Genomic DNA, 115,343 nt, shown 5'->3' on the forward strand with positions numbered 1-115,343 from the left:
AGGGACTTGAGGGATAAGGGAAATGTGAAAGCAGTCACAAGAAACGGTTCAACTTAAAAAAGCGGTTCCCGAAGAAACCGCCAAAGGTTCTATCAGACCGGAGTCATGATATACCTACACGCAAGCAGATTATACCATGTACTTCGTCTGACAGACAACAGGAAACTTATGTTTGGAAAAAAAGAAAGGACGATGATATTTATGGCAAGATCAACAAAGAGTTATGAGGAGCGTATGCTCCAGTTGGAAAAGAAAGAACAGGAAAGCCTTGAGAAAGCAAAACAGTATGCAGCACAGAAACGGGAACTGAAGAAACGTCAGAAAGATGTGGAAACCAAAAAACGGACACACAGGCTCTGCCAGATTGGCGGTGCAGTGGAATCGGTACTGGGTTCTGCGATTGAGGAAGATGATATCCCAAAGCTGATCGGCTTCTTAAAAAGGCAGGAAGCAAATGGGAAATTCTTCTCAAAGGCAATGCAGAAAGAGCCAGTTGCAAATACGGAGGAAGTGTAATGCCGGAGGGAGTGGAGTTTCCATTCCCTTCATTGCTTTTTTATGAAGGGCGCACTTATGGACAACCAGAGGTCGTCCGTATAAGTTTGCCACAGGTGGCAACCGGTCTGCGCTTACGCTTGCCGGGCTCGTTCCGTCGGCGGGGCTTTCAGCCAGACCTGCTCATGCCGCAGGAGGCACTCTTCGCCAGAGGGGCACATTCCATGCAGGCTGTTATGCACAGGGCACTCTTACGCAGAGGGTGCTCCGGCAGATACCATTTTCTTTTAGGAAAAACGTTACCTGCCGGAAATCAAAGCCGGATACGGCAGAATGGGGGAAACGGAGCATGGCGATTTTTCATTATACAGTAAAGATTGTTGGACGCAGCAAAGGAAAATCCATCATATCGGCGTCTGCTTATCTCAATGGCGATGTGATGAAAAATGAAGAAACAGGCAGGATCAGCTACTATACTTCAAAAAAAGAAGTCGTTTATACCAGCCTGCTGATGTGTGAAAATGCACCACAGGAATGGCAGAATGTACCTGCTGAAAATATCAGACGGTTCCAGAAATCTGTCCGATATAAAAGGGCAGATAACCAAAATGCTGCACTGGAAAAATTCAAACTTACTTTTCAGAAGCAGCGTTTATGGAATGAAGTCTTGAGGATAGAAAAAAGTTCAGATGCACAACTCGGCAGGTCATTTGAGTTCTCACTTCCGAAAGAATGGAGCCGACAGGAACAGATTGATTATACAACTGAATATATTCAAAAGACCTTTGTAGATAAGGGAATGTGTGCGGATTGGAGTATCCACGATAAAGGAGATGGTAATCCCCATGTGCATTTATTGGTGACGTTGCGACCATTCAATTCAGACCACTCATGGGGTAACAAAGAAATCAAGGATTGGGAGTTTGTCAGAGATGAAAATGGAAATATTGTGGTGGATGAATCCCATCCGGACTGGTGGCAGGATAAAAAGAACCCTGACCGTCATGGAATCCGAATCCCCGTACTTGATGAAAATGGAGTCCAGAAAGTCGGGACAAGGAACCGCAAACAGTGGAAACGTGTATTAACCGATGCTACCGGGTGGAACAATCCGAAAAATTGTGAGCTATGGCGGAGCGAATGGGCAAACGTCTGTAATGCACATTTGAAAACGGAAAATCACATTGACCATCGTTCTTATGCAAGGCAGGGAAAATTAGAGATACCGACGATCCATGAGGGCGCAGATGCCAGAAAAATTGACGAGAAATTTCAAAACGGACAGACATCCTCTACTTCATGGAAAGTAGAGGAAAACCAGATCATAAAAAGACAAAATGCACTGCTGGATAAAATACAGATTTCTTTTGGAAAAGTATCCAGTGCATTAACACAATGGAAGGAGCGATTGCGTGACATTAGAAGAAAGCCGGGAAGTCATTCCCATGATGGAGACAATGATAAACCAGATCGAGGAACAGCAGAATCTTATGGCAGAGATGGTACAGGAATTGCAGGAACGGGACAGGCAGCTCCTGTCTTTTCAGGAGCAGAACCAGAGTTTAAAAAGCTTAAACAGCGAATTATCCAGGCTGCTAAATCTTTTGCCAGATACAGAAGAACTGCTCTCACAGATCGAGCAACAGAAAACCAGAATCGAACAGTTGGAAAACGAGAATCAGCAATGGCAGGAATTAACGCAGAAGCTGAACAACGAGAACAGCTTATTGCAGAAACAGAACAGCGAATTGCTGACCTTAAACAGCAGATAGAGAAAGCGAGGGAGATCGATGAGCGAATGCAGAAACTTAGAGAACGTCGGGCAGGTGGAAGAACTTCTGCTGATGACCGAACAGATGCAGGACGAACTGGATCAGAAAGACCAGACAATCCAGGAACTAAACAGGCAGCTAAGCGAATCGCTGACCTTGAACGAGAAATTGAACAGCGAAAACAGAGCCGAGAATATCGAAGCATTGCGGACAAGATTAAGGCAAACAGAGGAACGATTGACCAGCGAGACAGACAGCAGGAAAAGAGCCGACGCAGAAGCCGTGGCATGGAAATTTAAGTATGAAAAAGCAGAGCAGGAAAAACTTTATGCACAGACACACCAAAAGACGGTAGAGGTAGCTGTTGAGAAAAAAGTGCCTTATGAGAAATGTGAAAAATGTGACCGTACTGCTTACCGGAAAGCAAAAGAAAAATGCGATAGCCGTAAAAGCCAGTTAGAAAAGAAATATAAAAATATGACGATTGGTTATGAAAGTATCTTGTTTCTACTGGCATGGTACAGCATAACAACAACACTGTTTACTGCGATTCTTTCGCCGGTTTTCCTTAACGACTGTATCGTCTTTTTCGGTGCGTTAGGAAAAGGAATGGGAAGTTTATTTCGGGAGTTTGTGACAGGTGCAGACTCTTTCGGACAGTTAAGCAGTGGAATACCTAACAGTATTCTTTCCGGGATTGTGTACTGGCTGATTGCCGGTACTGTCATGGCAATTTTATTCGTAATAACCGGGTGGCTGATAATCGGGATTGGTTATCAGGTAGGAAAAATCTACCGGAAATATTGTTGGGATATCATCAGTATCGTGGTAGCGATAACGAGTACAGCTGTTGTAATTTACTTTGGAGAATGGATTAAAAACGCTAATCCGATAAATCTTATTGTATTGCTATTACTGTCGCATATTATTTATATTGGAATCAGATGTTATGTGAAAGACTGGATGGAAGAACGAGGATATTATTAAAAGAGGACAGGGAAATTTCATAATCTTCCTGTCCTTAGTAAGGGACTATTGATTGTTTATATAAAGAAAAAGTATATAAATAAATCTTGACAATTAGTACGAACTCGGACTATAATACAAAAGTCCGGATTCGTACTAATTTAAGGAGGAAAAAGATGAGAAAAGATAATAATATGATAATACAGTTGCAACGATATTATGCTTTATGGAAAGAATGTACAGCAATGTATGAGGAATGGTCAAAGGATCAGGGACTGTCTTCAAATGGAGTTTTTGCTTTGTATTCATTTTATGAAAGTAATGGAAGATGCACGCAGAAAATGATAAGTGAAAAATGGAATATACCTAAGCAAACGGTAAATACGATACTAAAAGATTTTCAGAAAAAAGGATACATCAATATGGTATCTGATGATTCAGACAAGAGAAATAAGCTGATATGCCTCACAGAATCAGGAATGGAATATACGAAAGATATCATAGAAAAACTGCACTCAAAAGAAATATATGTAATCGAAAAAATGGGATTAGAGAATATAGAAAGTCTTAATGATAATACAGAGCTGTTTATCAGACTTTTCAAGGAAGGAGATTGTAAGAAAAATGAATCATAAATCATTATTTTTTAAATATGTTATTCCATCTATTATAGCATTTGCATTATCAGGAATATATGCGATAGTGGATGGATATTTTGTAGGCAATACCATAGGAGATGCTGGACTTTCGGCTATTAATATTGCATATCCGATTGTGGCTTTGATTCAGGCTCTTGGAACAGGAATTGGTATGGGAGGAGCTGTTTATTACTCAATTAATGCAGCAGAAAAGAAAGGAAAACGGGCAGAAGAATTTATTGCTACAAGCTGGTGGCTTCTTGTAATAGTAAGTGTTATCAGTACCATAATTATTTACTCCTTTTCGTCTAAAATTTTAGGATTGCTTGGAGCAGATGGAATTATATTAACAAATGCGACAGATTATATCAAAATTATAGCACTTGGAGCAATATTGCAGATTCTTGGAACTGGAATGATGCCATTCATTAGAAATTATGGAAACTCTTTCTGGTCAATGTTTGCGATGGTTGGTGGATTCATAACCAATATTGTTCTGGATTTTATCTTTGTATGGATATATGAAATGGGCATGAAAGGTGCAGCCACAGCTACAATAGCCGGACAGGGTGTGACTGCAGCAATTGCAATCATATACGCATTATATAATAAAAAGTTTTATGTGTATGTATCCTTAAAAAATGTAAAAGAAATGTGTGGCGCTATATTCAGAGTAGGTCTTGCACCATTTGGGCTAGCATTGACTCCTAATATTTCATTGGTGTTTATAAACCGATTCTCCGCTTCTTATGGGGGAGAAAAAGCTATTGCAACTTATGCATGTGTATCCTATATTATCTGTATCATATATCTCATATTGCAGGGCGTAGGTGATGGAAGTCAACCTTTAATGAGCCGTTTTTATGGTGAGAAGGATCAAGAAAGCCTGAGAGGAGTTCAGAGAATGGCATACATTTTTGCAATAATTCTTGCTGTTTGTGGTGGAATTATCATGTATGTAAACAGAGCAAATATTGGAGGGGTTTTCGGAGCTTCTTATGAAGTAAGTATTGAGATTTCTAAAATTGTACCTATATTTTTAGTGTCATTACCATTTGTTGCGATTACCAGAATAGCGACAGCTGGATTTTATGCTACTGAAAAAAGTGGATTGTCATACATTCTTACATTCATTGAACCAGTATTGATGCTGATATTTATGCTTGTTTTACCACCTTTATTTGGTGGACAGATTATGATATGGTGGAGTACGGTATTGGCACGTGTTTTTTCAGCGATTCTGGCATTCATACTAATAAAATATTGCGAAAAGGGAGATTTGCAATATGGAATACAGAAAATTTAACAATCAGATAGTAGCAAGAATAATCTAGGTTTATCTATTGTATTTTTAAGGACAGCCTCATAGCAATAGGGCTGTCCTTTTAAAATTATGAAGCTAATTTTTAATAAATTCTAGTAGATTTTGATTGGAATAATCATAACTCTAATGAATCTTCAGCATCTACCCACATCTGTAAATTCCCATCAAGATATAACCTTGCATATTCTAATGGCTCATCGATTGCAAGCGATGTCAAAGCACAATCAGATCCAGGTGTGGTTCTTAAATTTTTTTCTGCTTCCCAACAATCAATACGGAGTATATAGCCCGTATTAGTATATACATCAATGCTGTTGCACTGTGGATTGTATTCTGCAAATATTGTTCTCATCGTATCCCATCTCCTTATCATTTAATCAATCAGTAGTAGCAAAAATTAAGAAGCATTTCAATCAGTTCACCATGTCACTTTTATTTTGTGTTATACTGTCTTATAGATTTTTCTTGCCCTTGTATTTGCCCTTATCAGAGTGCATAAACACTGATGGGACGATATAACACAAGGGAAATAATAAGGGAAAGCTCACCTGCGACAAATCCAGTGTTTTCAAGGGGTTGCGAAGAATTTAATAATAAAATATAACAGTTATTAAATTTCTTAAAACAGGTGAAATCTCAATCGGAATTGACCGAGCGCATTGGGCGAGAGATACTTCTTGTTTGAATGGCAAGAAGATGGAATTGAGAGTTTAGAAAATTGGAATTCAAGGAGCATATAGATGAAATTAGCAGATTTAGCAACAGGTTCTGATTGGATAGTGTGGATTGTCTTTGTAATATTTGCTGCACTTTCTATAACTTTACTTTCTGGACACGGAAGCTGGTTTATTTCTGGATATAATACAGCTACAAAAGAAGAAAAGGAAAAATATGATGAAAAGAAGTTATGCAGAACAATGGGAATTGGAATGTCTATTATAGCAATTCTTGCATTAATTATGGGCGTGCTTGAAAATATTTTGTCTGCATTTTTTGTATATATTGCATTGGGAATTATTTTGATTGATGTCGCGGTAATTATCATTTTGGGAAACACGCTATGCAGAAAGTAATAACTTCCAGTTAGTTGAGATGTTGCAAAATTTGGAATCAGGAGAGAATAAGAATGATTAACAATTTGATGTACATTGAATTAAAAACAGGATATTCTGATGATGGTCCGGCATGGATTGGATATGTCAAAACTTCAAAAAGTAAGAAAACAATCTATTTTAATGACCATGCCTTTCAGAAAAATATTGGTAACTATGCAAATTATATAGATATTGAGAATGGTGATAAATATTGGATTTCCGGACTGAAAAAGGAAGAGAGCAATCGTCATTGGGCAGGACATGGAAAGATTATGATTGATCGTAGAGCTGTTAATGAATACCTTTCCCTGATTGGTGAAAAGGAATTGCCATTAAATCTGTTTGAAGTAGTTGATATTGAAGATAGATTTCCGGTTAAAAGAGTAAAAGAATTATTGAATGAAAAGAAATAGCAATGCCAGCAGTCTTACAATATTGAGTTTAGAAAAATTGTGACATTCTCACATATGACCGAGCGCATTGGGCGAGAGATACTTCTTGTTTGAATGTTGGAATGATTATAGGTATTTGTTTTCGGTATGAAAATACCGTTTATTTATTCCAGACATAAGATGTCCGGTTGAAAATTAACGGATTCTCGTTTTATGTCGTGGTAATTTTGGTGCATATTGGTAAGCTGTAAGTGGAAGAGAGGTAGAGATATGGATACAAAAAAGATTGGAGCTTTTTTAAAGCAATGTCGTAAAGAAAAGAATCTTACGCAAGAACAGCTTGCCGAGAAGTTTGGGGTATCTGCAAGAACAGTTTCCAGATGGGAAACAGGAATAAATATGCCAGATCTCAGTGTACTTGTTCAACTTGCTGAATATTACGATGTTGAGATGAGAGAGCTCCTGGATGGAGAAAGGAGCCAGACTATGAATAAAGATATGAAAGAAACACTGGACAAAGTTGCGGTGTATGAAGAATGGGTGAAACAAAAAGCATTAAAGGCTGGAAATCTTGCATTTGCATCAATGTTTGTGATTGGTGTGTTAGCGATTATTATTCAGATGCTATTAATGGTGGATACTCGTTTGGTTTTGGGAGAGATAGTAACTGTCTTAGTAGGAGGAATCCTATATGTAGCTATTATGGTGTATAATGGAATATGGGATAAATGCCTGCCAAAAAGTGCTGCTATATGGCGAAATTTTCTCACCAGTGTAATATGTGCAGGAATTTTTACAGTCATCTATGGTATATGTTTATTTAGAATGGGAGCTACAGAAACACAGATAACACGATTGGCATTGGGATTTCTGATAGGTATTACTATTGTGTCATTTATTATTCTTAGGACCTTAGCATTTATTAATCGAAAAAGAAATCAGAATTCACCAAATGTTCAGGAGAGAAAAGAAACTTCCCAATCTAAGACAGAATGGACAAAGATTTATAATGCACAGAATATAGTAGAGACAGAACAGCTCGTAGAAATGTTAAAGCAAAGTGAAATAGAAGCTTTTTCCCAGGAAGCAGGTGCGAATGTTGCAATGCATGGAGCACCTGGATTTGGAATATATGGTGTGAATATATTCGTGAAAACCGATGATGCAGAGAAAGCAGTACAGCTGATCAAGGAGATTAATAACCAAGAGAATGAAGAAATTTTTTGACATTGTCACATATGCGTGCTAATATGATTATAGAAAAAGTGTGCTGCCGATAGACGGTTAGTCCACATACTTAATTGATTGAAAATAACCGTTCACTTCACGCTGGAGCGGTTATTTTTTTGTCTTGTTATTATCTTTGCCGAATACCTTTGAGTAACGAAGGAGTGAGATATATGGAGCAATTATTGATTGTTGAAGATGATATTGGTTTGAATCAAGGTTTATGCAAAGCACTGAAAGTAGATGATCGGAAGGTTATTTCCTGCAAAGACCTGAAAACGGCGAAGGAGCAGCTGCTTTGCGGCGGTGTATCCCTGATCCTGTTAGATATCAATCTGCCGGATGGCAGTGGGCTTGAATTGCTACGGGAGGTCAAGGAAACCACACCCGGGATTCCTGTTATTCTGCTGACTGCCAATGATACCGATCTGGACATCGTGGACGGACTGGAGAGGGGCGCTGATGATTACATTACCAAGCCCTTTTCTCTTTCGGTTTTGCGGGCAAGGGTGAATACCCAACTGCGAAAGCAAACGTCAAGCCATAAAAATGCACCGATCCATATTGATCTTTTTCACTTTGACTTTGAAGCAATGACCTTTTATGTGGGAGATTCAAAAGTGGAATTGAGTAAAACAGAACAAAAATTACTGCGTCTGCTTGTTGAAAATCGTGGTCGAACCATGACCCGTGGAGACCTTGTAGACAGGATCTGGACAGATGGTGCTGAATATGTGGATGAAAATGCTTTGTCCGTTACGATCAAGCGACTGAGGGATAAGCTTGGCGCACAGAAATACATTAAAACCGTCTATGGAATCGGTTATAGCTGGGTGACAAAAGATGAATAAAACCGGCATTGTGATCATACTGCTGTGTTTTCTGGCGGCGGCAGCTGTTGTGTTATGGGAGCGGAGGAAGGTCAGAAAAACGATGGAAGAAATCGAAAGGATGCTGGACGCTGCCATGACCGGCTCCTTTTCTGAAACCAATTTTGATGAAAGCCAGCTGTCTGCATTGGAAACGAAGTTTGCGCACTATCTTTCCGCAGCAGAAGCATCTTCTCAAAATATAGCGCAGGAAAAAGACAAAATCAAAACCTTGATTGCGGACATTTCCCACCAGACGAAAACGCCGATTGCAAATCTGCTGTTATACAGCGAGCTTTTGATGGAGGAAACTCTGCCTGCATCGGCGAAGGCAAATGTGGAGGCGCTGTACAAACAATCGGAAAAGCTGCGATTTTTGATCGATTCTCTCGTAAAGCTTTCCAGACTGGAAAATGGGATCATTTCACTCACCCCTCAGCAATCAGCGCTACAGCCGCTGCTTGAAAGCGTAGTAGAACAATATGCCGCCAAGGCTTCTGAAAAAGGATTGTCTTTGCGACTGCAAGATACCGATGCTTTTGCTGTATTCGACTTCAAATGGACAGCGGAAGCGCTGGCGAATATCGTAGACAATGCCATCAAATATACAGAGCATGGCACAATCAGGATTTCTGCCGTAAGTTACGAAATGTTTGCAAGGATCGATATATCGGATACCGGTTCAGGCATACCGGAAACTGAGCAAGCGAAGATATTTGCTCGTTTTTACCGCTCAAAGGCGGTTCAGGAGCAGGAAGGGGTCGGCATCGGCTTATACCTTGCCCGACAGATCATATCCGGCGAGGGAGGTTATATCAAGATTGCTTCCGTTCCGGGAAAAGGAAGTACGTTTTCCATATTTCTGCCGAAATAACAACAATTCTATCAAAACTGTTAGATTTCATTTTCCGCCGGAAAGAATGTGGAAAGATTCCTATGCGATAATCTGTATGTATCAAAGGATCATTTCCTTTCATACATACAGATTTTTTCATGGAGGTACTCATTTATGGAAGTTTTACAGGCAAAAAACCTGAAAAAGATTTATGGCTCCGGCAATAACGCAGTTCATGCGTTGGATGGGGTTGATTTAAGTGTAAAGAAGGGCGAATTTGTTGCAATTGTCGGCACATCCGGCTCCGGCAAATCCACGCTGCTGCACATGCTGGGCGGGCTGGATCGCCCTACAAGTGGCACGGTCATGGTGGACGGACAGGATATTTTCTCCCTGAAGGAGGAAGCGCTGACCATCTTCCGCCGCAGGAAAATCGGCTTTGTGTTCCAAGCATATAATCTTGTTCCGGTGCTGAATGTGTATGAAAATATTGTTCTACCCATTGAGCTGGACGGTGGCAAGGTCAATAAGGATTTCGTACAGCAGATTGTACAGACACTTGGGCTGGATGATCGTCTGGATGCGCTGCCCAATCAGCTCTCCGGCGGTCAGCAGCAGCGTGTGGCAATCGCCCGTGCGCTGGCGGCAGCACCCGCTATCATTCTGGCAGATGAACCCACCGGCAATCTGGATTCCAAAACCAGCCAGGATGTATTGAGCCTTTTGAAAGTCACCAGTCAAAAGTTCGCCCAGACAATCGTAATGATCACTCACAACGAAGAAATTGCGCAGATGGCAGACCGCATTATCCGTATCGAAGATGGTCGGATCGTCTCCCAGAACTAACGGGAGGTGGCTACGATGAATGTCAAAAACAGAAAATGTATTCGAAAGCTCAGCTTAAAATCTCTTTATGCGAACCGTCGCCGCAATCTGATCGCTATTTTTGCCATTGCGCTGACAACGCTGCTATTTACGTCCATGTTCACCATTGCCTTGTCGTTGAACGCCAGCTATGAAACCTACCAGTTTCGGCAGGTAGGCGGCTATGCGCATGGCACCTTTAAGGATGTTTCCCCCGAGCAGGCGGAACGCATCGTTGCCCACCCAAAGGTGAAGGCTGCGGGGGTACGGAAGGTAATCGGTATCACTGCGGAGGGGGTCTTTGCCAAAATACCGGCAGAGATCAGCTACATGGATGCCAACTGCACTAAATGGAGCTATGCCACCCCTACTACCGGACGGATGCCCGAAAGCGGCAAAGAGGTAGCCATGGATACGGCAGCGTTGCAGCTGCTTGGCGTAACGCCGGAGCTGGGCGCCGAGGTCACGGTTTCCTATTCCATTACGGACAAGGATCAAACCGCCTTTACTGTAACAGATACCTTTACGCTGGTGGGCTATTGGGACTATGATGAACTAATGCCTGTTCATTACATCAACATCAGCCGTGATTACGCAGATGACATCGAAGCGCAGGCAGTGAAAACAGGTTTACAGCCTTTCCGCACCGATTTGAATGTCATGCTGGCCTCCGGCACAAACATTCAAGGGCAGATGGAGCAGGTGGATACCGATCTTGGCTACACATGGGACAGCTATACCGATCCCAACAGCGTCCGGATCGGCGTCAACTGGGGATATACCTCATCCCAGCTGGAGTCGAAACTTGATCCGGAACTTGTGATCGCCATAGCAGCTTTTTTGCTGCTGGTGATTTTCACGGGGTATCTTATCATCTATAACATTTTTCAGATCTCTGTTGTAGGGGATATCCGGTTTTACGGACTTCTGAAAACCATTGGCACAACGCCCCGGCAGCTCAAACGTATCATTCGCCAGCAGGCACTTCTGCTTTGTCTGATCGGCATTCCGGCAGGGCTGCTGCTGGGCTACGGCATCGGCGCTGTTCTGGTGCCTGTTGTCTTGCGCTCCACCCAGTTGGATGCAGGCATCACCACTATCAGCACATCGCCTGTGATCTTCCTTGGTTCTATGCTGTTCGCCTTGTTGACGGTGCTTTTGTCCTGTTCCAAGCCCGGAAAAATGGCAGCTAAGGTCTCTCCGGTGGAGGCTACCAAATATACGGATGCAATGCAGACCAAGAAAAAACAGCGCAGCACCCGGGGAGCGAAGCTCCATCAGATGGCCTTTGCCAATTTGGGACGAAACAAGAAAAAGACGGTACTGGTGGTGGTGTCTCTGGCACTGTCGGTGACACTGTTCAATGCACTGTGTACCTTTGTGGGCGGCTTCAGCATGGAGAAGTATGTATCCGCCAAGACCTGCGCCGATTTTATCGTCAGCACGCCCGACTATTTCCGTTACAACTCAGCAGATGAATTCATCACGCCAGAACAGATCGGAGAGATCGCAGCAAACACAAAGGCCAGTCTTTCCGGCACGGGATATGCTGTGCGAAAACCCGCATATCTGTGGATGACGGAGGATGCTCTGCGGCAGGACTATGCATGGTTCGAAAGCGCCGAGCAGTTGGACAGCCATATGAGCCGTCTGGAGCACCGGGGCAATATGGTGATGGGAAAGACCAGAATTGAGGCTCTGGATAACAGTCTGTTTGACAAGCTGCAAGTGTTCGACGGAGATATTTCTCCCATGTTGGAGCCGGACAATAACGCCCTTGCCATTGCGGTTTCCTTAGATGACTACGGTAATCTGCCCAATCTTGAATACTACCCCAAGGTGGGAGACACGATCACCGCTACCTATGCGGACGATATGAAATATATCGACAGCCGCACCGGGGAACTCTGCACCGAAGATACACCGGAGGAGTACCTTCAGGAAAAACTGTATGGAGCCAGAGATGTAGCGTACACGGTCTGCGCCTTGGTAGAGCTTCCGTATTCCATGAGTTATCGTTATGGTGGTATTGGATATGAGACAGTTTTGTCTGTGGATACCGCACAGCGGGACAGCGGTGGTGCGGCCATTCCGCTGCTCTACCTGTTCGACACAGCGGACGAAGCGGACGAGGCCGAAGCAGAGCAATATCTATCGAAGCTCACTGCCGGTGAGTTTTCGCCCTTGATGTATGAAAGCAAGGCCACGGCTCGCTCTGAATTTGCTCAGTTCCGGCAGATGTTCCTTCTGATAGGTGGTATCCTCTGTGCTATCATTGGGCTGGTGGGACTCTTAAATTTCTTCAACGCCATGATGACCGGTATTCTTTCCCGCCGCCGTGAATTTGCTGTGCTTCAGGCTGTAGGAATGACGAACCGGCAGCTCAAAACCATGCTGATCTACGAGGGATTGTTTTACGCAATGTCCTCCGTATCGGCGGCCTTTATTCTGTCGCTGGCGGTGGGACCTCTTGCAGGAAAAATGCTGGGCAGTATGTTCTGGTTCTTTGAGTATCGATTCACCATTCTGCCTGTCCTGCTGACAATTCCGGTATTTCTTCTGCTGGGGTGGCTGATTCCTTGCATGATGTATGATAACGCAGCGAAATGCAGCATTGTAGATCAGTTAAGGGATGCTCAATAATTGTTAAGCCAAAATTAGCCCTCTGTCAATAAAAGGGCTGAGGGCTGGAATTCAAATAATAATCAAAGTGACCATTACACTGGCCAGCGGCAAGAAACAGGTCATTTCCATTACTGTGCAGAAAACAACAGTAAGAACAACAAAGATCACCGGACTGAAATCAAGCGTGACCGTTGCAAGAAATAAAAAACTTACGCTGAAACCGGTCATCAGCCCGATCACTTCCCAGGAGAAGGTTACCTACAGTTCTTCAAATAAGAAAATCGCAACGGTAAATTCCAAGGGTGTGATCACCGGAAAGAAAAAGGGAACAGCCTATATCACAGTGAAATCTGGAAAGATCCGCAAAAAAGTAAAAGCAATTGTTAAATAAAAATGATTCAAGTAGGAGCTGCCTTTCATGAATACACATGGAATGGCAGCTCCTTTTTTCATTTTTTGCATGTAGCTTTATTTGCAGAAGTAGATTACGATATTAATAGTTGACCAAGAGAGAAGAATGTTTAGATAATATGTTATAGTGATAATGGAAGCATGGTAACAAAAAAAAATTATAAAAATAGAAAAAAAGTGCAACCAAACAGAAAAAAATACGTTCTATATAATAGAAAACATTAATATGGCACACTGCAAATAACCTATCTGCATAAAAACACTAATATACAGGGGAGAAATGTGATATGGAAGATATACATATTATAAATTTATTTTTAGAAAGATCAGAAGATGCAATTCGCCAGGTAGAAGTAAAGTATGAAAAATTTTGCTTTAAGATTGCATGGAATATTTTATATAACACAGAAGATTCAGAAGAATGTGTAAATGATACATGGCTGATAACGTGGAATAAGATTCCGCCCAAAACGCCAACAAAATTATCTGCATTTCTTGGAAAAATAACCAGAAATTTGGCATTGGACAATTTCAGAAAGAAAAATGCTTCAAAAAGAGCAGATACACATATGATGGATATTTGTGGTGAAGTGGAAAAACTGGAAAATACAATAAAGGATTATGTGGAAGAGGATATAAAGAAAAAGGAAATTTTGAATATTTTAGAAAAATTTTTAAGTAATTTAAAAGCAGGGGACAGGGATATTTTTGTCAGGCGATATTGGTATATGGATAATATTAAAGACATTGCAAAAAGACATGGATGCTCTGAGACGAAAATTAAATCCAGTCTTTTTCGAAGCAGAAACAAATTATGGGAAGAGGTGAAAGAAATCATATGAAAAAAGAAAACAATTTTTTGGATCTGATGGGAGAAATAGATGAAAAATTTGTTTATGAAGCTTCCTTGCCATGGGAAAAGCGAAATGTTAATTTGAAATTAAAATTAGCAAAGATTGCAGCAGCAGGAGTTGTAATAGCATTGTTGATAGGAGGCTTTGGACATCCGCATGAGATAAAGGCGGCCTGGGAACAGATTACTTCGTGGATTCAAACTGCATTGGGGATTAATGAAAATGTAGAATCATATATAGATAGTGTTGGAAAAACGATTACTAAAAATGGAATTTCTATTACATTAGATGAAATTGCTGCTGATAAGGAGAATTTATGGGTGGCAATATCTGATAATATAAATAATTCAAAAGAAAAAGAGACTATTCTACTAACAGAAGTGGAGATAAATGGAAAAGCGGCACAGTTAGATGGAACATATGCTCTGGAGAAAAAGGAGAACGGAACAGATGGTCAGGTTTGTCATTATAGGTTGGAAGATACAACTATTAAAGATAATACAGCAGATATAAAAATGAAAGTATGGTTATTTGATCCAACAGAAATGGATACTGCAGATACAGAAGATACGGATGACTATATTTTTGAATTTTCATCAAATTGGGAAGAACTGGAGAAGAATACCATAAATGTAAATGTGAATAAAAAAATAAAGATATCTCCAAATCAAAATCTGACGATTTCAAAAATGAGCTTAAACGATTTGGCAAGTACAATTTATGGAAATTTGGATAATAAAGAATATGAAGATTATTATTTAATAGGAACCGACGATAAAGGAAATCAGGGGCTTTATAGAATGACAAATTATGGGGACACAGAGACTGTGTTTGAAGAAAGCAGAAATAATACAAAATACAAAGGAATTTCGCCAGATGCTAAAACGGTGACATTAGAATTATATGTAAATAAAGAAGAAAAAAGCAGCACAACATATAAAAAATATGAAACTGGAATAGAAGATACTTACGGAGAAGGCGAAGGATGTGTTTATGAAAGTGATGAAGATCCTCTGGATTTATATAGCCCAGTGGAAGGAAAAATAAAAATTAAAATCAGATGACAAAAGAATAATTTTATCGAAGAGAGGAACAGCCAATATCATCTGCCTTCAGATATTGGCTGTAATATATATGATACATAAAAAATACAAGCAGCAGATAACGATAAGATTCTTATATCGGTCAAGGAAGCCTGTGAACGCACAGGTCTTTCAGAGAAAACCATGAGAACTCTTATGAAGAATAATACCTTCATGGTACGAATTGGGCGAAGAACCCTGATTGATAAGAAAAAATTTCAGAAATGGATAGATCGGCAGTCTTGAAAGGTTTTTGGGGTTGTGTTAAAATTAAGTCCAGTGCCATGCATGATCATCTATTGTTATTAGAAAAAGGATGGTAATGTTATGGAAAAAATCTAAGAGGAAAAGAAATAGGTAAGGGAATCCGACAAAGAAAAGATGGGCGGTAAGAAGCCAGAATCACAATTAAGGGATCTGGCAACCGCCTTTTTCTATCTATGGAACAAATCTTCAGCAGGTGAAAAAGCAAAGAAACATGTATTTGGCGGAAGTTCTCCCAGGTATTCCAGGCTTTGATTCGAGTATGTCCGTTTCAAAATGGTATGAGAAATGGATGGAACTTTATAAGGTTCGGAATCTTAAAGCAACCACGATAAGAAATTATGAAGAAAAGTATGGAAAAGAAAGCTAATTTTACTGATAAAATGACAATTTAGGAAGAGGTTTAAATATTTGGAAAAAGCAAGAAACACTGAAGAAGAGAAAAAAATGGGTCAAAAGTGGGTCAAAAAAGAATATAAGGCATCTGAAACCCGCATAAACACTGGGTTTCCGGCTGATACCAGTACATTATCACCGATGATGAAAGAATACGTAAAGACCAAAGAAGAATACAGCGACTGTATCCTTTTTTACCGTCTGGGCGATTTTTATGAAATGTTCTTTGATGATGCGCTGACTGCATCCAAGGAACTGGAGATCACACTTACAGGAAAAGACTGCGGACTGGAAGAGAGAGCGCCCATGTGTGGCGTTCCTTTTCATGCTGCGGAAACTTATATCAACCGGCTGATCGAAAAGGGCTATAAGGTTGCCATCTGCGAACAGGTAGAAGATCCGAAAAAAGCCAAGGGTCTTGTTAAACGAGAGGTTGTCCGCATTGTCACACCGGGAACTACTCTGGATACCATGTCACTGGACGAGTCCAAAAACAATTATCTGATGTCCATTGTCTCCATCGGAGATCATTTTGGCTGTGCAATTGCAGATATCACAACCGGTGACTGTTTTCTCACAGAACTGGATAAACCACAGAAGCTTCTGGATGAGATCAATAAATTTACACCTGCAGAGATCATCTGCAACGACGCCTTTCTTTTAAGCGGTGTGGATGTAGCGGATCTGAAGGGGCGTCTTGGGATCTGTGTATTTGCTCTGGATCCCTGGTATTTTGACGACCAGCTGTGCCAGAAAACCCTGAAAGAGCATTTTCACGTAGGAAATCTGGAAGGTCTCGGGATCGGAGATTATGACAGCGGGATCATTGCCTCCGGTGCACTGTTCCTGTATCTGAAGGAAACACAAAAAACAGCACTTTCCCATATGGCAAGCATCCGCCCGTACTCTGCTGAAAAATATATGCTCATCGACAGCTCCAGCCGTCGTAACCTTGAGCTTGTGGAAACCATGCGCGAAAAGCAGAAAAGAGGTTCTCTTCTCTGGGTTCTGGATAAGACCAAAACCGCCATGGGTGCAAGAACCCTTCGTTCTTATGTGGAACAGCCTCTGATCGATGCAGAGGAAATTGAAAAGAGACTTGGTGCCTTGGAAGAACTGAACGCAAAACCTATGGAACGTGATGAGATCCGGGAATACTTAAATCCGATCTACGATCTGGAACGTCTGATAAGCCGTATCAGCTATAAATCCGCCAACCCAAGAGATTTGGTTTCCTTTGCCTCTTCCCTGGAAATGCTGCCGTATATAAAGCAGATCCTTGCAGAATTTAAATCTCCGCTGCTTATGCAGATCAACGAAGACATGGATCCACTGTCAGACATTACCGCTCTGATCCGTAATTCCATTGCTGATGATCCGCCCCTTGCCCAGAAGGACGGCGGTATCATTCGGGAAGGTTATAACGAAGATGTGGATAAATTCCGCCGCTCCCGGACAGATGGAAAGAAGTGGTTATCTGAACTGGAAGCAAGAGAGCGAGAACGCACCGGTATCAAGAGCCTGAAGATCAAATATAACCGTGTATTCGGCTATTCCCTGGAAGTTACCAACACTTTCAAGGATCTCGTGCCGGAGAACTATATCCGCAAACAGACTCTTACCAACGCAGAGCGTTACATCACCCAGGAGCTGAAGGATCTGGAGGATCTGATCCTTGGAGCGGAAGATAAACTTTATGCGCTGGAATTTGAACTGTTTTCAGATATCCGTGATCAGGTTGGAGCTGAGGTTGTCCGTATCCAGCGTACTGCAAAGGCAGTAGCAGCTCTGGATGTTTTTGCTTCCCTTGCACTGGTTGCACAGAGGAATAACTTTGTCCGGCCCAAGATCAATGAAACCGGCCTCATTGATATCCGAAATGGCCGCCACCCGGTTGTGGAACAAATGATCGAAAACGATATGTTCATTCCAAATGATACGTATCTTGACAACCACAAAAAGCGTATCTCCATTATCACAGGACCAAACATGGCCGGAAAATCCACATATATGCGCCAGACAGCCCTGATCGTACTGATGGCACAGATCGGAAGCTTTGTTCCGGCAGACAGTGCAAACATCGGTGTGGTTGACCGGATCTTCACCCGTGTAGGTGCATCTGATGACCTTGCAAGCGGACAAAGTACCTTTATGGTGGAAATGACGGAGGTTGCCAATATTCTTCGCAATGCCACTTCCCGTAGCCTTCTGATCCTGGATGAGATCGGACGTGGAACCAGTACTTTTGACGGTCTCTCCATTGCCTGGGCAGTGATCGAACATATCAGCAACACCAAGCTCTGTGGTGCCAAGACCTTATTTGCGACCCATTATCATGAGCTTACCGAACTGGAGGGAAAACTTTCCGGTGTCAACAATTACTGTATTGCTGTCAAAGAAAAGGGCGACGATATCGTATTTCTTCGTAAGATCGTAAAAGGCGGCGCAGATAAAAGCTATGGTATCCAGGTAGCCAAGCTTGCCGGTGTTCCGGATTCCGTGATCCAGCGTGCCAAGGAGCTGGTAGAGGAGCTCAGTGATGCAGATATCACTGCAGCTGTAAAAGATCTGACTGCTCCAAAGAAAAAGCAGAAGATCACCTATGATCAGTTAGATATGGCACAGATGTCACTGTTTGACACGGTACAGGACAATGATATCATTGAAGAGATCAAAAACCTGGAGATCGGGAATCTGACACCAATGGAAGCTTTGAATATTCTCTATAACCTGCAGAACAAAATTAAGAACCGGTGGTGATCCCTTTGAGAAAAATTGCAGTTTTAGACCAGAATACCATTGATAAGATTGCAGCAGGAGAGGTCGTAGAGCGCCCCTCCTCTGTTGTAAAAGAGCTTGTGGAAAATGCCATTGACGCAGGTGCTACCGCTATTACTGTAGAGATCACAGACGGCGGAAAAAAGCTGATCCGTATCACGGACAATGGCTCCGGAATGGATGCAGAGCAGGTTCCGCTTGCTTTTCTCCGCCATGCCACAAGTAAGATTGAAAAAGTAGAAGACCTGACCCACATTGCCTCTCTTGGCTTCCGTGGTGAAGCACTTTCCAGTATTGCCGCCGTCTCCCAGGTGGAGCTGATCACAAAGACTCCTTCCGGGATCAGTGGTACCCGTTATGTGATCGAAGGCGGAAAAGAACAGTCTCTGGAGGAAATGGGGGCACCGGAGGGAACAACATTTCTAATCCGAAACCTCTTTTACAATACACCTGCAAGGAGCAAATTCCTAAAATCCGATATGACAGAAGCCGGTTACATCAATACTCTGATGGAGCAGCTGGCGCTTTCCCATCCGGAAATCTCCTTTAAATATATCCAGAACCGTCAGGTGAAGCTTTCCAGTTCCGGAAACTACAGCGTAAAAGATGTGATCTACAGTGTCTACGGCCGGGAGATTGCCAAGGCGCTTCTGGATGTTTCCTACGAAAATGATTTCATGAAGATCGAGGGCTTTGTGGGGAAACCGGAAATTTCCAGAGGAAACCGTACTTTTGAGAATTATTATATCAATGGCCGATATGTAAAAAACAAGATCATTACCAAGGCCATTGAGGACGGATATAAAGGACTTGTCATGCAGCATAAATTTCCGTTTGTCTCACTTCGGATTGAAATGGACGGCAATGACCTTGATGTTAATGTGCATCCCGCAAAGAGAGAAGTGCGTTTTGCCAGAGAAACCGAAGTTTATACGGCCATTTATGAAACTGTCCGCAAGGTATTGACCCACAGAGAACTGATCCCGCAGGTATCTGTTAGCAAAGACGAGCCGACATCCCGCACAGAACAGATAAAGCCAGGAAATATTCCGGAGCCTTTTGAAGTAAAACGACGGCAGGAGATGTACGGTCACCCGAATCGGACGGCAAATATAGCTTCCCATGCTGCACCGACAGCTTCTGAAGTACGTAGTACAGCGCCGGTTCCATCGATACCGTATAATAAGCCAACAAATGGTACCGCCTCCTATGGTTCAGCTGAAACAGCTCACAATTCTTCAGCTTCTTCTGCAGATAAATACAAACGTGTGGATTCTCTGCGGGAAAATCCCGTATATGGATCGCAGCCTTTCACAAAAGAAGAAGAGGAAATGTTTTCCGGAACATTAAAAGACGGAAGAAATGAAAATTCCGCTACAGAAACAGCAGATTATGAAGTGATTTCTGAAAAGCCTGCTGAATCGGCACCTCCTGAGGTAGACAACGAGCCGATCAAATCGCAGGAACAGGAACCGCCAAAACAGCTGGAACTGTTCGAAGAACGGCTTCTTGCCCCGGAATCCAGAAGCCGCCACAGGCTGATCGGACAGCTGTTTGACACCTACTGGCTGGTACAGTTCGAAGATAATTTTTATATCATTGACCAGCATGCGGCCCATGAAAAAGTATATTATGAGCGGTTCGTAAAGCTGTTCCAGTCTCAGAACATCCAGTCTCAGTACGTAAGCCCTCCGCTGATCGTTTCACTCAGCCTTGAGGAAGAAAACCTGTTAAAAGCAAACGAAAAATATTTTCGGGATTTCGGTTTTGAGATCGAACCTTTTGGGGGAAGAGAGTACAGTATCAGTGCGGTGCCATCCAGTCTTCTGGGAATGACAGAGGAAGAGCTGTTTCTGGAAATGCTGGACCATCTCACTGCAGACGGCTCCAAAGATGCATTTGAACTGTTTACCGCAAGGCTTGCAACTATGGCCTGCAAAGCTGCTGTAAAAGGCAATCATTCCATGTCACCCCAGGAAGCCGACAAGCTGATCGATGAACTTCTGACACTGGAAAATCCTTATAACTGTCCTCATGGAAGGCCAACCATCATTGCCATGAGTAAGACAGAGATTGAAAAAAAATTTAAACGTATCGTGTAAGATACCTATCATAAACGGAGAAAATCTATGAAAAAACCTCTTATCGTCCTTACCGGACCTACTGCCGTGGGAAAAACAAAGCTTTCCATTGCACTTGCAAAAGCAGTAAACGGAGAGATCATTTCCGCGGATTCCATGCAGGTTTACCGCCATATGGATATCGGTTCCGCCAAGATCACGCCGGAAGAAATGGATGGCGTCCCACATCATCTGGTGGATGTACTGGAGCCAACAGAAGATTTTAACATTGTCCTTTTTCAGCAGATGGCAAAAGATGCCATGGACAAAATTTATGACAAAGGCCGGATTCCGATCCTGGTAGGCGGCACAGGATTTTATATTCAGTCTGTGACCAGAGATATTGATTTTACCAGCTCCGACCAGGATGAACATTACCGCAGGGAGCTGGAAGAGCTGGCAGAGCAGAAGGGGCCTGCATTTCTCCATGACATGCTTGCCAAGGTCGATCCCAAGTCAGCCGAAGATATCCATGAGAACAATGTCAAGCGGGTGATCCGTGCCCTGGAATTTTATAAACAGAACGGTACCAGGATCTCCGAACATAATGAAGAACAGAAGGAGCATACCAGTCCCTATGCACTGGCTTATTTCGTCCTGAACGCACCACGCCCACTTCTCTATGAACGCATTGACACAAGAGTGGACGAAATGCTGAAAAACGGTCTGACAGAAGAAGTTAAAAAGCTTCGGGAGATGGGCTGCCACAGGGGAATGGTTTCCATGCAGGGGCTTGGCTATAAGGAAATCCTGGACTGGATGGACGGAAACTATTCTTATGAGGAAGCCGTAAGGGTCCTGAAACGTGACACCAGACACTTTGCCAAACGTCAGCTTACCTGGTTCCGCAGAGAAGGCGAAGTAACCTGGGTAGATAAAGATAACTTTGATTACGATGACAGCAGGATCCTTTCCTACATGCTTTCTGTATGCAGGGAAAAGGGAATCCTCCCTGCCAAATAAAATAAAAAAGGAAAAATGATCATGAAAGAATTATATGCACAGCTTGGAATCTCTTCTGCAGTTTACGATTTCGGTAAATCTGTGGAAGATTCCCTGAAAGAACGTTTTGAGAAATTTGATAAGACTGCAGAATACAACCAGATGAAGGTTATCCGCGCCATGCAGAAGAACCGTGTCAGTGAGGCCTGTTTCGGAGCTTCCTCCGGTTATGGCTACAACGACCTTGGCCGCGAAACTCTGGAGCAGGTTTATGCCGATACCTTCCACACAGAAGCCTGCCTGGTACGCCCGCAGATCACCTGTGGAACTCATGCACTTGCCATTGCTCTCTTCGGAAACCTGCGCCCCGGTGACGAGCTTCTTTCCCCTGTAGGAAAGCCTTACGATACCCTGGAAGAAGTGATCGGTATCCGCCCGTCCAATGGTTCCCTTGCGGAATATGGCGTAAAATATCGTCAGGTGGATCTTCTCGAGGATGGTACCTTTGATTATGAAAACATCAGAAAAGCAGTCAATGAAAAAACAAAGCTGGTAACCATCCAGCGTTCCAAAGGCTATCAGACTCGTCCTTCCTTCTCTGTAAAACAGATCGGTGAGCTGATCGCTTTTGTAAAGAAGATCAAACCGGATGTGATCTGCATGGTAGATAACTGCTACGGTGAGTTCGTAGATACCATAGAGCCAAGTGATGTAGGTGCAGATATCATGGTGGGTTCCCTGATCAAAAATCCAGGCGGCGGTCTTGCCCCTATCGGCGGATATATCGCCGGAAGAAAAGACTGTGTGGAAAACGCTTCCTACCGTATGACCTGCCCGGGACTGGGCATGGAAGTGGGGGCAACCCTTGGTGTAAACCGTTCTCTGTACCAGGGATTTTTCCTTGCACCGATGGTTACCAAAGGAGCTTTAAAAGGCGCCGTTTTTGCAGCAAACATTTACGAAAAACTTGGTTTCCCGGTGGTACCGAACAGCACAGAACCACGTCAGGATATCATCCAGGCGGTCACTCTCGGAACACCGGAGGGTCTTGTAGCATTCTGCCAGGGTATCCAGGCTGCTGCACCGGTAGACAGCTTTGTAACACCGGAGCCGTGGGATATGCCGGGATATGACAGCCAGGTGATCATGGCAGCAGGGGCTTTCATCCAGGGTTCTTCCATCGAGCTTTCTGCCGATGGTCCTATGAAACCGCCTTATGCAGTTTATTTCCAGGGTGGTCTCACCTGGGAGCATGCAAAGCTGGGAATCCTGAAATCTCTTCAGTATATGGTTGATAAGGAACTTGTGAGATTATGAAAAAATCCGAAGGACCGGACTTAAAAAAACAGATCTTTGTCATAGGAGCCGGGGCTTCCGGTCTTATGGCAGCTATTCAGGCTGCTGTATACGGAGCTGCAGTTACGGTTCTGGAACAAAATGACCGTCCCGGCAAAAAAATCTGTGCTACGGGAAACGGCCGTTGTAATATGACGAACCTGAATCAGGATGAAAACGCTTACCGGGGATCTCATCCTGAATTTGCCAAAGATGCCCTGGCACAGTTTCCTGTGGAAAAAACTCTGAAATTCTTTCAGGAACTGGGAATCTGTACCACAGACCGCAGCGGATGGATCTATCCCCGAAGCAACCAGGCACAGAGTGTGGTAGATGTTCTTGTCATGAAGGCACGCAGCCTGAAGGTAAAGCTGAAAACCAATCAGACCGTTACCGGCGTGTCTTTTGCAGACGGACAGTGGAAGATCCATACGGACGGATGGACCTACAGTGGTGATGCCGTGATCCTTGCAAATGGTTCCCGTGCGTCTTCCGTTGCAGGTTCCTGCGAAAGCGGATATGAAATTGCAAAAAGTCTCGGACATCATCTGATCGAACCCCTTCCAGCTTTGACAGCTCTGAAATGTAAGGGAAATTCTTTTTCCGGCTGGAGTGGTGTACGGACAGAAGGTAAGATAACACTTTATATAGACGGCACACCGACAGTTTCCCAGCAGGGAGAACTGCAGCTTACCGATTACGGTGTATCCGGGATCCCGGTATTCCAGATTTCCCGCTATGCTATCCGTGCCGTCCATGAAAACAAAAATGTGGAGCTTTCCATAAATTTTTTTCCGGAACTGAACCGGAAAGAGCTGGAAGAATACCTGGAACAGAGAAAAACAGCCTGTCCTTACAAAACAGAAAAAGAACTTCTCATCGGACTTTTTCCTGAAAAACTGATCCGTGTTTTATGTGCACAGAAGGATCTTATCCGCGGGATCACCGATTTTCGTCTCACGGTAAAAAACGGCCTTTCCTTCGAACAGGCACAGGTTTGTTCCGGCGGCGTGGATACTTCTGAAGTTCAAAGTAAAACCATGGAATCCAGACTTCATAAAGGCCTTTATTTTGCCGGAGAACTCCTTGATATTGACGGCACCTGCGGTGGATACAACCTGCAGTGGGCATGGTCAAGTGGAGCTACCGCCGGTATCTGGGCAGCAAAGGAGGAATAACAATGATCCGGATCACACAGTTGAAGCTTCCCATCACTCATACAGAAGAGCAGCTTCACCGAAAAATAGCAAAAATGCTTCGTCTTGGAAATCAGCCGTTCACCTATGAGATCCGAAAACAATCTCTGGATGCCCGGCACAAAGAGGACAAAAAATTTGTCTACACTGTAGATATTAAACTGGATAACGAATCCCGTGTTCTCAAAAAGGTTCACGATAAAAATATTATGTTAACCTCTGAGAAAAAATATCATTTCTCCTCATCTGGCTCTGAAGCTCTGTCCCATCGTCCTATAGTGATCGGAAGCGGACCTGCAGGATTATTCTGTGCCTGGTACCTGGCCAAAGCCGGGTACTGTCCACTGGTACTGGAACGGGGAGAAGAAGCAGACAAACGCCAGAAAACCGTGGAAAATTTCTGGAAAAACGGCATCTTGGATCCGGATTCCAATGTACAGTTCGGAGAGGGCGGTGCAGGGACTTTTTCCGATGGAAAGCTGAATACTCTGGTAAAAGATACTTTTGGAAGAGGAAGGGAAGTTCTTTCCCGATTTGTGGAGGCAGGAGCTCCCTCTGAGATCCTTTACCAGCAAAAGCCTCATCTTGGCACAGATCAGCTTGTAGGTATCGTTCAGTTTATGCGTCATCAGATTGAAGAAATGGGCGGGGAATTCCGTTTTCGTTCCACAGTAACTGATCTGATGATCCGTGACCGGAAGCTTACTGCAGTCATTGTCAATGCAAAAGAGGAAATACCGGCAGAAATCTGCATTCTTGCTCCCGGCCACAGCGCCAGAGATACGTTTGCCATGCTGGAAAAACACAATATTAACATGGAGCCGAAATCTTTTGCAGTGGGGGTACGTGTGGAACATCCGCAGACCATGATCAACCAGGATCTTTACGGGGAACCGGAAAACGACCGTCTGGGTGCATCCAGCTACAAGGTTACCCATACACTGGAAAACGGACGTGGCGTTTATTCTTTCTGTATGTGTCCCGGCGGATATGTTGTAAATGCATCTTCTGAAGAAGGTATGCTTGCAGTGAATGGTATGAGCTATCAGGCACGTGACAGCCATAATGCCAACAGTGCTATCATCGTTACGGTAAACCCTTCTGATTTTCCTGAAGAGGGAGTTCTCGGCGGAATCGCTCTGCAGCGAAAACTGGAGCGCGCTGCCTGGGAAGCCGGAAAAGGAAAAATTCCGGTACAGCTTTTCAAAGATTACTGTACCCATCAGAAAAGTACCAGGCTTGGAGATGTGATCCCCTGTATCAAAGGAGCTTATACACTTACCGATGTCCGCAGTATTTTCCCAAAAGAGATCGGCGATTCCATTGAAGCAGGAATCCATGCTTTTGGAAAAAAGCTTTCCGGTTTTGACCGACCGGATGCATTGCTGGAAGGAGTAGAAAGCCGTACCTCTTCTCCTGTACGGATCGTTCGGGAACCGAAAAAGCTCACTTCCAATATAGAAGGAATCTACCCCTGCGGAGAGGGCGCCGGTTACGCCGGAGGCATTACATCCGCAGCGATGGACGGGATCAAGGTGGCAGAAGCAGTCGCTTCTGTTTATGCCCTGCCTGTAAACAAAATGTGAAAAAAGTGGAAATTTCCGGGATAGAGTGTACATCCCTGCTTTTTTATGCTAAAATAACTTCTGCAATTTTGCATCCCCTTCTTCGAGAGCGAAAAGGGAAATCATATGAAAGATACTATAATGGAAATGCCAGATTATCAGCGTCCGTATGAAAAATGTCTGCGGGAAGGAGAACAGTCCTTAAGCGATCGAGAGCTTCTTGCCGTGATCCTGCGCTGTGGCGTACAGGGATCCAGTTCCCTGACTCTGGCAGATAAAATCCTGAATTTATCGAAACAGACCGGATACAGTGGCCTGCTTGGACTGTTTCATATTTCCATGCAAGAACTGATGAAGATCCATGGGATCGGTAAGGTAAAAGCCATACAGCTGAAATGTATCGGGGAACTTTCCAAGCGTATGGCAACCGCAGCTGCAAAACCGGAATTATCTTTTCACCATCCGGTAACCATTGCGAAATATTATATGGAGCGGCTCCGGCATGAAGAGCAGGAATTGCTTTACTGCATGATGCTGGACGGACATAACCATTTGTCGGGGGAACAGCTTTTAAGCCGCGGTACAGTCAATGCCACACTGATCACACCAAGAGAAGTCTTTGTAGAAGCTGTAAAGTATCGGGCGGTGAACCTGATCCTGGTCCACAATCATCCAGGAGGCGATCCCTCCCCCAGCCAGGCTGATCTGGATGTTACGGAACGGATCTATCATTGTGGTGAACTCCTCGGCATCCATCTTCTGGATCATATCATCATCGGTGATCACAGGTATGCCAGTTTCCGCGAAAAAGGGATTTTTGATGAATATACTTAAGTGAAGGGACAGATTTATGCTTTTTAGAAATAATTACGGAGTAGACCTTGGAAGCAGCTCTGTAAAAGTCTATTCATTTTTCAGAAACAAAAGTTACATAGAAAAGAACATGGTAGCCTACAGAGGACGCCGGATCCTTGCCATAGGGAACGAAGCTTATGAAATGTTTGAAAAATCACCTGCAGATATTTCCGTAAATTCTCCTATGGCTTTCGGTATGCTGGCAAATCTGGAATTGCAAGAGATCGTCCTTTACAGCATGATAAAAAAAATCGATCATACATCCGGTCTCGGAGCAGACATGTATTTCTCCGTACCACTTGATATGACTGCTATCGAAAAGAGGGCATACTATCATCTGGTCAATGGTCACTGGCTGCGGAAAAACCGTGTTTTTATGGTGGAGTCCCCTATTGCAGATGCCATTGCCATGGGAATCGACCCTGAAAAGAATCAGGGCAGCATGATCGTAAACATCGGTGCACAGAGTACAGAGTTTTCCATCATAACCGACGGCAAGATCATCATCAGCCGTAAGATCCCCATCGGAGGCAGACAGATGAACGAATCTATCTGCAGCGAAATCCGAAAACATTATAATCTTCAGATTGGAACACGAACTGCAAAACGTCTGAAAGTAGTTATGGGAAGACTGAATGATCAGAAAAAAGAAGCCCGAAAAGTAGTCGGGATCGACAGTATTTCCGGACTTCCACGAGAAGAAGTTATTTCTGCCTACGTTGTCAATGAAGGGATCGCCAACTGTGTGAACCAGATCGCAGCAGAAATGAAATCTTTTCTGGAACGTACCCCGCCACAGATCGCTTATCATATCGCAAAAGAGGGCATTTATCTGACCGGCGGCAGCACACGGCTTCCTTATATAGATAACTATCTGGCTAGCTATACCGGATTTGCCTTTAATCTTTCTGATCTGTATGAAACTTCTGCAGCATACGGCCTGGAAAAGATCATCCGCGACAGAAACCTGCGCAAATGGGCCCAGCCGGTAAAGCAGAAAAAACTGTAAAGGGGCATATATAATGAAAAACATCCGAAAAAAAGTGCGTTTTCATTTTAATTTAAAAAGTAAACATCTTCTGGTAATCATGACATTTTTCTGTGGAAGCTGCATCGTAGCTACAGCAGCCTCCGGAACCTCTTCCGCACCACTTCAGGAAGCAGCCGGTTTTCTTATCGTTCCCTTTGAAAAGGGGATCGCCGGTGTCAGCGATATATTTGGAAATGTAAAAAACAATCTTCGTGATAAACAGGACGTGCTTCAGGAAAACGAAGAGCTGAAAAGTCAGATCAACAGTCTTACGGAACAGAATAACATCCTGATCCAGGACCAGACAGAGCTCACACGCCTGAAGGAACTTTACGATCTTGATCAGGAATATACCGACTATCCCAAGGTTGCCGCAAGGATAATCTCCAAAGATCCCGGAAACTGGTATGATACCTTTATGATCAACAAAGGCAGTAATAACGGGATCCGGGTTGATAACAACGTGATCGCCGGAAAGGGTCTTGTGGGTATCGTTACAGAAGTGGGACCTTCCTGGGCTACTGTCCGTTCCATCATCGATGACAGCAGCAATGTCAGTGCCATGGCAGTCAGTACTTCCGACAACTGCGTTGTCACTGGAGATCTGAAACTGATCGATGAAGGCAAATTAAGCTTTGAGCAGCTTTACGATCAGGATAACAAGGTAACAGTCGGAGAACGTATTGTCACCTCGAACATCAGTGAAAAATATGTGGAAGGACTGTTTATTGGTTATGTCAGTGAGATCCAGCAGGATCCCAATAACCTGACAAAAACAGGTACGATCGTTACACCGGTTGATTTCGGTCATCTGAAAGATGTATTTGTGATCACCACCAATAAACAGGACGCGATAGACAAATCGGAGGATGCGTCCAATGAAAAATAGGATTATATTATTTATCACTATCATTGTCTGTTTTCTCCTTCAGTGCACAGTAATGGACCGTATTTCCATTGGATCCATCACTCCAAATCTGCTTTTGATCCTGTGTGTATCCATGGGACTTATGCGTGGAAGAAAAGTCGGTCTGTGGACTGGATTTTTTTCCGGGCTTTTTGTCGATCTCTTTTATGGATCATTGTTTGGATTTTATGCACTGATCTATATGTATATAGGTTTTATCAGCGGCTATGCATTCCGCAGTTTTTATGATGATGATCTGAAAGTTCCGCTTTTTCTTGTAGCAGGAACAGATCTTCTTTATAATCTGGCTGTGTATGGCCTCCAGTTTCTGCTCAGAGGCCGTCTTGGATTCTGGACCTACATATACAGGATCATTATCCCCGAGATTGTATATACGGTTTTTCTCACCATCATCGTATACCGGGTATTTTACTGGATCAACTACCACTTAATGGATACTGTAAGGAAAGAAAGTGAGTCTATTTGGGAATTAAAATAAAAAAAATCATCAAAAAAATCCGTCTGAAACGTACTACAGTTCTTGTGATCGTATTTATTTTTCTGTCATCTGTCCTGGTCCGGCAGCTTTTCAGTCTGCAGATCATACAAGGAGAGGATTACATCAGTAAATTTCAGACACGTACCACCAAAACACGCGTGATCAAAAGCACCCGTGGTAATATTTATGACCGTAACGGCACAGTTGTCGCCTCCAATGTACTTGCATATTCTGTCACATTCGAAGATAGCGGTACATACAACAGCACCAGAGAAAAGAATCTGACTCTGAACGGTATCGCCTACCAGGTATTACAGATCCTTTCCAAAAACGGGGACAGCTTATCTGATAATTTTCATATTACCGTCAATGATCATGGCGACTATGCTTTTGATGTAGATGAAGGATTTACTCTTAACCGTTTCCGTGCGGATATTTACGGAGAAGCACAGATTGATGATCTCAGTGAGGAGCAGAAAAACGCAACCGCAGCCCAGATCATGGATCATCTTACCGGAAGCAGCGGATTTTCTATCGTTCTTTACGGAAAAGATGCCTACACCCCGGAAGAACTTGCCGCACATTCTCTTCCGGAAGAGCTTACCAAACAGGAAATCCTCGAAATTGCGATCATGCGCTATCAGCTGAACACCAACAGTTTCAAGAAATATATGCCGGTGACCATTGCAACAAATGTCAGTGAAAAATCTGTGGCAGCCATAAAAGAAAATCAGGCCGCTCTCCAGGGTATTGACATTGTAGAAGATTCCACCAGAAAATATGTGGACGATGAGAGTATGGCGCCGATCCTCGGTTACACAGGCCAGGCCTCTTCTGAGGAATTGGAAACCCTTCGTAAGGATAATCCTGATTATTCCAATGATGCGGTTGTTGGAAAAGCCGGAATCGAACAGTATATGGAGCTTGAACTTCAGGGAAAAGACGGAGAAGAAACGGTCACAGTTGATAATCTTGGTAAAGTCCTTGACATCGACAATTCTAAAACTGTTGATCCTGTGGCCGGAAACGATGTTTATCTGACCATTGATTCCGACTGGCAGAAGAGTATTTACCAGATCCTGGAACAGCGTGTTGCTGGTATTGTCCTCTCTAAACTGACACCGAATAAAAGCTTTGATTATGAAGCAGAGAAAGATGCAAGTAAGATCACCATCCCAATCTATGATGTATACAATGCACTGATCGCAAACAGTGTGATCGATATCAATAAATTCAGTGATGCAGATGCTTCCGACACAGAAAAAAATTTATACGTCAAATTTCAGCAAAAACAGCAACAGGTTTTTGATACAATAAGTAACAGGCTGACAGGCGACAATCCTCCAGCCTATAAGGATGAAGATACGCAGATGCAGGAATATCTTACCTATATCTGTGATGATCTTCTTACCAATACCTTGAAGGTACTGAAAAGTGATTCCATTGATACCGCGGATGAAACATACAAAGCCTGGAAAAATGATCAGAGTATCAGTCTGAAGGATTATCTGAACTACGCTGCCAGTCAGAACTGGATCGATATTTCCCAGATCTCAACCTCCGGAGAATATCTGGATTCTGAAGAGATCTATCAGGCTCTTACCGCCTATATCATTGATTACCTGAAAACAGATACAGGCTTTTCAAAGCTTCTGTATAAATATATGCTTCAGGAAGACACCATCAGTGGAGAAGATCTGTGTCTTGTTCTCTATGAACAGGGCGTTCTTTCCAAAGAAGACGAGCTGTATCAGACAATGGCCTCCGGTGGTCTTGATGCCTACACCTTCATGTATCGCAAGATCGCAAATCTTGAGATCACACCGGCCCAGCTTGCGTTGGCTCCGTGCTCTGCATCTGCGGTGATCACAGATACTACAACCGGAAATGTTCTCGCATGTGTTTCCTATCCGGGATATGATAATAATCGTCTGACCAACAATATGGATACTGATTATTATGCAAAGCTTTCCACAGATCTTTCCAGCCCGTTCTTCAACAAGGCAACACAGCAGAAGACGGCTCCAGGATCTACCTTAAAGATCTTATCTACTGTTGCCGGCATGTCTGAGGGCGTAATAGATGATGGCACATATATTGAATGTACAGGAAGCTTTGACCTTGTAACACCTCCGATCAACTGCTGGAATAAACAGGGCCACGGTTCTCTTGATATCCGTGAAGCCATTGAGCAGTCCTGTAACGTATTTTTCACTACGATTGGTTTCGAACTTGGTAAAGATTCCGAAGGTAACTTTTCTGAAGCCAGAAGTCTTGGAATGCTTCAGAAATATGCTTCCCTCATGGGATTGGATCAGAAAACCGGCATTGAAATTTCCGAAGCTTCTCCGCAGGTTTCTGACAAAAACGCCGTCCCTTCCTATATTGGACAGGGTACCAATGCGTTTACGACCAGCCAGCTTGCACGTTATGCGTCAACGATCGCCACTTCCGGTACGATCTATAAGCTTTCCCTTCTGGACCGTGTGACGGATTCCAAAGGAAAACTTATAAAGGAATATCCTTCCGAAACAGCTGGACAGCTGGATCTTTCCAGCAATATCTGGGATGACATCCATGACGGTATGTATCGTGTGGTGCAGACTCATGATCAGTTTAACAGACTTGGAGTTGAAGTAGCAGGAAAAACCGGTACTGCCGAGATTGACTATTATCATCCGAACAATGCACTTTTTATCGGATATGCGCCTGTTTCTGATCCCAAGTACGCAATATCTGTACGAATCGCAAACGGATATGCATCCGGTAATGCCTGCCTTGCAGCTAATGATATCTTTAAATACATTTTCGGACTTGCAGATGAAAGCACCATTCTCACTGGCTATGCAGCAAGCGATACCAGTAATGTATCGAATGACTAAACAAACTTTATGAGGATACCAGAAGTGTGGAACATTTTATAGGAGGAATCAGAAAACATGAGTGAAGTCATTGTCATTACATCTGGAAAAGGCGGTGTTGGAAAAACCACCACCGTGGCAAATATCGGGACCGGACTGGCTGCCATGGGAAAAAGGGTTGCAGTTGTAGATACCGATATCGGACTCCGAAATCTGGATGTTGTCATGGGACTGGAGAACCGTATTGTTTATAATCTGGTTGATGTGATCAATGGGAGCTGCCGCCTGAAACAGGCACTGATCCGGGATCGTCGGCATTCAGAACTGTATCTTCTTCCGTCTGCCCAGACCAAGGACAAAACTGCCGTATCTCCGGAACAGATGATCAAGCTTACCGATGATCTCCGGGAAGAATTCGATTATGTCCTTCTGGATTGTCCGGCAGGAATTGAACAGGGATTCAAAAATGCAGTAGCCGGAGCGGACCGTGCACTGGTCGTGACCACACCGGAAGTTTCCGCGATCCGGGATGCAGACCGTATCATCGGGTTGCTGGAGTCCGGAGGGCTCCGTGATATCCGGCTGATCATCAACCGGCTTCGACCGGAAATGATCGCCAGAGGTGATATGATGTCCGTAGAAGATGTGTTGGAAATCCTGGCTGTAGATCTGATCGGTGCGATCCTGGATGATGAACAGATCGTGATCTCCACAAATCAGGGAGAACCTTTATCCGGAAAAAATTCCCAGGCAGAAGAAGAGTATCGCAATATCTGCCGGAGGCTTATGGGCGAAGAGGTCCCTTATGTTACTGTGCGTCGAAAAAATGGTGTATTCCACCGTCTTGGCAGCATTTTTCGAAAATAACAGACGCTTTGCTGTCTGACATTTTTCATCACAGGAGGAATGATTATGGGATTTTTCTCCGGGAAAAACCACTCTGCAGGCTATGCACGCGACAGGATGAAGCTTCTTCTTGTATCGGAACGCATAGACTGTTCTCCACAGATGATGAAGCTTTTACGGAACGATCTGATACATGCCGTAAAAAAATACGTTGTAATTGATGAACCAGGGGTGACCATACAGATCACACAGGAACCACCTGTTCTGCATGCAGTCATACCCGTACTTAAGAAAAGAGATGCATAATTTATGATTAAACAGTATAAGCTGCGGTTTTACAATTTTCGACTGGTGATCTTTCTCCTGGCGATCAGCTTTATTGGAATTCAGCTTGTAGGAACAGCTGCCGACTACCTTCGCACACGTCAGCTTCTGGGTGTGATCATCGGTGTAGTCTTTATGCTGATCCTTTCACTGATGGATTATTCCTGGCTGCTGAATTTTCAATGGATCATGTATGGATTTAATATCGTTATGCTTCTGGCTGTCCGGTTCTTCGGATCCAGCGCCAATGGTGCTGCCAGATGGGTGGATTTAGGTTTTATCCGTTTCCAGCCTACCGAGCTTTCAAAGATCATCATTATCCTGTTTTTTGCCAAATTTTTTATGGATCATGAGGAAGATCTGAATACCTTAAAGACTCTGATACAATCAGCTGTCCTTCTGGTCATCCCACTGATGCTGATCTATGTACAGCCGGATATGAAAAACACCATCACCGTAACAGTCCTGTTCTGTATTCTGATCTACATCGCAGGACTTAGTTATAAGATCATCGGAGGTGTAGCCTTGATCGCGATTCCTCTGGCCATCATCTTTCTGTCCATTATCGTGCAGCCGGATCAGAAACTGATACAGGATTACCAGAGAAACCGTATCATGTCATTCCTGTATCCGGAGAACGAAGAATACGCAGATGATATTGAACAGCAGAACAACTCAAAAACAGCCATCGCCTCCGGAGAGCTTGTGGGACGTGCTTTCAGTAATGACACCAGTGTTACATCCGTAAATGATGGAAACTTTGTTTCTGAGAATCAGACCGACTTTATTTTTGCGGTGGCTGGAGAGCAGTACGGATTTATCGGCTGTACTCTGATCGTACTGCTGCTGTTTCTGATCACCTTTGAATGTATCCGTATGAGCCTGCGGGCCAAGGATCTTGCCGGTAAGATCATATGCTGCGGTGTTGGAAGCATTGTTTCCATACAGAGCTTCATCAACATCTGTGTTGCTACCGGCCTTGCACCAAACACAGGTACTCCGCTTCCTTTTGTAAGCTATGGTCTTACTTCTCTGATCAGTCTGTTTATGGGTATGGGACTTGTTCTCAATGTAGGACTGCAGAGCAGTGCATATAATAAAGAATTACAGAAAAAAGGTCAGAAATCGGATACCTACTTTCGGAAAGAGGAATACTTATGACACGTAAAGAACCTGTAAAAAATCATATACGTTCTGGCAATCCTTCCAGAGGTCAGGCTTCCCGGGCTGCACATACAGCTTCCAAGGGGACAAAAACAACTTCCATGCCGTCTGACAGAACTGTTTCTGCCAGACGTAAAGCTCAAAATACCCGGATGAAACGGATGCGTCGTAAAAGGATCCGCAACACCATTTTTCTCCTTCTTCTGCTGATCGTACTATGCACAGCTGGCGGTTTTGGTGTTTACATGCTGAAGGGCGGAGATTTTTCTACTCCTGCAAATTCTTTCAATGCATTCTCCGAGTTTGATAATACTCTGACTTCCAAAGAAGAGCAGCGCGCGGCAGGTTTCGCCCATGATCTCTGTGTTGTTACAAAAGATGTTGCTCTGGATTCTGTCAGTCTGGATGACAGCCAGTCCGGTGTGCTTCTGAATCTCAGTGATAAAAAGGTACTCTATGCAAAAGGTGCCTACAACAAGGTTTATCCTGCCAGCATCACAAAGATCATGACAGCTATGCTTGCACTGAAATATGGAAACATGGACGATACAGTAACGATCTCACAGGAGAATGTTACCCTGGAATCCGGTTCTCAGGTAGCTGGTTTCCAGGCGGGAGATCAGGTTACCATGGATCAGCTTCTTCATTGTCTTCTTGTTTATTCTGCCAATGATGCAGCATCTGCCATTGCGGAACATATAGGTGGATCAACAGATAAATTTGTAGAGATGATGAACAGCTTTGCTGCAGAACTTGGCTGTACAGGAACTCACTTTACCAATCCCCATGGTCTTCAGGACGAAAATCATTATACAACGCCTTATGACATTTATCTGATGCTGAAAGAAGCCTTGAATTATCCGGAGTTTACAGACATCACACAAATGGCATCTTATACAGTTAGCTATAAGCATTCCGATGGCTCCGATGCAAGTGCTACCTTACCCGCTACAGATCATTATCTTACCGGAGAGGCAGCAACTCCTAAGGATGTCACTATCCTTGGAGGAAAAACAGGAACAACCGATAAAGCCGGTAACTGTCTGGCACTTTTAAGCCAGAATGCTTATGGGAAGCCATTTATTTCCATCGTCATGGGTGCGTCCTCAAAGGATGTTCTTTATCAGGAAATGACATCCTTGCTCCAGAACATCAACTGACAGGATTCCATACAAAAAACAAAAAAGCAGATCTGTTTGAAATTTTATTTCGCAGATCTGCTTTTTTATTCTTTTTTTTACATTCAGTTAATTTCTACTATATCATCAGTGCCATCACTGCCGGTATCTTCGGTCTCACTGCTATCAAGATCCGTATCCGAAGTACCACTGTAATCATTGTCATCGACCACTTCACCGGAGCCACTGTCCGGATTTTCATAATTGCCTGCGTCTTCATCGGTTCCATCTGAAGATGTATCTGAAGTATCTGCTCCATTGGCTTCACTATCCGTATTGCCGTCGTAAGAATTATCACCTGGATCATAAGTCGGCTCTTCCGTGTAGGAATCTCCGTCCCCAGTATCGTCAGAACTCTCGGGCTCACTGCTGTAGCTGTCCTCTGTATAGATTGGAAAATCCGCATCAGCAGTTCCCTCTGATGTAGAATCTGTAACAGGCTCCGCCGCATTATTATCCGGAATAGCAGTAAGATGAGAAACCGTTCCATCCTTTGGGACGACAATATAGATTCCCAGCATCACGATACATAATGCCATGGCTAATCCGGCAATCTTCATTTCTTCCATATGTTTCATCGCTGATGATCTCCCTGTCGTTTTTTTGTATTATAGCACAGAATCACTCATATTTGTAAAACAGCCATGTATTTCTTTTGTTTTTCTGTAACAGTTCCCGAAATTTATTTCGCGATCATATAGACACACTTTCTCTGGGTGTTTATAATAAATAATCATATTTATTCATAACTTAAAGAAAGGCGTAACATTTTATGGGCGACTGCATTACCACATACACTGGAAAACATTTTGATCCGACACATCCGGACGAAGAGCTGATCTGCATTGAGGACATTGCACACGCACTTTCTCTTCTATGCCGCGGAAATGGTCATGTAAGGACTTTTTTCTCTGTAGGGCAGCACTGCATCCTCTGTGCCAAAGAAGCCGAAGCACGTGGCTATTCCGGCCGTCTTATACTGGCGTCCCTTCTTCACGATGCCAGCGAATGTTATATGTCCGATGTTCCAAGACCATTTAAGAAAAGTCTTCCTGAGTATCGGAAACAGGAGGAAGCTCTTTTAAACATTATCTATCAGAAATATCTGGGATCCGGACTTTCTGCCATAGAAGAGCAGAAGCTGAAGGAGATCGACAATGACCTGCTCTGGTATGACCTGAAATATCTTCTGAATGAAACACCGGACACTCCAAAACCGGTTGTCCATGTTCCGATCCAATACCGGCAATACCCTTTTTCACAGGTAGAAGAGGAATATCGAAACCTTTTTGATCAGCTGTCTGCAAAAATCTGTAAATAGATATAACAGACACACTTTATACAATTGAAAGAAGAACCCTATATGGAACGATTGATTTTTCATGTTGATGTAAACAGTGCTTTTCTTTCCTGGGAAGCAGCAAAAAGAGTAAAGATGGGACTTCCGGATCTGAGAGACATCCCTTCTTGTATTGGCGGAGACCCCAGTAAACGTACCGGCATCGTTGTCGCCAAGTCCATTCCTGCAAAAAAATACGGAATCCAGACAGGAGAACCTATGGCTATGGCTTTTCGCAAATGTCCGAATCTTGTGGCCGTTCCATCTGACTTTGAATTATACGATAAATGTTCCAGAGCCTTCAAAAAAATCTGTGGGTCCTATGCACCGGTAATGGAATCCTTTTCCATTGATGAGGTTTTTCTGGATATGACCGGAACCTCCTATATTTACCCGGATCCGGTGGCAACTGCCCATGAGCTGAAGGATAAGATCCGTACAGAACTCGGCTTTACCGTAAATATCGGCATCTCCACCAATAAACTTCTTGCAAAAATGGCCTCTGATTTCGAAAAGCCAGATAAGGTGCATACTTTATTTCCGGAAGAAATCCCTGTAAAAATGTGGCCTCTTCCAGTGAGAGAGCTTCTTTTTCTTGGCAAATCCTCTGAAAAAAAACTGCAGGATGCAGGGATCAGAACCATCGGAGATCTGGCTCATGAAAAAAAAGCAAAGATACAGGCACTTCTCGGTGAAAAAGCAGGACAGCAGTTATATCAGTATGCCCGTGGCCTTGATGACTCCCCTGTGAAAGCAAAACCTGATGAAGCAAAAGGATTCAGTCTGGAAACTACATTTAACGATGATCTGGTCTCACTGGAGCAGGCACTTCCGATCCTGCTGGAACAATGCGATATTCTGGCCGCCCGCATGCGCCGCAAAAAGAAAAAATGCACCTGCATTTCTGTAACCTTCCGTACCCTGGATTTTCGAAACAAATCTCATCAGACTAAACTGCCAAATGCCACCGATATCACAGAAGAGATTTACAGAAATGCCCAAAACCTCTTTCAGGAGTCCTGGATGAGACAGCCACTCCGGCTCCTGGGAGTATCACTGACCGGTCTTACGGATGATTCCTTTGAACAGCTGTCCTTTTTTGAGGATACTCACAAGAAGGAACGCCAGCAGAAACTGGATGCAGCACTGGATTCCATCCGTCTGAAGTACGGAAACGACAAAGTTACCCGGGCCAGTATCATGAACAGCACTGCCCGGATTGGAAGGAAAGCAAAAGCACAAATGGAAAATGAAAGAGAGTAGTAAAGCTTGATTAAAATTACCAGTTTTTTTCAAAAAACCCTTGCAATTTTATTCACAATGCACTATAATTTGAAGCATATCAATAGCAATTTTATTCAAAATTATTATATGTGTCTAAGGAGGAAAACAGGATGGTTGAACTGATCGTAGGAAAGAAAGGCAAAGGAAAAACAAAAGTACTGTTAGACAAAGTAAACGGAGCTGTTAAGGACGCCAACGGTAGTATTGTTTACTTAGACAAGAGCACCAAGCACATGTATGAGCTGAACAACAAGGTCCGCCTTATCGATGTTTCCGGATTTCCGGTTAAAAATGCGGACGAATTTGTAGGATTTATCTGTGGTATCCTCTCTCAGGATCATGATCTGGAGCAGGTATATCTGGACAGCTTCCTTACAACAGCCAAGCTTGAAGGAAAGGATGCAACCGAAACACTGGATCAGTTAAGTGCCATCGGTAAAACCTTCAAAGTTTCCTTTATTATCAGTATGTCTCTGGATAAAGAAGAAGTTCCGGAAGCATATCAGGATAAAATTATCTGCGCATTATAATAAAATTGAATATGAACGTCCTATTTTGTACATAAAGCATAAAAGAACGTAAATTTTTAAAGGGATCTGTCCTCAGGACGGATCCCTTTTTAACTGTAGGAAACTTTGTTTATTCTTCATTTCTGTGGTATACTGAAGAGCAGAATAAACACACAGGAGCGTTTCATATGAATCATTTACTGGAAAAAATCAAACAAAAAAATGCATCCGCATTCACCCACAGCGGAAAATTTCACGCAGACGATGTTTTTTCTGCCGCTCTGCTTTTATATCTGAATCCCGAGATTACCATCACACGTGGAAACCAGGTTCCTGAAAACTATGAAGGTCTTGTTTTTGATATTGGCAGAGGACAGTATGATCATCATCAGAAAGACAGCCGTATCCGCGATAATGGCGTCCCATATGCGGCCTTCGGCCTTCTCTGGGAAAAGCTTGGACCGGAAATCCTAGGTGAGGAGCTGGCACTAAAATTCGATGAATCCTTTGTCCAGCCTCTGGATATCAATGATAATACCGGTGAAAAAAATGAACTTGCCACACTGATCGGCAATTTTAATCCGGGATGGGATTCCAAAAGCAGCAATGACGAAGCCTTTTTCCAGGCAGTCAGTGTGGCAGGTATGATCCTGGAAAATAAATTCGAGCGTTACCTTGGAAATGAACGTGCAGACAGACGGGTGGAAGAAGTTCTTACAGAACATGCTGCTTCCCTGGCTTCGGGCGATACCCCGGCAGAAAATACCAATATCCTTATACTTCCGGAATTTATTCCCTGCCAAAAACGCCTTTCGGAAACTAACATTGCTTTTGTGATCTTTCCGTCCAACCGGGGCGGTTACTGTATCCAGCCACAGAAAAAAGAATATTCCATGAATTACAAATGCAGTTTTCCTTCTTCCTGGCTTGGCCTGGAAGGCGAAGAGTTATCTTTGGTAACCGGTCTTAAAAGTGCAGCCTTTTGTCATAAAGGAGGATTTCTCATGACCTGCGGAACCCTTGAGGATTCTGTTCTTGCCTGCAGGAGCAGTCTTGCCGCCTTCCATGAAGAAGCTGTGATCGTAAGCCTTGGCGGAAATAAAGAAACAGACATGCTGCTTCAAAAGCTTCCGGATCTTTCTTCTGCCAGGATCGTACATCTGCCGGTTCCCCAATTACCGGAGCTGACTCTGAACGGAATCTACGGAGAACTCTCCATGGAAAAGACAGAATGGAAAAGCTTTATAAAAGACAGGATTAAAGAAATCCTCCGCTACAAACCGGAAGCAGTTTTTGCAGATAATGCCATGTTTTCCCTGTATCCCATCGTTCATGCTCTGCGAAAAAAACATATTCCCGTTCTTACAGCAGTAGAAAAAGACGGACAGAAGCTTCTGGTACGGATCCCATCCGGTTCTTAAAGATCTTAAACATGTAATTAATTGTATTTACAGATATATTCACATTGCGTATTTATACAGAAAGAAGGCATGTTTATGCGAGAAGAAAAATTTAAAATGGAAAGACAGGGGCTGATACAGGTGGGAGATAAAGTAAAGATCTCCGAATTTCTCTCTGCCACAAACTACAGCTATATCATTGAGCCTGCAGTAGCCATGTCTGGCTGCTACAGAAACGCAGACCGCATCAGATCCAAAGAGGGGATCATCAAAAGCATTGAGCATACGCCACGCGGCTTTATAGTTACTGCAGAATTTGACGAATAAACATATGTCCATCAGGTAAGATCCGGCAATTAGCAATATGCCGGATTTTTCGCTGAAAAACTGGCTGATTTATTCTGGATTATATTATAGGAATCTGGTATTATAGAGAAGATATTTGTGTAATTTCTCTAATTATCAGGAAATTGCAAATTTTTAGAACAGAGGTGTAATATTATGAGCTGGTACAACGAAGCAATCTTCTACCATATTTATCCACTTGGACTTACAGGCGCTCCAAAAGAAAATGATTACGGAACTCCTGTACATCGACTGAACACACTGCTGCCGTGGATTGACCACATCAAAGAGATCGGATGTACTGCCTTATATATAGGGCCGCTTTTTGAAAGTGTCGGACATGGCTATGAGACAACCGATTACAAAAAACTGGATTCCCGTCTTGGAACCAATAAAGATCTCACCAATTTTGTAAAAGCCTGCCATGAAAAAGGCATCCGCGTGATCTTTGATGGTGTATTTAACCATACAGGCCGTGATTTCTTCGCTTTTAAGGATATCCAGAAAAACCGTGAGCATTCCCCTTACGTTAACTGGTACTGCAATGTAAATTTCGGCGGAAATACCGAATATAATGACGGTTTTTCCTATGAAAACTGGGGTGGATACAATCTTCTTGTAAAGCTGAACCAGCGCAATCCGGAAGTACAGAACTATATCTGTGATGTGATCCGTTTCTGGGTTTCCGAATTTGATATTGATGGAATCCGCCTGGATGCCGCTGATGTTCTGGATTTTGATTTCATGCGTATTCTACGTCATACCGCAGATGAGGTTAAGAAAGACTTCTGGCTTATGGGAGAGGTCATTCACGGAGATTACAGCCGCTGGGTAAACGGACAGACTCTTCACAGTGTAACCAACTATGCCCTTCACAAGGCACTTTACAGCGGACATAATGACCACAACTATTTTGAAATTGCTCATACAGTAAAATATCTTCAGAATATGGGAGATCTGGACCTCTACAATTTCGTGGACAACCATGACGTAGAGCGAATTCATACCAAATTGCAGAACAAAGCACATTTTGCTCCTGTACATGTACTTCTTTATACTTTACCTGGCGTTCCAAGCATTTATTACGGCTCAGAATTTGGTATTGACGGAAAAAAAGAAAAATTTTCCGATGCCAGCTTACGTCCGGCACTTGATCTTAACGATTATGCGGATGCTGCAACAAAGAACCCATGTACTGCACTGATCGCAGCCCTCGGAAAGGTCCGCCAGGGAACTCCTGCATTAAGCTATGGTTCCTACGCAGAACTGGCTCTTACAAACCGTCAGTTTGCCTTTGCAAGAGATCTGGAAGGCATACGAGTGATCGTTACTGTGAATAATGATGACAGTGATTCAGAGATGAACCTTCCAACAGGAAGTGCTCCGGAATACGTAGGTGCCCTCACAGGTCAGAAGGTTTCCGCACAGGGCGGACGGATCCGTGTCCGTGTTGCAGCAAACAGCGGTGAGATCTGGCTTCCTGCAGGAGATATGCCGGAATATAAGCCGGTTCAGACTAATGTTCTGGAAACTGCCGTAGCAAAAGAGAACGAAAACGCTGCATCTGAGGCAGAAGAGGAGCAGGCGGCTGAAAACAGCACTGTAACAGAAGCTGCCCCGGAAAAAGAAGCTTCAAACGCTGAAAATACAGATAAAGCTTCTGACAATACAGCAAACGCAGCGGATATTCCGTCAACTCCTGAAGCAGAATCCTCCAATACACAGGAAACGGAAACGGTCACTGCGCCAAATCCGCACAAAACACCAGAAGAAATGACAGTAGGCGAACTTCAGGCTGCTATCCTTGCAAAAATGGCAGGAAACGGACCCGTAGATGACCAGATGAAAAAGACCGTATACGACAACATCTGGCATGATTCTCTTGTAAACTGGCTGAAGAGCTTCCGATAGGAAAGGAATAATAAAGTAAGATTCCATAAAAAACAAGGCAATCCGATCATATCTTATGCGGTGAGCCTTGTTTTTTTGTGAAAACAGATATTTATTTTACATAATATATATTATGTATAGTTATGATTCTGTTTTTCTGTAATTTAGGAGAACAAAAAAACAGCAGAGATTTCCAACTTAAATAGGTCAGAAATCCCCACTGCTTTTATCATTCTGTTTATTATCTCTCATCAAAAGGTACAAAATCTGCATGATGCCCCACATACTTATAAGCAGGACGGATGATCTTATTGGCACTGATCAGCTCTTCCAGACGATGTGCACTCCAGCCAGGCATACGTGCGATGGCAAAGATCGGAGTAAAAAGTTCTTCCGGAATACCAAGCATTGAGTAAACGAAGCCACTGTAGAAGTCAACATTTGCGCAAACATTTTTGAACAGCTTTCTGTGTTCCATGACCAGTTTTCCGGCAATACCCTCAACCTTATCATAGAGTTTAAATTCATCTATCATTCCTTTTTCCTCTGCAAGAGCCTGTGCAAAACGTTTCAGGATCACTTCTCGCGGATCGGAGAGTGTATAAACTGCATGTCCCATACCATAGATCAGACCTGCATGATCAAATGCTTCTTTATTCAGTATTTTCTGCAGATATGCCGTGATCTCCTCATCACTTTCCCAGTCCTTTACATTGGCCTTCAGATCTGTAAACATGTTCTGGACCTTCAGGTTGGCACCACCATGACGCGGTCCCTTCAGTGAACCGATGGATGCAGAGGTAGAAGAGTAGCTGTCTGTTCCGGAAGATGTTACTACATGTGTGGTAAAAGTAGAGTTATTACCACCGCCGTGCTCTGCATGAAGTACAAGTGCGATATCAAGGACCTTGGCCTCAAGCTCTGTATAATTGCCATCCGGACGAAGCATCAGAAGGATATTCTCGGCAAGTGAAAGCCCCTTCTGCGGATTGCGGATAAAAAGTGTCTCGTCTTTACGGAAATGACGGTATGCGTGATAGGAGTAAACCGCGATTTCAGGAAGCTTAGCGATCAGTTCCAGAGACTGGCGGAGTACATTCTCCACAGAAATATCTTCCGGGTTATCATCATATGTATAGAGAGCAAGTACGCAGCGCTCCATAGCATTCATAATATTGGCATTGGTTCCCTTCATGACAACGTCACGGACAAAACGTCCTCCCAGATCCTCCATGTCAGAAAGAAGCTCAAGAAATCTGGAAAGCTCTTCCTTGCTGGGAAGCTTACCGAAAATCAGAAGATAGATCGTCTCCTCAAAACCAAAACGTCTGTCCTTCAGTCCGTTTACGATATCCTGCACATCGATTCCCCGGTAATACAATGCACCGTCTGCAGGAATACGTCTGCCATTGACCAGCTTATAGCCGGTAACATCGGAAATCTCAGTAAGACCTGTGAGAACACCTTTACCTGCGGAATCACGAAGTCCTCTTTTTACATCGTATTCCACATAAAGGTTGGGATCGATGTGATGATTCTCTACCAGTTCCTTTTCAAAGAATTTCATTCTGCCTTTCAGCTGTTCGGAGTCCTCCAGACTCATCATTTCATGCTTTTTTTCCATAATCTTTTTCCTCGTTTCCCCATTGTATATTAAAAAACACTGATACAGTTAAGATTGGTTACATCTTTGTAATCAGTGTTCGGGTATGGCATACATTTGTGTTTACCTGGTTAATAATTCTACAGTAAAAGTTTCGAAAATGCAAGAGGGTATTTCTTTTTTTCGTGTATAAATATTCATAATATGACCTAATTCATCTATTATTACATTTATTCATCAAAATCCGTCTGGTTTCCACAACGAATCTATGTTATGATTATTCCGTAATTTTTCTTATAATAGTAGTTTGTTTCACATCGGACTGCTGCCGCCTATCTCTTTCTCTTGCTGTCGGAATCGGATTCACCACAGCAAGTGAGAGCGGGATCTGGGATATTTTCCCGTCGATCATACAGTCCGTTTTTGCGTAAAATGTAGTTGCTGTTGTATTTATCATATCCATTGTTTTAAGCTGTATCCTGCCTGAAAACATGGACATTGAAAAGATCAAGGAATAGGGATGTAAAAATGTTTAAAATTCTCATTGCGGAAGATGACCTGGAACTCCGCCAGCTTTTCCGGCATGTCCTCTTAAAAAACGGTTATACAGTAAAAGGGGTCTCTGACGGGCAGGAAGCGCTGGATGTCCTGGAAAAAGATTATTACGATCTGATCATTTCGGACATAATGATGCCCAACATGGATGGCTATGAACTGGTCCGCTCACTCAGAGATGCCGGAGATTCCATTCCTGTACTTATGGTCACTGCCAAAGATGCTTTTGATGATATGCGTATGGGATTTCTGTCCGGTACCGATGATTATATGGTGAAACCGGTCAATATCAATGAACTGGTTTTGCGGGTAGGTGCACTTCTCCGCAGAGCACAGATGATCAATGAGCGGAAACAGCGAATCGGAGATACCATTTTGGAGTGCGATTCCCTGACGGTCTCCACCTCCTCGGAAAGTATGGTACTTCCTCAGAAAGAATTCATGCTCTTATATAAGATGGTTTCTTTTCCGGGAAAAATCTTTACCCGGCAACAGCTTATGGATGATATCTGGGGATATGATTCCGCAAGCGATGCCCACACAGTAGATGTCCACATTGGAAGGCTTCGGGAACGCTTTCGCGATAATCCGGATTTTAAGATCGTGACGATCCGTGGAGTTGGATATAAGGTGGTAAAGGCATGAAAAAGAAACTCTTCATAAATTTAAGCATTCGTTTACGTTTTATCTTTATGATCATGTTGGAGCTTGTCTGTGTATCTCTGATATCCTGGCTTGTTATGGATGTACTGCATATTTCAGCTGTTCCGAACATCGTATGGATCATCCTGGCCAGCGTGACCGCAGGGGGTGTCCTTAACAACTTTCTCAGTATCCGGTATTTCGGTCCTGTACTAAAGCTGAAAAAAGCCATGCAACAGGTTGCTGAAGGCGATTTTTCCGTCCGACTGGAAACGGAAAAGCAAATGAAGGAAATCCGGGATATTTATTCTAATTTCAACCTGATGGTCCAGGAACTGGAAGCAACGGAGATTCTGCAGACAGACTTTGTTTCCAATGTTTCCCACGAATTCAAAACTCCCATCAGTGCTATTGAGGGTTATGCAACTCTGCTGCAGGATGATGACATGCCTATATCAGAAGAGCAGGAGCAGTACATCAGCAAAATCCTTTTTAACACCAGAAGGCTTTCCCACCTGGCAGGAAATATCCTGTTGCTGTCCAAGATCGAACACCAGTCGATCCAGACCCGTCAGAACTGGTACCGTCTGGATGAGCAGATCCGACAATCCATTGTTATGATGGAACCGAAATGGTCAGAAAAAGAAATTGAATTTGATGTGGACATGATGGATGTGGAGTATCTTGGAAACGAAAATCTCATCTGTCATGTATGGGACAATCTGCTTTCCAATGCTATCAAATTCAGTCCCTGTGGTGGTACGATCTATATCCGGATGATGCCGGAAGGAGAAAAGATTCGTTTTTCCATAGAAAACGAAGGCCCCCAGATCAGTGAATACTCCATGAAACATATCTTTGACAAATTTTACCAGGGCGACAGTTCCCATAAACAGGAGGGAAACGGTCTTGGACTTGCCCTTGTAAAACAGATCCTGAACCTGTGTAAGGGAACCGTTTCCGTGGAAAATATTCCCGGAAGCGGCTGTCGTTTTACTGTTATACTGTAAAACAAATATTTTACACATATCCATAAAACCAAAAAACAGCGGACACCTTATTTTTCATGAGGTTCTTCCGTTGTTTTTTATTTTATATAAACTTTTTCATAAACTTCAACAATTGTTGAGAAACAGTTGATGTTAAGTTGCAGATCATCTTTTAAAGTATAGGATAGTTATTTATGAAAAAATACAGGAGATATGGACTATGTTATTAAAAAAAGCACCTGCCTACCGGAAAGCAGAAAAGGAAGATTTTTCAATAATCCGGGAATTTATCCGAAGAAATTATAAAGACCGCTGGGAGTTTGAGGAAACACATACCGAAAAACATCTGACCAGACTTTTCTTTTACACCTATATGATATACAGAGATAGCGTTACCGTGGCAACCTACCGTGATCAGGTAGTTGGGGTGCTCATTACCGGTAAAGAATCTCATGGCCATTTTGCCCCGGTTTTCCGTTTGAAAAAAGGCTATCATTTCCTGCGCCTGAAGTTTACTAAGGAAGGCCGGAAGAATCTGGAGCATTTTAACAAACTTCAGGATATGAAAAAACAATTGACTGTTTCCCCGGAGAAACCGACTCCCGGAAATATCCTCTTTCTTTATGTAAGCAAAGATTACCGTAGAAACGGAATCGGTACCGGGCTTCTCAAACAGATTTCAATAGAGAAGGATACGGATTATTCCATATATATGGACCAGCTGGATCAAAGAACCTTTATGGAAAGTCATGGTTTCGTAAAGAAAAACGAGGTTTCCCAGATGCGGGAGCTGAACAAAAAACGCTTCCGTGAAAGTGTAGCTCTTTATAAAAAAGAACCGCGTTGCGAAACACATTCATAAATTACGCAGGAGATAAATGGAAAATGAAAAAAATTGGAATCATGGCTGACAGCCACAGTGGCATTTTAAAACAAGAAGCAGAGGAACTGGATATTCATGTCCTTCCCATGCCTTTTTATCTGAATGGAGAACTGTTTCATGAAGACCTGGATTTTTCCAGAACAGGATTTTATGAGAAGCTGCGTGAAGGAGCAGATGTTTCAACTTCACAGCCTTCCCCACAGGAAGTTATGGAAATGTGGGACGAAATGCTTTTATCTTATGATCAGATCCTCTACATTCCGTTGAGCAGTAGTTTAAGCGGTTCCTGCATGACTGCTGCCGCCTTGTCTCAGGAACCCAAATACGAAAACAAAGTGTATGTGGTAGATAACGGGCGTGTTTCCACACCCCTTCACCGTTCCATTCTGGATGCGATAGACCTGGTGGAAGATGGATATACAGCACCGCAGATCAAGGATATTCTGGAAGCTTCCCGTGAAAAAACCGTGATCTATGTCGGATTAAGCACACTGGAATATCTGAAAAAGGGAGGCCGTATCAATACCACCACAGCACTGGCCGCAAATCTTCTCAATATCAAACCGGTTATGAAATTTGGAACCGGTAAACTGGATGTTTTCCAGAAATGCAGAGGCATGAAAAAATCAAGAAAAGCCATGATCGATGCTATGCACAGAGAATTGGAAACAACTTTCAAAAAAGAATATGATGCCGGAAAAGTATATCTTATGGCTGCCTCCAGCAGCACTGCGGAAGTTACCGCAGACTGGATCTCACAGATCCGGGAAAGCTTTCCGGGAATGGATGTGATGTGTGATGATCTTTCCCTTGGACTTTCCTGCCATATTGGCCCGGACGGACTGGGAATCGGATGTTCCTGTATGCCTTTATAAAAAACGTCTCAATATTTTCTGCAAATAATCCAGGGTTGTGGTATGATATTGTTATCAATACATAACAGGCAGATTTTATCTGTTATTATAGCACTTCCAACCATTCATGTTCTGCACAGCTGAACTTGATGCAGTAATTTCTGGGAGTGCTATGATCAGAAGGGAGAAATTATCATGGCAAAAACAATTAAAGAATTAACACAGGATCTTCTTCAGGCACCATCTGCATGCAAAGAAGTAAAAGAAGCGGCACAGAATTATCTGGATGCGGCAGGAACTGAGAAAGAAGCAGATGCAGCAACTGCTTACGTAAAAGAGCTGGAAGCAGATATCATGCCCATCGACGGACTGATCTCTTTTGCAGGTTCTGACATGGGCGCACAGGTATTTGGCGCAGATGACGCAAAAAAGATCCTGGCTCATGCTGAGGAGATCAAAGCTTCCGGTGCAAAATACTGTGACTGCCCAGCATGTGCAGCCTGCGAAGCACTTCTGAACAAAAAAGCAGAAATTCTGAAGTAATCACATGGCCCAGTTTGAAATTGAGATCAAGCTTCCATTAAAGAATCTTAAGGAAACCCTGAAATTTCTGACAGATCAGGGATTTCAGGAGACAGCACAGATCCAGGAAGAAGATACCTATTTTAACAGTGTCTATCATGATGTAAAAAAACGTGATGAAGCACTGCGTATCCGAACAAGCACAGACTGCAGATCCGGTATTTCTAAGACTCAGATTAATTTTAAGGGGCCCAAACTGGATAAAATCTCCATGTCCCGAATGGAACTGGAAACAGAAGTATCCGATGCAGAAGTGCTTAAAAATATTCTCATCCATCTGGATTTTTCTCCGGTAGCGTCTGTCATGAAAATGCGAAAGTATATGAAATGTGGCAGATTTACCGCCTGTCTGGATCAGGTAGAGGGGCTTGGAGACTTTCTGGAGCTTGAGGTGATCGCAGAGCAGGAAAGTGAGCGGAAAGAAATTTTATCCAAAATGGAAGATCTGCTTGCCATATTGGGATATCACATGTCGGACACTGTACAGACTTCTTATCTCAGTATGCTTCCGAAAAAATTAAATAAAAATCTTTTTTAAACCAGCAGGAATATTTTCGTGTGAGTATCTAAGGTACAGAATACGGAAATGTTCCTGTTTTTTCTTTTCTTACAATTCTTCGGCGTTCCAAGTTTATCTACCATACTATAAATCCCACATCGCAAAGCAACATCAAACCACATTCAATGTACATGTCATTACTATTGACCACTCGTGCTTTTTGTTGCTTTATGTTTATTTTTATGTGGTTTATTGAATGTTTACAAGATTTTTTGTATTTTACATGTGGATTTATTGATATTTTTTCAAAAAAGCCCTTTACAAATCCACATAATCGGGCATATAATAAAGTCACAAACAACAAGAAAGCATATTGAAGCAATCGCAAACCCAACAATAAACCACATTTAAACACGGAGGAAATATATTATGAAAATTCTTGAATCTAAATTCGTACAGGGCTTTATCAAAATGGCAGACGATGGATATCAGCAGGGATGGCACGAGAGAAACGGTGGAAACTTAAGTTATCGTCTGAAAGCAGAAGAAGTAGAGATGATCCGTCCACGACTGAACGCGCCAGGAGAATGGACCCCTATCGGTGTTGAGGTTCCGGGACTTGCCAGAGAGTTTTTCCTGGTAACAGGAAGCGGAAAATACTTCCGTAATATCATCGTTGACCCGGAAGTATGTCTTGCGATCATTGAGCTTGACGAGACAGGAACAAATTACCGTATCCGCTGGGGTCTTGTAGAGGGAGGAAGACCGACCAGCGAGCTCCCAACTCATCTGATGAACCATGAAGTAAAGAAAAAGCTTACCAACGGTAAACATCGTGTTATTTACCATGCACATACCACCAATACCATTGCACTTACCTTTGTTCTTCCTCTGGATGACAAAGTATTCACCCGTGAACTCTGGGAATCTGCAACAGAGTGTCCGGTAGTATTTCCGGATGGTGTGGGAGTTATCGGATGGATGGTTCCAGGTGGAAGAGAAATCGCGATCAAAACCGCTGAACTGATGAAAAAATATGATGTGGTTATCTGGGCGCATCATGGTATGTTCTGCTCAGGCGAGGATTTTGACCTGACCTTCGGACTTCTTCATACCGTTGAAAAATCCGCAGAGATCCTGGTTAAGATCTTATCCATGGCTCCGCAGAAACTGCAGACCATCACACCGAATGACTTCCGTGCTCTTGCAAAAGATTTCAAAGTAACTTTGCCGGAAGAATTCCTTTACGAAAAGAAATAAAATCCTTCATATGCAGCAAATCCTATAATCGGTATCTCTATCTGAAACTTTATCAGAAACAACCAAATATTTGCTGATTTTTGCCGATAAATCTGGTATGATAAAAACATATCTGGTTTATCAGCAAATTAATATCAGAAAGGATATGGGATAAAGTATGGAAGAATTATATAAAGCGATCGAAGAGAAGATCAAAGCAAGCGGATACCCGCGAAAGATTTCCGGAGAGGACGTTTACGACGACATCTGCGATCAGATCGATGGGAAAGAGAATGGAAGCTATGTGCTGCTTTCCAAATTTGATGATGATGTGATCTTTGAATATCATATCTCAATTATGGACAGTGAATTTAATCTGGGTGTTCTTACCATGCGTACTCCGGAGGGTGTATTCGAGACAGATTTTGATAAATAAGTTAAGTACGGATTTTGATTTTGGGTCATGGATATAATACAGATGTCCATAATCACTGCTTAAGGTTTTTTGAACCCTACAGGGAATTTGAGATTTTCTTGATCTGATTAAATATATAGAGGCAGTTGATTTACATAATTTATATTATGTGAACTAACTGTCTCTATATTTATATGCAATGCATGTCAAACGAATCAGTTGCTCCGCAGTCCCATTATTCATCAGTCCTCGCGAAGACGTACCGCCTTGGCCGCCTGACGCCGTCTAGCATCATCCAGAGCCGCATAATGCTTCTTAGTAGTATTGACATCCTTATGACCCAAAACATCCGCTACAAGGTAAATATCACCGGTTTCCTGGTACAGGGCAGTACCATAGGTGCTGCGAAGCTTATGCGGGGTGATCTTTTTTGTAGTTGTGATCTCCCTGGCATATTTTTTAACCAGATTCTCGATAGCCTGAACACCGATCCGGCGGCGTTGGGTAGAATAGAAGAGAGCGTGCTCATGGCCTGCCAGAGGCGTAATATTCTCCCTGACTTCCAGATATTTCTTCAACGCTTTTTCTACTTCAGGACCAAAGTATACAACCATTTCATTTCCGCCTTTTCGGGTAACTTTGATTCCATTGTTTTTGAAGTCTACATCCTCAACATCCAGTCCGACACATTCCGATACTCGAATCCCGGTACCAAGAAGGAGAGTAACAATAGCAAGATCTCTGTCCTTCGTTTTTTCATGGTACATCCGTTTCTGCCCGGTCAGCGTATCTCCGCAATGCTCAATATAATCCAGCAGCATGGCAACCTCATCTGTATCCAGACGAATAATATTCTTATCATGGATCTTGGGCACATCGATCAGAACAGACGGATTGGTGGTAATCATTTCATGTTTATAATAATAAGCATAAAAACTTCTTAAAGCAGAAATTTTACGTTTGACGCCACGTTCACCATTTGTTTCCGTTTTGGAAGAGTCCGCGGATTTATAAACTTTGAGAAATTCTTCATATTCCTCAAGATCAACAGCTTTGACCTGATCCAGAACATCAACTGTAAAATCCGACATGGTTTTGTCTTTGAACATTGGATTTTGCTCCAGTAAAAACTGGAAAAATATACGAATGTCATATGCATAGGAAATTCTGGTCTTGGTTGTAGTCGTTGCATCGATAGCCCGGAAATAATCCCTGCAAAATGGCGGAAGCGTTTTTAAAACCTCACGGAGTTTTAAAGTATTGTCAATGTCATTTTGTTCGTGGTAAGTAATTTTGTTATCCATAAAAACTCCTTAATATATAAATTTTACATAATTTGCAGGAAATACCTGAAACACCTGTTAAAAGAAGTGGTTTTACACTCATCTATATCTATACGACAAACCCGAGTTTTTCAAATAGATGGGTAGTATAAACAGCTACTTCCTACAAAATTGCCTGTTTTTGATAAATTTTCAAGTAAATAAAGTGCCTCCTTATGGAAGCACTTTTTATTATTATTTGTCGTTACCCTCTGAGGCTTTCATCAAAAATAACGGTAAACGGTCCGTCATTTTCCAAAGATACTTTCATATCTGCACCAAAAATTCCATGTTCTACAACCGGAACCTGTTTACTGGCTTCCGAAATAATATATTCATATAATTTATTTGCTTCATCCGGTGCACCGGCTTCTATAAAGCTTGGACGGTTTCCCTTACGGCAGTTTGCATATAAGGTAAACTGTGAAACCAAAAGCAATTCCCCGTTTACATCCGCCAAGGACAAATTGGTCTTTCCATTTTCATCCTCAAAAATACGAAGTCCCAGAAGCTTTTTCAGATACCAGTCTGCATCCTCTTTGGTGTCCTCACGGCCAACGCCGATCAGAACAAGAAACCCTTTTCCGATTTTTCCGACAATTTCTCCGTCCACTTTGACTTCTGCATGATTTACACGCTGAATTACAAATTTCATAACCTGTTCTTCCTCCGTCTCCGTCTGTTTTTCTGCTTCAATCGAAAGCCTATATATTTCGCCTGAATAAATTTAACTAAAAATGTAAACATTCGTTTAATTTCATCCCAAGCCCCGGACCAGATTCTGTTTTTTTCCGCTTTTACTGTAACTTCCTGTGCTTTTGATACGGATTTTTTCACCGGCATTGGCAGGACCTTTCCGGAAACGGGGTCTACACAATCAATATCTCTATAAAACTCAGCATCTGCAGACATATCTTTTTCATCAAGACTACGTCCGATCAGCTTCCATACAGCAGCATTCAGCACAGCAAATACCGGAACTCCAACGATCATTCCCGGAACTCCAAATAAACCACCACCGACCATGATTGCAACAATAACCATAAAGCTGGACAGTCCGGTCGACTCACCCAGGATCTTTGGTCCAAGGATATTTCCGTCAAACTGCTGAAGGATCAAAATAAAGATCAGGAAATACAAGCTCTGAATGGGATCTACCAGCAAAATAAGAAGAAAACACGGAACTGCTCCCAGATATGGCCCGAAAAACGGAATAACATTTGTAACACCGACGATCACACTGACCAGAATCGCATATGGGGTTCCGATGATCGATGTTCCAACATAACACAATACACCGATAATTGCGGAATCCAGGATCTTTCCGCTGATAAATCCACCAAAGGTTTTATGCGTAAAACGCATGGAATGAACAAGAAAAGTTGCCCATTTGGTTGGAAGAACTGCATAAACAGCCATTTTTGCCTTGGCAACAAATCCCTCTTTATCCGCCAGTATATAAAGAGATACGATCGCTCCAATAAGGAAATTCTTCAGAAAAACAAGAAGATCCAGAAAGCTTGCGGATATATTTTTCATCATAAACTGCATCTGGGGAAGGATCGTATTTGTCAGATACTCCTGTAATCTGCTGGAATACTGATTGATCTGGCTGATCATATCCGGATTCAGTTTCCATCCCTTTTCCACGACGGAATTTAACCAGTTTTCCACTACACTTACATAATGAGGAAAACTGTAGATAATATTCATGATGCTTCGAATCAATTGAGGAAGGATCATCATGACAAGGGCATAAATGACCAGAAACATAAGAAATACAGAAAGGATCACACAGATCCAGCGTACTACTTTCCTCCCCTTTTTCTGAAGTGTTTTATTCCTTTTTTCAAAAATCGGAAAAATGATCTTCCGCTCCAGAAAATTAACAATGGGGGTTAGCAGATATGCTATGGCAGCTCCATAAATGATCGGCGCCATAATACCGAAAAATGTTTTAATTCCGGTGATCAGAGATTTCATATGGAAAATCCCGTAATAAAATAAAATACTGGCAGCAATAACCAGAAATGCAGTCACACCTAACTGCACATAACGATGGTTCCAACGAATTTTCATAGTAATTTCCTCCACCAGGTGATTATAACATAGCATCTCTGGTTTGTGTCTAAAAAAAACATAAACATTATTTTCCAATAACCTGCAAAGATAAATTCCGACTTCAGGGTATTGCGCTGATACAGAAAACACCCCGCCATAAAATGGCAGGGTGCCTAAAAATCTGATGTTTATTTTTTCAGGCTGTCATAAATGTGAATGGCTTCGATAATTGCCTTCGCAGTTCCATCAATGCCAAGCTTGCTGCTATCCAGACAAAGATTATAGCTGTCCGCAGATCCCCATTTCTTGTTGGTATAATAATTATAGTAGCTGGAACGGCTTTTGTCTGTTTTGTTGATCATGTCCTTAGCCTCTTTGGCATTTTTATTGTATTTCTGAGCAATACGGTTGATACGCCAGTCAAGGTTTGCATGAACAAATACACTGAAACAATCCGGATTATCTGCAAGTGCATAATCCGCACATCTGCCGACCATTACACAGGGACCTTCTGAAGCCAGCTTCTTGATTGCCTCAAACTGTGCAAGAAAAATCTTATGGTTCATAGGCATGTCTGTAAATCCGGCTGAGGAATACCCAAATGAATAAGTATCCATTACAAGAGAATAAAGAAAACTGTTTGTTGGCTTCTCATCATGATGCTCAAACAGCTCCTTGCAGATCCCACTGTCATTGGCTGCGTGCTCCAGCAGCTCTTTATCATAGCATTTGATTCCAAAATATTTAGCAACTTCCTGGCCGATCTGTCTTCCGGCGCTGCCATATTTACGACCGATAGTAATAATAGAACTTGTTGTATTGTTACTCATAACAGCCACATCCTTTCTGCTCAGATTCAGCGAATTTGCAAATATTAACTCCGCTTCCTCTTTAATATAGTTATTATACACTATATTCCACAAGTTTTCCAGCTATTTTCGCAATTTTGTCAGCAATTTAACAAAATATTCCGGAAGTGGGGCTGTAAATTCCATATATTCCCCGGTACGTGGATGAACAAATCCAAGGATCATTGCATGAAGTGCCTGTCCCTCCAGATGATAGGGATTTCTGGATGAACCATACACCGTGTCCCCAAGAAGCGGATGTCCGATACTGGCCATGTGCACACGGATCTGGTGGGTACGACCTGTTTCAAGACGACATTCCACATACGTGGCCTCGCCAAAACGTTCCAGCACTTTGTAATGTGTTATTGCATCTTTACCATTTTTATGATTGATGGCCATTTTTTTACGATCTGTCGGATGCCGTCCAATAGGTCCCTCTATGGTTCCCTCATCCTCTTTCAGATTTCCCTGCACAACTGCCCGGTAGCGTCTGCGGATACTGTGACATTTCAGCTGTTCTGCCAGATCCCGGTGAGCAATATCATTTTTGCATACCAACAGTGCCCCGGTGGTATCCTTATCAATTCTGTGGACAATTCCAGGCCGCATCACTCCGTTAATACCGGAAAGGCTGTCACCACAATGTGCCATAACTGCATTGACCAGTGTTCCCTGATAATGCCCGGCTGCAGGATGTACAACCATCCCTTTGGGCTTATTAACGATCAGTACATCTTCATCCTCGTAAAGAATATCCAGCGGAATATCCTCCGGAACGATATCCAGCTCACTGGAATCCGGGATCTCCAGATGGATCCTGTCATTTTCACGGACCTTATAATTAGATTTGGCAGCCTTCTCTCCCACGGTAATCTGTCCTTCTTTCAGAAGTTTCTGAAGGAAAGACCTGGAAAGACCGCTGTCTTTCTCAGCAAGATAGCGGTCGATTCGTATACCTGATTCTTCTTTTTCTACTGTATAATCATATATTTCCATTTATATCTCCTACAAGAACAGACAAATGCATTATATCTCTGCCCGGATCACTGTTTGATATTCAGAAACGCAAAATCATCATCTCTGTATTTCGTGCATACAAACAGGATCAGAAAAATTCCACTTACAACCACATAAACATCCGCAAGATTAAATACCGGAAAATCGATCAGGGAGAAATAGATAAAATCGATCACATATCCTCTGAAAAAACGATCGATAAAATTTCCCAGTGCACCAGCTGCAAGTACTGTAGCAATGGTGAGCAACGGCAGATAAAACCGCTCTTTCGGAATACGGATCCATGCATAGAGGATCACTCCCAGAAACAGTAAACTCACAATGGCAAAAAAGAGTACACTTCCCTGAAACATTCCAAACGCAATTCCCCTGTTTTCCGGATAGAGATAATGAAGTTCAAGTACGCCGGGAATCAGCGAAACCGATGGTTGTCCTTTCAGATACAGATATGACAGCCATTTTGCTCCCTGATCCGCAGCCACGAGTAAGATCAGCAAAAAAATGTCCCCCGACATACACTTACTAAAAGACATTTTCTGATGATGGTTAACACGACTGATCATAGAGTTATCTCCTGAATACAGGAAAGCATTTCTTCATCGGTAACTGTTTTGTCGATAAAGCTTTTTCCGATACCATCCATCAGGATAAACCTGATATGTCCCTGTTCCATTTTTTTGTCTTTCTTTGTTGCGGAAAGAACTTCTTCCGGGATAAGACCATCTACATGCACCGGAAGATCGTAATCCGAACATCCCTGGCAGATTTCCTGATATTCTTCTTTGGTCAGAAGTCCTCGTTTCATGGAAAGATATGCCGCAGCTACCAGTCCGACTCCCACACACTGTCCGTGGAGCAGGGTGAAATTCTTAAGTTTTTCTACTGCATGCCCCACAGTATGTCCCAGGTTAAGAAGCGCACGCTCTCCCTGTTCCTTAGGATCACGCTCCACAACGCCTGCTTTGATCTCACAGCATCTGCGTACCATTCTGGCAATCTGTTCCATATCCAGCTTTTTGATCCCTTTCTGCTCACAGCATACATAGCGGAAAAAATCTCCATCACAGATCAATCCTGTTTTTAAAATCTCACCCATTCCGCAGGCAAACTGTTCTGCCGGAAGCGAAGAAAGAGTGCTTAGATTCATATATACAAGACGTGGCTGGTGAAAAGCTCCTACCATGTTTTTGTACTGCTGAAAATCTACGCCGGTTTTTCCGCCAACGCTGCTGTCTACCTGTGCAAGCAGTGTTGTCGGTACCTGAATGAAGTCAATCCCCCTGAGATAAGTTGCCGCGCCAAATCCGGTAAGGTCCCCTACCACACCACCGCCTAATGCAACAAGCAGACTTTTTCGGTCAAGACCATTTTGGATCAGGGCCTGATACAATGCCAAAACGGTATTAAGGTTTTTGTTTTTTTCTCCTGCCTCAAAGGTGAACACAGAAATATCGGAACTTACCTCACTTAAAACCTGTTTTACAGATTCTTCATACAGTGGTCCCACATTAGAATCTGTTACAATGCAGATTTTTCTGTCAACAAGTCCTTCTTCCTTCATAACCTGTGCCAGATTAGAAAAATCTTCTTCAAAACAGATGGGATAATGAAAATCACCTTCTCGTTTTACAAGTAATTTTGATGCTGTCATTGCGTTTTCCTCCTAGCTGTTCAGATATAAAGCAGAATCCGTACCCCAAGACGTCCTTTTTTTGTCTGACGGGATACCCCATCATAAATAAAACGTCCCTTTTTCCGAACGGATATGATGTCTCCCTCTTTGGGCTCATAACCATTGGATGTGATCAGTTTTCCATTTACAAAAACAAGCCCTTCTTCAATACAATGCACAATACTGCTTCTGGAAGTCCCAAAAGCCAGTGCGATCAGAGAATCCAGGCGTACGGACGCACAGGTTCCACTAACTGGTTTCAGTTCCGGCCTCGGAAGATCACCCGGATCTTCTATCTTCGACGCCACAACTGTGGTATGTCTTACACGACACAGATTCTCCAGAAAAAAATCTGTCATCTGACGCAGACAGAAAAAGCTCGCAGTATGATCTTCTATAAGAATATCCCCAACAACACTCCTGTCAACCCCAAGATTCAGGATCGCTCCCAAATAATCCCGATGTGTCAGATCTTCTGAAAATTTCACTGCTTTTGGCTCAAGCCGGATACAATCAATGGGATAATCCCATGTAAAAGCAAGAGCATCAGGGTGAAAGGCTACCATCTGACGCTCTGCATTCTCATATCCGCCAAAACCTTCCGCTGTAACACCCAGCTTATGAAAATTCTGACTGTTTAAAATATTCCGTTCATTTAAATTAAGAAAATCCGTAAATGTGGTAATATCTCTCTGATAGGCCAGATTTGCCAGTTCACGGATTCTCTTAACATAAAGTTCTTCTTTATCCATGAGGTTAATAACCCACTCTAACAGACGGCACAGAACCGCCAAGGATATTCTGAAGATCACCTGTAATATCTACATTATATGGTCCAAGTACAAAAATATAGCTGGATACCTGCTGAAGGCTTCCTCCAAGTGAATAACATGCACCGGAAGTAAAATCGATGATCCTCTGTGCAAGCTCCACATCGATTCCTTCAAGATTCAGGATCACGGTAGAATTATCGACCAGTGTATCCGCAATTTCTCTTGCTTCCTCCATGGTTGTAGGCTTGATCACACAAACTTCCATATTTGCAGCCTGGGAAGAACGCTTGCTTGTACGCATTGGGGTGATCTTGGAAGAAGGTGCCGGTCTGGAAATACGTTCCTGCCTTGCCGGGGCCTTGGCTGCAGCTGTCTTTGCAGATGACTTAGCAACAGGTGCCTTAACCGTTTCATCTTCCGGCTCATCCTCCAGAAAATCCTCTTCCTCGTCATTTTTTTTCTTGGAAAATTTCTCAAAAAATTTCTTCTTTGGTTTCTCTTCCATATCATCATCTTCATCGAGGAAATCGTCATCATAATCGTCCTCATCCTCAAGAAGGCTATCATCTAACAATTCGTCATCGTCATAATCGTCGTTCAGTTTGATGGCATCTAAAAACTTGTCTAAAACGCCCATTTTAAATCTCCAATCTTATTAGTCTTATAATGCGTAATTTCTTGCACCAAAAATACCAGTGCCTACACGCACCATCGTAGCGCCCTCCTGCACGGCAACCATGTAATCTCCGGTCATTCCCATACTCAGAACACTCATAGTAACATTATTAATGTTTTTAGCAGCAATGTCAACACTTAATTTCTTAAGTTCACGGAAAATTTCGCGATTTTCCTCTGCATTATCAACATAGGGAGCAATTGTCATGAGCCCCTTTATCCGAATGTGTGAAAAATCTGCGATCTGTTCTATAAGCGGTAAAACTTCTTCCGGTTTCAGACCAAATTTACTTTCTTCCTGCGCTACATTTACTTCTATAAGGATCGGAACAATAACCGCTTTTTTCGCTGCTTCTTTTTCAATCGTCTCGGCCAAGCGAAGCGAATCTACAGAATGGATCATTGCAACTTTATCCACAATATATTTTACTTTATTACGCTGAAGATGTCCGATCATATGCCATTTGACATCTGAAGGCATCTGATCATATTTATCCACGATCTCCTGCACTTTGTTCTCTCCAAAGACACGTGCTCCGGCATCATAAGCCTCCTTCAGCATTTCCACCGGTTTGGTTTTGCTTACTGCGATCAGTGTGACTTCATTCGGATCTCTGTTAATTTTATTGCAGGATTCATTAATATTTTTCTGCACCTGTGCCAAATTTTCCGCTACCATGATATAAATCCTCCTTTAATTAGTAAAGTATATCCTGTTCACTTACTTTATCTGCATTTTTCACAATACGGTCATATCGGACAAGCCCATTATAGGTTTCCTTTGATACAACCGCATATTCCTCATTTTCATCCAGGATCTCGATCCGGCGGAATACCGCATATCCCTGATTGACACAGAAAACTCCCTCCAGAACTTCTGTATCTCCGATGATAAACTTCTCTCCACTATCCGGATCAACAAGAGCATCGCCTTCTTTAAATTTATTCTTGTCTACGTAATAAATATAGCTTGTTTCCTGTGTTTCTTTGTCTGTGATCTCATCACGGCCATAGATACCGGCATTGACAAAGGTTGTCGTACTGTCGCCTTTTTTATTTCTGCCGGAAAGCATAAATCCGGATTGCTGTGTTTCATCATCCGTCGTAAGATATTTGGAAGGTATTGCATAAAACTCCTTCGTTACGATAGAAGATAACGGGATCTTTAAACCTGTCACATTGTTCGTGACAAGTTCTATTTCCAGAAACCGGTCTGACGCATATCGGATCAGTCCCTTATTAAAATCAATCTTACCGTATTTAGCCCCATCGATCTCCATGATCGAAAAGTCTCCTGTCTGCGTCAGATCATCTTTCAGGAACTTGACGCGGATCGATGTACGCTCCTTCAGATTAGCAGCCTGCTTCTCACTTAAAGGGATCAAAAGACTCCAGCGTTCATCTGTAATGATCGTATAAATATCATCTCCGGCCTTTATCTGTCCATCTGTTTTCAGATCCGTTTCCTGATAGGAATTCTGATCAAAATCAGCAGCTGTGACATTATCAACGGTTTTGGTTTCGTAGCCATCTGTAGAATACAGGATGATCCCGTCTGTCTGCGCACGGCGGATATTTGGATCACTGGAAACTATAGTTGTAACTGTGGCTTCCTCTCCATCTTCAGACGTCGTGCTTGCAGAAGAAGCTCCCGAACTGTCTGAAGCATACTGAAGGATGCTTCCATTGAGCTGATATTTAAAACTATAGGCACTGTTGAATTTGCTGGGATCAAATCCTTTGGAAAAGCTTTGCATATTACTGCGTATATCCGCCAGTTCCTCTCTGCTCAGAGAGGTTACATTGTCTGCAGATCTTGAACTGTTCAGGCTGTAGACAGCACCGTTGGCATTGATCTTGGTACCTTCCCTTGCGTAATATGTAACGTAACCGCCCGCATCTGCCTGCACTACGTTCTCTGTCATGATCGCCAGCCCTGTGTATGTCTCATTCATGGATAACGGACCGGAGGGAACCTGATAAGATTCCATATGAGAAGCTGTAAGATAAAGAATCACACTAAAGATCATATAGATAAAAATTGCTCCGAACATTACAGTTCCAATGTTCAGACCAAAAATTTTACGAAGCTTTGCTAAGAATCCCGGAGTTTTTCCGGAATGTACTTTATTATCCGGCAAATGAATGCCTCCTTTACATCGTTCATCTCTTAAAGTTCGTTTTATTGTAACATTTTATTTAAATGAATACAAGCTTTAAAACGTGCGAACATACTTTCCGAATATCCGTTTGCCATTTTTTCAAAAGTATGTTATACTATTCAAAATATAATTTCGTGATGCTGTCATATTATGGTCGACAGCAGATAAAATCAACCCAGGGAGGTAAGTACACATGACATATGGCAGAATCAGTAAAAAGCAGCAGGAAATACTGGATTATATGAAAAATGAGATCCTTAACAGAGGTTTTCCGCCCTCCGTCCGTGAAATCTGTGAAGCAGTAAACCTGAAATCCACATCTTCCGTTCACTCCCATCTGGAAGCTCTGGAAAAAAACGGATATATCCGCAGAGATGCCACCAAGCCCCGTGCGATCGAGATCATTGATGATAATTTCAATCTGGTCCGCCGCGAGGTTGTCAATGTTCCTCTTGTAGGCACTGTTGCTGCCGGACAGCCGATCCTGGCAGTGGAAAATATCGATGCTTACTTTCCGATCCCGGCTGAATATATGCCCAATGAACAAAGTTTCATGCTGACTGTCAAAGGCGACAGTATGATCAATGCAGGTATTTTTGATGGAGATCAGGTTCTTGTAAAGCAGCAGGCAACAGCAGAAAACGGCGACATGGTAGTTGCTCTGATCGATGATTCTGCAACAGTTAAGACTTTCTACAAAGAAAATGGTTATTATCGACTTCAGCCGGAGAACGACAATATGGAACCGATCATCATCACCGGTAATCTGCAGATCCTCGGCAAAGTATTTGGTGTATTTCGTTTCTTTTCATGATAATATAAACAACAGATCCCACCCAATGTAATGTGATTTAAAAAGAGAGATATCTTTAAGGTAGCTGTACAGCCCCACAAAGATATCTCTCTTTTTTTTCAGCAGAAAACTTCTGCTTTTTGATTTCTTCTTATTTAGTTCACATAATATTTTTACAGTAAACTAATATAACAAATTTTACTCATTCTCACCAAGAAATTCTTCCGCATCAAGAATCTTGCCGTCTCTCCAAATCCTCTCAAGATCGTAGAAAAGTCTGTTTTCCTCATCAAAGATATGGATGATCATATCACCGTAATCCATGAGGACCCAGCTGGAGTTTCTGGTTCCCTCGATCTGTTTTGCTTCATATCCGGCACGGCCAAGCATTTCATCTGCATTGTCAACCATTGCCTGTACCTGATTCTGGTTGGAAGCACTTGCGATCACAAAATAATCTGCGATCACGGAAACCTCATGGATATCAATGATCTTGATATCCTTTGCTTTTTTATCATCCAGTGCCTTGCAGGCGATCCGGACCATCTCTTTTTCGATACTCATAGAATTTTAATCCTCCTGTCTGTTGGCTGCATCCTGCATTTTTCTGTCATGGAGTTCTTTATAATAAACATAAGCATCCCTGGTCGTACTGTCGATTTCCTTGGGATTTTCCTCCAGATATTCCAGTGTATCCTTTAAAATCTCATACATACACTCATCCAGATCTTCAAAAGCAATCTTTCGCACCTTCGCAAGATTCGGAGCTTTGTCACGCATTGGTTCAATATAGTCTGAAATATATACGATCTTCTCAAGAAGGCTCATTCCCGGTCTTCCTGTTGTATGATAAGTGATCGCTGTCAGGATCTCTTCGTCTTTAATATCATATTTACTGCTGGCCACATAAGCCCCCAGTTTGGCATGAAGAAGAAACGGATGATCCTTTTCAAAATCTGATACCGGAATATCATGCTGGCTGCACAGCTTCAGTTTCTTTTTATTAGGAATACACTTTGCACTGTCATGAAGAAGTCCTGCAGCCTGTGCATCCTCCAGATCATAATCATAAACCATGGCAAGCGCAGCACAAGTGTACATAACCCCCATTGTATGCTCAAATCTGGCCTCATCCAGATATTTGGAAAGTTTCTTTTTTATCTTGATAAAATCATATTTTCCCATCTGAATCATTTCCTTTATAGATATCGTTTTTCTCAATATAGGAAATCACAGGCTTGGGAACATAATAGCGGAGACTCTGCCCGCTTTCATGCCAGGAACGGAGCAGCTCACTGGAAACATCAATATTCATGGTATCCAGTCGAATAAAATTCCCGTTATACTTCTGTGACAGAAGTTGCATCTGCTGATCAAGTTCCTTCAATGGAGTATGATCTCTGGTTGCCACTACCAGTACTGCTTCCTGACAAATGCGTTCCGGTTCCATCCAGGTATCAAAATTAAAAAGCGAATCTGCACCGATGATAAAATAATACTCTGTGTCCGGATTCGCTTTATTCAGCTGTTCCAGAGTCCGGTAAGTATACGTATAGCCTTCCTCATGCATCTCGATCAGAGACAGCTCAAAGTGAGGATTATCCTCTATGGCAAGACGGACCATTTCCGCACGCTGTTCATCAGTCGCTCTGCCCTTACGGTTCCGTTTATGAGGTGGATTTCCGCAGGGCATGAACAAAACTTTATCAAGCTCAAGCTGTTCATAGGCTTTTTCTCCCAGGATCAAATGCCCCATATGAATGGGATCAAAAGTACCACCCATGATTCCTATTTTTTTTGTTGCTTTGCTCATTTATAACCTCCCGAGATTACGGAAGAATGATTTTTTTCTTGTCCTTTTTACCTTCTCTGTAGAGAACGATCTTTTTACCGATCACCTGTACTACCTGAGATCTTGTTCTCTCTGCAAGAACCTGTGCCATTTCACGTGGATCCTCCAGACAGTTCTGAAGAACGCTGATCTTGATCAGCTCTCTTGCTGCAAGAGCTTCCTCAACAGCAGCGGTATTTTCAGGAGTAAGACCACCCTTGCCAAGCTGAAGGATCGGATCCATTGTCATGGCAAGGCCTTTTAAATATGCTCTCTGCTTACTTGTCATTGTCATACCTCTTATTTATAATAATCAAAATCAAAGCCATACATACGAACCGTATCGCCTTCCTGGATACCGGCTTTTTCCAGTTCCTCCAGGATACCGCCCTCTTTCAGGAATTTCTGGAAGAAGGCAAATCCCTTCTCAGAATCCAGATTTGTATAGCCAAGCATTTTTTCAATCTTAGGACCTTCCACAAGGAATACTTCCGGATCTTCCTCGCTGCGCTCCACAGTAAACGGAAGATTTTCATTTACAAGAACATCTTCCGGGAAGAATTCCTGTTCAAACACTACCGGTTTCATCGGGCTCTTATCCAGAAGCTCTTTCACATGGAAAAGGAGTTCTCTGACACCCTGCCCGGTAACGGCTGAAATTGGATAAACCGGAATACCCTGTGGCTCAAATTCTGCTTTCAGTTGATCAATAGGGCTTTCTTCGCCATCATCAAAAATACAGTCAATCTTGTTGGCTGCGATCACCTGCGGTCTTGCTGCAATTTCCGGATTGTAGGCCTCCAGTTCTTTATTGATCTTGTGGATATCCTCCACTGGATCACGACCTTCTACGGAAGCGGCATCTACAATGTGGATGATAACTCGTGTACGCTCAATATGACGGAGGAATTCATGTCCAAGCCCCACACCTTCCGATGCACCTTCGATCAGTCCCGGGATATCAGCGATAACAAAGCCGCCGTTATCAGTATCTACAACGCCAAGATTAGGGCTCAACGTTGTAAAATGATAGTTAGCGATCTTCGGCTGTGCATTTGTCACACGGGAAAGGAAGGTAGATTTACCTACATTCGGAAAGCCTACCAGACCAACATCTGCGATCACTTTAAGCTCAAGGAGAACCTCAAGCTCCTGAGCCGGCTGTCCAGGCTGGGCATATTTCGGTACCTGCATGGTAGCTGTTGCATAGTGCTGATTGCCTTTTCCACCACGACCGCCTTTTAATACGACCTGTCTACGATTCTCACCGGACATATCCGCGATGACCTTGCCGGATTCCGCATCCATGATCACCGTACCTTCCGGAACCTTCAGGACCACATCCTTACCGTCTGCACCATGGCAGCGTTTTTTACCGCCTTCCTGGCCATCCTCAGCTTTATATTTTCTTCTGTGTCTGTAGTCTCCGAGAGTATTCTGGCCCTCGTCGATCTCAAAAATCACATCACCGCCACGGCCACCATCGCCGCCATCCGGCCCGCCATTAGGTACATACAGCTCACGTCGGAAGCTTACATGTCCGTCGCCGCCTTTACCGGAGCGGATAATGATCCTTGCTCTATCTGCAAACATATTACACCTCTATTCCAAAAAAAGGCTCCAAACCGGATCGATTTGAAGCCTTTTACCTATTTCATTACTCTGCGTCTACAGGAACGATAGAAACCTGTTTCTTATCGCGACCTTTTCTTGTGAATCTTACGACTCCGTCTGTAAGTGCAAATAAAGTATAGTCTTTACCGCAGCCTACGTTTTCACCTGGGTGAATCTTGGTTCCGCGCTGTCTGTAAAGAATGTTTCCGGCTTTTACAAACTGTCCGTCTGCTCTTTTCGCACCTAATCTCTTAGACTCGGAATCACGACCGTTCTTTGTAGAACCAACTCCCTTTTTATGTGCGAATAACTGAAGGTTCATCTTCATCATTGTTGTTACACCTCCTTGACTTTTACTGTCAAATATCGATTGTTATAACTACCAGCAATTTCCGTCAGACCGAGAAGTAAGGAATCCATAAGGAGCATCCCCCGTTCAGAAAGATCATTTCTGAAATGAATGGAAACAAATCCATCCTTTTCCTGCACATCAAATTTATCATCTGTGAATTTCTCAAGAGAATTCACCGTGGTAATGATCAGTGCAGATACCGCAGCACAGACAATATCCTGTCCGGCTTCTGCATAACCGGCATGTCCCTTCGAAATAAATTCTTCATAAGATCCGTTTTTCTTTCTGACTTTAATTGTAATCATGATGACACCAGATTAACCGTTAATCTTTTCGATCTTAACTTTGGTGTACTGCTGTCTATGTCCGTTTTTCTTGTGATATCCAGTTTTGCGTTTGTATTTGTAAACGATGACCTTGCGATTCTTACCGTTTTCAACTACAGAAGCGGTAACACTGGCATCTTTTACATCCTCGCCAACCTTTAATCCGTCATTGCTGACTGCGATCACGTTGTCAAATGTTACGGTTTCACCAGCTTCTACACCGAGCTTTTCAACTTTAATTACGTCACCCTCGGCAACCTTGTACTGTTTACCACCTGTTGCAATAATTGCGTACATCTGTGGCACCTCCTAATTATTTACTCGCCAAATTCGGTGGCTCCTGTTCTGAAACTGAAGCTCTTTAACCTCTTTGTGCGGCATACTCAATTATCATAACAGTGACATACTGTTATGTCAATAGTTTTTTTGATATTTTTATTATTTTTTTGTAAGCTCACGAATGTCCTCGATCACCGGACGTCTTACTTTCTTTCTGGTCATTTCCAGGATATGCAATGGTGTGATATCAATGGCCCTGCTCTTTATCGGATCCTTTCTGAGAAGCTTCTGTAAAACATGAAAGAGTTCATCTCTGTGATCCGGATTTTCCATGTTGATAAAATCGATCAGGATAATACCTGAAAGATTACGCAGCCGCAACTGCCGGCCGATCTCCGCTGCCGCTTCCAGATTGATCTTACGGAAGGTTTCTTCCATTTTCTTCTTTCCGATATATTTTCCACTGTTTACATCAATGGATACAAAGGCCTCCGTCTGCTGGATCACCAGAAATCCGCCGCTGTTCAACCATACTTTTTCTTTCTGGATCGCATCCAGTGCGGTTTCCACGCGATACAGCTTATAAAGCGGAAGAAGTTTGTCCTGATAAAAACGAAGCTTTTCTTTAAGCTCCGGGCTGATCTCTTCCAGATATCCTAGGATCATTTCTCTGATTTCCGGCACATCGGTAATGATCTCATCCAAGTCACGACCATAAGCATCCCTTACAGCAGCCACATAAAATGGTTCTGTCTCCAGTACAAGACTGAAACAGGTACGGTTCCGTCCCTGAACTACGGCTTTATGGTAGCGGCCCTTCAGCCACTCCAGTTCCTTCAGGATCTCTTCTTTGGAAGCGTCTGCGGCATTGGTCCGGACAATGATACCGAATTCCTTATCCGGACGCTCTGCTTCCTCTTTCAGCCATCCGCTGAGGCGATGGCGATCTTCCAGTGCCAGCTTGGAAGACAGACCAAACTTTTTATCTCCTGTAGTGAGAACAAGATATCTTCCCGTAAAATTCAGATTGGATGTCAGTGCCGGAAGTTTTCCCTTCATGGCATCCCTGCTCACCTGTACCAGGAGCTCATCTCCAGGCCGCAATGGTCCGTTTCCTTTTCTTCCTGCGGAAAAAACAGCTCTCTGTGCCTCTGCAAGAGAATAGTAGCATCTCTTTCCAGGCTCGATCTGCACAAAAGCCGCCTGGATATTGGATGCGATATTTTCGACCTGTCCGGTGTATATATTTCCAAGAATGGATTTTTCCTGATCGGATTCCAGTCGGATCTCAACGATCCGTTCCTCCTCCGAAAGAGCCGCTACTGTACAGGGCACACCATGGATCTCCATTCTTGTTATGATCAGTTTACTCAATTTCCTCACCTAATGATTCCAGAGTCACAAAACGTGGGCTTGCATTTTCTCCTTTATCGGCATACATTTCCAGACGTTTCACTGTGAAGGCAAATTCCGGAAGTTCTTCTCCAATCCAGTGGAAAAAGGTGTTTGTTACCATCTCCGGCTTCGTATAATTAGAGCTTGCAGATGCCAGCATATAAAAGAACCCATTCTCTCTTACTTCCATTTTATAGATATTCGGACGAAGATCGATCTCCTTTTCGCTACGCTTGGTCTGCTTGGTCACTTTGATCTCCGGCTGTGCCAGAAATTCTTTCACACGGCTTTTCCAGTCAATAGAAGGCTCTTTGCCCGGACGGAACTCCACAAGATAATCTGCTGCTGCCACCAGTGCCATCGCTTTACCCGCTTTTCCATCCTCTACCTTGCGGACGCTAACGATATGCATCCCCTCTGCCATCTGTTCCTCCAGACGGGCTGCGATCTCTGCAGTAGGCATATCTTCTGCCATTTCCAGGTCAAAATAATCTCCGAGACTCTCCATCCCCACTCCAAGTGGAACCGCAAAAGACATGATCATATGCGGGCTGTATCCACCGGAAAACGCTACCGGGAGCTCTGCACGACGAAGCGCTTTCTGGAAATAACGCATGGTATCCAGATGTCCCACAAACTTCATAGGACCCTCTTTGCTGAATTTAATTCTTACCTTCAAGGCAGACACCTCCTTTAAATTTCATAGCTCCACATGCGGAACATTTCTGACGGCAGTTTTCCGTCACAATACCCTCTTTTGCACGCTGCCATTCACGCTCCAGGAATCTGCGGCTGACACCGGTATCAATGAAATCCCATGGAAGGATCTCATCCAGGCTTCTTTCACGAAGTGTGTAGAATGTCATATCCACTCCGCATTCAGCCATAGCTTCCTTCCAGATATCATAATCAAAATTTTCTGTCCAGGCATCGTAAAGGGCACCTTTTTCATAAGCCTTCAGGATCACATCCGCGCATCGTCTGTCCCCGCGTGCGAGAAATCCTTCCAGAGCTGTTACATCCGGTTCATGCCAGTTATAACGGATACTCCTCTGATTCAGCTGGGCGCGGACTTCATTTTTAACCACCTTGGCTTTTTCCACAAAATCCTGCTCTGTATACATTGGTGCCCACTGAAATGGGGTAAACGGCTTCGGCACAAAGAAAGATGTGCTGACGTTGATCTGTACCTTACCTTTACGCTGTTCTTTCGGAACTACCTCATAATAGGTCTCTGCGATCTTCTGTGCCAGATGAGCAATCCCCTTCATATCGTCTTCTGTTTCTGTGGGAAGACCGAGCATAAAGTAAAGCTTCACCTGATTCCAGCCACCCTTGAATGCTTCGCCCGCACCATGGAGGATCACTTCCTCTGTCAGACCTTTGTTGATAACGTCACGAAGTCGCTGAGAACCGGCCTCCGGAGCAAAAGTCAGGCTGCTTTTCTTTACATCCTGCACTTTACTCATAACATCCAGTGCAAACGCATCGATCCTGAGAGATGGTAAGGAAATATTAACAGCCTTTCCATGAAACTCTTCGATCAGGAAGTTCACCAGTTCTTTCAGCTGGGAATAGTCACTGGAGCTTAAGGAACTAAGGGAAATCTCTTCGTGTCCTGTATTTTTCAGCATGATACGCGCCGATTCCTTCAAAGTCTCCACATCACGTTCACGGGTCGGACGATAGATCATACCTGCCTGGCAGAAACGACAGCCTCGAATGCATCCTCTCTGGATCTCAAGAGTTACACGATCCTGTGTTGCCTTAATGTGAGGAACGACCGGTGCCTCCACAGCACGATATTCCTTTTCCATATCAATGATCAGCTGTTTCTGGACCTTCTCAGGAACACCATCCGCCGTCGGTGCAAAGGATGCGATCGTACCATCTTCTTTATAGGTAACTTCATAGAGAGACGGAACATAAATTCCAGGAATCTTAGCTGCTGCCAGAAGGAAATCTCTCCTGCTGCCGCCAGCCTTTTTATTGGCCTTGTATGCATCAAAAAGTGCATCATAAACAGTTTCCCCTTCTCCGATATAAAACATATCAAAAAAAGGTGCCAACGGCTCCGGATTATACGCACAGGCACCGCCACCGATCACAATAGGGAAATCCTCACCACGGTCTGCGCTCTTCAACGGGATACCACTGAGATCCAGTACCTGCAGAATATTGGTGTAGCACATTTCGTACCCAATCGTAATTCCAAGAAAATCAAAATCCCGGATCGGTTCCTGGGACTCCAGTGCAAACAACGGAATCTTCTTCTCCCTCATCACCTTATCCAGATCCGGCCATGGAGAAAAGAGACGCTCACACCATACATCCTCACGCTGGTTGAACATGTTATAGAGGATCATCATGCCCAGGTTTGACATGCCGATCTCGTAGACATCCGGGAAGCACATTGCAAAACGGATATCTACCGCATTTTTATCTTTCATTACAGAGTTGACTTCACCGCCAATATAGCGGGCAGCTTTATCAACTTTGAGCAAAATTTCATCACTTAATGCTAATTTTCTCATTCTATCCCTTTCTAAAATTAGTAATATTTCACAAAGAATTTAAAGATATAAAATTCAGTGAAACATCAAAAATGTTTATATTTGTAAGCCAATTCTTGTGTAAAAAGTTGCTATAAAATGGTGCCTAAAACCCCGTTTGGTCAAAAATAGGCATTTTTTCGACTTGCCGACACTGATTATCATTACCCGCAAACAGCTAGTATCCTGCGGATTTTTATGAACTTATCGTAAAGAAAAATGGGCATTTTGTACCTTTAAATACAATGCAATACCAAATGTCACTAATAGCACAAAATTGACATACCTTTCTCCTATTATAATCATCTATGGCTAGGATTTCAAGAAAATTGTGTTCTTAACTGCATATGGCAATACCTTTAGATGGACTCGTGAAATTAACTCGATAGAGCAGCCAGTCCAAAATACACACTTACATCTGAAATATCAATCGCTAGAGGTTTTGGGGCTCAGAAACAAGAACCCTACTCATATAAGGTTCTATCAAGCTGGCAACATCAATTACTTTCATTTGTGATTTCACGTAGACATCTTTTGTAAAATCTGCGCTATAGTGCCCCAGACTCATTGAAATAGCTTTCATACTCACATTATATTCAGAAAGAATAGATGCATAGGTTGTCCTGAGTTTTCTCCATTCAATATATTTAAATCCACATTTATTAACAACCCTTTTGTAGGCTTTATCCTTAAAACTTCTGTTCCATGGCAGACCATTGTCCTGGCATATAATATATCCCAGATCATGGAAATCATCTCCCAGACATTGTTTTAATGTATTGTAATGCTGTCTTTGAAGAATAACTTCGTCAATTACAAAATCTGCCAAAGGTACTTCTCTCACACTGTTGTGCGTTTTGGTCCGTTTTTCTTGTATTAGCAGGTTTTCACCAGGAATTCCTTCGTTCGTAATAGTACGTCCTAACTGGCTTTCGACAGAAAGTTTGTTATTAAGAAAATCAATATTACTGTATTTTATAGCAATTGTTTCTGATATACGTAAGCCTGCTGTAACAGCAAATAGCATAGCAAGAAAAATGGATGGTTCTTCTTTTTTACAGGTATATAATAATTGAGATACTTGTTCTACCGTGTATACATTGGCCTGGTCTGCTAGTTTTTTCTTAAATATCTTTGTTTGTTGTTTGGCAAAATTACCTTTGTTTTTCTTTTGTTTAATTTTATGAAAAGATATTGCTGCTTGGGACAGGTCACGGGAAATATAGCCATTTAAATAGGCAAATTTGAAAGCACCTGACAAAACGCCATAAGCTATCCTCAAAACAGTCGGAGAGCTTATGGCATCAAGGCAGCTGACCAGATCTTCTTTGGTAATGCTCTGCAAATATTTTTTCCCAATTATATCGAAAAAGTAATTATAAAGAATATTTCGATAGGACGTAAAAGTATTATAGGCAATATCTTTTTCATCAATCATATAATAATACAGCCAGTAATCGAAAAATTCTCCAGCAGTATAATCATACGGAACAAAAATGTGGTTATGTAATTGAGAAATTGCAACTTCCTGTGCTTTTATAGCGTCTTCCTTTGATGTAAACCCTCCCTTTTGATAAGGAATTTGTTCACCAGATGAAAAAGTGAGCAAAACACGATAACAGTATTTCTTTCTCGCTTTAATATACACAATGCTGTTGTTAAATTTCCAGGAAAGAATTCTTCCGTAAAAAAATGTTTCGCGGACTTCCGGCTGGATAATTTCTTTTACATTCATATCACTGGTCTCCTTTCAATGCACTGTTTTTCAATGCAATAGCAGGATCCATAGTATTAGACACTGTATTTTTAATTTGTTCGGCTGCGTCCATAATGCCACAATAAATCTCAAACGTGGTATTGACATTTTTATGTCCGAGTGCCGCTGAAATTGTTTCCAGTGGTACATTTAATTCAATAAGTGCTGTGGCAAACATGTGACGTAATCCATGCATGGATATTTTTGGCAAATTACAGGAGTTTGTAATTGCTTTAAGACCAACATTGAGTGTGGAATCACTTTTAATAGTTCCACGTGTTCCGAGACATATATAGTCAGCGAATTCTGTTTTACCTGTTTTTTCTATGATTTTCCGATTTTCTTTCTCACGTTTAGTTCCTTAAAAATAACGTCTGGAATTTTCAGACAACGATTGCTATTTAAAGTTTTTGGCGGTTTGAACGATCTTTCGGAAGAGAATACCTTTAATGTAGCTTCCTTACTATCAGTTTCATCTTCATAAATGTAATCTCTGGTATACTGACGTTCGATTACCAATGTTTTTGATACTTTATGAAAATCAGAATATTTTAGAGCTAGAATTTCACCGGTTCTAAGTCCACAAAATAAAGCCAGCATGATTTCAAGATAGCATCCATGATATATTTTAGAAACTTTTAGAAAAATGGTTGCCTGTTCTTTGTTATATAATACAAATTTTTTTCTTTTACAATAGCATGGCTTTATGCCGCAAGAACTTTTTCGGATATATAATCGTTTTTTTCAGCTTCCTGCAAAATGACACGTAACACTTTATATGTCATTTCTCCTGCACTTGGGCAGTAACTTTTACATTCTGATATCAGATCATTCACGAATACATCCGTCAACATACTTAACAAAACATCTTTTTGTATTTTGGGCATGATAATTTTGTAAATGACCCAGAAGTACTGCAGCTGACTGCTGCTGTTGGTATATTTTGCAATATAATTTTTATGCCAGTATTCAAGATATTCCGTAAAGGTATAGTTGCTTTGAGTGATTTTTTTAATGCGTGAAATGGCTGTTTTATAATTTTCTAATGATATTTGATAGCTTTCAAAAGCTTTTTCTTTACTTATAAAGCCACTTTGTATTTCATATTCAATCGCATATGTTTTTGCGTTAATTTTTTTAACTATATGGCCCCATGTACCATTCCGTTCGAAAACGGCATAATCTGTCAATGATACTTGCATTGTGATTCTCCTTTAAAATAACACAGAATGCCCCCTTCATTGACAAGATGACTTTATCATGATGTAACATTCTGTGTCAATATGATGCATTTGTAATATCAACACATCAGGTATTGCCTTCCAGCCAGTCATCAAATGGCTTTTTAGGAATACGGTAAAGTTTTCCCAGCTTGATAACTTTGAAAGGCTGTTGCGTCTTATAGGCTTCTTTTACCAGTTCATAGGCTCTGGTTCGTCCGATTCCAAGAAGTTCCTGTAAGTCTTCGATATCATACAGTTTTGCTCCTTTCAATTATGAGGACCTCCTTTCCGGTGATATAAATGATATGTTCAGAAAAGATCATTTTTCCTGAAGACATACGAAAATTACGTAGTTCATCATAGAGAGGTCCAATCTATATATTTCAATAAGTACATTTCTATATGTAATATGTATCATTTTGAGATTATTGGCTGATTCTTATAAGAAAACTCTGTAGACTCACAAAATAGACAGGCTAAATATTGTTGCCTTTAGTTGTACAGAATAGTCAGTTGCAACATATCTGACAGACAATTTTTGCAAATATGAACAAAATTTTCTTAGATTACATATTAATAGCGACAAAACAATTTTGAGAAAAGGAGTGATAAAATTATGGCTTATAAAAAACTGAAGATAATATGTGACGCAGATGATGTGTTAATTTCCTGCAATGCCTATGCCTTACAATTATTGTCACAGACGAAAGGACAGTATTTTGACATATCTGGTATTACAGCATGGGGATCTATGGGAAATGAGCTGGATGAAAGGATGCAGTTTTTTGAATATGAGGAGTTTTATGAGAATCAGCCTGCTCTTCCGGGGGCAAGGAAATTTCTGATCTCTCTAATGGAAAAAGCAAATGTCTTTATAGCAACTGCAGTATATCCGGAATTTATGGGGGAACACATCCAGCGAATTCAAAAGTTGCTCCCAGAATTCCCTTTGGACCACATTATTATGGGTAAAAGAAAAGATTTGTTTCATGCAGATATCATGTTGGATGATGGAATACATAATTTATTGGAATCAAACTGTACTTTGCCAGTTCTATTTCGGCAGCCATGGAACCAGAATGCTTCCGGTATCTGTTGTGTAGATGATTATGCAGATTTTTTAACACTGGTAGATTTTATGAATGGGAATAAATGCAATATATCAAGGATTCCTAAAATTCTCTGTATAGTTGGACCTTCGGGCAGCAGAAAGCGTGACCTTGCAGAAACACTTTGTAGAAATGATTTAAGGTTTGAATTAATCAAAACCTGTACAACTGCCAAAGGACATAAAGGTAATGCAGAAATGATTTCTCCTTCTTTTTTTGATATCCTATTTCGAAAAATGGAATTTATTGAAACTACATGGTATTGTGGAGAAAGATATGGTACTAGGAAGAGGGATATTGACAATGCCTTAAATAAAGGAAAAAGTCCAGTAATTGTGATGGATATATCAGGTTGCTTGAGTATTTACAATACTTATCCTGGACAATGTGAGATTATTTATGCAGATCGTAATAAACGGGATTGTATTATGTCTATTATCCAGAAGCCTGCCTTGAGACGAGAACAGATTGCAGACAGAATTGTCTCATTTGAATTCGAAGAAAAAAATAAGGCTCTTGCAGACCACATTGTTTCTGTTGGAAACGGTTCATTAGAAAAGGAAGTAAACAATATTATTTCGTATTTAAAGCTGTGATTTGGAAAAGGCCGGGAAGCCGGTCTTTTCTATTTTTGACAAAAAATGTTTTTTATTACATATTAAAAGTAAGATATCTAATTACTGGAGGATCTTTATGAAATGGAAACTGGCAGCCTGCCGTATTAATAAAGGATTAAAACAGAAAGATGTTGCAGAACTTATGCATACTTCTAATACGACTATCGTAAATCATGAAACCGGAAAAGTAAAACCCACTATTGCACAGCTAAAAATGTATTCGCAGATTTATGGTATACCTGAAAATGACATTGACTGTGAAATCCGAAAATAGGAATAGCCGAAGGAACATTTGCCTCCGGCTATGTCTTATTTTGAGTGTTTGTTTGCGAGTAGTATATCATCTATTGAGGAACTGTTGACTGGAATCAAATAATAATCAATCCCATCTATCACTCTTCTTTCAATTCGTGAAAGCTTTTCGATTTCAGTTTTTATTGAAATACCTGCAGTATCTATATTAACTTTTGAGGGTACAAGATTGCTTACCGAAAAAGAACATCCTTCATAGTCCGATGCAGTTTCTTTCAACTGTTCCAGTTTTTCCTTTGACACATCTCCGTATTCCATAATGGTATTAACCAGTTCGGTGTTGGAAAGTTTCACATCTTCTCCAGACAGCTGCATGTCAATCAGAGTTTCCTGCAGGTGTTCATAAATTCCACATACGGATTCATAAGGGACATTTTTATCATAAGCATTCTGTAAAAGATCATGGAATCCTTCTATTTGGCTGCTTGGGCTTAACGGGATTTCTGTTCCAAACAATGCTGATACGATTTGTCCTGCTTTTCCAGAAACTTTTTCGTTTTTACTGTAAAATACTGCTTTGCTTACATCCGTATGTAATGAATCAAGTGCAGGATACAAAAACGTATATATTGGTGGATTCAACATTGGCTCGACCATACGATTGGTGAATTCATTCTTTGGAGAATCATATTTTATGCCAGGTTTACTCAAGCAGCATGGCCGAATAAGAATCAGAAGAAAAGGATATACTTCTTCGCTGTCGTTTCCTTTTGATTCTGGAAGATCATAGGATCCATAGGCAAAGAAAATACAATAATTTCCTTCTGCAGCGTAATTATCCCGGATTGTCATTGCCACACGTTTGATTTCTTCTAAATCTGATAGACTTACATCTCTAAGAAATTCCACCAGATTTTCTTTGACGTCTAATTCAACAGCTGTCAAACCTAATTTACCAGAAACTCCTTTTTTGAAAAACTGACAGTACTGTACGAGTTCAGACTCATCAAGGCGTAAAAATGTCTGTGGTTCCTGAAAACGGATGTCGTTCTGGTCTATATTTACATAACATGACACAATTCTCATAACGGGGGTATATTCTGAGTTACCAATAATCTTTTTTATAAAAGCAATATCTTTTTTGGTCATAATGTCTTCCTTTCTGCTAAAATAGCGTTCTTTGAACATAACTTCCAATACGGTAGTTCATCCAGATAATTTCGGTAGTTGCGCTTCCAGAGGTAGACTGATTTTTAAGCTCAATTCGCTTCCATTCTTTTAGCTTCTCATCATATAAAGGATGCCGATATCCACTTAACATGATCTTTGCTTTAGAATTCAGCAATGTGTCAAGAAACTCCATATGATCTTTATCAGTCATCTCATGTTTATACTGTTTTCCGGTTCTTGTGCTAAGCAAATAGGGTGGATCGATGTACATGAATACATTTTCATAATCAAAGCGTCTGATAAGGTCCGTTGCTGGCATACATTCAATCTATGTCTGCTTCAGCCTTTCTGCTGCCTGCAATACCCAGACAGGAAGTTTCTGCTAATTGAGTAGTGAATAAGCATGTTCTCTTCCCTGCACATCGTTTTTCCAGCCGACTTTATAGCCATTCGTACGGTAGCCATGTCCCATCCAGCACTTGATAAGAAAACTTAGGGCTTTTTCATACGGATTCTGGCCTGGCTGTTCAGTAAATTGCTGGTCATAAATAAATATACCTGGAATAGGGTGTAGCATAAATCATAGATGCTAATTTGTTTGGGTCATTTCTGAGACAGGAAAACAGATTTACAACATCCAAATCCAGATCATTAATAGTTTCAATGGCAGATGGAGGCTTTGTGAAGAATACGGCTCCACTTCCAAAATATGGTTCCAGATAAGAATGATGTTCTGGAATATATTCACACAGATGCTTTGCAAGTCTCCATTTACTGCCGGGATACCGAAGTACAGCCCGGCAGGGATTTGTATTGCTCATGATGTGTACCTCTAATAATTAGGATTATTATACTGATATTGTGGCTCTGAGTACTGATACTGACTTTGACCATAATTATCACTTGGTCTTTGCTCATACTGATCACCGGTATATGCAGGGTTTTCTTGAGGATACCCCGGAGCCTGTCTTTGCTGGTTTTGCTGTCTTACTGTGCTTAAATACTGTGCATATGCCTGCTGCCCCTGTAAGATAGTCTGGTAGGCATTGACCATTTCCCAGTTACGGATATAAGCATCTGTTCTTTTCAGTAATCCATATAAATCCATGTCATTCAAATTAATGAAAGCAGATTTCTCCTGCTGATAGGAGCCGCCTTTCATGTAGTAGCCTTTCATGTAGTAGCCTCCCGTGTGGTTCTGAACCCGGATACCGTGTCCATTGGAAATAGAGATATACCATGGATTATTTAAAACAGTACCATCCTGTTTAAAAGAATGCCTGGTAATGACAAATTTCTGTGCAATGGAATATCCATTGGCATCAGGAGTACCGAAAATCTTATCAGAACTCCATTCAAAGTCCTGAAATCCGACTTCAATACGCGTCAGAAGGAACTGCACCTGTTCTGGTGCAAGATTGAACTGTGTGATTATGTTATTCTGTCCTGTGCCATTGGAATAATCCTGAATGGAAATACCAATAAGGGAACTGACCTTTCCATTCGTTTGATCAGTTTCTCCCTTTGCATGAATCTGCGCATAATGTTCAATCGGGGCAATATGAAGTTTATCATAAAATGCAATCAGTTTTTTATTGGTCTGTATTTTTGCAATCTGGTTTGTTGGAATGATATTAGATGCCATGCAAATGCCTCCATTTCATATAAAATATAGTTTTATTTGTAATATGTCATTTCTGGCATTTGCTGGCGAATTTTTATAAGAAAATTTCAAAAAGAGAGAACCCGATAATCAGGATCCCTCTACAGAAAGAAAAATAAATTTTAAGCTGAAAGAATGGTATGGACGAGCGTCGTTTCTTCAATGCTCAGATCTGTTCCGTTCCACAAATTTGTTACAGCAGAAACAAATAATGAATCCTGCTGTGTGGAAAGATATTTTCCAAGGACAGACCAGGTATGTTTCATGGTATAGCTGTCGGTACAGATTGGATTATCATTTTTGTTTGCACAAAGGTCGGAAATAAGAACTGCTGCATACTGTGAAGTATCATTTTCGCCTGAGATAGCCAATCCAGGAGTAATTGTCTTGATAAATTTAACCAGACATTTTTGGTTCTCTTTGGTAGTTTCCATGCCAAAACGGTTTGCCATAAGAGCAGCAATCCATTTATTAAAATCGGATAAATGGAAAAACTTATTCAGGAAATCCGCTACCTTTTTGTCATCTTTTTCGTATCGGATTACGAGCTGAAGAATAACATTTTTAAACTGCGTACTGTCACCATATACCCTGCCCATGTATTCTGTACAGAAGTCAGCAAAATTATCATCAAACAGACCGATTACTTCCAATGCCCTTCTTAATACATAATAATTCTGTTTGATGGCAGATGCATACGGGGTAAAATGCTGCCTGGCATAAGAAAGCACCTGTTTCTTCTGGCTGTCCGTCCATCCATCTTTAAACATACCTGCTATCATATAGATATATGCAAACATAAGATCAGACTGCTTACAGGATCTTGCGATATCCATGCAGGGTGCAAAGAAATCCTCAGGATTAGCTGCCTGACCAATCGTTTCAAGTCTTCTGGACAGTTCCGGATTTAATTCATGTCCCAGTTTGTTTCTGTTTCTGTCAGACATTGCTTTTAATTCATTAAGCTCACTTTTTGCATTAAGCTTCATTTTTTCAACAGTACTGATATTCTTGGTTGTTTTTGCAGTACGTTTTAAGGAAGCCATATCCATTTCCATGGTCTTCTTGGTCTCCGGTCTTCCAGTAATCCATGCTGCCATAGTCATCATTCGCATAGAATTGATGTAAATCTGGAAACTGATGGGAGTATCTGCCGGATAGTTCTTATCGAATTTTACAGTTCGGGTAGCAATACGGCGGTTTGGAAGATTTTTGGTACTTCCCCGTCCAAGAAACAGTTCGATGCCAAGAGAATTGGTTGCTTTATCCAGTTTATATTTATCACGGATTTCCTCAGATTTATATGGAAGTTCTGTACCGGCTGGAATCAGCTGGCTTACATATTCACCTCTTAGTCCAAGATTAATAGTATCATTTAAAATAGTACTGGTATTAAAGGCAATGCCAGAGGCTGGGCGGCTGACAGGTGCATCAGCAACTTCCGGATTGCCTGGTTCTTCCAGTTTTCTTACATTGTACCTATGAAGGCAGTAATGATAATATACGGCACCTCTTGCAACGGATAAATCCGGATCACTGGTTGTCAGGGGCTCAAAACCGAAAAATTCTCTCAGCCGCTTTTGGATAAGATAAAATTTGGTCATACCGCCATTTAAAATAACGGCATCGATTTTTACATCTTTGCCACATTTATCCATAACATCAAGAATGGGGTAAATGATGTTATTTACTTCTTTTTCATCCATATGCTGGATTTTTGAAACATCACTTATTTTGTATTTTCCTCCCATAAGTGGGGATACAATTCTTTCTACATCAGATTTTGTATAGGTATCCGCATAAGCGTAGGAATCATAAAGGTCAATATCCATAACTTCCAGCTCATAATCTTCTGGAAGTTCAATATCGGACATTCTGGCACTGTCATAAGCCTGTGATAAATCTACTTTCAGCTTTTCTGCCAGCTTTCTTAATTTACACATGACTTCTTCTTTTCGTTTAATGCTGACTTTTATGCCATTAATCTCTTCAAAACGTTTTAACATATCTGCTGCCAGCAGTTCATCAAAATTGTCACCGCCAAGTAAAGTGTATCTGCTGATAGCAAGGTCTTTAATATTCAGGATCCCGGTATTGGTATATCCTACTTTATGAATAGTAACATCCAGAGTTCCACCGCCAAGATCAAACACTAGAACATTCTTCTCAGTATCCAGAGATAACAGATCAGAAGGGATTTCACCACATTCCTGCATCCGCATGAAGTCATAAATAACTGCTTTCGGCTCGTAAAGCAGGACATCGTGCATATTTTCGACATTGATTCCTGCCTTTCGTGCAGCATCAATGGTTGCCTGGCACTGATCAGAATCAAAAGAAGCCGGCACAGTGATAATAACATCACTTAATTCATTCTGAAACAGTCGTTTCTTAGCAGAGTTGACCATAAAAGAAAGAATTTGAGCAGAAACGTCAGAAGGTGTCTTATCTGGAATTTCTTCTACCAGAGGAACCTGATCTGTTGTTCCCATTAAGGATTTTACAGATTTGCAGACATAGCCGGCACGTGTTCCGTATCTGCTTTTGGCATAATCACCAATATCTGTCACAATTTTGCCTTCATTGTTTTTGTAATAGAATACAACGGAAGGCAGCAGGGGATTTCTGGACTTGCTGCCCATATCATTTTTTCTGTCAAGTTCCAGTACGATAGGACGCATCACATTGTTCTGGATGTTTCCATAAGCAATAACAGAGTTAGTGGTTCCGAGGTCAATTGCGGTATAATACTGTTTTTCGGACATTTTCAGTTCTCTCCTATTCTTCTTTTTCTCTTACAGTTGGAAGTGAAATAATGGTATCTTCATATTTCCATCCAGGTTTTTCAACAACTACATCTTTCTTCTCATCGGCATAATGGAATGATTCCCCAATATAGGTGTATTCGGCCAGGTTTTCTGCCTCTGTAGAGAATTGCCTTCCGGTGGTATCAATCGGTTCGATTCCGCTGTCTTTAATGAAATTCAATAACTGCTTGAATACAATGGTTAAAGGAAGAAGCTGTGGTGGAATTTTAACTTTATTTTCTTTCAGGGCAGCAAGTCTTCTGTCAACCAGCTCAATACTGTCCAAAAGATGTCCGTAAGCATCAGAATTCATACTGGTATAGAAAGAAGCAATTGCTTTATTTTTGGCTTCTGCGGCAGTTTCATCAATGGTCTCATTTAGTTCATCCAGGGTAGCCTGTACCAGTTCCAATGAATTTTTACAGTTGTTGTACTTGAACATGAGCTGTTCATATTCATTACCGGATGCCATTCTCTCTGCTTTTGCAGATTCAGAGAGGATATTTTCGGTTTCTAATAACACATCTCTGGCAGATTTCCGTTTCCGTGTCAGGCCGTTTTCTTTTAAAAGCCTGTCTCGAAGATTTCTCAAAAGTTTATCACAGTAACGTGCTCCGAAAGTAAAAGCAATTGGCTGATAAGTATCGTTCTTCAAATCTGGATCAATAAGAATCATAAATATAACCATACATTTGCCAATAAAATAAATTCTGCCATTTTTTCGATCTCGCGGATTCAGGTTTTCTGTAAATTCGGAAAAATGGGAAATAGCTTCAGTATCTCCATCCAGCGCACTCTTTAATAATGTCACATCATTTTCAATAATATTAAGGACATACCGCCTCCTATCTTCGTTGTCAAGGTTACTGCTGTGCAGAACTGATCGGTAATCATCATAGGAAATTCCTGCTTCTTTGATAAAAGTTTTCTGAAGCTTGTCATAAGTTTCATGTGGATGCAGGCTCGGATAAAGCAGACTTCCATAAATGGCAATCCATTCATAAGTGGATTTATGCCGGCCTTTTCCATATTCTGGCATTTGTCCTTCTGCAATTTTGAGTTCTTCCTCCATTACGGATTGATAAATCAAATCATATTTCATTGTTTTGGTCCTCTTTAAATAATATTTTTCACTGTTAACAGTCTGTGTAACAGAGACATCCGGAAGCAGTCTGTCAGCAACGTAATTAAGTGATAACTTGCCTTTGATAGGATGAACGTGTAATAGATATAAGGAATCTGGCATAAGCTGCCTGATCAGTGTGAGTGTTTCGGGTATGGATGCATGAAGACTGTATGCATCAAACAGAATAGAAACACATCCCTGCCGGTTCTGTTCCTGTCCAATAATAATGCACGCTTTTTCCGGTATTGTTTCACTAATATGGATGTTGGGAGTGTACACCTGGTATCCCATGTCAGAAAGCGTATCTGCCACTCTCTGGCTTTTGGGATCCAAGTAAACTGGAATATCTGGAAATGTAGAATTCAGGAAATAAAACAGATCCAGATGCTTGGGAATGCTTCGTGAGACCAGGTAAACACTGTGATCCTGTTCCAGTTGCTTAGAAATCATATCTTTTAGTCTGGAATAAGGATCCTGCGTGGTAAAATTACCAGTTCCGGATAAAAGGTCATCCCAGACTTGCTTTTCCTGATAAGCGTTTGGGATATTCATAAGAACGGTATCTGGATGGATATCTTCTGGTAACCGCAGTCCGTTCACTCCAAACATCGAGGTGATACTGAAATCTCCGGTGTAAAGGATATTGTGGTGCAGGGTATTGATATGGATCATGACTGCTCCTGGCATATGCCCGGCCGGCAATAGAGTAAAAGTACATCCATGGATAAAAAATGGTTTTATAACAGATCTGGTATGAATCCTTTCCATAAGAATCTGTGCTTTCCGGTAACGCTCATTTCTGATAATGTCAGATTCCCCGCGTCCAGATATACGACCAAAATCAAGGAGTTGTGTGTAAATCAGTTTCTTAGTTGCTTCAGTTGCAATAATTTCAGCATCCGGTGCCAGAGAAGCGATTCTTGCCAGAGATCCGATATGGTCATAATGCGCATGACTGATCAAAATCAGATTAAGGTCTAAATAATCATTCAATTCATATAAGAGCCTTTCATAATCAGGATATAACTCTTCGCCTTTTAATCTGGCTCCACAATCAAAAAGGACATGTATACCTTCTAAGGAAAGATAGTATGCAGAACCACCTATCTCATTTCCACCACCCAGGGGAATTAAAAAGTCGCTCATAGTTCACCTTTCTTTTTTAACAAAACATTACAGAACAGCATATACTGTTCGATAATATTTGATTTTTTGTTGAAATATATCTGGAAACAATTTTGTTATGCAGATAATGAAATTGCAGAAAAATCGAACAGATCTCCAATAGAGAAATTATTTTGGGGTTGCAGTGCTTCAATAACATGTTGCAGTGCTTTTTGACATTTATTTTCATCGCGGACAATACCAAATAAGTCCGCTGTATTTCTTGCATCCACGAGTGCATCATGCTGACGTCCGCAAAAATCCTCTCCTGCATACATGACAGCATCTTTTAAGGAAATATTGTGCTCAAGTCCAAGTGTATGTCCATACTCTGCCTGGAAATCCAGCCAAGGCTCAATCATATACTTTTGGTTCTGGCTGGATAGCATAATTTTTTTCATTTGGATTTCTTTTGAAAATTGAGCAAAATCATTTTCACTCCACTGGATAATCTGAATTTCGTCAGGGATACTGTTACACCAGTTAAAAAACATATCCAATGCATCTTCAAAACAAGGAGCTGATTCAATCATCTCCGTTTTGATTCCCGTAAGTTTTTCATATCTTTTTTCAATACGGGAATTAAAACGAGGTTTCACAAGAGTTACAAAACTTCCAATTTCCTGGTATTTTTCATCCAGTAAAACAGCTCCAATCTCAATTACTTCGAGCTTACAATATTCTCGCTCTGCTGTATGTACAGTAGCGATAGGATTCATTTCAAGATCAATAACAACATATTTCATGGCAGTTTCCTCCTGAGTTTATTTGGGTACAGCTCTTATTTGAAGCTTTACCAATGCTTTGATGATGTAAGCATAACACGGCATTATCTGGACAGCAACGTCAATACAGTACGAAATGGTAAGCCTTAAACAGGTGTCAAAGGAGTACGAAAGGCCGCATTTTCAGAAGATTATATATATGATATAAAAATAATAGATACAAATTAATATGCACAAAAATGAGGAGGAAATTGAAATGCAAAAGAAAAGAAACATTATTAAACTGAATGATACTTATAATGAAGCAGATACCATAAAGTACATCAAATCCTATATGTTCATTAAAGGATTTGCCGTCGCAAAGAATCTGAAACAGACATTGATTGCACTGGCAGTTGCCCGTCATTTCCATGATGGACAGTATCGTAAAGATGGTATGCCTTATATTGTGCACCCACTGAAAGTCTGCACAACACTGATGAATTATGGCATAGATGATGATGTCACCCTTGCTGCTGCCCTTCTGCATGATCTTCTGGAGGATTGTAGCGATAAACTTCCATTAAAGGGACGAGAATTGATTACGGAATATCATCTTTCACAAGAGGTTCTGGATATTATTACTCTTCTTACCAAAGAATCAGGACTGGACGATTATGAATTAAGCGTATATTTTAAAAAGATTGAGAGAAATTGTCAGGCAGCTCTTATTAAGCTCAGTGACCGGTTGCATAATAGTACCAGCCTTTATACATTTACCTTTGACCGGATGAGAAAATACATAAAGGAAACAGATGATTTCCTTTTGCCGATGGCTTCTTACTGTAAAAACTATTATCCAGATTATACAAATTCATTCTCTATCTTAAAAAGCAACATCTATTCCCTGAATAACAGTATGAGAATTATGATGGAGAAGTTTGATCATCCAGAAAAATTTATGGCAGAAGGTGCTCAAATTAAAGAAGCACAGGAGGGGTAAGACTATGTACGAGCAAAAATGTCCAAATTGCGGTGCAAATAAAATCGTTTTCGAAAACGGACATTTTAAATGCGTGTTTTGTGATGCAGTCTTTACTGATAGCACAGCAGATAGGGCAGCTTTTCAATATGCCTCACAGATTTCCCAGGCAAATGAACATCTTAGAATAGGAAATCTGGATCGTGCATACGAAATCGCAATGAAAGCAAGTGATATGCATCCTGCTGATTCACAACCCTATTACATTATTTTATTTGCAATCACTTCAAATTTAACCGCATACAAGTTATCCGATGGAAAAAGAAAAGAAGCTGTTGATATATGGACTAAGTTGGAACAGTTAAATGCGATTGCACAGCCATTGGCTGTATATTCTCAGAACATGTCACAGAAAAAATTAAACGTCTTAAAGGAAAATATTATCCGGGATCTTTTATTTATGAGTTTAGGAATTGTCATGCTTATAGCTGCTTCTTTTCAGTATCCGGAATGGACGCAGTTTTTTATCATTCTTGATATCATTTATACTTGCTATTATTGCTGGATAAGTCATTTCTCTAATACATTGTCCATGTATCGGACAGAAAAACAACAATTTGATCAAGTGCACAATCCATTTTTATCACCATTATATGATGGAGTTTTAGAAACGTTAACAGATACTTTCTAAAAACAAAAACATATCCCCCGCCAGTTTTGTGGTGGGGGATATAAATTATTATAATATTGCACCGTAAGTTTTTAATGACTCAAGTTCTTTGTCTGTTAAATTTGAACTGCTATGTAAGTTTTGAATTACAGCTCCTTTCACTTTAAGGCCTGGAATAAATTCGATAGAGTACAGGCAATGTGGCGAAATGTTATACTGATCCCTTGAAGCATCCGACAAATCCCATATTTTTACAGATCTGTCATAAGCAGTTGTTAGTAGTTGCTTTTTATCTGGGCTAAATTCCATGCCTGCAATTGGCTGTTTATGTCCTTCTTGAGTTTTGTAGATGAAATGATAAAGTTTGTTTGCACTTTTACGAACTTGAAATCTCCATTCTCCTCTTATATTGTATTTGCATTTCCAATCCGTGATATTATCAGAATAACATAAATCAAAGGAATCCGTTGTATGTATATCACACATGCGGTATATTTTTATGTTTGGACCACACGTGGAAAAAGCAATATAATCTCCGTCATCAGAAACAGCCAGTTTTTTGGCATCAGCGTTGAAAGCCTTTAAAATAGCAAGACATTTACCTGTAAAAGTACTCCATATTTCTACCCGGCCTCCATGACGGGTAATAAATAAGTAGGTTCCATCTCTGTTATACGCAATGGAATCAACTTGTCTCATGCCTATACTCCATGGAAAGTCTTGAGATTTTTTATAGAGCTTATGCATAATATTTTTTCTATAAGGCTCATAATATGCGTGATTAATTCCTTTAAATTTTCCTGTGGCTGAATCAAAATATCCTATTGAATCAGCGTTTTGAAAACTTGCCAGAACGGTATCTCCATCAGGATAAGAAAAGGTGCCATTTCCCCGGAACGTATAATTTCTTGATGTCTGCACGGCTTTTCCCGGAGCGGTGGTTACTTCCACAACTGTATCGTCATAGTTCGGAGGGGTACCGCTTGTATCCGTATCGAGATACGCAAAAGCATCTGATTTATGAATGGAATTTACTTTATCTAATGTGATCAGCTTTTCTGACAGAATATTATAGATACATAAAATATTGCCAATATAAGAAATGGTTAAAAGCTTATCACCTTTGGGGCTAAACTTAAGTTCCCCGATATATTCATCCATCATTTTTACTGTTTTTTGATGAACAAAAGTATTGTTTTGATAGCGATACAGTGCAACAGATCCATTATCCAATACAACTGCAAGCTGTTTTGTTTCTGCATGATAAGATACTTTCCAAGTATATTTCCAGGTATAATTATCCGTAGTGCCGATTCTGTCAACATATTTTCCAGTCAATGGATCAAAAATCAACAGTTCTCTGCTATTTCCGGAGACAACAATATATTTACCATTTAAAATGTAGCATGCTGATAAAGTCGAGCTTATGTTTCCTTTATGTAACAAAGAGATGCACTTTTTAGTTTGGAGATTCCAGATCTTAACTTTACAGTCACTGGAACTTGTTATCGCATAGTGCGCATCATTGTAAATATACTCGGAAATACTGTTTATAGAATCATGATGCCCACTTAAAATCCAGCAATGCTTTTCAATATTTTTTGGAGAAGTCAGTATTGTTTCAAAGTCGCACAGGAATAGATTTCCATAATTGTCTCCCATTAATACATATTTTCCATTACATACAAATTGAATGCAGGTCATAGTTGGAATCTCATAATTTAAAATGTGCTTAATCTCCGTATCATGAATTAATGATGTGCTTCCAGTTACTTTATCAAATGCAAAGAGTTTTAACTGACACAAAGAATCAATTGTCAGTATATATTTTTCATCCGGGCTGAATGCAACATGATTGCTATAATCGTATCCAACAATTTTTTTTATGAATTTACAGGTATCCGTTGACCATAATTCTATATGGCATCGGGATGATAATGCAAATGGCTTAAATATAAAATATCTGCTGTCCGGAGAGAACATGTAGCTTCCAAATCTTGGAATTCCGTCTGTATAGGTACAGCGGTCTGCACGCGGCAATTTTCCAATTAAAGAGAAAAGTCCATCCGCTGCATTTATTAATTGGGCCTTTTTCATATGGAACAATAACAAAAGATATTTTCCATTAGGACTGAAGACTCCATAATACGCATTATATCTTTTTTTCATTTCATAAGTGTTGAGATCAAGAATTTCTACAAATGAAGTGGTTGAAACTGCGATATAATCCTGTGAAATCGAAATACCAATAATAGGATAGTCATATTTTTTTATATCCTTTATGCATTTTGTTGTTTTTAAATGCCATAATTTTAATTTCCCGTCATAGCCACCGGTGAAAACATACTTTCCTGATGGTGAAACGACAGCTTTTGTGATAACGTCATTATGCCCGCTTGGGAAAATATTTTCATGGTAAATCAACGAACCTGATAAATCTGCGTCATATAATTCCAGATTGTTAAGAGAACAGCCTCGCAGATCAAGATTCTTTAAGTTCATAGCTGCCAGGGTTTTTCTTGCTGTGTAGATAATTTTTAAAAGATTCCATACCCCATAATCAATATTGTTTTCTTCCGGAAAATAATTTTGGAATAATTTTAATGCATCCGTTATTAAAAAACGACTGTTTACGTTAAGAACAGAACTTTTTATTTCGTTTGTCTTACAACTCTCCCATTTTCCATCAACGTAAACAGGTACATTTTGATACTCGCCTAGTATTTCGCCAATAAAACGGACAATGTCTTCACTTAGTAATTCACTGGTTAAGCAGGTCAGACAATGTCTTCCAAGTTCGTTATCGCTACTGCTGGTTGCAATATACGTGGCCAGTTTCATGTTTGTAATAATTTTCATAGAAGCAAAAAAATCACGAATATGCTGATGAATAAAGCTGTAATGCTGATTATTCACACAAAGAATTCCGAAAGAATAAACACAGTAGTCGATTATCTCCTGTATATAACTTTTCCCATCTATATGCAGACTTACCAAGTAATCTGCATATGTTTTGACATTGATAGTTCCATCATTTCCTTTATGGTAATCCTTAAAAAGGGAAATGCCATATTTTCCGCATATATCTGTCAAGTCAGTTCCGGTTAAAATTGGATCAATAATAGATTTTATTGTCTGCTGGTCAATGGTAAATAAACCGTTTTTTTCCATATACCAGCCGATTTCAGGTAACAGGAAATCAAGGATGAACCACTGTGTTTTTTCATTAATTATATTTGAAGTATATGGCATGCCTGTTGCAGTACGATCTTTCTTGATTTCCTGTATTCGCTTTCTGGCAGTATACATAGTACTTCGTTCACTGAAGTAAGTATATAAAATTTCGCCAGGAGTGGATACTTCATTTACTGAATATAACTGGCAGTACAACTTTAAAAATAACGGCACTCGTAATGTATCCAACAGCCTGGAATTATTTTTTATATTCTCAACTGGAACATGATTTCGACCTAAATATGAGTAAATAGTATTATTATCTATTCCCGTCAGATAGTATTTTTCAAAAGAATTTTCCATTTCGTCCAGGTATTCGTCTGAACGGCTTGTGATAATAATTCTGATATTTTGATGAGCTAATAATTCCTGGATTTCAGCGGTAATCATTTCAACCGGACTTTCAGAAATATTTGCTGAGCCATTCATATAAACAGGTTTTCTGGAAACTTCATTTAGCCCGTCTAGTAACAACAGATATTCAATATTATCTGGAGTATTTTTTAAGATGGTATTTACCTGACATACAGCTTCTTCACTGCTATTCTGCATGATATGGAGCATTTCGGCATTATCTTCTAATATCAACTGCTTATTTGATAATGAACGAATAAGCATATATACATAGCAGTGTATAAAAGAGGAACGCATTGAGGTATATACTGGTCCATATTCCAGAGGAGCTTTTGAAAGTTCAATAAATAACGGGATGATTGTTTTTTTAGTATCCGATGGATGGTACTGCATGTTCTTATAAGCGTTCTCCATAATGGAATAAAGGGCTGTGGTTTTACCAATACCACCCTCTCCTATCAGATACATATTATGTATATGTTCGGTGTCTTCAATTATCTCAGACAAAGGTTTAACCTGTCCTTGTTTTTTAGAATGCACATATACATTGACAGGTAAATCAGTGCCACTGCCGCCCGAATGTACAGATGATGGCATGATTTGTCTGTCGATATTAAGAAATTCAAAACGGGATCCATGTTCGGAGCTTTTATCATACCAGAATTTGCCTGCGTACCACATAGTTTCTGGAATTGATAAATCGTGTACAGCGTGTCTGGATTGTATTTTTTTCCGTTTATAAGGACTACCTTTTTGACCGGATGAATAGGCTGTATTATTCGAAACTCCTTTTTTATGATTTTCTATTTGGAAATCTCCTTCATGGCTTTGCACAGTAGGAAAATCCGGAACATAGCCAGGATCTTTTTGCAGCAAATTCAGATCTCTCTTAAAAGCCGACGCATTTTGATAGCGGTCGCCTGGATCAAATTGACATGCTTTGTGTATGATGGCATTCAATCCTTGTGAGACAGATTTTCCGAGATCAGGAAGGTATTGATTATAAATTCGGTCATTATAACGTAATGCGACAGGTATAGTATCAGCCAGTTCATATAACACGAGTCCTAAAGAATAGATATCCACTCGATGATCGTATTTATCGGTAAAAATATCCAGCGCCTGTTCCGGAGCATAATAACTTTGTGTTCCGGAATGCAGATCCTGAGTGTTCTGGTTCTCAATAGCAATACCAAAGTCACCAACACAGTAATGCTTTTCGTACAAGAAGATATTGTCAGGCTTAATATCTCTATGAATGATTCCAGTTGAATGTAAATCTTCCAGTGCCAGGCAAATATCCAGACCAATTTTTATAATAAGACCCTCATCCTCTGGTAACTCCGTAGATGGAACATTGTTTTGACAAAGAAGATGTTTTTTCCTTAACACATATTTTGAGATGGTATTGCTTATGCATTTAGCTAAAGGCATTTTCAGTATGTAGTCTATTCCAACCCGATTGTATGCCGGACATTGCCAAATAAGTGTATCAAATCCGGACAGTGGAATCACATTACGACAATCCTGCGTTTTTAAACAGTTTTGTATCTCCTGTATAATTCGGTTTCCCTTACAAGTGTCATTCTTTAGAGCTTTAATTGCTTCATAAAATTTTAAATTAGGGTAAGCAATCGTAACATACGATATAATTTTTAAGGCAAGCATGTCTCCTGGAATCTCTGGATTGGGAATACAAAAAACAGTAGTTTTGTTTGATGAACCTGTGCCAATTTCTTCTATGTAGGAGGAAATATATTTTTCAGAAATTGCTTTTTTCTTTGCTTCCCGAATAGCATCCAGTTCATTTTTATCAAAATTGTTTGACGCGTAAAAATGGATAATATTATGTTTCATATGTATCTCTCCTATTTTTTATGTACATATAGGTTTTGAGCGTATTTATAAGTAGATTATTCCAATTTGCTGCCATACATTTCAAGTACTTTAAGTGAAAATTCATCAAAATCATGCGATGCAGAAGTTGCGGTAAAAATAGCATCTTTAACGTATAAATTGGGAAAAAATGGTATGGTGATATATTTTTTTGTCTGTATATTATAGACCGTTATGGATGTTTTGTTTTTTCGCAATAAATTTTTTTGTACATCTTTAACATCTTCAATATTATATGTAGGTTTTAAGTTTTTTATTTTTATTTGCTTCAAATTATGCAAATCTATAAGTGTCATAGAAGTATTTGCTTCTTTCTCAATAAAAGTATAAAATTTCTTATCAGTTTCAGAAAATACGTAAGAACCATCCGATAAAATTAGCTTTTCGCATTTTTTAGTGTCCATATTCCAAAGAGTAAAAATGGATCTTCTTGAATAGGTAAGCTTAAAATATATAATAAGCTTATTTGAATCAGGAAGGTATCTTAAATCTACAACAAAAAAATAAGTTACATTTTCAACAATAAATCCCTTATCCCGTAACATTTCTATTATAATATCTTCTGTAATGATATTGACTATTTCAAAAGTATAAATATATTTATCTGAAACAGTGGTTATATCTAATGTCCATTCTGTAAGAATTGTATGATCCGTTATCCTCTCCTCTCTAAATTTGGTATAGTTGTGTCCAATGATAATTCGTGTTTCTGAATCATTAAATGCAAAGAAATCACCGTTAAAAGATCGTATATATTCGAAACTGTGTATATCATATAATTCAAAATCTCCTGTATAATTTTGTGCAATTAGAAATTTCTGCTTTGGACTTATGAAAAATCGCTGTTTCCTCAAATTCGTATTTTCATATAAAAGCTTCCAGCTGTTGAGTTCAAAAACACGAAAATATCCATTTAAAAAAGCAATGTATAATTTTTGTGAAGTACATAAAACAGACTGAATTGCTTCGTCAAAATGTAGTTCATGCATTAGATATAAATTTGTAGAATTCCATATTTGTATGTATGCTCTGGAGTATATAATCAAATATGCTTTATTCGATGAATATCTTGCTTTTCTTATATTTGAGATTCCATATTGCTCTTTATTAAACAAAAATGCTCCACTATTTTCATTTAATTTATCTGTTAGTTGAAACCCGGAAGAAGAATCAAAGAGTATTGAATTTTCTAAGCAATCACAAATTTTGCTATAAATTGTATCTTTCATTTGGAATACATCTGTATTTTGGGTAAATGACCATACAATAATATTTTGCTCCTTATCGTCACTAAAATAATAAGGATTAGCACCATTCCTACCAGTTTCATATTTTAGTAACATACATGTTTCTGAATTAAAATTTATAAATTTACAAGACGTTGGATTTAATTTACCAGTCTTCCTGTCCCATGTACGAGTTCTGAAAATCATTCTCTTCTGAATGTCCAGAATATATATATTAAAATCCATAAATACTGCAAGAAATCGCCCTGACGGACAAATACATAAACGTTTTGAAAAATATTTTTTTTCTGGAAGTGAAATTTTAAATTCCTCTTCTAGTGTATCTGCACTATAAAATACAATATTGTCGTTATATGGAAATGCTGCAACAATATACTGCTTCAGCGGATCTGCCAATATTTGTGGACTCAAATCCAAACTAACAGTGGATAGGAATTGTTTTTTTAGCGAATATACTAATATTCGTAAAGCTTGATTCAAATTTGTTCTGAAGGAATGAATATACCTTTTGTTATTTTCATCTTTCTGAATCGGATCCAATAAAATTGTATTGAAAATATCGCCAATAATCAAATATTTATCATCTGGGCTTATTTCCACAAAGTTAAAATGTTCCCCTTTCTCGACACTCATACCTACTTCGCTATTATGAGTTGTATACAGAATTTTTTTCTGTTTAATGCATTTCATACTTCCGGAATCATAGACATAAATCGTGTAATTTCTGGTAACTCCCTCTATGAAATAGATGACAAAAAATAATTTACCAGAAACACTGTATTTTGCTGCCATCGGACGCATGATAGCTTCTCTTGAAAAGATGTTTTCTTCAGCTAAAGCATGAGTGTTCCATGTCCGTAATGTATCATCATATTCAATTGAGAAAATATGTTTTCCATCGGGAGAAAAACCGGCATTACGAATACTGCTATTATGACCTTTAAAAAATAAAGTATTTTTTGATAATTTAGCTTCAGCAAAAGAGGATCTTTCAAGATTAATTCCATATAACTGGCATTTTCTTAAATCGAGATTAGAAAAATTCATATCTGCTAAATTACCTTTTACTTTATATAGGATTTCTATTATATTTTTCACCCCAATACCACTGCTTGTATCAAAAACGTTTCGATAAATATTCAAAGCATTACTGTAAAAATCAGATTTGCTTTTAGAACTAAGAGGTATAGATAAATCACTCAAGAACTGTGAAACGGATGCGCTTAACATATTATTATTTAATTCAGATAAACGATGAATAGCAGTGATTTTATCTGTATGCAATATGGAATTTGCGAATTTGATATCCGTAATGATCTTCAGAGCAGCGAAAAAATCCCTAATATGCTGATGAATAAAACCATAATTTTGATTATTCACATAAAGAATCCCAAAAGAATATACACAATAATCAACAATTGTCTGTATGTAGCTTTGTCTGCTGAGATTCAAATGAAGTAATTGGTCAGCATATGTTCGAGTATTTACGCTGCCATCTTTCCCATTATGATAGTCGCAAAACATTGCTTTGCCATATTTTCCACAAATATCAGTCTCGCTAGTTCCTTTTAAAACAGAATCTACAACTTGCTTTATTGTTTCCAGATTAACGGTATATAAATCTTTTTTTTCCATGTACCAGCCAAGTTCAGGCAGCAGGAAATCAAGGATAAACCATTGCAATTTTTCATCAATACGATTCGAAGCAGGATTTTCTCCTGACATTCTGTGATCGGCTTTAATTTCGCTAATTCTGTTTCTGATAGTGTATTTGGCGCTACGTTCGCTGAAAAAAGCATACAAAATTTCTCCTGGAGTAGATACTTCAGAAGTCGAATATAACTGGCTGTAAAGTTTTAAAAATAATGGTATTCTTAAAGTTTCTATAAGTCGTTTATTTTCCTTGACTCTTTTGTAAGAGATTTCATGCTGTGTCAAATATTTTTTTATGGCCCTCTTACTGACACCAGTCAGATACAGTCGATCAAAAATATTTTTCGAATCGCCTAATGTTTCATCTGCACGGCTGGTAATTATTACAGAAACGTTCGAATGTTTCAAAAGTTCATGGATTTCGCTAACAATAAATTCCAATGGACTTCCCATATAATCGTTACCAGGGATAGAAAGTTGTTTCCTTGCTACTTCATTTAGACCATCCAATAATAATAAGTATTGAACATTATTTGGGCTCTTACGCAAAAGCGCATCAATTTTTTGAACAGAGAAAATCATATCCATTTGCATAATCCGCGTCATTTCCACAGCACTTTCTGAAATAAGGTGCTGAGAATGGAAGGAATTAATCAACATAAACAGGTACCTTCTGATAAAAGTAGAGTGTGAAGATTCATAGACACTGCAATACTCCGCCGGGGCTTTGGATAATTCTATAAACAAAGGGATAATTTGTTTCTCGTTTTCGGATTTCGAAGGAAGCTTCTCCCGATAAGCATCCTTCATAATGGAATACAACGCTGTGGTTTTTCCGATACCACCCTCTCCAATCAAATACATATTGTGGAGTTTTTCGATGTTAGAAATGATTTCGGACAGTGGTTTTTGATTCTTAACAGTCTCCTGATCAGTAACTACATTAACCGGAAGATCTATCACATGATTTGACGTGACGGATAAAGGCATAATTCGCCTATCAATATCAAATCCAGAAAAGCGATTTCCCCGTTTGCAGCTCTCATCATACCAGAATTTTCCGGCATTCCAAACTGTTTCTGGAGAGATGATGAAATCTTCCAATTTTTTCCTAGCTTGTTTTCTTCCATAAGGATTTCTTTTCTGACTAGATGAATATGCAGTATTGCTTGGGGTTCCCGCACTTTTATTTTTGGATGTGGCATATTCATGGGATTCTTCGGGGGCCTGATAAACTGGAATATAGTCATGCTTATTTTGCAGTAAATGCAAATCAGCCCAAAAAGCTTCTGCATTTTGATAGCGGTTGTCTGGATCAAATTGACATGCTTTATGTAGGATTTTATTTAATCCTTTTGATACCGAGGACAAATCTGGCAGAGATTGTCCTTTCATTCTGTCACGGTAATGCATAGAAACAGACATAGTATCTGCCAGTTCATATAAAACAAGTCCAAGAGAATAGATATCCATCCGATGATCGTATTTATCTGAAAACATATCTCCTGCCTGTTCTGGGGCCCAATAGTCTTGTGTTCCTACCCGAAAATCCTGTGAGCTTGGATTTTCAACAGCAATTCCGAAATCGCCAAGGCAGTAATGTTCCTTATACAGGAAAATATTACCAGGTTTAATGTCACGGTGAATAATTCCATGTGCATGTAAATCTTGTAATGCAATGCATAAATCAATCCCAATTTCTAGAATTGTTTTTTCAGTTTCTGGTTTTTCTTCGGTTAGCAAAGCATTGGTACCAGTATTATGTCTGACAACATATTTGGAAATTGTATCATTTATACATGCTGCCAAAGGCATTTTTAATGCATAATCTATACCTATTCTGTTGTATTTTGGACACTTCCATATAATAGTATCATGACCAGATAATGGGATTACATTTCGGCAATCTTTTGTTTTTAAGCTGTTTATGATTTCGTCGATGACTCTGTTGCTCTTAGGAGTATTATTTACAAGATCTCGAACTGCTTCATCGGCTTCATATTCCGGAGGATAAGTTGTTGTGATATAAGAAACAAGTTTTAAAGCAAGTTTCTCTCCAGAAATATCTGGATTTGGAATACAAAAAACAGAAGTATTGTTTGCAGAACCATTTCCTATTTCTTTCACTTGACAGGATGCATTTTTCAGTGATATTGCTTCCACTTTTGCATTCCGTATACACTCTTGCAAGTCTTCATCCATTGCAAAATCATCTAAAGAATATAAAATAAGCTTATCATGTTCTATAACTGATACATTGTTTATCATAATCCATCTCACTTTCTGAAGAAAATGCAATTTCTTATTTGAAAATTCCAACTTGGACAACAGACATGTCATCCTGAGAATTTTGATTAAGCGCAGCGTTTATTAAAAGTTCACAAGCATTCTTTTTTTCTTTTATTAATAAAGATTGTAATTCACATTCTTCAAGGCAGGTGTAGATACCATCTGTTAACAGCACTATCCGATCATTATCCAGTATTTTAATCCAGGAAGATTCTAAAGGTCTGAAGTTATAGCCGTATGCGTCACGCCCGATGTATCCGGTAAGGCGTTTTTGATCATAGATATACTGAGCGTCAGATTTTGTATAAAGCCCCTGTTTAATTGATGATTCAGCCACCGATTGGTCCTGAGTGATTTGTAAAAGACGATTATTTCTGAACAAATACCCCCTGGAATCGCCAGCCCAGAAAAATTTAATCGCAGCACTTTTTCGATCCAGTATGCAAGTTACACCTGTAGTTCCAAGTATTCCTAATGGACTTCGAATAATGCGGTTGTTTGTAGATTGAAAAGCATTTTTAACAATACATACTACCTCTTCCGACGGCAGGGTATTGGACAATTTCATGTGCGCAGAGAAAAATTCTTCTGCAGCGTAAAGAGAAGCATACTCTCCTGCTTCGCCGCCACCCATGCCATCAAATACAGAAAAAAGGACATAGCGGCAGGCAGCAGTATTTTCTAAAACAAAAGAATCATTATTTTTCTTACAATTTTTCTTATAATAAGAACCAATCTGCAAATTGTCCTCGTTATTGGCGCGTCCTGCACCAATGTGTGTGTTGCCAGATGCAGAAAAATTGAGTTTATATCTTTCCATACAAAAGAATATCTCCTCCTATTACAAACATGTACTCTTCCCGGTACAGGAACCGGTAAGTCTTAGTTGGATCCAACCGTATATTTTCAGTAAGAGTTTTTATGTTATTATCATCATCAATGATGAAAAAAAATGGAGTGGCTTCTTCTGATACCTGCAGAAAATAATGCTCATCTATAAAAGAAAGATTCAATAACCTTTCAGGTGTATGCTCCAGTACAATCGTGTCTGTATCTTCAAATTGAAAAATCTCTTCATGCGGTTCATTACCAATGATTACATCAGTACCATCCAATTGATGAAAATTCCAATTCTTATTTTCAACCAGAAACATAAAAGCGATAGGAGATCCATCCTGATGCATAAAGGTAAAAACATTATAAATACTTCCAGAATTAGAAATTGGAAAGGTTTCATCGGAAAAACCGTAATTATTAAATCTGGTCGGAAAATGATTTGAAGATTCTGTATAATATAAATGACCGTATTTACTTTGGATATATCCCTGTTTTCTTCCGATAGAGATTAATTCTGGACTGAAATGAACATCTGGTTGAATTCCTGTCTCAGTATCAATACGTCCAACGGAATGGAGTTTTCCATCAAGGAATTTTGATGTGTCCAGATAACGGATTGTATAATTGTCAAAAATCAAAAGATAGCTCATATTATAATTCTCCTCTTTTTATATCTGCGGCAGCGCAGGAAATAAGATATTCGAAAAGCACTTTTTCAGGAAACCAGTCTATAAGACTGACTTGCTTTTTTTTATCTACATGCATATATGGCTCCAGTTTTGAGTACATGTTTTTTATCCACTGGAATGTGCGTAAGGAAACCAGTGCATTGATAGCGGGTGCATTACAGCTGTAGAAACCTTCTACCTCTGCTTTTTGTTCTGGATCATAGTTAGAACGGTTTTTATATTCTATATAAATATCATCATATATACTAAATTGAGATTTCACTTTATCTGGTGTAACTTTATAGTATTCAATTAAATCTTCATCATATAAATCATCTACAATTTTTTCATAAGAAACTTTCTTTGCACGGTTTCGTACAAGTGCATTGATAACAATACTTTCTGTATAGTCTCTTCCATATAAAGGTGGTTCTTTACACATGCTAAGTAATTCATTGATACCTTTACAGCTTTTGTTAAGGATCAGACCAAGTACAATAATATCTCTTCGTTGAAAACAACGTTCTAAATGTCCTGTTTCATTTTTTTCATTTTTCTTCTTTTCAGTTTTTTTTCCGGTAGAATCATTTGTACGGAAATTCCTGTTCGGTTTTTCAGGACTATATGCTGCATACAGAGTGTTTTTCAAACTTTCTTTCCATCTGCGGTCGGATTGAATGGGCTGTTTATTTTTTTTCAAAGATATATTTAATCTACTGGTAGTTAAGGCTCTGATAGAAGCTGGGCCTTCACCAGAAGAATCTTCTCCGTAGTATTGTTCAGGTCCTTTTTGAACATCATATTTTTTTGTAAATTCAGTAGAAATTTCTCCATATAAAGCACGGTAATCGTGAATAAGTAAACGAACATGGCTTTCAAATTCCGTTTTAAGGTCTTCAATATTTCCCTGTGATTTGTGGAAAATCCAATCCTCCCAATATTTAGTACTTGAATTTAAGTTATCACAGGATAAGGATTTTTCTAAATACTCATGTAAATTTTTATCACAGTAGGATATTAAATCCTGAGCTTCGGCAAAAGAATATCTTTCATGACGGAGCATATAGATATAAATGAGATCTCGTATGGATGATTTTGTATTTTTAGAGTTTCCAGTGCCTTTAATGTATAATTCGTGCATTCCTGCACATTCTAATAACTTGTTTGTTTCCTCGATATTATATTTGGCCCAAAATGCTAATTTCAAGACATATTCTCTGTCCTGCGGACTGGTAGTTCCATTTATCCAGCTCTTGATGGTATTAATTGTAAAATCATTGTTTCCTAATCGTGCCAGGGCATTAGCATTAACTGAAAACTTAGATAAACTTTTATTTTTGAAATACTGTTCGTAAACAGTCTTTTCACTTGAAGATAAACTGGTACCAAACTCTTGGTCAACCATCTGTTTTATCTGAGCCGGGTCAGTAAGTGTACATATATCTGTAATAATACCTTTTTTTATAGTTTTAAATGGTACTGAAAGATCTTCGTTCATAAGTTCTTTCATTTTTTCAGACCATCTTTGAGAAATGGTTTTGCAATAAGGAAAAATCAAATTAATAAAATCAACAGGTTCCTCACAGCGTTCTACGTTAACTGTGTTACAGTTAGCCGTCTGACTCATATCCATATCTTCCACATATTTTTCCATAGAATTGCCTCCATCTTCCGAATTTATGATACTAATTATACCAGAAATAAGCATGCTTTCAACGTCAATAGGCTGAGAAATGCTCTCTTTACAACTTTTTTATTTTATGCTTCAATACTGCAAAAGGAGGAATGTCAAAATGATTGAGAAACTTTTAAAAGCAGTTAGCCTTAATGATGGCGAAGAGGTGGAATTATCTCTTAAAGAAGAGATTATTTGTACAATCATCAGTTTTTTGATAATTGGCCTGCTGTTATATTTTGCAGCTACTTCATCAGAATCCTTAAGTGCTAATAATGAAAAGACGGCAGAAGACTCTACATATACAGAAAGTACCCTTCCACACGCCTGGGGTATCATCAGATATGGAGATACAGGTGCGTATCTGGAAAAAGATGGAAAACTTATATCCGGCTATTATAAAGTGATTGAGGAAGATTATGACTATGACACACTTCGTGTAATAGGGATGAACGGTTTATACGGCTTTATTTCTAAATATACCGGTACGGAGCAGATTAAACCATGTTTTAAGGAAGCTTCTCAGATGAACTATAACTCTGCTTGTGTAAGTGCAGATGGAAAAAACTATTATTTTATTGATGAAAATGGAAACAAGATGACTGGTGACTATGAAGAAGCTTATCCCTGGGAATGTCAGGGACAGTATGCCAGAGTTAAAACAGCGGATGGTTGGGCCATCATCAATAGAAAAGGAAAGACTCTTTTTGATAAATGTACTATGATTAATCCATTACCGGATGTAACAACAACAATAGGGACGGCATTCCGTAATGATAAAGGTTTATTATTTTGTATTGATATAGATAAAAATCCGACCGAAATATCAGTTATAGCAGAAATTCCAAATATTTTTGATATTTCGGAACTGCATTATGATAATTTTGCAGTAATACAAGGAGAAAAAGGATACGGTGTAGTCTCGGCAACAGGAAATATCATTATTGATCCGGTATACAAAAAAGTTGACTGGGAGGCATTTCCGTTTGAAGATGACAGGTATGGACGTAAAATGATTTTCAAGTGTCAAGCAGATGATGGACATTATGAAGTTATAAAATGGGATCCACGAGAAAATTGAATATAAAAGAGACAGGCAGTCCAAAAGGGCTGCCTGTTGTATTAGTGGGAGTTTAGATCAACGTCCGAATTGTATACTACTGCTCCATCAAGCCAACGATTTGGCTGGGAGAAGGTTCCTGGTTCTGTGTTTTTCATCACATCTTCATAAACCCACAGTTTACTGTCAAGCTCATCAAGAATGTGAAGTACATAGGCTTCCCTGGTAGCAGGTGATTTAACTGCACCATATTCCATTTTTCCATGATGAGATAAGATCATATGTATGAGCAGTTGGATATTTTGGGAAGTTTCATTTACCATACAGGCTCTGCAGGCCTCTTTTACCATAATGGCACCCAGGTATAAATGCCCGTACAAATTTCCCTCAACTGTATCTGAAATTTCATTTAACTCGTCATTCAGTGCAGCTTTTGCTTCTTTCAATTTTTCCTGCTCTTTTATTTTTTTCTTTTCCGCTTCCAGTTTCTCTTTCTTCTGGACAAATGCCGCATACACTTCTTCAGGAAGATAATCCTGCCGTAGTGAATTCATAGCTTTGTAGCTTCTTGCTTCCAAAAACTGATACCACTGTTCACTAAGCTCGGCTCCAAGAATTTTACGGGTTTCCGTTGAGGAAATAATTCCCGCCATGAAATCATCCAGATCACAAATATCAGGAATACGTGTTATAAGCTCACACATCAGTCCTAAAAGCATTTCCTGCTCTTCTTCTGAAAATACGGATAAATAATTTACTGTCTGTTTTTTATAATATGCAAGGCCAATAACCCAGCTGTCTTTAAATGAATTTTCCAGGAAATTGGCTTCATTGTCTGTAAAAATCCAGTTTCTGCTCTCACAGAAAGTCTTCAGGAAAGTAAGTAAATAAGGTTTGTCCATCTTTTTCAGGTATTCTTTGGAATATTTCTTATTAATTCTCATAAATTCCGAGAAGTCCAGATATCCCGACTCAAATAAAAGATGTATTTGATCAGTGGTAAAATAAGATACCTGCTGGTACAGAAATTCTTTTACATCCTGATTAAAAATCTCTTCTAAGATGGGAGCCTTTTCTTCCAGCTTCTTCTGGTCCGCAATATATGCCCGAAGTATATGTGCATAACTAAATGCCAGGACCTGGTATAACAGGATCAGATTCTGTTCTTTTACTGCTTTTTCCTTTGCCCGTTTCAGGAAATCTTCCAGCTGGGATCCAATAAAAGTCCCGTCTGTATGATATTTTCCTATTCTGGAAAGACCTTTCATAACAGAGATGTAATCACTGATAGATGTAAATCCCTGCTCTTCCATTCTTTCCAGAAGTTCTCCAGGATACCGGAAATATTGTTTGATATCCTGATAATCTCCATATTCGCAGTTCATACCGGCAGCTGTCTTAGCAAGGCCGATAATCCCTTTGTAAAGTTTTGTGTCTTCTTTTTTGTTTTTCATGATGTATTTTCTCCTTTCATCAAAAAATTTCTTCGTTGATAATATGTATCTTGAGATGAAAGGTACGAAAAAAGAGAACCAAACAAATTGTTCAGTTCTCTTAAAAATGATTCTGTTTATTTTCTGGACTTATGCCAATTGGAAAAGCCATTCTGAATATCTTCTGGAAGAATCATACTTTCGGAAAGTGTCTGTACTTGCGATATACCATCTTTCACATCAGCAGTATCCAGTAATTTTGTCATGCGGTCACTGAATGAATTGAAAATCTCGTTCTGGATATTGCGTACAGTACGTGCATTCGCAAATCCTGGAAGAGTGCACACCGATTCAAACAGTTGTGTTTCAATAGAAACACATTTTTCACTTACCTTAATGTATTTTTCCAGCATACTATTTAGAATCTGGGTACATTCCTCTGGAGAAAAATTCGGAAATGTAATTTTAGTTGGAAAACGATCATTTAATCCCCTGTTTGAAGCTAATAGTTGCTTGATTTTATCTTCATATCCGGCCAGTATAACAATCGTATCTTTCTGGTTGACTTCTGTGAAATCCAGAAGATAATCTACTGCTGCCGTTTCAAAATCATTATTTCCGGATAGTGGATCAGGAGTCAGAGAATAAGCTTCGTCAATCAGGATTACACCCTTTTTTCCAGCCTCCATAGCATCTGCTATTTTTTGCGCTGTCTGGCCTTTAAAACCAGCAATCAGATCTTTCGCAAGATATTTTGTGAATTTGCTGGTACTTGTCAATCCCATAGCATAACAAGCTTCTGCAAAAAGAGATCCTGACGTGGATTTACCAGTTCCAGGTCCACCAATAAAACACATATGTCCCATTGGCACTGGCAGATTTACACCATTTTTTTTCAAGTTCAAAAGTTTATACCTATTTTCAAGCCATCCTTTCAATTCAGACCAGCCATAATATTTATTTATTTCGACCATGACATCTTCGAAAGTTCGATTTCCTGACTGTGTTTCAATAATACCGGAGTATTCATCTGGAATATCCAGCACAGATAATTCATGGACAGTTTCTGCTTTATAGGCATCTCTTCCTATCCGGGTATAATGCTTTGCCTTTGTTTCTTCGAATAGAGAAATAACCTGTCTGGCATTCGAAAAATCTTCGTCAGCATCTTTGGTATGGTACCAGTTACGAAACAGTACCTTGAGCTGTTCAGAAAGTTCATCTGTACAGATGCATTTGTTTTCCTCACTGGCACATTCCTCCGAAAATATTTCATACATCTGTTCAGGGGTATAGTCCGGAAGAATATATGGCTTGTCACATCTATCTCTGAACCCTCTGGCCTTTTGCAGGAATTCTGTCAGTCGATTTGGATATACAGCAAACGCACAGGTCAATTCCTTATTTTCAGACATTTCATGCAATAATGATTTCAGGATCTCTTCTGAACTGTCATGTGCCTCATCAATAAACAGAATTGTATTGCTGTTTACTGCTTCTTTGATTTTAGCTTTCAAGTCATCTACACGCAGTCCAATTGGCGTATCAACAATGACTGCATCCAGACCACTCATAATATTGGCTGATCCAAAGGCTCTGCAGAGCATATTTACAAGAGTAGTTTTTCCTGTTCCAGGATTTCCAACAAGAATCATATGCTTGCATCCTGGGATTTTATCCAATGAAACACCGTCATCAATCTTCATCTGCCGGAAATTGATATATTTTTCTGCGATACTAATTCCAATATCGCCAAGTCCAGGCATATTTTCGAATTCTTCTTTTACTTTTTCCAAAGTAACTGGTTCAAATTTGGGCTGGAGTTCACCAAAATCTTCTTTTAGGATAAAAGAAGAATCCCCTCTGCTTACTGCATGTTTGATAAGACGGTTCTCAATCAAAACCTCAGTTACATAACGTCCATTACTGAAAGTTCTCCGGTTCCTGGTCTGGTAAATATTTGTCATAAAAATATGAATATCTTCTTTTGTAAGATCTGTTCCAAGCTGATATCCCTTTTTGTGCAGGGTAGAAAAGAAAATATCTTCCAGTATTTCAGGTGTATAATCCGGAATGGTGATTTTGATTTTAATCCGGTCTTCCAGTCCCTGGTCCATATCGAAGAGACCTCTTACGCCATCTTTAAATCCTTTTGTGGAACGGTATCCTGCAAAAACAAATAGTACGTTTGTAGATTCATCTGTCATACACTTTACAAGCTGTCCAACAGCTTCTTTTGCATAAATGCCGCCATTTCCGCGGTCATTATTATTTTCGCATAACTGATGAGCCTCATCTATAAAAAGAACACCACCTTCTGCTTTTGCTACCATTTCGCGTACTTTGATGGAGGTTGCACCAATAACATCACCAATTAAATCCGATCTGGATGCAGAAATTACGTGGCCAGTTGCAAGAAATCCCTCATCATGGAGGATTCGACCAATCTGTTTGATGGATGTTGTTTTTCCGGTTCCTGGGGAACCTTCCAGCATAATATGTGGGAGTTTATTGGAACCAGGGTAATGTTCTGCCCGGTTATCACGTCCCCCCATTCTTTTTACAAACAATGTTTTTTCAGATGGAACGGAGTCCTTTTCTTCTTGTTCCGAGGTTTGTGTTTTTAGAAAGCTTTCCAGTGTTACTACAATATTTTCCCAGCCACGTCGATTTCTCAGCGTTTCCCATGGGTTGAAGTCGATATCCTGCAGATGGTACCCCAGGATTTTTTCAACATCTTTGTCACCAATATCAGCACCTACATGATCCAATGCGTATCTCTGCATACGATTTTTTAACATACGCATACTGATCTGTTCGGATTCTTTCTGGCTTTTAATAATATAATGAATTTTTTCAGCTGTTTTAGAAATACCTTCAGTATAATGAAATCCATACTGTATCTGGCTGAGTTTCAACAGGTAGGTAATTTCATCTTCGAAAAAGTGCTCTATTTTAAAAACACGTGTTTTCTTTGGAGTATAATCCTCCTCACACTTATTTCCCTTGTCATAGAAATATTCCAGTAATCCAATGGATCTCAGAAGCTGAAAAAATTCTTTGTTCTGTGCAGAACTTAAATCTGGGTGGATAAAAATCAACAGGTTCTTCTTATTCCAGTTATTACGGATATCCTCAGAAAATTTATCCCTCACAACAGAATTGCGGAGAAAATTATTGATATCTGTCAGAATTACCGCTGACCGGTAAGTATCATTTTTCATGTAGGTTTCCAGTTCACCATGGAATACCACTTCATCCATATTTCTTTGCTGGTATCTCATGGTAGTCTGGGGAACAGGATCTGCCTGAGGAGTATTCTGCGGCGGATCATTTGATACTGGCTGGGATACTTTTTTTCTTGGCATACCAAATTGTTTTATGCCAGTATTTTTCTTGCCAGTATTATTGGGATTTGTTTTTGGGGCTGTTTTGGAAGGTGTTGATCCATGCTTTTGTACGTATTCTTCTCTTGCTATACCAGTATAGTAAGCTGATGCATCATCATATACAAATTTTCCAGATGCGTTTGTAGAATCATAAAAAACAACATTATCATAGCCCGTTTCATGCAGGATATCTGCAAGTGCTACACGAAATTCTCTGAAGCACAGATCTTTGGATAATACCAGATCCGAGGTATTTCCATATAATAAAATACAACTTGTATCATCATGTTTCTTTAAAATATCCAAAGCATTCATGTTGTTCCCTCTTTATCTGAGATTCGTAGTTTCCACAGCAGTAAGATCTGCTGCCTGTGTATGGGAGGATACTGTTCCTCTTCCGGAACAGTGAATCTGAATATTTAATGTTTTTTCGATAAGGTGTCGAATTTCATCCTGTCTCTGAGCATCAGCAGCTCCGTCAACTCCATAATCATGTACATCCACATGAATGCCGTCTGTTTTTGGAGACAGGACTACGGTTACACGTCCTCCGGAAACTCTGTTTACAAAGTTCACATGAATAGGGTTTCCTTCTTCTCCACTTTCATAGGCATATCCATCCATGTCATATCCCTGATCTTCCATAGCTGCAGTGATATCAGAAGCCGTATCATTTTCTGTATAAGCTGACAGCAATTTCTGAACAGCCAGTTTTGTACAATTCTGGATATCCAGTTCAATATCTGCCAACTGCTCCTGTATGTCTGCAAAATCTCGTAAGGTTTTTCCGTCAATATCGGAGATTGCAGCATCTAATTTTTCCAGTCTGGATATTACCGCTTTAAATACCGGTTCGTACATGGAAAGGTCTGTTTCATACATTTCGTCTTTGTATTCAAATTGGAACGCTTTCATGGATTCAATCTGTGCTTTCATTTCTACGATTTGTGCTTCCAGTAAATCTATTAAGGCATATTTCTTTTCTCTGTCTGAAATTCCCTCTTCTAAATAGTCATAACATTCCAAGACAATCGATGAAGCAATTCCATAAGCCGGTTCATACATTCCCTTGTTGAAATAATCAGCTGCTTTGTTGTACTCTTCCACGGTATTATTTGGAATTGAGCCAAGTTCAATCTGAACTGCATGGATGGCTGCTTCTGCATCTTTTAACTGGGAAGAAGCATATTCCTGTAAGCGCATATTTTCCTGTAACTGTGTTTTCATCTCATTGAATTTGGAAATTTGATGGTTAACTTCCGCTTTCATAGTTCCAAACGTAGTATGTAGAGAATCGGCATACGATTTTGCCTGTACATCGATTTCTTTTTTCCAGGATGTAAACAGTTCCTTTTTACGGATTGCCGCATTGTTTGCAAGTCTGCTGATATCCTGGTCAGCTTTATTCTGTTCTTTCTGCATTTCATTTGCAAAAGAGGTATAAGAACGAAGCATTTGTTCATTGATACGGTTCATAGCTGCTCTCTGATTGCTCTGTAAACTGGAATAGGACTGCATGATTTCCTGGATTCTTTCACGCTCCTCCGCTTCCTGTTCTGCAAGGCGTGCTCTTTGTTCCGCTTCTCTCTGTTCACGGAGCGTATTACTCTTACGTCTTTGCTGAGCTATATGTTTTGTCAGTTTCACGGAACCATATACGGTTCCTGTGATGGCAGCGCCTCCAATCAGGATAGGTGCTGCTGCAAGCGCAAGTACTGCTGCTCCAAATACTCCAAATCCATCTGCACTCATAGTCTTTCCCCTTTCTATTTTCCCAAGCTGTATTTCTGGCGAAGATCTGCTTCGGTCACTGTTGCTGTAAAATTATCAGTTTCTTTTAAAGTAAGAGGTCTTCCTGCATCTGTGGCAATGTTCATCGCGGACTTTGCTGTTTCTACATAAACACCATTTCTTCCCAAAATATTAGACAGGCTTTCCTGCACCATAGTCGGGAAGTATTCCGCTTCCAGCTGCATATAAATCCGATAGGAAACTGTTTTTTCTTTGCGTACAGGTATAATATACAGCCTGCAGATATCCGGTTTTTCATTTATGGTATGGCATTTTTCAAAAGTAAGGACCCTTTCTTCTCTGTAATCTGCTTTTCCATTTTCCTTTATGCAGATTTCATCCTGAAGATACTGATGAAAATATTCCTGAAATCCTTTTGATGCATCATTCCCACATTTACACGGTCCATATGCAATACCTGTAAATTCATAGTTTTGCTCTCTTAAAACAGTTTCAACGGTTTCCTCGATGACAGAAGTATGATTAAAACAGTCACATGCTGAGGTTGCATAAGAAATGCATATGCTGAGCTTTTGTGGAATCATATCCAGCCTTTGAATTTCCTTATCCAACAAGAAAGCTGGATCCAATGCCTGATTTGCGCATTTTTTTATCCACTGTCCGGTACCACCGTCTACATTTGCCTGATGCTCCTGGAGAAGTTCCTTCAATTCGGAGTAAAGCCTGTCGGACCAGTAATCAATATCCTGTTCGGTGAGTTCCAGTACAACCTCATCTCCATCCTTAAGGTTAAGCCTTCCATCTGAAAATATAGATTTGGTAAGTGTTTCCAGTTTCATCCGGTAAATCTCAAACAGCGTATCTAGCTCTTCCATTTTCTGCTTCGTGCTGTTTTCCAGACGCTTTACAGCATCAGTGGCACATTCTGCCTTTGGTACCGCAAGCGTATACAGTTTATTTTGAAGCAGTTTTTCGGCTTCTTCACCTGCTTCGATATATCGCTGTATGGCATGAGGATAAAAAATATCTACTGGAAACTGACAAGCATCCTGAATACTTTGCTTCAGTTTCTGTACCGCTTTATTTGCAGCTTCCTCATATTGTTGGTTTTTAGCCTTATTTTCCTGAATCAAACGTGCCTGTTCTGCCTCCAGGCGTTCCATAGCTTCATTTAATTCATTTTCATAAATAGCAACCTGTTCTGTTAATTCGTTATACCGTCTCCGCATGCGTTCCATTTCATTTAGGTAAGCATTTGAAAAGGATTGCTCCATTTCCTGAAGTTTCTGGATATAATCCTGCTTCAAGTTAGCGGAGAAATTTTGCATTTCTCGGCGCATTTTAGCGGTTTCCTGTTTGATCCTGTCATTATAATCCCGCTCAATATTCCGGAGCTCCCTGTTTGCATTTGAAATCTGCCGCTGCAGACGCTCGATTTCTCTCTGATTATCTGCCATATATACCTCGTATTTCCTGGCTTTGCACCACAGTTTTTATTATTTCAGGAAGTCTGAATGCGCTTGCTCCGTTCTTCACAATCTTTTTGCCGTTCTACGATGAAAGATCTTAGCTTTTCCTCAATCCTATTTTTCGCATCTCTAGCTTCCGAAACAACAGTGCTCAGACTATCCTGTTCTGAATACATCTCAAGTGTATCGATGTCCATATCAATTTCGGCAAGAATCTGCTGCAAAGAGGCTTGAATATCTGAAAGTTCTACAGACTGTTCCTGTTTAATTCTTTCTGCTTTGTGAATGTTATCCATTGCATTGGTAATATTTTGCTTGATATCTGCGATAGAACGTTCCACTTCGGATTCTTCCTGCTCCAATGAATGTAAGGAGGCTTCTTTTTCGGCCAGAGTTTTTTTACGACTTACAATAGAAGCTGTCATTTCATTGATTTTTGTATCCTGTGTCTGAACGTAGGAATCATCGAACTGGTTATCTACTAATTGAGTTACAAGTGTCTTAAGACGGTCAATTTCTTCATCATTTGCAGCATTGCCTCCAGAAACAGCTTTCAGCCGTTCATTTTCCTCCTGCAATTCAGCTATTTTTTTTGAAAGACTGTCTTCATTTATCTTATAATTAGATATTTCAAAGGACAGTTCTTCATTTTTGTTTTTGAGTTCTATGTTTTCCTGTTTGAGTTTTTCTAAATTGTCATTTCCTGGAGTAGTAGGTTCTGGCTGCGTAGGAAATGACGGTTGGGTAATAGGCAGTACCGGATCGACAACATAAGGCCCTGGTATTTCATCTTCTTCATATTGCCACTCTACATCTATTTTGCCGTCTTCCATAAAACATACGGTCATTTGCGCTACTTGAGAAGAAACTTCAAAATTATCATATGTTTTACTTACTTTATCAAAAAAAGCACATGGCAATTGTTCTGAAGATATTCTTTCAAAATATATTTTTATGGAATCTTCCATATCTTCTTTCTGAGAAAATAACAAGAGTTTTCCGTTTTCTGCATCCAAAAAGGTAATTTGAATACCCTGGCAGTTTTCCGAAAAACTACGCAGTTTTTCTTCATTGATACTCTCATTACTCCATTGTAAACCGTTGTATTCCAGATATAATTCTACTTCATCTCCTATTGGTATAACAAAAATACTTTGAGTACTAGGAGAAGTTCTTTTATCATTCATTTGTGGCACCTCCACATGTTTCTTCTTTTTAGAATTATAAGAACTAAAATTTGTTATAATTATATGAGTTAAATTTGCCCGGAACGACAAAATTTACACTATGAAACTAATCCTTCATTGGTGTTTTTTCAACTATATCCATTTTGCTCTTTTATTTTTTTCCATAGATTTTTGGTCTGTGTACTTGGAATTCCGGTAAGCAGCTGCTGTCCCTCTTTCTTTTCAATAGAAGAAATTCTCTTTTTTTTCGATTTAAAAAAATCCCTATATCTATCTGTAAATTGATAAATTACCTGATTTGAAGAACCTCTGTAAGGAAGGTCATCATCCAATTTTTCCTCATAATTGCCATCTATCAGAACATCAATCTCACTTAGAATTTTCTTTACTTTTTCATTGGACATTTCTTTGAGTTCAGACAGCCTATAACCACTATAAATAATTATTCCCAATTCAGTCTTACGCAGTTCAGAGACCAGTTCATACAATGCGTCGATCTGAAGAAAAGGTTCTCCTCCACTGATAGTAATTCCTTCAATATTTCCTGACTGCTGTATGATTTCTACCATTGTTCGTACACTTAATTCAAACGCTGGAAAATTTTTTCGATTCCAGTCTATGGCAATACAGCCCGGACAGTTTCTACTGCATCCATGAAACCAGACTATATATCTCGGTGAAGGTCCTAAAAGGCCTTCACCATCAAGATACATACGGTCTCCAGCTATTCTGCTCATTTACCTGCCCTTTCCATCAGTTCCTGATACCAGCGTTGTCCCCTGTCTCCGCATTCATTCCTGATCTTTTCACGGATGACAGCGGTCTGCTTATTCAAAAGATCCCGGCGTTTTCCCAGATATTCTGTCAGATTATACATACTGCCGCGAAGTGCAATTAACTGATCATAAGAAGCTTTATCTACTCTCAGAAAGTCACTTCTGTCGTTGAGTCGGGAAATGATCTTTCTCAGGTTATTTAGGCTTACCATAATTTCTTCCCTTTTTGCGTGGCAAAGATCGGCTGCCGTAAAAGAACGGTAATGAAGATTGATGTAATAATTAAATCTTTCTGAAACCATTCTCCGATTACAGTTCAGTTCCGCATTTGAGTAAACTACTTCAGTTGCTTCAAGCAGTTCTGCAAGGTTTTCACTCCAACTCAAATCAATACTGATTTGCTCACCAGACTTTACCGTTGAAAAAGTGCGTTTTTTAGCAGCACGATACGTTTTGGCTTCAGAAACCATCTTTTTCTGTTGAGGAGAGGCCTGTACCTTCACATCGCCGGAGTCATTCAGGGTATTCAGTTTTTGTGCAAAATTCTGTCTGGTTACGGTTCTGGAATTTGTTTGTCGATAGTGGCCGTTTCCTGAAGTATTCCTGGATCTTGTAGTGTTTCTGCTATAATTACTAGAACTTGAAGAAGTCGATGGTCTTCGTTTGGGAATTGGTGTTTTAAAAAGACAGATAATAAGACCTAATATTCCAAGAAAAAAGCCCCATGCGAATCCATGATTTATGCTATCCGGATAATTTTTAGATTTAACTACAGCTTTCGAAATATTACCGGAAATGATATGTATTACTGCAATAATAATGATTGTTTTTACGCTCATAACTTAAATACTCCTTCAGTCTGCAATATAAATCCGTCCATTTTCCTGCTTAATAAGCTCCATAACCAGTAAATGGTTCAGTTTCTTTTTGGTGATGCTCTTGGAATGGATATGAAGGTTTCTGGTCAGCTCTCCTATGGTCGTACCATTTGGTGCTGAACCAATCATAGCAAGAAGTTTTTTGCTGTTGTCCATTTTTTTATCACTTAAATCTTTCTGCAGATCAAAAAGCTGTCGGCGGAATTCCGGAGACAGTCCGGATAATACATTACCGGTTTCTTTCATGTTGCAGATAACAGCGAAAGAAGCATCATCTCCCATACCGTTATTTACCAGTAAGCGGATAAGTGAAGAAATTTGGTTTTCCATGTCTGCTTCACTTAAGAAAAACGCCATTTGCTGCATAAGACGTATACGAACATTTGCCCCAAGTTCATTTACCAGAAATTCTTCTGGTCCATCACTCATTAATACAACTGATGAATAATCAGAGGTCCCTTTTTTCAGAAAAAACTGTGTGTCTGGAACAGTAACAAAGGTTGTCTGGTTTGCGGGTCCATCATGTTCATAAATAGAAATTACTTCACATTCATTATTTTTGTTTAGTCCAACAATTGCACCATCTCCAACATGCAAAATCAGATACCTTCCATCCGGGTGAAAAGCTGTACACAGTAGAGTGGCTGAAAATTCGATAATATCTTCTCCCTGCTTCTCCGCCTCTTCTCCGAGAGGGATTAGCACTTCGCGGATGACATAATCGGCTATTGTTTCATTGTCAAGACCATACAGTCTTTCAAATTTTTTTGCCATGAAAGTTGCCGCCATACGAGCTGTGATTTCTGATCCCTTTTCTGCATACTTGTAAGAACCTGCACCATCACTAAGTGCAATAGAAGTTATACCATTTTCAGAAATGTATCGAAATACATTGTCTTCACAGTTTTTATTGCGTTCTATATGTCTGCTTCCTGTTTCTTTATATAAAATTGTTTTAAATAGTGTTTTTCTTTCCATAAGCATTTCTCCTTGATTTTATTGTATATAACTAGAAAACATGTCCAGATCCAGGTGATGACGACAAATTTGGGGCCAATTATGAATTATAACTTTCGTATAATCAAGAAATTTATTTAAAGAAATTTCAGTATCTATTTTAATCAACCGGTTATCTGTATCAATACCTGTTAGTTCTCTCATTAAAGAAAGATTACAGCAATTGCCAATAGCACCAGAGATTATACCAAGCCGATTCTCTGATACTTTTTTCTTGATAAAAGCTTTAGCAGATACCAATGCTTCTTCTTCCTGTTTCCCTGTGTTGTCATTTGGATATTCTGACTTACCATGTGAAATAATAAAAATAATTGGAACATAATATCTCACCTTAGGAATATTTTGTGTATAAGTTTTTATTCGCTCTTCCAGTTGCTGAATAGCTGCGTTGAGAGCTAAACCTATAAGTGAAGTTCCAGTGCATTCAATATGTATACTTCGTCCTCGTTTTTCCTGTCGTTTAATTTCACATAGTTGTTCATGGACAAAAATATCATTGTTAAATGTAAGTACAGACAATTCAACTGCATTGGACACTGTCCTGTCATCCAAAATAAAATCATATAACTTACAGATGGAAGTTTTTATGAGATCTTCGTATCCTGACATTGACTTTGAAGTATCGATCAAAAAAATTATTGGAATTCGTTTACTCGTATTCAATGAACATATTGTATGCATGTTTTTTTGTACATGCCATTTTTTTGACTGGAAGTCATTTCTCGTTATAATCATGTCACTTTCTGCTTCCAGTTGATTTACAAAATCTTTCAAATCAACTATTGAATTGACTCGTTTTACATGTCTATCTGAGTTAAGCCCAGTTAATTCTTTCAGAAAATTGTAGTTACACAATCTACCAATGCCCACTGACACTACTTCTATATGATTTTCACATATATATTGTTGTGTCAACTGTAAAGCCTCGTTTTCCTTTCTTACTATATCAGCATTATAGCAATTTATATTTCCGTCAGAAAGGAGGAAAACGATAGTAGAATATCTGATTCGAGGAACATGGTTTTTATATTCAACTGTTCTTTCCTCAACTAAACAGGTCATTTCTTGTAATGCAGATCCTATAAAACTAGCTCCCTCATAACAAAAATTAAGTTCCTGTTCAAAAAGTTGCATTTCTTTTATATTTTGTGTAGGTTTTAAAATTTTAATATCGTTATTAAAAGTTATAAGAGTTAATTCTATTTCCTGTTTATATTCCCTAAGTGAATTATATAAATGGAAAATAGCATCTTTTAACAATTCTTTATATAAAGCCATCGACTTCGATATATCGATCATAATGAACACATTATATTTTTTTGATACCAGCATATCTCTAGATGATTTCAAATCTATCGTACCAAGGATGCTTTGAATTTCTGAAATATTCATGGCTTTTCTCCCTTTGATGAGACACTTGCATACTGATTTACAGTATCTGTTATATCAGTATGCAAGATGTCGCCTATAAACTATTTCATGTCAGCGAAAGGAATATTATTTAAGTCTTTGGTTCCTCTCTTAGAACTGGAGATAATAATGGATGAAGTTACTTTGAAGAAGTTTGCCAGTTCTGATGCATTGCTGACTTTGGTCACATGTTTATCGTTTTTAAGACCAGTAAGTTCTCTCATAAGAGCATGGTCGCAGTGATCACTGACTTCTACAGAAATAACAACCAATCTATTTGCGGCTACTTCTCTCTTAATATACGCTTTGCTGAATGCCATTGCTTCTGCTTCCTGCGGTTTTACATTTTCGTCATAGCATTCCGGTACTCCGTCAGAAATCAGGAAAATGATCGGTGCATAATACTTTATCTTTGGGACAACTTTAGCATATACTTTTTTTCTGCCTTCAATCTGCATAATAGCATTTTTTAATGCCAGTCCCGTAAGAGTACAGCCGTGGCAGTGGAAATCAAGGTTTTTTCCTTTGGCCTCCTGTGCCTTGATTTCACGCATACGTTCTAGAATTTCAATGTCACTATTGAAAGTTAAAACTGCCAGTTCTGTAGAGTTACTTGCGGTGCGGTCAGCTAAAATAGCTTCATAGAGTCCCTCTACAGATCTTTTCAGCAGATCTTCATAGCTTCCCATAGAACCAGATGTGTCCACCAGCATAATTGCAGGAAGACGTTTGCTTACATTTAAAGTAACTGCTTTCTGTTCAACGTTTGACAAATCCATGCTTCCCAGCATACCTTCAATATTGTTTACGTTTGCCATAAATTTTTCCTCCTTGTACGTAGTACCTTTTTATTTTAAACATTATTCCATCCTTGATTGAAATTTTTTAATTGCTCCAGAATATCCTCCAACTCCATATCGGAATCTCCAGCATTAATTTTTACATTACCTTTAGACTGTACCTGCTTTGGGTAAGACTCTGGCAGGTATTTTCCACTTTCTGGATTAACCTTTACAATTCCAGGTAAAGCTTCTTGATATCGCACAATAGTTCTCAACCAGTCAAGAGAGCTTCTTCTGGTTTCTTCATGGAAATATTTTCCATTTCCATGGAAAGAATTCCAAAACAGCTCTTTTAAGAATTTCGGGAAATGGCTGACTATCATGTGCCAGATACTTCCTTTTATCTGATATTCTGCTCCAATATTTCCTGCCTGATATGGATAATATCCTTTTGCAATAATGTCACGCTCATCATCAAAATCTCTGGATCCTGCATATGGATCTCCGTCTGGTGTCAGCATATGGAAAATCAGCATCTGCATAATCCATACATCATCTGCTTTTTTCCTGCGGAAAGAAAAATCATCATCATAGATATGTTCAGGTGATCGGAATTCTGGAATCCCCACATTGCTTGGATAATACCACTTATCGTCTGCAATCTGTGCTGAATCTAAATCTAC

General features: G+C 40.4%; 105 protein-coding genes (2 of these 105 cut by a window edge). 52 read left to right on the top strand and 53 right to left on the bottom strand.

Annotated features, from left to right (window positions below; translation table 11 throughout):
- The 6 genes from DWW77_RS02380 to DWW77_RS02410 form a co-directional block, all read left to right on the top strand.
- Positions 1-57, top strand: the final stretch of a protein-coding gene (locus DWW77_RS02380) for a helix-turn-helix domain-containing protein (RefSeq protein WP_002578307.1). It extends 174 nt beyond the left edge of the window; only the last 57 of its 231 coding nucleotides appear in the window; the start codon falls outside the window, past its left edge; it ends in the stop codon at positions 55-57.
- Positions 58-201: 144 nt separating this feature from the next.
- Positions 202-516, top strand: a complete 315-nt coding sequence (locus DWW77_RS02385) for a DUF3847 domain-containing protein (RefSeq protein ID WP_002578306.1) — start codon at positions 202-204, stop codon at positions 514-516.
- Positions 517-844: 328 nt separating this feature from the next.
- A complete protein-coding gene (locus DWW77_RS02395; RefSeq protein ID WP_109214826.1) occupies positions 845-2,566 on the top strand; it encodes a MobA/MobL family protein in 1,722 nt (573 codons plus the stop codon).
- Complete coding sequence (locus DWW77_RS02400) at positions 2,505-3,254, top strand: DUF6040 family protein (protein ID WP_009243742.1); 750 nt, start codon at positions 2,505-2,507, stop codon at positions 3,252-3,254. The genes DWW77_RS02395 and DWW77_RS02400 overlap by 62 nt, the downstream gene beginning before the upstream one ends.
- 155 nt (positions 3,255-3,409) lie before the next feature.
- Positions 3,410-3,868 (top strand): MarR family transcriptional regulator, encoded by a 459-nt coding sequence (locus DWW77_RS02405; RefSeq protein ID WP_108817235.1) that lies wholly within the window; start codon positions 3,410-3,412, stop codon positions 3,866-3,868.
- Positions 3,858-5,177, top strand: a complete 1,320-nt coding sequence (locus tag DWW77_RS02410) for an MATE family efflux transporter (protein ID WP_109214827.1) — start codon at positions 3,858-3,860, stop codon at positions 5,175-5,177. The genes DWW77_RS02405 and DWW77_RS02410 overlap by 11 nt, the downstream gene beginning before the upstream one ends.
- Before the next feature lie 133 nt (positions 5,178-5,310).
- On the opposite strand, the gene DWW77_RS02415 is transcribed toward DWW77_RS02410, so the two are convergent.
- Positions 5,311-5,568: a DUF6061 family protein gene (locus DWW77_RS02415; protein WP_009321643.1), complete on the bottom strand. Its 258-nt coding sequence runs from the start codon at positions 5,566-5,568 to the stop codon at positions 5,311-5,313.
- A gap of 367 nt (positions 5,569-5,935) precedes the next feature.
- Between DWW77_RS02415 and DWW77_RS02420 the strand changes: the two genes are divergently transcribed.
- The 26 genes from DWW77_RS02420 (at position 5,936) to DWW77_RS02545 (ending at position 35,690) form a co-directional block, all read left to right on the top strand.
- The gene (locus DWW77_RS02420; protein ID WP_118571113.1) at positions 5,936-6,268 is read left to right on the top strand and encodes a DUF3784 domain-containing protein; all 333 of its coding nucleotides are present in this window, start codon (positions 5,936-5,938) and stop codon (positions 6,266-6,268) included.
- 53 nt (positions 6,269-6,321) lie between these two features.
- Positions 6,322-6,702 carry a mannose-1-phosphate guanylyltransferase gene (locus DWW77_RS02425; protein ID WP_118511413.1) on the top strand — a complete coding sequence of 127 codons (381 nt, stop codon included), beginning with the start codon at positions 6,322-6,324 and terminating at the stop codon, positions 6,700-6,702.
- Positions 6,703-6,951: 249 nt separating this feature from the next.
- Positions 6,952-7,908, top strand: a complete 957-nt coding sequence (locus DWW77_RS02430) for a helix-turn-helix domain-containing protein (protein ID WP_118607978.1) — start codon at positions 6,952-6,954, stop codon at positions 7,906-7,908.
- A 173-nt stretch (positions 7,909-8,081) separates the two neighbouring features.
- Positions 8,082-8,759 carry a response regulator transcription factor gene (locus DWW77_RS02435; protein WP_055053976.1) on the top strand — a complete coding sequence of 226 codons (678 nt, stop codon included), beginning with the start codon at positions 8,082-8,084 and terminating at the stop codon, positions 8,757-8,759.
- Entirely contained in the window at positions 8,752-9,651 is a 900-nt protein-coding gene (locus tag DWW77_RS02440; RefSeq protein WP_118607979.1) for a sensor histidine kinase, read from the top strand. The genes DWW77_RS02435 and DWW77_RS02440 overlap by 8 nt, the downstream gene beginning before the upstream one ends.
- 135 nt (positions 9,652-9,786) lie before the next feature.
- Positions 9,787-10,458, top strand: a complete 672-nt coding sequence (locus DWW77_RS02445) for an ABC transporter ATP-binding protein (protein ID WP_006858253.1) — start codon at positions 9,787-9,789, stop codon at positions 10,456-10,458.
- A 15-nt stretch (positions 10,459-10,473) separates the two neighbouring features.
- Positions 10,474-13,119, top strand: a complete 2,646-nt coding sequence (locus tag DWW77_RS02450) for an ABC transporter permease (RefSeq protein ID WP_118607980.1) — start codon at positions 10,474-10,476, stop codon at positions 13,117-13,119.
- A gap of 115 nt (positions 13,120-13,234) precedes the next feature.
- Complete coding sequence (locus DWW77_RS18235; RefSeq protein ID WP_286187980.1) at positions 13,235-13,492, top strand: Ig-like domain-containing protein; 258 nt, start codon at positions 13,235-13,237, stop codon at positions 13,490-13,492.
- 307 nt (positions 13,493-13,799) lie between these two features.
- Positions 13,800-14,354, top strand: coding sequence for an RNA polymerase sigma factor (locus DWW77_RS02460; protein ID WP_118063912.1), 555 nt, complete (start codon positions 13,800-13,802; stop codon positions 14,352-14,354).
- Positions 14,327-15,430, top strand: a complete 1,104-nt coding sequence (locus tag DWW77_RS02465; protein ID WP_118607981.1) for a DUF4179 domain-containing protein — start codon at positions 14,327-14,329, stop codon at positions 15,428-15,430. Before DWW77_RS02460 ends, DWW77_RS02465 begins: the two co-directional genes overlap by 28 nt.
- Positions 15,431-15,544: 114 nt before the next feature.
- Positions 15,545-15,694, top strand: a complete 150-nt coding sequence (locus tag DWW77_RS18455; RefSeq protein ID WP_227195108.1) for a helix-turn-helix domain-containing protein — start codon at positions 15,545-15,547, stop codon at positions 15,692-15,694.
- Positions 15,695-16,249: 555 nt separating this feature from the next.
- A complete protein-coding gene (mutS, locus tag DWW77_RS02475; protein ID WP_118608068.1) occupies positions 16,250-18,868 on the top strand; it encodes a DNA mismatch repair protein MutS in 2,619 nt (872 codons plus the stop codon).
- 5 nt (positions 18,869-18,873) lie between these two features.
- Positions 18,874-20,988 (top strand): DNA mismatch repair endonuclease MutL, encoded by a 2,115-nt coding sequence (mutL, locus tag DWW77_RS02480; RefSeq protein WP_118607982.1) that lies wholly within the window; start codon positions 18,874-18,876, stop codon positions 20,986-20,988.
- Between the two features lie 27 nt (positions 20,989-21,015).
- Complete coding sequence (gene miaA, locus DWW77_RS02485; protein ID WP_059085844.1) at positions 21,016-21,969, top strand: tRNA (adenosine(37)-N6)-dimethylallyltransferase MiaA; 954 nt, start codon at positions 21,016-21,018, stop codon at positions 21,967-21,969.
- A gap of 21 nt (positions 21,970-21,990) precedes the next feature.
- Entirely contained in the window at positions 21,991-23,265 is a 1,275-nt protein-coding gene (locus DWW77_RS02490) for a methionine gamma-lyase family protein (RefSeq protein WP_118607983.1), read from the top strand.
- Entirely contained in the window at positions 23,262-24,461 is a 1,200-nt protein-coding gene (locus tag DWW77_RS02495; RefSeq protein WP_118607984.1) for a BaiN/RdsA family NAD(P)/FAD-dependent oxidoreductase, read from the top strand. Before DWW77_RS02490 ends, DWW77_RS02495 begins: the two co-directional genes overlap by 4 nt.
- A gap of 2 nt (positions 24,462-24,463) precedes the next feature.
- Complete coding sequence (locus DWW77_RS02500; protein ID WP_118607985.1) at positions 24,464-26,065, top strand: NAD(P)/FAD-dependent oxidoreductase; 1,602 nt, start codon at positions 24,464-24,466, stop codon at positions 26,063-26,065.
- Between the two features lie 105 nt (positions 26,066-26,170).
- Positions 26,171-26,878, top strand: coding sequence for a RadC family protein (radC, locus tag DWW77_RS02505; protein WP_118607986.1), 708 nt, complete (start codon positions 26,171-26,173; stop codon positions 26,876-26,878).
- 16 nt (positions 26,879-26,894) lie between these two features.
- A complete protein-coding gene (locus DWW77_RS02510; RefSeq protein WP_021652032.1) occupies positions 26,895-27,908 on the top strand; it encodes a rod shape-determining protein in 1,014 nt (337 codons plus the stop codon).
- Between the two features lie 13 nt (positions 27,909-27,921).
- The gene (gene mreC, locus DWW77_RS02515; protein ID WP_022427290.1) at positions 27,922-28,818 is read left to right on the top strand and encodes a rod shape-determining protein MreC; all 897 of its coding nucleotides are present in this window, start codon (positions 27,922-27,924) and stop codon (positions 28,816-28,818) included.
- Complete coding sequence (gene mreD / locus DWW77_RS02520; RefSeq protein ID WP_021652034.1) at positions 28,808-29,335, top strand: rod shape-determining protein MreD; 528 nt, start codon at positions 28,808-28,810, stop codon at positions 29,333-29,335. Before mreC ends, mreD begins: the two co-directional genes overlap by 11 nt.
- Positions 29,320-32,217 carry a penicillin-binding transpeptidase domain-containing protein gene (locus tag DWW77_RS02525; RefSeq protein WP_110103139.1) on the top strand — a complete coding sequence of 966 codons (2,898 nt, stop codon included), beginning with the start codon at positions 29,320-29,322 and terminating at the stop codon, positions 32,215-32,217. Before mreD ends, DWW77_RS02525 begins: the two co-directional genes overlap by 16 nt.
- 57 nt (positions 32,218-32,274) lie before the next feature.
- The gene (gene minD / locus DWW77_RS02530) at positions 32,275-33,063 is read left to right on the top strand and encodes a septum site-determining protein MinD (RefSeq protein WP_015525126.1); all 789 of its coding nucleotides are present in this window, start codon (positions 32,275-32,277) and stop codon (positions 33,061-33,063) included.
- A 45-nt stretch (positions 33,064-33,108) separates the two neighbouring features.
- Positions 33,109-33,348: a cell division topological specificity factor MinE gene (minE, locus tag DWW77_RS02535; RefSeq protein WP_015525127.1), complete on the top strand. Its 240-nt coding sequence runs from the start codon at positions 33,109-33,111 to the stop codon at positions 33,346-33,348.
- 3 nt (positions 33,349-33,351) lie between these two features.
- On the top strand, positions 33,352-34,527 hold the full coding sequence (locus DWW77_RS02540; RefSeq protein WP_015525128.1) for an FtsW/RodA/SpoVE family cell cycle protein: 1,176 nt from the start codon (positions 33,352-33,354) through the stop codon (positions 34,525-34,527).
- The gene (locus DWW77_RS02545; protein ID WP_015525129.1) at positions 34,524-35,690 is read left to right on the top strand and encodes a D-alanyl-D-alanine carboxypeptidase family protein; all 1,167 of its coding nucleotides are present in this window, start codon (positions 34,524-34,526) and stop codon (positions 35,688-35,690) included. The genes DWW77_RS02540 and DWW77_RS02545 overlap by 4 nt, the downstream gene beginning before the upstream one ends.
- An 83-nt stretch (positions 35,691-35,773) precedes the next feature.
- Here DWW77_RS02545 and DWW77_RS02550 read toward each other — a convergent pair whose 3' ends face one another.
- Positions 35,774-36,286, bottom strand: coding sequence for a hypothetical protein (locus DWW77_RS02550; protein ID WP_114001620.1), 513 nt, complete (start codon positions 36,284-36,286; stop codon positions 35,774-35,776).
- A 194-nt stretch (positions 36,287-36,480) separates the two neighbouring features.
- On the opposite strand from DWW77_RS02550, the gene DWW77_RS02555 reads away from it, so the two are divergent.
- From DWW77_RS02555 to DWW77_RS02580, 6 genes are all read left to right on the top strand, one after another.
- Positions 36,481-37,029 carry a hypothetical protein gene (locus DWW77_RS02555; protein WP_015525131.1) on the top strand — a complete coding sequence of 183 codons (549 nt, stop codon included), beginning with the start codon at positions 36,481-36,483 and terminating at the stop codon, positions 37,027-37,029.
- Between the two features lie 42 nt (positions 37,030-37,071).
- Positions 37,072-38,310: a DNA polymerase Y family protein gene (locus DWW77_RS02560; protein ID WP_114001619.1), complete on the top strand. Its 1,239-nt coding sequence runs from the start codon at positions 37,072-37,074 to the stop codon at positions 38,308-38,310.
- Positions 38,311-38,441: 131 nt separating this feature from the next.
- Positions 38,442-38,861, top strand: a complete 420-nt coding sequence (locus tag DWW77_RS02565; RefSeq protein WP_114001618.1) for a twitching motility protein PilT — start codon at positions 38,442-38,444, stop codon at positions 38,859-38,861.
- Positions 38,862-39,028: 167 nt separating this feature from the next.
- Positions 39,029-40,261, top strand: a complete 1,233-nt coding sequence (locus DWW77_RS02570) for an MYG1 family protein (protein ID WP_114001617.1) — start codon at positions 39,029-39,031, stop codon at positions 40,259-40,261.
- Positions 40,262-40,336: 75 nt separating this feature from the next.
- Positions 40,337-40,567, top strand: coding sequence for a hypothetical protein (locus tag DWW77_RS02575; RefSeq protein ID WP_015525138.1), 231 nt, complete (start codon positions 40,337-40,339; stop codon positions 40,565-40,567).
- A 174-nt stretch (positions 40,568-40,741) separates the two neighbouring features.
- Complete coding sequence (locus DWW77_RS02580; protein ID WP_118607987.1) at positions 40,742-42,496, top strand: alpha-amylase family glycosyl hydrolase; 1,755 nt, start codon at positions 40,742-40,744, stop codon at positions 42,494-42,496.
- Between the two features lie 220 nt (positions 42,497-42,716).
- On the opposite strand, the gene DWW77_RS02585 is transcribed toward DWW77_RS02580, so the two are convergent.
- Both DWW77_RS02585 and DWW77_RS18460 read right to left on the bottom strand, forming a co-directional pair.
- Positions 42,717-44,099: a citrate/2-methylcitrate synthase gene (locus tag DWW77_RS02585; protein WP_022427281.1), complete on the bottom strand. Its 1,383-nt coding sequence runs from the start codon at positions 44,097-44,099 to the stop codon at positions 42,717-42,719.
- A gap of 256 nt (positions 44,100-44,355) precedes the next feature.
- Positions 44,356-44,541: a hypothetical protein gene (locus DWW77_RS18460; RefSeq protein ID WP_161206331.1), complete on the bottom strand. Its 186-nt coding sequence runs from the start codon at positions 44,539-44,541 to the stop codon at positions 44,356-44,358.
- Between the two features lie 65 nt (positions 44,542-44,606).
- Here DWW77_RS18460 and DWW77_RS02595 point away from each other — a divergent pair, with 65 nt between their 5' ends.
- The 8 genes from DWW77_RS02595 (at position 44,607) to DWW77_RS02630 (ending at position 50,757) form a co-directional block, all read left to right on the top strand.
- On the top strand, positions 44,607-45,278 hold the full coding sequence (locus DWW77_RS02595; protein ID WP_021652048.1) for a response regulator transcription factor: 672 nt from the start codon (positions 44,607-44,609) through the stop codon (positions 45,276-45,278).
- Positions 45,275-46,285: a HAMP domain-containing sensor histidine kinase gene (locus DWW77_RS02600; RefSeq protein ID WP_059085857.1), complete on the top strand. Its 1,011-nt coding sequence runs from the start codon at positions 45,275-45,277 to the stop codon at positions 46,283-46,285. Before DWW77_RS02595 ends, DWW77_RS02600 begins: the two co-directional genes overlap by 4 nt.
- Positions 46,286-46,484: 199 nt before the next feature.
- Positions 46,485-47,126, top strand: a complete 642-nt coding sequence (locus DWW77_RS02605) for a GNAT family N-acetyltransferase (RefSeq protein WP_114001614.1) — start codon at positions 46,485-46,487, stop codon at positions 47,124-47,126.
- Between the two features lie 23 nt (positions 47,127-47,149).
- Positions 47,150-48,022, top strand: a complete 873-nt coding sequence (locus tag DWW77_RS02610) for a DegV family protein (RefSeq protein ID WP_022427277.1) — start codon at positions 47,150-47,152, stop codon at positions 48,020-48,022.
- A gap of 174 nt (positions 48,023-48,196) precedes the next feature.
- Positions 48,197-48,544, top strand: coding sequence for a hypothetical protein (locus tag DWW77_RS02615; RefSeq protein WP_015525145.1), 348 nt, complete (start codon positions 48,197-48,199; stop codon positions 48,542-48,544).
- 4 nt (positions 48,545-48,548) lie between these two features.
- Complete coding sequence (gene cyaB, locus DWW77_RS02620; RefSeq protein ID WP_022427276.1) at positions 48,549-49,121, top strand: class IV adenylate cyclase; 573 nt, start codon at positions 48,549-48,551, stop codon at positions 49,119-49,121.
- 390 nt (positions 49,122-49,511) lie between these two features.
- Entirely contained in the window at positions 49,512-50,342 is an 831-nt protein-coding gene (gene rhaD / locus DWW77_RS02625) for a rhamnulose-1-phosphate aldolase (protein WP_022427275.1), read from the top strand.
- Positions 50,343-50,499: 157 nt separating this feature from the next.
- A complete protein-coding gene (locus DWW77_RS02630; RefSeq protein ID WP_015525151.1) occupies positions 50,500-50,757 on the top strand; it encodes a hypothetical protein in 258 nt (85 codons plus the stop codon).
- A gap of 221 nt (positions 50,758-50,978) precedes the next feature.
- Here DWW77_RS02630 and DWW77_RS02635 read toward each other — a convergent pair whose 3' ends face one another.
- The 11 genes from DWW77_RS02635 to DWW77_RS02685 form a co-directional block, all read right to left on the bottom strand.
- Entirely contained in the window at positions 50,979-52,040 is a 1,062-nt protein-coding gene (locus tag DWW77_RS02635) for a tyrosine-type recombinase/integrase (protein WP_022427274.1), read from the bottom strand.
- A 223-nt stretch (positions 52,041-52,263) separates the two neighbouring features.
- Entirely contained in the window at positions 52,264-52,713 is a 450-nt protein-coding gene (gene dtd, locus DWW77_RS02640) for a D-aminoacyl-tRNA deacylase (protein WP_114001611.1), read from the bottom strand.
- A complete protein-coding gene (locus tag DWW77_RS02645; RefSeq protein ID WP_092069996.1) occupies positions 52,710-54,137 on the bottom strand; it encodes an AI-2E family transporter in 1,428 nt (475 codons plus the stop codon). Before DWW77_RS02645 ends, dtd begins: the two co-directional genes overlap by 4 nt.
- 170 nt (positions 54,138-54,307) lie before the next feature.
- Positions 54,308-54,949, bottom strand: a complete 642-nt coding sequence (locus tag DWW77_RS02650) for a cytidylate kinase-like family protein (RefSeq protein ID WP_022427272.1) — start codon at positions 54,947-54,949, stop codon at positions 54,308-54,310.
- A gap of 102 nt (positions 54,950-55,051) precedes the next feature.
- Complete coding sequence (locus DWW77_RS02655; RefSeq protein ID WP_118607988.1) at positions 55,052-55,966, bottom strand: RluA family pseudouridine synthase; 915 nt, start codon at positions 55,964-55,966, stop codon at positions 55,052-55,054.
- Positions 55,967-56,013: 47 nt separating this feature from the next.
- On the bottom strand, positions 56,014-56,484 hold the full coding sequence (gene lspA / locus DWW77_RS02660; RefSeq protein WP_330591115.1) for a signal peptidase II: 471 nt from the start codon (positions 56,482-56,484) through the stop codon (positions 56,014-56,016).
- A gap of 62 nt (positions 56,485-56,546) precedes the next feature.
- The gene (gene aroB / locus DWW77_RS02665; protein WP_118607990.1) at positions 56,547-57,638 is read right to left on the bottom strand and encodes a 3-dehydroquinate synthase; all 1,092 of its coding nucleotides are present in this window, start codon (positions 57,636-57,638) and stop codon (positions 56,547-56,549) included.
- A 20-nt stretch (positions 57,639-57,658) separates the two neighbouring features.
- Complete coding sequence (locus DWW77_RS02670; RefSeq protein ID WP_118607991.1) at positions 57,659-58,411, bottom strand: YlmH family RNA-binding protein; 753 nt, start codon at positions 58,409-58,411, stop codon at positions 57,659-57,661.
- 4 nt (positions 58,412-58,415) lie between these two features.
- The gene (locus tag DWW77_RS02675; protein ID WP_021652063.1) at positions 58,416-59,069 is read right to left on the bottom strand and encodes a cell division protein SepF; all 654 of its coding nucleotides are present in this window, start codon (positions 59,067-59,069) and stop codon (positions 58,416-58,418) included.
- 24 nt (positions 59,070-59,093) lie between these two features.
- Positions 59,094-59,786, bottom strand: coding sequence for a YggS family pyridoxal phosphate-dependent enzyme (locus tag DWW77_RS02680; RefSeq protein ID WP_015525161.1), 693 nt, complete (start codon positions 59,784-59,786; stop codon positions 59,094-59,096).
- A 19-nt stretch (positions 59,787-59,805) separates the two neighbouring features.
- Positions 59,806-61,248, bottom strand: coding sequence for a biotin/lipoyl attachment domain-containing protein (locus DWW77_RS02685; RefSeq protein ID WP_021652064.1), 1,443 nt, complete (start codon positions 61,246-61,248; stop codon positions 59,806-59,808).
- Positions 61,249-61,462: 214 nt separating this feature from the next.
- Here DWW77_RS02685 and lexA point away from each other — a divergent pair, with 214 nt between their 5' ends.
- Positions 61,463-62,083 carry a transcriptional repressor LexA gene (lexA, locus tag DWW77_RS02690; protein ID WP_015525162.1) on the top strand — a complete coding sequence of 207 codons (621 nt, stop codon included), beginning with the start codon at positions 61,463-61,465 and terminating at the stop codon, positions 62,081-62,083.
- Positions 62,084-62,260: 177 nt separating this feature from the next.
- Here the strand turns inward: lexA and rsfS are convergent, their stop codons facing one another.
- From rsfS to DWW77_RS02770, 15 genes are all read right to left on the bottom strand, one after another.
- Positions 62,261-62,626: a ribosome silencing factor gene (gene rsfS / locus DWW77_RS02695; protein ID WP_015525163.1), complete on the bottom strand. Its 366-nt coding sequence runs from the start codon at positions 62,624-62,626 to the stop codon at positions 62,261-62,263.
- A gap of 6 nt (positions 62,627-62,632) precedes the next feature.
- The gene (gene yqeK, locus DWW77_RS02700) at positions 62,633-63,247 is read right to left on the bottom strand and encodes a bis(5'-nucleosyl)-tetraphosphatase (symmetrical) YqeK (RefSeq protein ID WP_015525164.1); all 615 of its coding nucleotides are present in this window, start codon (positions 63,245-63,247) and stop codon (positions 62,633-62,635) included.
- Positions 63,234-63,875 (bottom strand): nicotinate-nucleotide adenylyltransferase, encoded by a 642-nt coding sequence (nadD, locus tag DWW77_RS02705; protein ID WP_021652068.1) that lies wholly within the window; start codon positions 63,873-63,875, stop codon positions 63,234-63,236. The genes yqeK and nadD overlap by 14 nt, the downstream gene beginning before the upstream one ends.
- A 16-nt stretch (positions 63,876-63,891) precedes the next feature.
- Positions 63,892-64,182, bottom strand: a complete 291-nt coding sequence (gene yhbY / locus DWW77_RS02710) for a ribosome assembly RNA-binding protein YhbY (RefSeq protein WP_021978046.1) — start codon at positions 64,180-64,182, stop codon at positions 63,892-63,894.
- An 11-nt stretch (positions 64,183-64,193) separates the two neighbouring features.
- Positions 64,194-65,486 carry a GTPase ObgE gene (gene obgE, locus DWW77_RS02715; protein ID WP_110104101.1) on the bottom strand — a complete coding sequence of 431 codons (1,293 nt, stop codon included), beginning with the start codon at positions 65,484-65,486 and terminating at the stop codon, positions 64,194-64,196.
- Positions 65,487-65,550: 64 nt separating this feature from the next.
- Entirely contained in the window at positions 65,551-65,838 is a 288-nt protein-coding gene (gene rpmA / locus DWW77_RS02720) for a 50S ribosomal protein L27 (RefSeq protein WP_015525168.1), read from the bottom strand.
- Positions 65,839-65,843: 5 nt separating this feature from the next.
- Positions 65,844-66,164: a ribosomal-processing cysteine protease Prp gene (locus DWW77_RS02725; RefSeq protein ID WP_015525169.1), complete on the bottom strand. Its 321-nt coding sequence runs from the start codon at positions 66,162-66,164 to the stop codon at positions 65,844-65,846.
- Positions 66,165-66,176: 12 nt separating this feature from the next.
- Positions 66,177-66,482: a 50S ribosomal protein L21 gene (rplU, locus tag DWW77_RS02730; protein ID WP_015525170.1), complete on the bottom strand. Its 306-nt coding sequence runs from the start codon at positions 66,480-66,482 to the stop codon at positions 66,177-66,179.
- Positions 66,483-66,623: 141 nt separating this feature from the next.
- Positions 66,624-67,838 (bottom strand): ribonuclease E/G, encoded by a 1,215-nt coding sequence (locus tag DWW77_RS02735; protein WP_330409311.1) that lies wholly within the window; start codon positions 67,836-67,838, stop codon positions 66,624-66,626.
- Positions 67,831-68,547, bottom strand: a complete 717-nt coding sequence (locus tag DWW77_RS02740) for a TIGR03936 family radical SAM-associated protein (protein WP_334292737.1) — start codon at positions 68,545-68,547, stop codon at positions 67,831-67,833. Before DWW77_RS02740 ends, DWW77_RS02735 begins: the two co-directional genes overlap by 8 nt.
- Positions 68,522-70,393: a TIGR03960 family B12-binding radical SAM protein gene (locus DWW77_RS02745; RefSeq protein WP_118607992.1), complete on the bottom strand. Its 1,872-nt coding sequence runs from the start codon at positions 70,391-70,393 to the stop codon at positions 68,522-68,524. Before DWW77_RS02745 ends, DWW77_RS02740 begins: the two co-directional genes overlap by 26 nt.
- Before the next feature lie 451 nt (positions 70,394-70,844).
- Positions 70,845-72,146 (bottom strand): site-specific integrase, encoded by a 1,302-nt coding sequence (locus DWW77_RS02750; RefSeq protein ID WP_118607993.1) that lies wholly within the window; start codon positions 72,144-72,146, stop codon positions 70,845-70,847.
- Between the two features lies 1 nt (position 72,147).
- A complete protein-coding gene (locus tag DWW77_RS02755; protein ID WP_118607994.1) occupies positions 72,148-72,498 on the bottom strand; it encodes a tyrosine-type recombinase/integrase in 351 nt (116 codons plus the stop codon).
- 373 nt (positions 72,499-72,871) lie between these two features.
- On the bottom strand, positions 72,872-73,369 hold the full coding sequence (locus DWW77_RS02765; protein WP_118607996.1) for a hypothetical protein: 498 nt from the start codon (positions 73,367-73,369) through the stop codon (positions 72,872-72,874).
- Between the two features lie 106 nt (positions 73,370-73,475).
- On the bottom strand, positions 73,476-73,661 hold the full coding sequence (locus DWW77_RS02770) for a helix-turn-helix domain-containing protein (protein WP_118607997.1): 186 nt from the start codon (positions 73,659-73,661) through the stop codon (positions 73,476-73,478).
- A 345-nt stretch (positions 73,662-74,006) separates the two neighbouring features.
- Between DWW77_RS02770 and DWW77_RS02775 the strand changes: the two genes are divergently transcribed.
- On the top strand, positions 74,007-75,095 hold the full coding sequence (locus tag DWW77_RS02775) for a 5' nucleotidase, NT5C type (RefSeq protein WP_118607998.1): 1,089 nt from the start codon (positions 74,007-74,009) through the stop codon (positions 75,093-75,095).
- 97 nt (positions 75,096-75,192) lie between these two features.
- Complete coding sequence (locus DWW77_RS02780; protein ID WP_118607999.1) at positions 75,193-75,390, top strand: helix-turn-helix transcriptional regulator; 198 nt, start codon at positions 75,193-75,195, stop codon at positions 75,388-75,390.
- Positions 75,391-75,425: 35 nt separating this feature from the next.
- Here DWW77_RS02780 and DWW77_RS02785 read toward each other — a convergent pair whose 3' ends face one another.
- The 7 genes from DWW77_RS02785 to DWW77_RS02810 all read right to left on the bottom strand — a co-directional run bounded on the left by DWW77_RS02785 (position 75,426) and on the right by DWW77_RS02810 (position 84,044).
- The gene (locus tag DWW77_RS02785) at positions 75,426-76,517 is read right to left on the bottom strand and encodes a DUF4317 family protein (RefSeq protein WP_182431179.1); all 1,092 of its coding nucleotides are present in this window, start codon (positions 76,515-76,517) and stop codon (positions 75,426-75,428) included.
- Between the two features lie 16 nt (positions 76,518-76,533).
- The gene (locus tag DWW77_RS18465; RefSeq protein WP_207664949.1) at positions 76,534-76,857 is read right to left on the bottom strand and encodes a DNA adenine methylase; all 324 of its coding nucleotides are present in this window, start codon (positions 76,855-76,857) and stop codon (positions 76,534-76,536) included.
- Positions 76,858-77,080: 223 nt separating this feature from the next.
- On the bottom strand, positions 77,081-77,359 hold the full coding sequence (locus DWW77_RS18170) for a DNA adenine methylase (RefSeq protein ID WP_207664950.1): 279 nt from the start codon (positions 77,357-77,359) through the stop codon (positions 77,081-77,083).
- Positions 77,360-77,370: 11 nt separating this feature from the next.
- Entirely contained in the window at positions 77,371-78,183 is an 813-nt protein-coding gene (locus tag DWW77_RS02795) for a hypothetical protein (RefSeq protein ID WP_182431180.1), read from the bottom strand.
- A 140-nt stretch (positions 78,184-78,323) separates the two neighbouring features.
- Positions 78,324-80,966 (bottom strand): Hsp70 family protein, encoded by a 2,643-nt coding sequence (locus DWW77_RS02800; RefSeq protein WP_118608001.1) that lies wholly within the window; start codon positions 80,964-80,966, stop codon positions 78,324-78,326.
- 13 nt (positions 80,967-80,979) lie between these two features.
- Positions 80,980-83,280 (bottom strand): nucleotide exchange factor GrpE, encoded by a 2,301-nt coding sequence (gene grpE, locus DWW77_RS02805; RefSeq protein ID WP_118608002.1) that lies wholly within the window; start codon positions 83,278-83,280, stop codon positions 80,980-80,982.
- A 95-nt stretch (positions 83,281-83,375) separates the two neighbouring features.
- Complete coding sequence (locus DWW77_RS02810) at positions 83,376-84,044, bottom strand: 3'-5' exonuclease (RefSeq protein WP_118608003.1); 669 nt, start codon at positions 84,042-84,044, stop codon at positions 83,376-83,378.
- A gap of 235 nt (positions 84,045-84,279) precedes the next feature.
- On the opposite strand from DWW77_RS02810, the gene DWW77_RS02815 reads away from it, so the two are divergent.
- Together DWW77_RS02815 and DWW77_RS02820 are read left to right on the top strand one after the other, a co-directional pair.
- Complete coding sequence (locus DWW77_RS02815) at positions 84,280-85,005, top strand: HD domain-containing protein (RefSeq protein ID WP_286187981.1); 726 nt, start codon at positions 84,280-84,282, stop codon at positions 85,003-85,005.
- Positions 85,006-85,009: 4 nt separating this feature from the next.
- Entirely contained in the window at positions 85,010-85,675 is a 666-nt protein-coding gene (locus DWW77_RS02820) for a hypothetical protein (RefSeq protein WP_118608005.1), read from the top strand.
- A 48-nt stretch (positions 85,676-85,723) separates the two neighbouring features.
- On the opposite strand, the gene DWW77_RS02825 is transcribed toward DWW77_RS02820, so the two are convergent.
- From DWW77_RS02825 to DWW77_RS02845, 5 genes are read right to left on the bottom strand one after another with little or no spacing between them, the layout of a single operon-like run.
- Positions 85,724-91,099 (bottom strand): protein kinase domain-containing protein, encoded by a 5,376-nt coding sequence (locus DWW77_RS02825; protein ID WP_118608006.1) that lies wholly within the window; start codon positions 91,097-91,099, stop codon positions 85,724-85,726.
- Between the two features lie 56 nt (positions 91,100-91,155).
- Positions 91,156-96,306: a protein kinase domain-containing protein gene (locus tag DWW77_RS02830; protein WP_182431181.1), complete on the bottom strand. Its 5,151-nt coding sequence runs from the start codon at positions 96,304-96,306 to the stop codon at positions 91,156-91,158.
- Positions 96,307-96,340: 34 nt separating this feature from the next.
- Complete coding sequence (locus DWW77_RS02835; protein ID WP_118608008.1) at positions 96,341-97,147, bottom strand: PP2C family protein-serine/threonine phosphatase; 807 nt, start codon at positions 97,145-97,147, stop codon at positions 96,341-96,343.
- Positions 97,134-97,814 carry a hypothetical protein gene (locus DWW77_RS02840; protein WP_118608009.1) on the bottom strand — a complete coding sequence of 227 codons (681 nt, stop codon included), beginning with the start codon at positions 97,812-97,814 and terminating at the stop codon, positions 97,134-97,136. Before DWW77_RS02840 ends, DWW77_RS02835 begins: the two co-directional genes overlap by 14 nt.
- Before the next feature lies 1 nt (position 97,815).
- Positions 97,816-99,486 (bottom strand): hypothetical protein, encoded by a 1,671-nt coding sequence (locus DWW77_RS02845; RefSeq protein ID WP_118608010.1) that lies wholly within the window; start codon positions 99,484-99,486, stop codon positions 97,816-97,818.
- A 139-nt stretch (positions 99,487-99,625) separates the two neighbouring features.
- Here DWW77_RS02845 and DWW77_RS02850 point away from each other — a divergent pair, with 139 nt between their 5' ends.
- Positions 99,626-100,588 (top strand): WG repeat-containing protein, encoded by a 963-nt coding sequence (locus DWW77_RS02850; RefSeq protein ID WP_182431182.1) that lies wholly within the window; start codon positions 99,626-99,628, stop codon positions 100,586-100,588.
- Positions 100,589-100,629: 41 nt separating this feature from the next.
- Here the strand turns inward: DWW77_RS02850 and DWW77_RS02855 are convergent, their stop codons facing one another.
- From DWW77_RS02855 to DWW77_RS02905, 11 genes are all read right to left on the bottom strand, one after another.
- Positions 100,630-102,021, bottom strand: a complete 1,392-nt coding sequence (locus DWW77_RS02855) for a hypothetical protein (protein ID WP_118608012.1) — start codon at positions 102,019-102,021, stop codon at positions 100,630-100,632.
- Between the two features lie 116 nt (positions 102,022-102,137).
- Positions 102,138-105,704 carry an AAA family ATPase gene (locus tag DWW77_RS02860; RefSeq protein ID WP_118608013.1) on the bottom strand — a complete coding sequence of 1,189 codons (3,567 nt, stop codon included), beginning with the start codon at positions 105,702-105,704 and terminating at the stop codon, positions 102,138-102,140.
- Positions 105,705-105,716: 12 nt separating this feature from the next.
- Complete coding sequence (locus DWW77_RS02865) at positions 105,717-107,141, bottom strand: coiled-coil domain-containing protein (protein ID WP_118608014.1); 1,425 nt, start codon at positions 107,139-107,141, stop codon at positions 105,717-105,719.
- 14 nt (positions 107,142-107,155) lie between these two features.
- A complete protein-coding gene (locus DWW77_RS02870) occupies positions 107,156-108,598 on the bottom strand; it encodes a hypothetical protein (protein WP_118608015.1) in 1,443 nt (480 codons plus the stop codon).
- Positions 108,599-108,642: 44 nt separating this feature from the next.
- Positions 108,643-109,797 (bottom strand): coiled-coil domain-containing protein, encoded by a 1,155-nt coding sequence (locus DWW77_RS02875; RefSeq protein WP_118608016.1) that lies wholly within the window; start codon positions 109,795-109,797, stop codon positions 108,643-108,645.
- A gap of 128 nt (positions 109,798-109,925) precedes the next feature.
- Complete coding sequence (locus DWW77_RS02880) at positions 109,926-110,534, bottom strand: 4Fe-4S single cluster domain-containing protein (RefSeq protein ID WP_118608017.1); 609 nt, start codon at positions 110,532-110,534, stop codon at positions 109,926-109,928.
- Entirely contained in the window at positions 110,531-111,412 is an 882-nt protein-coding gene (locus tag DWW77_RS02885; RefSeq protein ID WP_118608018.1) for a hypothetical protein, read from the bottom strand. The genes DWW77_RS02880 and DWW77_RS02885 overlap by 4 nt, the downstream gene beginning before the upstream one ends.
- A gap of 15 nt (positions 111,413-111,427) precedes the next feature.
- Complete coding sequence (locus DWW77_RS02890; protein ID WP_182431183.1) at positions 111,428-112,429, bottom strand: PP2C family serine/threonine-protein phosphatase; 1,002 nt, start codon at positions 112,427-112,429, stop codon at positions 111,428-111,430.
- Positions 112,430-112,447: 18 nt separating this feature from the next.
- On the bottom strand, positions 112,448-113,860 hold the full coding sequence (locus DWW77_RS02895; protein ID WP_118608020.1) for a vWA domain-containing protein: 1,413 nt from the start codon (positions 113,858-113,860) through the stop codon (positions 112,448-112,450).
- 80 nt (positions 113,861-113,940) lie between these two features.
- On the bottom strand, positions 113,941-114,696 hold the full coding sequence (locus DWW77_RS02900) for a vWA domain-containing protein (RefSeq protein ID WP_118608021.1): 756 nt from the start codon (positions 114,694-114,696) through the stop codon (positions 113,941-113,943).
- Between the two features lie 35 nt (positions 114,697-114,731).
- Positions 114,732-115,343, bottom strand: partial view of a protein kinase domain-containing protein gene (locus tag DWW77_RS02905; protein WP_182431184.1) — the 3' portion only. 1,389 nt of this gene lie beyond the right edge of the window; the window shows 612 of its 2,001 coding nt (coding positions 1,390-2,001); its start codon lies beyond the right edge, outside the window — the gene reads right to left on this strand; its stop codon occupies positions 114,732-114,734.

It is taken from the genome of Ruminococcus sp. AF17-12 (assembly GCF_003479245.1).
GTDB classification, from domain to species: Bacteria; Bacillota; Clostridia; order Lachnospirales; family Lachnospiraceae; genus Blautia_A; species Blautia_A fusiformis.

Excerpts from the sequence above, each read along its gene's own strand:
- DWW77_RS02895 (WP_118608020.1), bottom strand. The coding sequence starts at position 113,860 with ATGAATATTTCAGAAATTCAAAGCATCCTTGGTACGATAGATTTGAAA.
- DWW77_RS02890 (WP_182431183.1), bottom strand. The coding sequence starts at position 112,429 with ATGGAAAGAAAAACACTATTTAAAACAATTTTATATAAAGAAACAGGA.
- mutS (WP_118608068.1), top strand. The coding sequence starts at position 16,250 with ATGATGAAAGAATACGTAAAGACCAAAGAAGAATACAGCGACTGTATC.
- DWW77_RS02830 (WP_182431181.1), bottom strand. The coding sequence starts at position 96,306 with ATGATAAACAATGTATCAGTTATAGAACATGATAAGCTTATTTTATAT.
- miaA (WP_059085844.1), top strand. The coding sequence starts at position 21,016 with ATGAAAAAACCTCTTATCGTCCTTACCGGACCTACTGCCGTGGGAAAA.
- DWW77_RS02465 (WP_118607981.1), top strand. The coding sequence starts at position 14,327 with ATGGGAAGAGGTGAAAGAAATCATATGAAAAAAGAAAACAATTTTTTG.
- DWW77_RS02445 (WP_006858253.1), top strand. The coding sequence starts at position 9,787 with ATGGAAGTTTTACAGGCAAAAAACCTGAAAAAGATTTATGGCTCCGGC.
- nadD (WP_021652068.1), bottom strand. The coding sequence starts at position 63,875 with ATGAGCAAAGCAACAAAAAAAATAGGAATCATGGGTGGTACTTTTGAT.
- DWW77_RS02510 (WP_021652032.1), top strand. The coding sequence starts at position 26,895 with ATGCTTTTTAGAAATAATTACGGAGTAGACCTTGGAAGCAGCTCTGTA.
- DWW77_RS02385 (WP_002578306.1), top strand. The coding sequence starts at position 202 with ATGGCAAGATCAACAAAGAGTTATGAGGAGCGTATGCTCCAGTTGGAA.
- DWW77_RS02575 (WP_015525138.1), top strand. The coding sequence starts at position 40,337 with ATGCGAGAAGAAAAATTTAAAATGGAAAGACAGGGGCTGATACAGGTG.
- DWW77_RS02450 (WP_118607980.1), top strand. The coding sequence starts at position 10,474 with ATGAATGTCAAAAACAGAAAATGTATTCGAAAGCTCAGCTTAAAATCT.
- DWW77_RS02630 (WP_015525151.1), top strand. The coding sequence starts at position 50,500 with ATGGAAGAATTATATAAAGCGATCGAAGAGAAGATCAAAGCAAGCGGA.
- DWW77_RS02845 (WP_118608010.1), bottom strand. The coding sequence starts at position 99,486 with ATGGAAAAATATGTGGAAGATATGGATATGAGTCAGACGGCTAACTGT.
- DWW77_RS02815 (WP_286187981.1), top strand. The coding sequence starts at position 84,280 with ATGCAAAAGAAAAGAAACATTATTAAACTGAATGATACTTATAATGAA.
- DWW77_RS02800 (WP_118608001.1), bottom strand. The coding sequence starts at position 80,966 with ATGTCCGAAAAACAGTATTATACCGCAATTGACCTCGGAACCACTAAC.
- DWW77_RS02490 (WP_118607983.1), top strand. The coding sequence starts at position 21,991 with ATGAAAGAATTATATGCACAGCTTGGAATCTCTTCTGCAGTTTACGAT.
- DWW77_RS02855 (WP_118608012.1), bottom strand. The coding sequence starts at position 102,021 with ATGAAAAACAAAAAAGAAGACACAAAACTTTACAAAGGGATTATCGGC.
- DWW77_RS18465 (WP_207664949.1), bottom strand. The coding sequence starts at position 76,857 with ATGCCAGCAACGGACCTTATCAGACGCTTTGATTATGAAAATGTATTC.
- DWW77_RS02430 (WP_118607978.1), top strand. The coding sequence starts at position 6,952 with ATGGATACAAAAAAGATTGGAGCTTTTTTAAAGCAATGTCGTAAAGAA.
- DWW77_RS02865 (WP_118608014.1), bottom strand. The coding sequence starts at position 107,141 with ATGAGTGCAGATGGATTTGGAGTATTTGGAGCAGCAGTACTTGCGCTT.
- DWW77_RS02885 (WP_118608018.1), bottom strand. The coding sequence starts at position 111,412 with ATGAGCGTAAAAACAATCATTATTATTGCAGTAATACATATCATTTCC.
- lexA (WP_015525162.1), top strand. The coding sequence starts at position 61,463 with ATGACATATGGCAGAATCAGTAAAAAGCAGCAGGAAATACTGGATTAT.
- DWW77_RS02405 (WP_108817235.1), top strand. The coding sequence starts at position 3,410 with ATGAGAAAAGATAATAATATGATAATACAGTTGCAACGATATTATGCT.
- DWW77_RS02900 (WP_118608021.1), bottom strand. The coding sequence starts at position 114,696 with ATGGCAAACGTAAACAATATTGAAGGTATGCTGGGAAGCATGGATTTG.
- DWW77_RS02780 (WP_118607999.1), top strand. The coding sequence starts at position 75,193 with ATGAAATGGAAACTGGCAGCCTGCCGTATTAATAAAGGATTAAAACAG.
- DWW77_RS02545 (WP_015525129.1), top strand. The coding sequence starts at position 34,524 with ATGACACGTAAAGAACCTGTAAAAAATCATATACGTTCTGGCAATCCT.
- rplU (WP_015525170.1), bottom strand. The coding sequence starts at position 66,482 with ATGTACGCAATTATTGCAACAGGTGGTAAACAGTACAAGGTTGCCGAG.
- DWW77_RS02745 (WP_118607992.1), bottom strand. The coding sequence starts at position 70,393 with ATGAGAAAATTAGCATTAAGTGATGAAATTTTGCTCAAAGTTGATAAA.
- DWW77_RS02825 (WP_118608006.1), bottom strand. The coding sequence starts at position 91,099 with ATGAAACATAATATTATCCATTTTTACGCGTCAAACAATTTTGATAAA.
- DWW77_RS02795 (WP_182431180.1), bottom strand. The coding sequence starts at position 78,183 with ATGGCATCTAATATCATTCCAACAAACCAGATTGCAAAAATACAGACC.
- radC (WP_118607986.1), top strand. The coding sequence starts at position 26,171 with ATGAAAGATACTATAATGGAAATGCCAGATTATCAGCGTCCGTATGAA.
- DWW77_RS02395 (WP_109214826.1), top strand. The coding sequence starts at position 845 with ATGGCGATTTTTCATTATACAGTAAAGATTGTTGGACGCAGCAAAGGA.
- DWW77_RS18460 (WP_161206331.1), bottom strand. The coding sequence starts at position 44,541 with ATGGATATGATAAATACAACAGCAACTACATTTTACGCAAAAACGGAC.
- DWW77_RS02605 (WP_114001614.1), top strand. The coding sequence starts at position 46,485 with ATGTTATTAAAAAAAGCACCTGCCTACCGGAAAGCAGAAAAGGAAGAT.
- DWW77_RS02775 (WP_118607998.1), top strand. The coding sequence starts at position 74,007 with ATGGCTTATAAAAAACTGAAGATAATATGTGACGCAGATGATGTGTTA.
- DWW77_RS02550 (WP_114001620.1), bottom strand. The coding sequence starts at position 36,286 with ATGAAACATATGGAAGAAATGAAGATTGCCGGATTAGCCATGGCATTA.
- rhaD (WP_022427275.1), top strand. The coding sequence starts at position 49,512 with ATGAAAATTCTTGAATCTAAATTCGTACAGGGCTTTATCAAAATGGCA.
- DWW77_RS02435 (WP_055053976.1), top strand. The coding sequence starts at position 8,082 with ATGGAGCAATTATTGATTGTTGAAGATGATATTGGTTTGAATCAAGGT.
- cyaB (WP_022427276.1), top strand. The coding sequence starts at position 48,549 with ATGGCCCAGTTTGAAATTGAGATCAAGCTTCCATTAAAGAATCTTAAG.
- DWW77_RS02595 (WP_021652048.1), top strand. The coding sequence starts at position 44,607 with ATGTTTAAAATTCTCATTGCGGAAGATGACCTGGAACTCCGCCAGCTT.
- DWW77_RS02675 (WP_021652063.1), bottom strand. The coding sequence starts at position 59,069 with ATGGGCGTTTTAGACAAGTTTTTAGATGCCATCAAACTGAACGACGAT.
- yqeK (WP_015525164.1), bottom strand. The coding sequence starts at position 63,247 with ATGGGAAAATATGATTTTATCAAGATAAAAAAGAAACTTTCCAAATAT.
- mreD (WP_021652034.1), top strand. The coding sequence starts at position 28,808 with ATGAAAAATAGGATTATATTATTTATCACTATCATTGTCTGTTTTCTC.
- DWW77_RS02425 (WP_118511413.1), top strand. The coding sequence starts at position 6,322 with ATGATTAACAATTTGATGTACATTGAATTAAAAACAGGATATTCTGAT.
- DWW77_RS02635 (WP_022427274.1), bottom strand. The coding sequence starts at position 52,040 with ATGGATAACAAAATTACTTACCACGAACAAAATGACATTGACAATACT.
- mreC (WP_022427290.1), top strand. The coding sequence starts at position 27,922 with ATGAAAAACATCCGAAAAAAAGTGCGTTTTCATTTTAATTTAAAAAGT.
- DWW77_RS02565 (WP_114001618.1), top strand. The coding sequence starts at position 38,442 with ATGGTTGAACTGATCGTAGGAAAGAAAGGCAAAGGAAAAACAAAAGTA.
- DWW77_RS02860 (WP_118608013.1), bottom strand. The coding sequence starts at position 105,704 with ATGAATGCTTTGGATATTTTAAAGAAACATGATGATACAAGTTGTATT.
- DWW77_RS02750 (WP_118607993.1), bottom strand. The coding sequence starts at position 72,146 with ATGAATGTAAAAGAAATTATCCAGCCGGAAGTCCGCGAAACATTTTTT.
- DWW77_RS02610 (WP_022427277.1), top strand. The coding sequence starts at position 47,150 with ATGAAAAAAATTGGAATCATGGCTGACAGCCACAGTGGCATTTTAAAA.
- DWW77_RS02420 (WP_118571113.1), top strand. The coding sequence starts at position 5,936 with ATGAAATTAGCAGATTTAGCAACAGGTTCTGATTGGATAGTGTGGATT.
- DWW77_RS18170 (WP_207664950.1), bottom strand. The coding sequence starts at position 77,359 with ATGAGCAATACAAATCCCTGCCGGGCTGTACTTCGGTATCCCGGCAGT.
- DWW77_RS02850 (WP_182431182.1), top strand. The coding sequence starts at position 99,626 with ATGATTGAGAAACTTTTAAAAGCAGTTAGCCTTAATGATGGCGAAGAG.
- DWW77_RS02670 (WP_118607991.1), bottom strand. The coding sequence starts at position 58,411 with ATGGATAAAGAAGAACTTTATGTTAAGAGAATCCGTGAACTGGCAAAT.
- DWW77_RS02765 (WP_118607996.1), bottom strand. The coding sequence starts at position 73,369 with ATGCAAGTATCATTGACAGATTATGCCGTTTTCGAACGGAATGGTACA.
- DWW77_RS02415 (WP_009321643.1), bottom strand. The coding sequence starts at position 5,568 with ATGATAAGGAGATGGGATACGATGAGAACAATATTTGCAGAATACAAT.
- DWW77_RS02870 (WP_118608015.1), bottom strand. The coding sequence starts at position 108,598 with ATGGCAGATAATCAGAGAGAAATCGAGCGTCTGCAGCGGCAGATTTCA.
- DWW77_RS02880 (WP_118608017.1), bottom strand. The coding sequence starts at position 110,534 with ATGAGCAGAATAGCTGGAGACCGTATGTATCTTGATGGTGAAGGCCTT.
- DWW77_RS02560 (WP_114001619.1), top strand. The coding sequence starts at position 37,072 with ATGGAACGATTGATTTTTCATGTTGATGTAAACAGTGCTTTTCTTTCC.
- rsfS (WP_015525163.1), bottom strand. The coding sequence starts at position 62,626 with ATGAGTATCGAAAAAGAGATGGTCCGGATCGCCTGCAAGGCACTGGAT.
- aroB (WP_118607990.1), bottom strand. The coding sequence starts at position 57,638 with ATGACAGCATCAAAATTACTTGTAAAACGAGAAGGTGATTTTCATTAT.
- DWW77_RS02650 (WP_022427272.1), bottom strand. The coding sequence starts at position 54,949 with ATGAGTAACAATACAACAAGTTCTATTATTACTATCGGTCGTAAATAT.
- minD (WP_015525126.1), top strand. The coding sequence starts at position 32,275 with ATGAGTGAAGTCATTGTCATTACATCTGGAAAAGGCGGTGTTGGAAAA.
- dtd (WP_114001611.1), bottom strand. The coding sequence starts at position 52,713 with ATGAAATTTGTAATTCAGCGTGTAAATCATGCAGAAGTCAAAGTGGAC.
- DWW77_RS02835 (WP_118608008.1), bottom strand. The coding sequence starts at position 97,147 with ATGGAAAGATATAAACTCAATTTTTCTGCATCTGGCAACACACACATT.
- DWW77_RS02570 (WP_114001617.1), top strand. The coding sequence starts at position 39,029 with ATGAATCATTTACTGGAAAAAATCAAACAAAAAAATGCATCCGCATTC.
- DWW77_RS02810 (WP_118608003.1), bottom strand. The coding sequence starts at position 84,044 with ATGAAATATGTTGTTATTGATCTTGAAATGAATCCTATCGCTACTGTA.
- DWW77_RS02585 (WP_022427281.1), bottom strand. The coding sequence starts at position 44,099 with ATGGAAAAAAAGCATGAAATGATGAGTCTGGAGGACTCCGAACAGCTG.
- DWW77_RS02680 (WP_015525161.1), bottom strand. The coding sequence starts at position 59,786 with ATGGTAGCGGAAAATTTGGCACAGGTGCAGAAAAATATTAATGAATCC.
- DWW77_RS02725 (WP_015525169.1), bottom strand. The coding sequence starts at position 66,164 with ATGATTACAATTAAAGTCAGAAAGAAAAACGGATCTTATGAAGAATTT.
- DWW77_RS02500 (WP_118607985.1), top strand. The coding sequence starts at position 24,464 with ATGATCCGGATCACACAGTTGAAGCTTCCCATCACTCATACAGAAGAG.
- grpE (WP_118608002.1), bottom strand. The coding sequence starts at position 83,280 with ATGAGCGACTTTTTAATTCCCCTGGGTGGTGGAAATGAGATAGGTGGT.
- DWW77_RS02580 (WP_118607987.1), top strand. The coding sequence starts at position 40,742 with ATGAGCTGGTACAACGAAGCAATCTTCTACCATATTTATCCACTTGGA.
- DWW77_RS02655 (WP_118607988.1), bottom strand. The coding sequence starts at position 55,966 with ATGGAAATATATGATTATACAGTAGAAAAAGAAGAATCAGGTATACGA.
- yhbY (WP_021978046.1), bottom strand. The coding sequence starts at position 64,182 with ATGACAAGTAAGCAGAGAGCATATTTAAAAGGCCTTGCCATGACAATG.
- DWW77_RS02820 (WP_118608005.1), top strand. The coding sequence starts at position 85,010 with ATGTACGAGCAAAAATGTCCAAATTGCGGTGCAAATAAAATCGTTTTC.
- DWW77_RS02785 (WP_182431179.1), bottom strand. The coding sequence starts at position 76,517 with ATGACCAAAAAAGATATTGCTTTTATAAAAAAGATTATTGGTAACTCA.
- DWW77_RS02875 (WP_118608016.1), bottom strand. The coding sequence starts at position 109,797 with ATGAATGATAAAAGAACTTCTCCTAGTACTCAAAGTATTTTTGTTATA.
- DWW77_RS02540 (WP_015525128.1), top strand. The coding sequence starts at position 33,352 with ATGATTAAACAGTATAAGCTGCGGTTTTACAATTTTCGACTGGTGATC.
- minE (WP_015525127.1), top strand. The coding sequence starts at position 33,109 with ATGGGATTTTTCTCCGGGAAAAACCACTCTGCAGGCTATGCACGCGAC.
- DWW77_RS02645 (WP_092069996.1), bottom strand. The coding sequence starts at position 54,137 with ATGAAAATTCGTTGGAACCATCGTTATGTGCAGTTAGGTGTGACTGCA.
- DWW77_RS02460 (WP_118063912.1), top strand. The coding sequence starts at position 13,800 with ATGGAAGATATACATATTATAAATTTATTTTTAGAAAGATCAGAAGAT.
- DWW77_RS02555 (WP_015525131.1), top strand. The coding sequence starts at position 36,481 with ATGGGCGACTGCATTACCACATACACTGGAAAACATTTTGATCCGACA.
- DWW77_RS02840 (WP_118608009.1), bottom strand. The coding sequence starts at position 97,814 with ATGAGCTATCTTTTGATTTTTGACAATTATACAATCCGTTATCTGGAC.
- DWW77_RS02495 (WP_118607984.1), top strand. The coding sequence starts at position 23,262 with ATGAAAAAATCCGAAGGACCGGACTTAAAAAAACAGATCTTTGTCATA.
- DWW77_RS02440 (WP_118607979.1), top strand. The coding sequence starts at position 8,752 with ATGAATAAAACCGGCATTGTGATCATACTGCTGTGTTTTCTGGCGGCG.
- DWW77_RS02600 (WP_059085857.1), top strand. The coding sequence starts at position 45,275 with ATGAAAAAGAAACTCTTCATAAATTTAAGCATTCGTTTACGTTTTATC.
- DWW77_RS02615 (WP_015525145.1), top strand. The coding sequence starts at position 48,197 with ATGGCAAAAACAATTAAAGAATTAACACAGGATCTTCTTCAGGCACCA.
- rpmA (WP_015525168.1), bottom strand. The coding sequence starts at position 65,838 with ATGATGAAGATGAACCTTCAGTTATTCGCACATAAAAAGGGAGTTGGT.
- obgE (WP_110104101.1), bottom strand. The coding sequence starts at position 65,486 with ATGTTTGCAGATAGAGCAAGGATCATTATCCGCTCCGGTAAAGGCGGC.
- DWW77_RS02410 (WP_109214827.1), top strand. The coding sequence starts at position 3,858 with ATGAATCATAAATCATTATTTTTTAAATATGTTATTCCATCTATTATA.